Source organism: Herbaspirillum sp. AP02, assembly GCF_015767275.1.
Taxonomy (GTDB): Bacteria; Pseudomonadota; Gammaproteobacteria; order Burkholderiales; family Burkholderiaceae_D; genus Herbaspirillum.
This window is the reverse complement of sequence record NZ_JADWMY010000013.1, coordinates 1-115343: the sequence shown is the minus strand read 5'-3', so window position 1 is coordinate 115343 and position 115343 is coordinate 1. Positions and strand designations below refer to the sequence as shown.

Annotated in this window: 98 protein-coding genes (1 of these 98 running past the window's edge); 53 read left to right on the top strand and 45 right to left on the bottom strand. The window is 64.5% G+C overall.

Translation table 11 applies throughout. From position 1 onward, the window contains the following. A protein-coding gene (locus tag I5R65_RS21560) for a helix-turn-helix transcriptional regulator (protein ID WP_180670842.1) crosses the window boundary here: on the top strand, positions 1-232 show its 3' end. The gene continues 569 nt to the left of window position 1, outside the view; only the last 232 of its 801 coding nucleotides appear in the window; its start codon lies beyond the left edge, outside the window; it ends in the stop codon at positions 230-232. A 40-nt stretch (positions 233-272) separates the two neighbouring features. Here I5R65_RS21560 and I5R65_RS21555 read toward each other — a convergent pair whose 3' ends face one another. The 4 genes from I5R65_RS21555 to I5R65_RS21540 all read right to left on the bottom strand — a co-directional run bounded on the left by I5R65_RS21555 (position 273) and on the right by I5R65_RS21540 (position 4684). Then, a complete protein-coding gene (locus I5R65_RS21555; RefSeq protein ID WP_231395286.1) occupies positions 273-1655 on the bottom strand; it encodes a S1C family serine protease in 1383 nt (460 codons plus the stop codon). A 186-nt stretch (positions 1656-1841) separates the two neighbouring features. Next, complete coding sequence (locus I5R65_RS21550; protein WP_180670841.1) at positions 1842-3134, bottom strand: MFS transporter; 1293 nt, start codon at positions 3132-3134, stop codon at positions 1842-1844. Positions 3135-3218: 84 nt separating this feature from the next. Beyond that, entirely contained in the window at positions 3219-3656 is a 438-nt protein-coding gene (locus I5R65_RS21545) for a MarR family winged helix-turn-helix transcriptional regulator (RefSeq protein WP_180670840.1), read from the bottom strand. A 218-nt stretch (positions 3657-3874) separates the two neighbouring features. After that, positions 3875-4684, bottom strand: a complete 810-nt coding sequence (locus I5R65_RS21540; RefSeq protein ID WP_180670839.1) for an oxidoreductase — start codon at positions 4682-4684, stop codon at positions 3875-3877. A 205-nt stretch (positions 4685-4889) separates the two neighbouring features. Between I5R65_RS21540 and I5R65_RS21535 the strand changes: the two genes are divergently transcribed. The 4 genes from I5R65_RS21535 to I5R65_RS21520 all read left to right on the top strand — a co-directional run bounded on the left by I5R65_RS21535 (position 4890) and on the right by I5R65_RS21520 (position 11321). Beyond that, entirely contained in the window at positions 4890-5486 is a 597-nt protein-coding gene (locus I5R65_RS21535; protein ID WP_180670838.1) for a TetR/AcrR family transcriptional regulator, read from the top strand. A 158-nt stretch (positions 5487-5644) separates the two neighbouring features. Beyond that, positions 5645-6742, top strand: coding sequence for an efflux RND transporter periplasmic adaptor subunit (locus I5R65_RS21530; RefSeq protein ID WP_231395285.1), 1098 nt, complete (start codon positions 5645-5647; stop codon positions 6740-6742). Continuing rightward, positions 6739-9837: an efflux RND transporter permease subunit gene (locus I5R65_RS21525; RefSeq protein ID WP_180670837.1), complete on the top strand. Its 3099-nt coding sequence runs from the start codon at positions 6739-6741 to the stop codon at positions 9835-9837. Before I5R65_RS21530 ends, I5R65_RS21525 begins: the two co-directional genes overlap by 4 nt. Then, positions 9834-11321, top strand: a complete 1488-nt coding sequence (locus I5R65_RS21520; protein WP_180670836.1) for an efflux transporter outer membrane subunit — start codon at positions 9834-9836, stop codon at positions 11319-11321. Before I5R65_RS21525 ends, I5R65_RS21520 begins: the two co-directional genes overlap by 4 nt. 79 nt (positions 11322-11400) lie before the next feature. On the opposite strand, the gene I5R65_RS21515 is transcribed toward I5R65_RS21520, so the two are convergent. The 4 genes from I5R65_RS21515 to I5R65_RS21500 form a co-directional block, all read right to left on the bottom strand. Then, a complete protein-coding gene (locus tag I5R65_RS21515) occupies positions 11401-12018 on the bottom strand; it encodes a TetR/AcrR family transcriptional regulator (RefSeq protein ID WP_180670835.1) in 618 nt (205 codons plus the stop codon). A 107-nt stretch (positions 12019-12125) separates the two neighbouring features. Then, positions 12126-12830, bottom strand: coding sequence for an SDR family oxidoreductase (locus I5R65_RS21510; protein WP_180670834.1), 705 nt, complete (start codon positions 12828-12830; stop codon positions 12126-12128). Positions 12831-13008: 178 nt separating this feature from the next. After that, positions 13009-13590, bottom strand: coding sequence for a TetR/AcrR family transcriptional regulator (locus tag I5R65_RS21505; RefSeq protein ID WP_180670833.1), 582 nt, complete (start codon positions 13588-13590; stop codon positions 13009-13011). 100 nt (positions 13591-13690) lie between these two features. Next, positions 13691-14659 (bottom strand): GlxA family transcriptional regulator, encoded by a 969-nt coding sequence (locus I5R65_RS21500; RefSeq protein ID WP_180670832.1) that lies wholly within the window; start codon positions 14657-14659, stop codon positions 13691-13693. Between the two features lie 271 nt (positions 14660-14930). Here I5R65_RS21500 and I5R65_RS21495 point away from each other — a divergent pair, with 271 nt between their 5' ends. Beyond that, positions 14931-15629 (top strand): M24 family metallopeptidase, encoded by a 699-nt coding sequence (locus I5R65_RS21495; protein WP_180670831.1) that lies wholly within the window; start codon positions 14931-14933, stop codon positions 15627-15629. Positions 15630-15744: 115 nt separating this feature from the next. Here the strand turns inward: I5R65_RS21495 and I5R65_RS21490 are convergent, their stop codons facing one another. Beyond that, positions 15745-16509, bottom strand: a complete 765-nt coding sequence (locus tag I5R65_RS21490) for a DUF2076 domain-containing protein (RefSeq protein WP_180670857.1) — start codon at positions 16507-16509, stop codon at positions 15745-15747. A gap of 451 nt (positions 16510-16960) precedes the next feature. Between I5R65_RS21490 and I5R65_RS21485 the strand changes: the two genes are divergently transcribed. Continuing rightward, positions 16961-19237: an NADP-dependent malic enzyme gene (locus I5R65_RS21485; protein WP_180670830.1), complete on the top strand. Its 2277-nt coding sequence runs from the start codon at positions 16961-16963 to the stop codon at positions 19235-19237. Positions 19238-19340: 103 nt separating this feature from the next. On the opposite strand, the gene I5R65_RS21480 is transcribed toward I5R65_RS21485, so the two are convergent. Further along, positions 19341-20051: a GntR family transcriptional regulator gene (locus tag I5R65_RS21480; protein WP_180670829.1), complete on the bottom strand. Its 711-nt coding sequence runs from the start codon at positions 20049-20051 to the stop codon at positions 19341-19343. Between the two features lie 197 nt (positions 20052-20248). On the opposite strand from I5R65_RS21480, the gene I5R65_RS21475 reads away from it, so the two are divergent. From I5R65_RS21475 to I5R65_RS21465, 3 genes are all read left to right on the top strand, one after another. After that, positions 20249-21577: an MFS transporter gene (locus tag I5R65_RS21475; RefSeq protein ID WP_180670828.1), complete on the top strand. Its 1329-nt coding sequence runs from the start codon at positions 20249-20251 to the stop codon at positions 21575-21577. Between the two features lie 69 nt (positions 21578-21646). Then, positions 21647-22921, top strand: a complete 1275-nt coding sequence (locus I5R65_RS21470; protein WP_180670827.1) for a glucarate dehydratase family protein — start codon at positions 21647-21649, stop codon at positions 22919-22921. A 378-nt stretch (positions 22922-23299) separates the two neighbouring features. Next, positions 23300-24847, top strand: coding sequence for a methyl-accepting chemotaxis protein (locus I5R65_RS21465; protein ID WP_180670826.1), 1548 nt, complete (start codon positions 23300-23302; stop codon positions 24845-24847). A gap of 11 nt (positions 24848-24858) precedes the next feature. Here I5R65_RS21465 and I5R65_RS21460 read toward each other — a convergent pair whose 3' ends face one another. Further along, positions 24859-25059 (bottom strand): hypothetical protein, encoded by a 201-nt coding sequence (locus tag I5R65_RS21460; RefSeq protein WP_180670825.1) that lies wholly within the window; start codon positions 25057-25059, stop codon positions 24859-24861. 90 nt (positions 25060-25149) lie between these two features. Between I5R65_RS21460 and I5R65_RS21455 the strand changes: the two genes are divergently transcribed. Then, positions 25150-26046, top strand: coding sequence for a LysR family transcriptional regulator (locus tag I5R65_RS21455; RefSeq protein ID WP_180670824.1), 897 nt, complete (start codon positions 25150-25152; stop codon positions 26044-26046). 150 nt (positions 26047-26196) lie between these two features. After that, on the top strand, positions 26197-27327 hold the full coding sequence (locus tag I5R65_RS21450; protein ID WP_180670823.1) for a DSD1 family PLP-dependent enzyme: 1131 nt from the start codon (positions 26197-26199) through the stop codon (positions 27325-27327). Here I5R65_RS21450 and I5R65_RS21445 read toward each other — a convergent pair. The 3 genes from I5R65_RS21445 to I5R65_RS21435 all read right to left on the bottom strand — a co-directional run bounded on the left by I5R65_RS21445 (position 27314) and on the right by I5R65_RS21435 (position 30520). Next, on the bottom strand, positions 27314-28525 hold the full coding sequence (locus tag I5R65_RS21445) for a M20 aminoacylase family protein (protein ID WP_180670822.1): 1212 nt from the start codon (positions 28523-28525) through the stop codon (positions 27314-27316). The genes I5R65_RS21450 and I5R65_RS21445 overlap by 14 nt on opposite strands. Positions 28526-28556: 31 nt before the next feature. After that, entirely contained in the window at positions 28557-30032 is a 1476-nt protein-coding gene (locus tag I5R65_RS21440) for an aldehyde dehydrogenase family protein (protein WP_180670821.1), read from the bottom strand. 83 nt (positions 30033-30115) lie between these two features. Beyond that, complete coding sequence (locus I5R65_RS21435; RefSeq protein WP_180670820.1) at positions 30116-30520, bottom strand: RidA family protein; 405 nt, start codon at positions 30518-30520, stop codon at positions 30116-30118. Between the two features lie 151 nt (positions 30521-30671). Here I5R65_RS21435 and I5R65_RS21430 point away from each other — a divergent pair, with 151 nt between their 5' ends. Next, positions 30672-31616: a LysR substrate-binding domain-containing protein gene (locus tag I5R65_RS21430; RefSeq protein WP_180670819.1), complete on the top strand. Its 945-nt coding sequence runs from the start codon at positions 30672-30674 to the stop codon at positions 31614-31616. Between the two features lie 23 nt (positions 31617-31639). Here the strand turns inward: I5R65_RS21430 and I5R65_RS21425 are convergent, their stop codons facing one another. The 7 genes from I5R65_RS21425 to I5R65_RS21395 form a co-directional block, all read right to left on the bottom strand. After that, positions 31640-32965, bottom strand: a complete 1326-nt coding sequence (locus I5R65_RS21425; RefSeq protein WP_180670818.1) for an FAD-binding oxidoreductase — start codon at positions 32963-32965, stop codon at positions 31640-31642. A gap of 1 nt (position 32966) precedes the next feature. Next, positions 32967-33707: a cupin domain-containing protein gene (locus tag I5R65_RS21420; RefSeq protein WP_180670817.1), complete on the bottom strand. Its 741-nt coding sequence runs from the start codon at positions 33705-33707 to the stop codon at positions 32967-32969. Positions 33708-33766: 59 nt separating this feature from the next. Continuing rightward, positions 33767-35689, bottom strand: a complete 1923-nt coding sequence (locus I5R65_RS21415) for an ABC transporter ATP-binding protein (RefSeq protein WP_180670816.1) — start codon at positions 35687-35689, stop codon at positions 33767-33769. A 4-nt stretch (positions 35690-35693) separates the two neighbouring features. Then, positions 35694-36575, bottom strand: coding sequence for an ABC transporter permease (locus I5R65_RS21410; protein WP_180670815.1), 882 nt, complete (start codon positions 36573-36575; stop codon positions 35694-35696). Further along, the gene (locus I5R65_RS21405) at positions 36572-37528 is read right to left on the bottom strand and encodes an ABC transporter permease (RefSeq protein ID WP_180670814.1); all 957 of its coding nucleotides are present in this window, start codon (positions 37526-37528) and stop codon (positions 36572-36574) included. The genes I5R65_RS21410 and I5R65_RS21405 overlap by 4 nt, the downstream gene beginning before the upstream one ends. A 101-nt stretch (positions 37529-37629) precedes the next feature. Further along, positions 37630-39261: an ABC transporter substrate-binding protein gene (locus tag I5R65_RS21400; RefSeq protein ID WP_180670813.1), complete on the bottom strand. Its 1632-nt coding sequence runs from the start codon at positions 39259-39261 to the stop codon at positions 37630-37632. A 216-nt stretch (positions 39262-39477) separates the two neighbouring features. Next, a complete protein-coding gene (locus tag I5R65_RS21395) occupies positions 39478-40146 on the bottom strand; it encodes a haloacid dehalogenase type II (RefSeq protein WP_180670812.1) in 669 nt (222 codons plus the stop codon). 567 nt (positions 40147-40713) lie between these two features. On the opposite strand from I5R65_RS21395, the gene I5R65_RS21390 reads away from it, so the two are divergent. From I5R65_RS21390 to I5R65_RS21350, 9 genes are all read left to right on the top strand, one after another. Continuing rightward, a complete protein-coding gene (locus I5R65_RS21390; protein WP_180670811.1) occupies positions 40714-41601 on the top strand; it encodes a GNAT family N-acetyltransferase in 888 nt (295 codons plus the stop codon). A 19-nt stretch (positions 41602-41620) separates the two neighbouring features. Next, entirely contained in the window at positions 41621-42547 is a 927-nt protein-coding gene (locus tag I5R65_RS21385) for a glyoxylate/hydroxypyruvate reductase A (RefSeq protein WP_180670810.1), read from the top strand. Positions 42548-42708: 161 nt separating this feature from the next. Continuing rightward, positions 42709-44025: an NAD(P)/FAD-dependent oxidoreductase gene (locus I5R65_RS21380; RefSeq protein WP_370461008.1), complete on the top strand. Its 1317-nt coding sequence runs from the start codon at positions 42709-42711 to the stop codon at positions 44023-44025. 41 nt (positions 44026-44066) lie between these two features. Beyond that, positions 44067-45548 (top strand): NAD-dependent succinate-semialdehyde dehydrogenase, encoded by a 1482-nt coding sequence (locus I5R65_RS21375; RefSeq protein ID WP_180670808.1) that lies wholly within the window; start codon positions 44067-44069, stop codon positions 45546-45548. Positions 45549-45621: 73 nt separating this feature from the next. Continuing rightward, positions 45622-46524, top strand: a complete 903-nt coding sequence (locus I5R65_RS21370; RefSeq protein WP_180670807.1) for a GNAT family N-acetyltransferase — start codon at positions 45622-45624, stop codon at positions 46522-46524. A gap of 191 nt (positions 46525-46715) precedes the next feature. Next, positions 46716-48092 carry an aspartate aminotransferase family protein gene (locus I5R65_RS21365; RefSeq protein ID WP_180670806.1) on the top strand — a complete coding sequence of 459 codons (1377 nt, stop codon included), beginning with the start codon at positions 46716-46718 and terminating at the stop codon, positions 48090-48092. A gap of 136 nt (positions 48093-48228) precedes the next feature. Next, a complete protein-coding gene (locus tag I5R65_RS21360) occupies positions 48229-48720 on the top strand; it encodes an Lrp/AsnC family transcriptional regulator (protein ID WP_180670805.1) in 492 nt (163 codons plus the stop codon). A gap of 276 nt (positions 48721-48996) precedes the next feature. Next, the gene (gene fliD, locus I5R65_RS21355; RefSeq protein ID WP_180670804.1) at positions 48997-51024 is read left to right on the top strand and encodes a flagellar filament capping protein FliD; all 2028 of its coding nucleotides are present in this window, start codon (positions 48997-48999) and stop codon (positions 51022-51024) included. A gap of 157 nt (positions 51025-51181) precedes the next feature. Then, the gene (locus I5R65_RS21350) at positions 51182-51631 is read left to right on the top strand and encodes a MaoC family dehydratase (protein ID WP_180670803.1); all 450 of its coding nucleotides are present in this window, start codon (positions 51182-51184) and stop codon (positions 51629-51631) included. A 12-nt stretch (positions 51632-51643) separates the two neighbouring features. Here I5R65_RS21350 and maiA read toward each other — a convergent pair whose 3' ends face one another. Genes maiA through I5R65_RS21330 form a run of 4 tightly spaced genes read right to left on the bottom strand, consistent with a single transcriptional unit; the run spans position 51644 to position 56354 of the window. Then, positions 51644-52291, bottom strand: coding sequence for a maleylacetoacetate isomerase (gene maiA / locus I5R65_RS21345; RefSeq protein ID WP_180670802.1), 648 nt, complete (start codon positions 52289-52291; stop codon positions 51644-51646). A gap of 42 nt (positions 52292-52333) precedes the next feature. Then, positions 52334-53680, bottom strand: coding sequence for a fumarylacetoacetase (gene fahA, locus I5R65_RS21340; protein ID WP_180670801.1), 1347 nt, complete (start codon positions 53678-53680; stop codon positions 52334-52336). Further along, positions 53677-55014 (bottom strand): homogentisate 1,2-dioxygenase, encoded by a 1338-nt coding sequence (hmgA, locus tag I5R65_RS21335; protein ID WP_180670800.1) that lies wholly within the window; start codon positions 55012-55014, stop codon positions 53677-53679. Before hmgA ends, fahA begins: the two co-directional genes overlap by 4 nt. Further along, positions 55011-56354, bottom strand: a complete 1344-nt coding sequence (locus tag I5R65_RS21330) for an MFS transporter (protein WP_180670799.1) — start codon at positions 56352-56354, stop codon at positions 55011-55013. Before I5R65_RS21330 ends, hmgA begins: the two co-directional genes overlap by 4 nt. Before the next feature lie 262 nt (positions 56355-56616). On the opposite strand from I5R65_RS21330, the gene I5R65_RS21325 reads away from it, so the two are divergent. Beyond that, positions 56617-57531 carry a LysR family transcriptional regulator gene (locus tag I5R65_RS21325; RefSeq protein ID WP_180670798.1) on the top strand — a complete coding sequence of 305 codons (915 nt, stop codon included), beginning with the start codon at positions 56617-56619 and terminating at the stop codon, positions 57529-57531. A gap of 37 nt (positions 57532-57568) precedes the next feature. Beyond that, positions 57569-58402, top strand: coding sequence for an alpha/beta hydrolase (locus I5R65_RS21320; protein WP_180670797.1), 834 nt, complete (start codon positions 57569-57571; stop codon positions 58400-58402). A gap of 51 nt (positions 58403-58453) precedes the next feature. Here the strand turns inward: I5R65_RS21320 and I5R65_RS21315 are convergent, their stop codons facing one another. Further along, positions 58454-58858, bottom strand: a complete 405-nt coding sequence (locus I5R65_RS21315; RefSeq protein ID WP_231395287.1) for a helix-turn-helix domain-containing protein — start codon at positions 58856-58858, stop codon at positions 58454-58456. A gap of 16 nt (positions 58859-58874) precedes the next feature. Continuing rightward, positions 58875-59255: a type II toxin-antitoxin system RelE/ParE family toxin gene (locus tag I5R65_RS21310; RefSeq protein ID WP_077236711.1), complete on the bottom strand. Its 381-nt coding sequence runs from the start codon at positions 59253-59255 to the stop codon at positions 58875-58877. Between the two features lie 335 nt (positions 59256-59590). On the opposite strand from I5R65_RS21310, the gene I5R65_RS21305 reads away from it, so the two are divergent. From I5R65_RS21305 to I5R65_RS21295, 3 genes are all read left to right on the top strand, one after another. After that, a complete protein-coding gene (locus I5R65_RS21305; protein WP_180670795.1) occupies positions 59591-62140 on the top strand; it encodes a PepSY domain-containing protein in 2550 nt (849 codons plus the stop codon). 247 nt (positions 62141-62387) lie between these two features. Then, entirely contained in the window at positions 62388-63806 is a 1419-nt protein-coding gene (gene cls, locus I5R65_RS21300) for a cardiolipin synthase (RefSeq protein ID WP_180670794.1), read from the top strand. Between the two features lie 56 nt (positions 63807-63862). Beyond that, positions 63863-64756 carry a hypothetical protein gene (locus tag I5R65_RS21295; RefSeq protein WP_180670793.1) on the top strand — a complete coding sequence of 298 codons (894 nt, stop codon included), beginning with the start codon at positions 63863-63865 and terminating at the stop codon, positions 64754-64756. Positions 64757-64823: 67 nt separating this feature from the next. Here I5R65_RS21295 and I5R65_RS21290 read toward each other — a convergent pair whose 3' ends face one another. Then, entirely contained in the window at positions 64824-65711 is an 888-nt protein-coding gene (locus I5R65_RS21290; RefSeq protein WP_180670792.1) for a LysR substrate-binding domain-containing protein, read from the bottom strand. Between the two features lie 227 nt (positions 65712-65938). Here I5R65_RS21290 and I5R65_RS21285 point away from each other — a divergent pair, with 227 nt between their 5' ends. The 5 genes from I5R65_RS21285 to I5R65_RS21265 all read left to right on the top strand — a co-directional run bounded on the left by I5R65_RS21285 (position 65939) and on the right by I5R65_RS21265 (position 71547). Next, positions 65939-66688 carry an SDR family NAD(P)-dependent oxidoreductase gene (locus I5R65_RS21285; RefSeq protein WP_180670791.1) on the top strand — a complete coding sequence of 250 codons (750 nt, stop codon included), beginning with the start codon at positions 65939-65941 and terminating at the stop codon, positions 66686-66688. Positions 66689-66762: 74 nt separating this feature from the next. Then, a complete protein-coding gene (locus tag I5R65_RS21280; protein ID WP_180670790.1) occupies positions 66763-67812 on the top strand; it encodes a TRAP transporter substrate-binding protein in 1050 nt (349 codons plus the stop codon). Then, positions 67809-69665, top strand: a complete 1857-nt coding sequence (locus tag I5R65_RS21275) for a TRAP transporter large permease subunit (protein WP_180670789.1) — start codon at positions 67809-67811, stop codon at positions 69663-69665. The genes I5R65_RS21280 and I5R65_RS21275 overlap by 4 nt, the downstream gene beginning before the upstream one ends. A 35-nt stretch (positions 69666-69700) precedes the next feature. Beyond that, entirely contained in the window at positions 69701-70546 is an 846-nt protein-coding gene (locus I5R65_RS21270; RefSeq protein ID WP_180670788.1) for a transketolase, read from the top strand. After that, entirely contained in the window at positions 70543-71547 is a 1005-nt protein-coding gene (locus I5R65_RS21265; RefSeq protein ID WP_180670787.1) for a transketolase family protein, read from the top strand. The genes I5R65_RS21270 and I5R65_RS21265 overlap by 4 nt, the downstream gene beginning before the upstream one ends. A 67-nt stretch (positions 71548-71614) precedes the next feature. Here I5R65_RS21265 and I5R65_RS21260 read toward each other — a convergent pair whose 3' ends face one another. After that, a complete protein-coding gene (locus I5R65_RS21260) occupies positions 71615-71929 on the bottom strand; it encodes a c-type cytochrome (protein WP_180670786.1) in 315 nt (104 codons plus the stop codon). Between the two features lie 233 nt (positions 71930-72162). Between I5R65_RS21260 and I5R65_RS21255 the strand changes: the two genes are divergently transcribed. Both I5R65_RS21255 and lgt read left to right on the top strand, forming a co-directional pair. Beyond that, positions 72163-73065 carry a LysR family transcriptional regulator gene (locus I5R65_RS21255; protein WP_180670785.1) on the top strand — a complete coding sequence of 301 codons (903 nt, stop codon included), beginning with the start codon at positions 72163-72165 and terminating at the stop codon, positions 73063-73065. A 108-nt stretch (positions 73066-73173) separates the two neighbouring features. Then, on the top strand, positions 73174-74010 hold the full coding sequence (lgt, locus tag I5R65_RS21250; RefSeq protein WP_180670784.1) for a prolipoprotein diacylglyceryl transferase: 837 nt from the start codon (positions 73174-73176) through the stop codon (positions 74008-74010). A 107-nt stretch (positions 74011-74117) separates the two neighbouring features. Here the strand turns inward: lgt and I5R65_RS21245 are convergent, their stop codons facing one another. After that, on the bottom strand, positions 74118-74564 hold the full coding sequence (locus I5R65_RS21245; protein WP_180670783.1) for a helix-turn-helix domain-containing protein: 447 nt from the start codon (positions 74562-74564) through the stop codon (positions 74118-74120). A 110-nt stretch (positions 74565-74674) separates the two neighbouring features. On the opposite strand from I5R65_RS21245, the gene I5R65_RS21240 reads away from it, so the two are divergent. Beyond that, positions 74675-75937, top strand: coding sequence for an MFS transporter (locus I5R65_RS21240; RefSeq protein ID WP_180670782.1), 1263 nt, complete (start codon positions 74675-74677; stop codon positions 75935-75937). Between the two features lie 70 nt (positions 75938-76007). Here I5R65_RS21240 and I5R65_RS21235 read toward each other — a convergent pair whose 3' ends face one another. Continuing rightward, on the bottom strand, positions 76008-76637 hold the full coding sequence (locus I5R65_RS21235; protein ID WP_180670781.1) for a bifunctional 4-hydroxy-2-oxoglutarate aldolase/2-dehydro-3-deoxy-phosphogluconate aldolase: 630 nt from the start codon (positions 76635-76637) through the stop codon (positions 76008-76010). Beyond that, on the bottom strand, positions 76634-78505 hold the full coding sequence (edd, locus tag I5R65_RS21230) for a phosphogluconate dehydratase (RefSeq protein ID WP_180670780.1): 1872 nt from the start codon (positions 78503-78505) through the stop codon (positions 76634-76636). Before edd ends, I5R65_RS21235 begins: the two co-directional genes overlap by 4 nt. Before the next feature lie 376 nt (positions 78506-78881). On the opposite strand from edd, the gene pgi reads away from it, so the two are divergent. The 4 genes from pgi (at position 78882) to tal (ending at position 84022) form a co-directional block, all read left to right on the top strand. Then, on the top strand, positions 78882-80555 hold the full coding sequence (gene pgi / locus I5R65_RS21225; RefSeq protein WP_180670779.1) for a glucose-6-phosphate isomerase: 1674 nt from the start codon (positions 78882-78884) through the stop codon (positions 80553-80555). A 51-nt stretch (positions 80556-80606) separates the two neighbouring features. Continuing rightward, a complete protein-coding gene (gene zwf, locus I5R65_RS21220) occupies positions 80607-82073 on the top strand; it encodes a glucose-6-phosphate dehydrogenase (protein WP_180670778.1) in 1467 nt (488 codons plus the stop codon). A gap of 38 nt (positions 82074-82111) precedes the next feature. After that, a complete protein-coding gene (locus tag I5R65_RS21215) occupies positions 82112-82966 on the top strand; it encodes an SIS domain-containing protein (RefSeq protein ID WP_034310514.1) in 855 nt (284 codons plus the stop codon). A 120-nt stretch (positions 82967-83086) separates the two neighbouring features. Continuing rightward, positions 83087-84022: a transaldolase gene (gene tal / locus I5R65_RS21210; protein WP_180670777.1), complete on the top strand. Its 936-nt coding sequence runs from the start codon at positions 83087-83089 to the stop codon at positions 84020-84022. A 138-nt stretch (positions 84023-84160) separates the two neighbouring features. On the opposite strand, the gene I5R65_RS21205 is transcribed toward tal, so the two are convergent. From I5R65_RS21205 to I5R65_RS21175, 7 genes are all read right to left on the bottom strand, one after another. Then, positions 84161-84652 (bottom strand): hypothetical protein, encoded by a 492-nt coding sequence (locus tag I5R65_RS21205; RefSeq protein WP_180670776.1) that lies wholly within the window; start codon positions 84650-84652, stop codon positions 84161-84163. 18 nt (positions 84653-84670) lie between these two features. Further along, positions 84671-84994 (bottom strand): hypothetical protein, encoded by a 324-nt coding sequence (locus I5R65_RS21200; RefSeq protein WP_180670775.1) that lies wholly within the window; start codon positions 84992-84994, stop codon positions 84671-84673. A gap of 304 nt (positions 84995-85298) precedes the next feature. Further along, positions 85299-86855: a methyl-accepting chemotaxis protein gene (locus tag I5R65_RS21195; protein WP_180670856.1), complete on the bottom strand. Its 1557-nt coding sequence runs from the start codon at positions 86853-86855 to the stop codon at positions 85299-85301. 205 nt (positions 86856-87060) lie between these two features. Further along, on the bottom strand, positions 87061-88098 hold the full coding sequence (locus I5R65_RS21190; protein WP_180670774.1) for an L-idonate 5-dehydrogenase: 1038 nt from the start codon (positions 88096-88098) through the stop codon (positions 87061-87063). A 27-nt stretch (positions 88099-88125) separates the two neighbouring features. Then, the gene (locus I5R65_RS21185; protein ID WP_180670773.1) at positions 88126-88920 is read right to left on the bottom strand and encodes an SDR family NAD(P)-dependent oxidoreductase; all 795 of its coding nucleotides are present in this window, start codon (positions 88918-88920) and stop codon (positions 88126-88128) included. 70 nt (positions 88921-88990) lie between these two features. Continuing rightward, positions 88991-90544, bottom strand: a complete 1554-nt coding sequence (gene gntK, locus I5R65_RS21180) for a gluconokinase (RefSeq protein ID WP_180670772.1) — start codon at positions 90542-90544, stop codon at positions 88991-88993. Positions 90545-90628: 84 nt separating this feature from the next. After that, on the bottom strand, positions 90629-91981 hold the full coding sequence (locus I5R65_RS21175) for a GntP family permease (RefSeq protein WP_180670771.1): 1353 nt from the start codon (positions 91979-91981) through the stop codon (positions 90629-90631). Positions 91982-92406: 425 nt separating this feature from the next. Between I5R65_RS21175 and I5R65_RS21170 the strand changes: the two genes are divergently transcribed. The 4 genes from I5R65_RS21170 (at position 92407) to I5R65_RS21155 (ending at position 97487) form a co-directional block, all read left to right on the top strand. Next, complete coding sequence (locus I5R65_RS21170; protein WP_180670770.1) at positions 92407-93492, top strand: LacI family DNA-binding transcriptional regulator; 1086 nt, start codon at positions 92407-92409, stop codon at positions 93490-93492. A 239-nt stretch (positions 93493-93731) separates the two neighbouring features. Further along, a complete protein-coding gene (gene ggt / locus I5R65_RS21165) occupies positions 93732-95492 on the top strand; it encodes a gamma-glutamyltransferase (protein ID WP_180670769.1) in 1761 nt (586 codons plus the stop codon). 773 nt (positions 95493-96265) lie between these two features. Next, on the top strand, positions 96266-96763 hold the full coding sequence (locus I5R65_RS21160; protein WP_180670768.1) for a hypothetical protein: 498 nt from the start codon (positions 96266-96268) through the stop codon (positions 96761-96763). Between the two features lie 382 nt (positions 96764-97145). Beyond that, positions 97146-97487: a helix-turn-helix domain-containing protein gene (locus I5R65_RS21155; RefSeq protein WP_180670767.1), complete on the top strand. Its 342-nt coding sequence runs from the start codon at positions 97146-97148 to the stop codon at positions 97485-97487. A 138-nt stretch (positions 97488-97625) separates the two neighbouring features. On the opposite strand, the gene I5R65_RS21150 is transcribed toward I5R65_RS21155, so the two are convergent. Together I5R65_RS21150 and I5R65_RS21145 are read right to left on the bottom strand one after the other, a co-directional pair. Further along, positions 97626-98948 carry a hemolysin family protein gene (locus tag I5R65_RS21150; protein WP_180670766.1) on the bottom strand — a complete coding sequence of 441 codons (1323 nt, stop codon included), beginning with the start codon at positions 98946-98948 and terminating at the stop codon, positions 97626-97628. Positions 98949-99098: 150 nt separating this feature from the next. Further along, positions 99099-100010: a LysR family transcriptional regulator gene (locus I5R65_RS21145; protein WP_231395284.1), complete on the bottom strand. Its 912-nt coding sequence runs from the start codon at positions 100008-100010 to the stop codon at positions 99099-99101. Between the two features lie 134 nt (positions 100011-100144). On the opposite strand from I5R65_RS21145, the gene I5R65_RS21140 reads away from it, so the two are divergent. Both I5R65_RS21140 and I5R65_RS21135 read left to right on the top strand, forming a co-directional pair. Then, positions 100145-100825, top strand: a complete 681-nt coding sequence (locus tag I5R65_RS21140) for a type 1 glutamine amidotransferase domain-containing protein (protein WP_102663099.1) — start codon at positions 100145-100147, stop codon at positions 100823-100825. Further along, positions 100822-101130 carry a putative quinol monooxygenase gene (locus I5R65_RS21135; protein WP_180670765.1) on the top strand — a complete coding sequence of 103 codons (309 nt, stop codon included), beginning with the start codon at positions 100822-100824 and terminating at the stop codon, positions 101128-101130. Before I5R65_RS21140 ends, I5R65_RS21135 begins: the two co-directional genes overlap by 4 nt. Positions 101131-101421: 291 nt before the next feature. Here the strand turns inward: I5R65_RS21135 and I5R65_RS21130 are convergent, their stop codons facing one another. The 4 genes from I5R65_RS21130 to I5R65_RS21115 form a co-directional block, all read right to left on the bottom strand. Continuing rightward, entirely contained in the window at positions 101422-101811 is a 390-nt protein-coding gene (locus I5R65_RS21130; protein ID WP_180670764.1) for an ArsR family transcriptional regulator, read from the bottom strand. Further along, positions 101808-102245 (bottom strand): hypothetical protein, encoded by a 438-nt coding sequence (locus tag I5R65_RS21125; protein ID WP_231395283.1) that lies wholly within the window; start codon positions 102243-102245, stop codon positions 101808-101810. Before I5R65_RS21125 ends, I5R65_RS21130 begins: the two co-directional genes overlap by 4 nt. Before the next feature lie 41 nt (positions 102246-102286). Further along, positions 102287-103294 (bottom strand): zinc-binding alcohol dehydrogenase family protein, encoded by a 1008-nt coding sequence (locus I5R65_RS21120; protein WP_180670763.1) that lies wholly within the window; start codon positions 103292-103294, stop codon positions 102287-102289. A gap of 172 nt (positions 103295-103466) precedes the next feature. Continuing rightward, complete coding sequence (locus I5R65_RS21115) at positions 103467-105035, bottom strand: PLP-dependent aminotransferase family protein (protein WP_180670762.1); 1569 nt, start codon at positions 105033-105035, stop codon at positions 103467-103469. Between the two features lie 138 nt (positions 105036-105173). Between I5R65_RS21115 and I5R65_RS21110 the strand changes: the two genes are divergently transcribed. From I5R65_RS21110 to I5R65_RS21075, 8 genes are all read left to right on the top strand, one after another. Continuing rightward, a complete protein-coding gene (locus I5R65_RS21110; protein ID WP_180670853.1) occupies positions 105174-106442 on the top strand; it encodes a 4-aminobutyrate--2-oxoglutarate transaminase in 1269 nt (422 codons plus the stop codon). Positions 106443-106539: 97 nt separating this feature from the next. Then, positions 106540-107679 carry an ABC transporter ATP-binding protein gene (locus I5R65_RS21105; protein ID WP_370461007.1) on the top strand — a complete coding sequence of 380 codons (1140 nt, stop codon included), beginning with the start codon at positions 106540-106542 and terminating at the stop codon, positions 107677-107679. Positions 107680-107842: 163 nt separating this feature from the next. Continuing rightward, the gene (locus tag I5R65_RS21100) at positions 107843-108886 is read left to right on the top strand and encodes an ABC transporter substrate-binding protein (RefSeq protein ID WP_077236613.1); all 1044 of its coding nucleotides are present in this window, start codon (positions 107843-107845) and stop codon (positions 108884-108886) included. A gap of 82 nt (positions 108887-108968) precedes the next feature. Further along, a complete protein-coding gene (locus I5R65_RS21095) occupies positions 108969-110252 on the top strand; it encodes an ABC transporter permease (RefSeq protein ID WP_180670761.1) in 1284 nt (427 codons plus the stop codon). A 52-nt stretch (positions 110253-110304) separates the two neighbouring features. Then, positions 110305-111138 carry an ABC transporter permease gene (locus I5R65_RS21090; protein ID WP_006465263.1) on the top strand — a complete coding sequence of 278 codons (834 nt, stop codon included), beginning with the start codon at positions 110305-110307 and terminating at the stop codon, positions 111136-111138. A gap of 84 nt (positions 111139-111222) precedes the next feature. Then, the gene (gene gabD, locus I5R65_RS21085) at positions 111223-112680 is read left to right on the top strand and encodes an NADP-dependent succinate-semialdehyde dehydrogenase (RefSeq protein ID WP_180670760.1); all 1458 of its coding nucleotides are present in this window, start codon (positions 111223-111225) and stop codon (positions 112678-112680) included. A gap of 260 nt (positions 112681-112940) precedes the next feature. Then, a complete protein-coding gene (locus I5R65_RS21080; protein ID WP_180670759.1) occupies positions 112941-114269 on the top strand; it encodes an MFS transporter in 1329 nt (442 codons plus the stop codon). Then, the gene (locus tag I5R65_RS21075; RefSeq protein WP_077236616.1) at positions 114269-115288 is read left to right on the top strand and encodes a histone deacetylase family protein; all 1020 of its coding nucleotides are present in this window, start codon (positions 114269-114271) and stop codon (positions 115286-115288) included. The genes I5R65_RS21080 and I5R65_RS21075 overlap by 1 nt, the downstream gene beginning before the upstream one ends. Positions 115289-115343 lie beyond the last annotated feature (55 nt).

The following is a 115343-nucleotide window of genomic DNA, read 5'->3' as shown; positions in this document are numbered from 1 at the left end:
TGTCTCCGGGAAAACCCTGGCGCGCCTCTTTGAACGTGAAACCAGCATGAGCTTTCGCCAATGGCGCCAGCGCCTGCGGCTGTGCCGGGGACTGGAATTGATGGCCGGCGGCCACAGCGTGACGAAGGTCGCATTGGAGGTGGGCTACAGCACCAGCTCCGCATTCATTGCCGCCTTCAAGGAGCAGTTCGGCAAGGCACCGCGCGAATTCATGCAGGAGGCATCGCCCTAGCGGTGACGAATATCATTGCCGCAGGCCCCGGACGAATTCGCTAGGGCTTGCCCGCCTCGCGTTGCTGCAACTGCAGGTTGAGCCGCTGCAGCGCACTACCCACGGGGATGAAGAAGTTCATGCCCGCCAGCCCCTTGGCACCCAGGCCGGCCACGGTGATGCCGATCACCTGTCCTGACTTGTCCAGCAGTGGACCGCCGCTGCTGCCGGGCAGGATGGCCACGTCACTCTGGAGAAAATCCAGATCCCGCACCGTGCGCACGCCGCTCAGGATGCCCCGTGTCAGCGTGGTATTGAAGGCATCGCCCAGGGGCGAGCCGAGGGCATAGACATCCTCGCCGATGCCCGGCTCGCTCAGGCGCAGCGGTAGCGGGCGCACCCCGGGCGGCGCGGTCTTGAGCAGGGCCACATCCCGCGCCACGTCGACCCGCACCACCTCGGCCATCAACTCGCGTCCGGCGGGCAGCCGCACACGCACCAGCCGCGCATCGCCGATGACGTGATGGTTGGTCAGCAGCCAGCCGGAACTGCCGATATAGAAACCGGTACCCGAGCTGCGCTCGCTGAAGACCGTGACCACCGCCGTGCGCAATTCGCCGATGACCTTGGACATCTCGCTGCCCGGGCGATCGGGCGCGCGGTTGTCGATCTCCACCACCGCGCCCGGTGGCTGGCGCTCGGCCCTGGGGGGCGGCAATGCCGCGGCAGCGCGCTCGTAGGGCGTCTGCACCGCCAGCGCGAAGGCAGGGTCGGCCAGCAGATTGCGTACCGCCACGGCGAAGGCTTCCACCGGAATCTGGGGCGATGCGCCCTCAAAGCCGGTGCTGCCGGAGTGGAACACCCCTTCGCTGCTGCCGCGATAGATCACCTTGCGCTGCTCCGGCGCGAACAGTTGCCAGTCAAGCCTGACGTAGGCCTCGCCGGTCCAGGCGTTGCCACTCTTCATGCAGAGATTGGTCTGCAACTGGGTGACCACCACGCCGACCTGCAGATTGGCTTCGCCGGCCCGGTTGGGATCGGCTTGCGCGATGTCTTCGGGCCGCTCGGGAAACAGGATTTCCGGCCGCGCCGCCGGCACCGGGTAACCCTGAGCCTGCAGCTCCTGGCGAAAGCGCGCAGACAGGGCGCTGGTCGGCAACAGCACATCGGCGCTTTTGGGGTTCCAGACGATGTCGTTCTTGCGCGAGCAGAACACCCCCTGCTGCAGCTCGCCGATGACCTGCGGGCCCTGCTCGAAATGGCGCAGCGCGCGGGCCAGGAAGGCCGGCCGGGCCTGCGCTTGGGCCGGCATGCGCAGCGGTGTCTTGTCCGCTATCGATGGCAGGGAGGCCGGACCGGCGTGGGCCGGCAGGTTCAGACCGAGCGTGGCCGCCAGCGCGGTCAACATCCTTGGCAGGGTGAGGTTGCGGTTCTTGTTCATCATCGGGCAGGTGATTGGACCAGCGCAAGCGTTGCCGGAGATCGGCACGCCCGCTCAGGCCGGCGCCGCGGGCGTGCGGCATTCTCGCACGCCAGTATGCCCTTGCACGATTGCCACAAATACCTAAGAAGCAAGAAAAGTCATCCCTCAAGAAGAAGAATGACTTTCCGCACAAACCCGGGGAGCGAATCAGGCCGGCACTGGCGTCGGCTGGCCCTGCTTGCCCTTGATGCGCAGTACCAGCACCGCACCGATCAGGCAGGCCACACCCATCATGATGGACGACAGGGTGTAGTTGCCCAGCGTGGCCCGCATATAGCCGGCGACCGTGGTGGCGGTAGCGGCACCCAGTTGGTGGCCGGCGACGATCCAGCCGAAGACGATGGGTGCAGCCAGGCGACCGAAGACGTCATTGGCCAGGCGCACGGTGGGCGGCACGGTGGCGATCCAGTCCAGGCCATAGAAGATGGCGAAGATGGTCAGGCCGTAATACTGCAGGCCGAAGGCATAGGGCAGGAAGATCAGCGCCAGGCCACGCAGCCCGTAGTACCAGAACAGCAGCACGCGTGGATTGTAGCGGTCCGACAGCCAGCCCGAGAGCGTGGTGCCGACCAGATCCAGCATGCCCATGGCGGCCAGGATGGAGGCGCCGCTGACTTCGTTGATGCCGTAGTCATTGCACATGGCGATGAACTGCGTACCGATATAGCCATTGGTGGACAGGCCGCAGACGAAGAAGCTCATGAACAGCAGCCAGAAGTCCGGCATGCGTACCGAGGTACGCAAGGCATCCAGGGCGATGGCCAACGGATTGCGACGGGACAGGCCCTCGTCCTTGATGTCCTCGACCTGGCCGACCATCTTCTGGCCGATGGCCGCCGGGCTTTCCGGCAGCAACAGCCACACCAGGGGGATGGCCAGCACCGCCACCGCCGATACCAGGAAGGCCACCGAGCGCCAGCCATAGCTGCCGACCATCGATGCCATCAGCGGCAGGAACACCATCTGTCCGGTCGCCGCACTGGCGGTCAGCAGACCCATGGCCAGCCCGCGCCGGGTCTCGAACCAGCGGCTGACGATGGTGGCGCCCAGGGTATTGGCGGCCACGCCGGTACCGGCGCCCACCAGCAGGCCCCAGGACAGCAGCATGTGCCAGGGCATGTGCATCAGGGTCGACAGTGCCGTGCCGGTGGCCAGCAGTACCAGGGCTGCCAGCACCACCCGGCGGATGCCGAAGCGCTGCATGGCCGCAGCCGAGAACGGACCAATCAGGCCGTAGAGTGCGATGTTGACCGAGATCACCACCGAGATGGTGGAACGGTTCCAGCCGAACTCCTGCTCCAGCGGCAGGATCATCACCGAGGGCGTGGCGCGGATGCCGGCCGAGCACAGCAGGACCAGGAAGATCACGCCCACCACTACCCAGGCGTAGTGAAAGCGTGGCGTGACGGCGTTGGCGAGCGATTGTGTGAGCTTGTTCATTGCGGTCCTGTGGAGGAAGAGACGCGTAAGAGATTGGAGTTATGGTGAGGGATGAAGCAAAAGCAAAAACGAAGACGAACGCGATCAGGCCTCCTGCAGGCGTGCATAGGCGTCTTCGATGAGGTCGTTGAATTCACGCGCCAGCTTGGGACCGAGCCGGCGGTCGATCTCGTCCTGGGCGCGCCGCCAGCGGGGGCGCGCCTCGTCCAGCTTGGCCTGGCCGGCGCGGCTCAGTTGCAGCGCGAAGGAGCGCTTGTCCAGCAAGGCTTCCTCCGGCAGGTCCACGGTCTCGACCCAGCCGGCCGCCATCAGCGGCTTGAGGGCGCGACTGAGGGTGCTGCGGTCCATGCCCATGTCCTGCGCCAGCGTGATGTTGGCGATCGGGCCCTTGCGGCCGATGCAGCTGATCAGCGAATACTGGGTAATGCTCAGTTCGCTGTCCTGCAGATGGTGGTCATAGATGATGGTGATCCTGCGCGTGAGGCGGCGCAGGGGCGCGCAGGTACAAATATCCTTGCTCATGGGCATCCCGGTCGTCAGTAGATACAGACCCGACAACCGGGATGGCCGGCCGTCTGATCGCAACAACTATGCATATGCATCGATGTATGCGCATCATATGGACGATGCGGCACCAAGTCAAGCGCCTGGCTGCACCTGGGATGTCCGACGGAAATGCCGCCCAGGATCACGCCACCTGTTCGGTGCATACCCCCTGATCGCCAATCCGTCGGCCCATTTCATTTCAGGTTGAGGTCCTTGCGGAGGGCCGCATCCACCGGGCCGGCCGGCATGAAGCGGCGCAGCTTGCTCAGCAGCGAGGCCTGTCCCTTGGGCGTGTGGCGCATGCGCCACTTCGGGTCGAGGGCGGCCGCCACGATGGTCTGGGCCACCGTCTCGGGCAGGGGTGCATGGTTGACGTGGTGCGCCACCGCCGCCCCCGCGGCCTGCCGCTGGGCGTCGTAGGCGGGGATGCGGGTATGCACCTTGGGCGCGTTCAGATCCAGGCTGGTGCGGGTATAGGCCGGTTCGATCAGCAGCACGCGCACGCCGAACTGGCGGGTCTCATGGTCCATGCTTTCCGACAGTCCTTCCACGGCGTGCTTGGAGGCGGCATACAAGCCCATGTAGGGCGCCGGCAGGAAACCCAGTACCGAACTCAGGTTGACGATGCGCCCGGCGCCCTGCTTGCGCATCTGTGGCAGCACTGCCTGGCTGGTACGCAGCAGGCCCAGTACGTTGACCTCGAACAGGGCCTGCGCCTCGGCCGCCGAGGTCTCTTCCACCGCCCCCACCAGCGACATGCCGGCGTTGTTGACCAGGATGTCGATGGCCTGCTCGCGCTGTACCACCTGCTGCATGGCCGCCTCAATGGAGGCGGCGTCGCGCACGTCCATCTCGAGCAGGGTCACGCCGGTGATGCCGGCGGCCCCCTCCAGCTTGCGTACGGTGCCGTACACCTTGTGGCCGCGTTCGGCAAAGCGTTGCGCCGTTGCGCGACCAATACCGGACGACACGCCGGTCACTACCACTACCTTGATGGGGGACATGTTGCTACTCCTCGTATGGGTTGATTCGGGTCAATGGGAAAGACTTTCTCCGTACCGGGTGGTGAGCCGCTGCACCACCCGCCGCGCGCCGCGCCCGTTTCCCTTGAAAGAAATCGAAACAATTTAGCGTTCGGTAAACATCTAAAAATAGATTATATTAGAACTCTAAATCGCGCAAGCAGATTTGTAAAAGGAGGTCCAAGCCATGAAGAAGTCCAAACAGGAAACACTGGATACGCGCAAGCGCATCCTGTCCACGGCCACCCGCATGTTCCTCGCCGACGGCCTGGCCGAGACCGGCATCGCCAGCATCATGAGCGCGGCCGGCCTGACCCAGGGCGGCTTCTACCGGCATTTCCGGTCCAAGGAGCAGCTCATCGCCGAAGCCAACCTGGCCGCCAACGACCGCATGTTCGATTTTTTCAGCCAGGCGCTGGCCGGCCTGCCGCCACGCCAGGCACTGGCCACCGCCGTGGACATGTACCTGAGCCAGCTCGATGGGGCGGAATGCGGCGGCATGTGTCCCCTGCCCAACCTGGGCAGCGAACTGCGCCGCGCCGACCGCCTGGTGCGGGGTGCCGCCATGGCCGGCCATCAACGGCTGGTGCAGTTCTTCCAGATGCTGGCGACCCGGGCCGGTGCGCCCGATCCTGCCCGCCTGGCCGACGCCGTGGTCACCACCATGGTGGGGGCGGTGATGCTGGCGCGGGTGGCGATCAACGACGACAGCCAGCAGGCCATCCTCGCCAATTGCCGCAAGACCCTGCACGCCATGCTGCCGCCGGTCGCGGTGGCGGGCTGAGCTTTCCGGGCAGCATCATTGTGGTATCCGGACCCCGCCCGGAAGAAAAACCTTGAACAATTTAGAGTTCATTGATAATCTATATTTAGTGGTTATATGTACTCTAATATTTCTGGCCGGCGCCAGTCCCGCTCTCCCCTTTTTCTTCCGAGGCCTTCATGAAAACCCTGCTCTCCCGTTTGCCGCGGCGCACCCTCCTCAGCGCTACGCTCCTGCTGTCCCTGGCCGCCTGCGGTCATCCGCCCCCTCCTGCCGAGAGCGTCGCCAAGGTGGCCTGGACCACCGTGCAGCCGGCCACCACCGAGCGGGTCAGCTTTACCGGCGTGGTGCATGCACGCACCGAGAGCAAGCTGGGATTCCGTGTCGCCGGCAAGATCGTGGAACGCCTGGTGGACCCGGGCCAGACCGTGCGCCGTGGCCAGGCCCTGATGCGCATTGATGCCGAGGACTATGAACTGGCCCTGGCCGCCGCCCGTGCCGCCGTGGAAGCCGCCCAGGCGCGCCAGGTGCAGGCGGTGGCCGAGGAAGCGCGGCTGCGCAAGCTGCTGGAACATGGCGCCACCTCCAACCAGGCCTATGAACTGGCCAAGGCAGAGGCTGACGCCGCCGTAGCCCAGACCCGCGCCGAAGCCGCCAAGGCCCGCGAGACCGAACATCAACGTGACTACGCCGTCCTGAAAGCCGACATGGATGGCGTGGTACTGGCCGTGCCCAGCGATGTCGGCCAGGTGGTGGCCGCTGGCCAGAACGTGGTGACCCTGGCCCGCGATGGCGCCCGCGAAGCCCTGGTCTATCTGCCCGAGCAGGAACTGGGCATGGCAAGGCGCAGTGCCACCGCCTCGCTGTTCAGCGATCCGGACAAGCAGGCCCCGGCCACCCTGCGCGAACTGGCTGCCGTGGCCGACCCGCAGACCCGCACCTACCTGGCGCGCTACGCCCTGGGCGGCAGCGCCGCCCACGCCGCACTGGGCGCCACCGTTACCATCCATGTCGCCACCCCGGCCGCCACGGGCGTCAGCCTGCCCATCAGCGCCCTGGTCGATCAGGGCAAGGGCAGCGGTGTGTGGGTCATCGATGCCAAGACCAATACCGTCAGCCTGCAAGCAGTGAAGGTGGAACAGCTGGGTGCCGAACAGGCCCGCATCTCCGACGGTCTGGTCACCGGCCAGCGCGTGGTCGCCATGGGCGGACACCTGCTCAAGGCCGGCCAGAAGGTGTCCCTGCTGGCGGAAACCCGCATGGGGAGCGGATCATGAGCGGCTTCAACCTCTCCGCCTTCGGCGTGCGCCAGCGCGCCATCACGCTGTTTTTGATCATCACCATCAGCGTGGCCGGCATCTTCGCCTTCTTCCGCCTGGGCCGCGCCGAAGATCCCAGCTTCGTGGTGAAGGTCATGACCATCGCCGCCTCCTGGCCCGGCGCCACCGCCCAGGAAATGCAGCAACAGGTAGGCGACCGCCTGGAAAAGCGCCTACAGGAACTGGAAGCCTATGACCGCGTGGAAACCGCTGCCCGCCCCGGGCTGGTGACCATGAAGCTCTACCTCAAGGACGACACCGACGCCAAGACCGTGGAGGAACAGTTCTACCAGGTGCGCAAGAAGCTCGGTGACGAAGCCGCCAACCTGCCGCATGGGGTCTACGGCCCCTTCATCAATGACGAATACTCGGACGTCTATTTCTCGCTCTTCTCGCTGGAAGCCAGGAAACTGCCGCATCGCCAGCTGGTCCTGCAGGCCGAAGACCTGCGCCAGCGCCTGCTGCATGTGCCGGGTGTGCAGAAGGTCAATATCCTGGGCGAGCAGCAGCAACGCATCTTCGTCGACATCTCCTATCAACGCCTGGCCACGCTGGGCATCAAGGCCCAGGCCATCATCGATGCACTGGGCAAGCAGAACAACGTGACCTCGGCCGGCTTCGTCGAGACCGCCGGCCCGCGCGTGCAGTTGCGCCTGGATGGCGCCATCGACAGCGTCGAGTCGGTCAAGGCCATCCCCATCGTGGGTGCCGATCGGACCGTCAAGCTGGGCGACATCGCCGAGGTCCGCCGCGGCTATGAAGACCCGGCCAGCTTCGTCATCCGCACCCAAGGCGAGTCCGCGCTGGTGCTGGGGGTGATCATGAAAAAAGGCTACAACGGCCTGCAACTGGGCGAAGACCTCGGCAGCTTCCAGCACAAGATGCAGGATGAACTGCCCACCGGCATCGCCCTGGAGCAGATCGCCGACCAGTCCAAGGCCATCAAGGCCGCCATCAATGAATTCATGGTCAAGTTCTTCATGGCCCTGGCGGTGGTGATCGCGGTGAGCCTGGCGACCCTGGGCTGGCGCGTCGGTGTGGTGGTCGCGGCCGCCGTGCCGCTGACGCTGGGCGCGGTGTTCGTCATCATGCTCATGACCGGGCGGGTGTTCGACCGCATCACGCTGGGCGCGCTGATCCTCTCGCTGGGCCTGCTGGTGGACGATGCCATCATCGCCATCGAGATGATCGTGGTGAAGATGGAAGAAGGCCTGGACCGCGTGGCGGCGGCCACCTATGCCTGGACCGCCACGGCCGCCCCCATGCTCTCGGGGACGCTCCTGACCATCATCGGCTTCCTGCCGGTGGGCTTCGCCCGCTCCACGGCGGGCGAATACGCCGGCAACATCTTCTGGGTGGTGGCCTTCGCGCTCATCACGTCGTGGGTGGTGGCGGTGCTGTTCATTCCCTACATGGGCGTGAAGATGTTGCCCAACATCGCCGTCAAGGCCGGTGGCCATGACGAGATCTACAGCACGCCCAACTACGTGCGCCTGCGCAATCTGGTGCGCTGGTGCGTGGATCACAAATGGCTGACCGCCGCCGTGACCGTGGGCCTGTTCCTGCTGGCCGGCGTGGGCATGGGATCGGTGCAGAAGCAGTTCTTCCCCAACTCCGAACGTCCTGAACTGACGCTGGAAATCAACCTCCCGCCAGGCAGCGCCTTTGCCGCCACCGACGCCGTGGTCAAGCAGATCGAAGCCAATCTGCGTCAGGAACCGGAAGCCGAGATCGTCTCCAGCTATATCGGCCAGGGCACGCCGCGCTTCTTCCTCTCGGTCAATCCCGAGCTGCCCAACCCGGCCTTTGCGCAGATGATCGTGCTCACCGCCGGTCCTGCCGAGCGCGACGTGCTCAAGGAAAAGATCCGCAAGATGATCGCCGAAGGCCGCTTCCCGCAGGCACGGGTGCGGGTGAGCCAGTTCGTGTTCGGCCCGCCGGTGCCCTTCCCGGTGCTGTTCCGCGTGGCCGGTCCGGACCTGGACAAGGTGCGTGACATCGCCGAGCAGGTGCGCGTGGTGATGATCCAGAATCCCGACATGCGTGATGTGCACATGGACTGGGGCAACCGCACGCCCACCGTGCACCTGAGCCTGGACCAGGAACGTCTGCGCCAGCTGGGCCTGTCCCCGCGCGACGCCGCCAACCAGTTGCAGGCCATGCTCAACGGCATCCCCGCCACCCAGGTCAGGGAAGGCCTGCGCACCGTCGACGTGCTCATCCGCAGTCCCCATGCCGAGCGCAACAACCTGGCCGACCTGCGCAATCTGGTGCTGACCACCGACACCGGTGCCAGCGTCCCGCTGGCCCAGGTGGCACGCCTGGAAACGCGGATGGAAGATGCGGTCCTCAAGCGCTATGACCGCGAGACCTACATCGCCGTGCAAGGCGACATCCGCGACGGCACCCAGCCGCCCGATGTGACCCACGCCATCCTGCCCAAGCTGGAGCAGCTCAAGGCCAGCCTGCCGCCCGGCTACCACATCGACACCGGCGGCTCGGTGGAAGAGAGCGCCAAGGCCGACAAGGCACTGGCCAAGCTGTTCCCGCTGATGATCGTGCTGATGTTGACCGTCATCATGCTGCAGGTACGCTCCTTCGCCACCATGTGGATGGTGTTTGCCACCGCCCCGCTGGGCCTGGTGGGTGCCGTGCCCACGCTGCTGGTGTTCCATCAGGCGTTCGGCTTCAACGCCATCCTGGGCCTCATCGGCCTGGCCGGCATCCTGATGCGCAACACGCTGATCCTGGTGGACCAGATCCGCCATGACCTCGACGCCGGCCTGTCGGCCTACGAGGCGGTGATCGAATCGACGGTGCGCCGTGCGCGCCCGGTGATCCTGACCGCAGTGGCGGCGATGCTGGCCTTCATCCCGCTGACCCACTCCAGCTTCTGGGGCCCGCTGGCCTATGTGCTCATCGGCGGTGTCGGCGTGGGTACCCTGCTGACCCTGCTGTTCCTGCCGGCGCTGTATTCGCTGTGGTTCAAGGTGCGCAAGCCCTCGGCCAACGCCCCTCTGGTCAAGCATTCCGATTCCAAGGAGTTCGCATGAACGTCATCAAACACCTGGGCGCCGCGTCTCTGCTGGCGACCCTGCTGGCCGGTTGCTCGCTGGCCCCCACCTATGAACGCCCGGCCCTGCCGGTGCAGACCCAGTGGCCGGCCGATCTGGCCGCTAGCGCCAACGCCAATGCCAACGCCGGCGGCAGCGAGGCGCCGTCGGCGGCCAGCCTGCCCTGGCAGCAGTTCTTCCGCGATCCATCGCTGCGCCAGCTCATCAGCCTGGCCCTGGATCACAATCGCGACCTGCGCGTGGCCGCCCTGAACATCGAGCGGGCGCGCTCCCTCTACCAGGTGCAGTCGGCCGACCGCCTGCCGACGCTGAACCTGGGCGTCTCCGGCGCCCGCCAGGAAACCCCGAATACGGTGGCTCCGGCCGGCAAGGGGGGCCTGACCACCGCCTACAGCGTGGGCCTGGGCGTAACCGCCTTCGAGCTGGATCTGTTCGGCCGGGTGCGCAACCTGAGCGGCGCGGCACTGGAACGCTTCAGCGCCACCGAGCAAGCCCGCAAGACCACGCAGATCAGCGTGGTGGCGCAGGTGGCCTACACCTATGAAGCCTTGGTGGCCGACGAACGCCTGCTGGCGCTGGCGCGCCAGACGCTGGACAGCCGCACGGCCTCGCACCAGCGCCAGGTCAGCCTGCGCGAGATGGGCGCCAGCTCCGACTACGACCTGCGCCAGTCCGATTCGCTGCTGGAAGCCGCCCGCATCGCCTTGTTGCAAGCCCAACGCCAGCGCGCCCTGGACCAGAATGCACTGGCCCTGCTGATCGGCCAGCCGATCCCGGCTAGCCTGCTGCCGGCCGCCGACACCGACTGGAACGGCAGCGTCATCGCCGAGTTGCCCGCCGGTCTGCCTTCGGACCTGCTCACGGGGCGCCCCGACATCGCCCAGCAGGAAGCCCTGCTGCGTGCCGCCAATGCCAACATCGGCGCGGCCCGGGCGGCCTTCTTCCCGCGCATCAGCCTGACCGGCAGCTTCGGTTCGGCCAGTGATGCCTTGAATGGCCTGTTCGAATCCGGCGGCCGGGCCTGGAGCTTCCTGCCTTCGATCACCCTGCCGATCTTTGATGGTGGCCGTAATCGCGCCAATCTCGGCGTGGCCCAGGCCGACCGCGATATCGCCGTGGCCCAGTACGAAAAGACGATCCAGGTGGCCTTCCGCGAAGTGGCCGACGCCCTGGCCGGACAGGCAACGCTGGGCGCCGAGCTGCGTGCGGTGCAGGCCCAGGAGCGTGCTGAACAGCAGCGCCATGACCTGGCCAGGCTGCGCTATGACAGCGGCGAAGCCAGCTACCTCGACTACCTCGATGCGCAACGTGCCTGGTTCGCCAGCCAGCAGCAGACCATCCGTACCGGCCTGGCCGAAGTGCAGAACCGCATCGCGCTGTACAAGTCGCTGGGCGGAGGCTGGCAGGAACAGCGCAGTGGCAGCGCCGCCACCACCGACAGGCGGCTGGCCCGCAAGGACTGAGCACCATCCCCGTGGAGCGTCGCTGTCCGCCAAGGGGCGGCGACTTTATCCCGACAGGAGCAATCCTGGCGGGATTTTTTTATGGGCGGGCGGTGACCAGATCGGTCTGGGTGGGAGCGCTCTGCATGAGCAGCTTGACAGTGTTTTCGGCGTTGCTGACGATGGTATCGACCAGGGCCTGGTCATCGGCCATGCGGGCCAGCGAGACCGCGCCGACGATGACCGAGACGATGGATTCGGCCAGGCCGATGTAGTCCTGGTAGTCCAGCCGCATCAGGTGGGCGGCGAACAGCTTGACGAAGCGCGAATAGCCGGCCGTGACCACTTCCTTGACCTGCTGGTCGGCGTGACCCAGTTCGGTGGACAGATTGGCCAGCGGACAAAGCATGCGGGGGTCCTGGCCCATGTGCTGGCGCAGGTAGTAGAAGACGATCTGCTGCACCGCCTCGCGGGGTGACATGCCGCGCGTGACCTCGTCGAGGTTGGCAACGATGAAGTCGAAGGCCACCGCGTTGGCGTCGGCAACGAGGTGTTCCTTGGAGGTGAAGTGACGATAGAAGCCGCCCTGCGTCAGCCCGGCAGCGGACATGACGTCGGAAATGGCGGTGGCGGCGATGCCATTCTTGAGAAACAGCCCGGAGGCGATGGCGAGGATGCGCTTCCTGGTTTCGGCGGTTTCGGCGTTGGATTTGCGCATGGCGCGCTCCTGTCGATCAACTTCGAAAATAGATGATCATTGTACGCCAAAAGTTCCGCCTCCAGGCGGGCCCGCCGCGTGGGCGGGCCGAGTCATGACGCCGCAACTCAGCGGGCCAGCGCGTCCTGCAGGTAAACCGAGGACGACAGGGCCTGATGCACCTGGCGGCTGACCTCATCGACGAAGACCTCCAGCGCACCGGCTTCCAGTGCATCCAGGGTCTGGCGCACCACATCTTCCGGGCGCGACTTGGGGGCGTCAAAACCGCGGGTCAGGTCGGTATCGATGAAACCGGCGTGGACGCCCATGACCTGCGTCCCCTGCTCACGCAGTTCCTGGCGCAGGCCATTGGTCAGCGACCAGGCCGCTGCCTTGGAAACCCCGTAGGCCGCCAGCATCGGCGAATTGACCATGCTGATCACCGACAGCACGTTGACCAGCGCGCCGCCACCCTGGCGCGCCAGCACGGGGGCGAAGGCCTGGCTCAGGTTGAGCATGCCGAACAGGTTGGTGTTGAGGTGATCCTGCAGTTGTTCCTGCGCACCGGCGTGCAGCAGGCCGCCTACGCGGGCGATGCCGGCGTTGTTGATCAGCACGCTCAGGTCGCCGATGCGTTCCGCGGCGGCCTTGACCTGCTCGGGCCTGGTCACGTCGAGCTCGATCGGCTCCACGCCGGCCAGCTTGACCGAGGTGATATCACGCGCACCGGCATAGACGCGACGGGCGCCGCGCTCCAGTACTTGCTTGGCGAATTCCAGGCCCAGGCCGCGGTTGGCACCGGTCACCAGGACGACAGCGTTTTCGAGTTTCATGATCTTTCCTTTCAATGGAGTTCTGTGGGGTCAGTGAAGCCGGTCTGTCCGGCCTCGATCCGGGTTGGCAATCAAGCGTCTTGTGATCGGGTCAAACAAAAATATGATAATCATCATATTCATGGGTAAAAAAACAGGGCGCCACCCGATCCCGGGCGCCCTGGCTCAAGTTTCCTGTTCAGTCTGCGTAGCGTGCCAGCAATTCGGCCCGGGTGGATGCCAGCAAGGCGCGTCCCTGCGGGGTGTTGCCCATCACGCGTGCCATCTGCAGCGCGCCGCTGAGGGTCGCGGCCACCATCCAGCTCGCCTGCTCGCCATGATGGGCTGGCAAGACCTCGCGCACCAGTTGCTGCAGGCTGTGGATGGCCTCGCGCGAGGACGCCATCACCTCCGGCGTCTGGCCGCGCATCTCGCTGCACAGCGCCGCCACCGGGCAACCGTTTTCGCAGGCCTCGATCTGGGAGTCGGACAGATAGGCGTTCACGTAGGCCCGGAAGCACTCGCCGCCGGCGCCCGCCTGCTTACCGACGTGGTTCATGATCAGCGTCGCACTGTCGCGGCTGGCATGGCTGACCGCCTCGGCCAGCAAGGCATCCCGCGAGGCAAAGTGGGCGTAGAAGCCACCATGGGTCAGCCCGGCCTCTTTCATGACCTCGGCCACGCTGACGCCCTTGAAGCCGCTGCGACGCATCGCCCGCGCGGCGGCGGCCACGATGCGCTGGTGGGACTGCTCCTTCTTGCTGGGTGCGGTGGAATTCATGGGAGCACAATAGCACAAATATGATGTTCATCATATTTTTACCGATTCCCGGTTTGCGTTGTACCTCCCGCGCCACACCGCAGACTTGAGCCCGGCCGTATCAGGTGCCCAGGTCCTGGCCAAAGGACTCCCGATAACGCTGCGGACTCACCCCCAGCACCCGCACGAAGGCATTGCGCATGCGACCGGCATCGCCGAAGCCACAGGCGTAGGCAATCGCCTTGATCGGCGCGGTGCCGTGCTCCAGTTGAGCGCGTGCGGCATCGATGCGGGCGCGCTGCACGAACTCGGCCGGCGCCATGCCCGCCTCGCGTGAAAAACTGCGGGAGAAACTGCGCAGACTCATGCGCGCCACGGCCGCCAGTTCGGCCACCGACAGCGGCTGCCTGAGATTGGCCAGCACATGGCGCTGTACCTCGGCGATGGGGGAATCGGGGGGGGCCAGGTGATCGAGATAGGGACTGAACTGCGACTGGCCGCCGCTGCGCTGCATCACCACCACCAGCCGCTTGGCCACGTTCAGGGCCAACTCGGCGCCATGATCCTGACGCAGCAGGTAGAGCGCCAGATCGATGCCGGCGGTGACGCCGGCCGAGGTGTACAGGCCCTCGTCCTGGACATAGATGCGATCGGCCTCGACCCGCGCCAGCGGACACAGCGTGGCCAACGCGGCGGCATCATTCCAGTGGGTGGTGACGGTGCGGTGATCCAGCAGCCCGGCCCGCCCCAGCATGAACGCGCCATTGCAAATCGAGCCGAACTTGCCGGCACGGGCGCAGGCCTGGCGCAACCACGCCTGGATGGCGGGATCGAAGCGACGCTCCACCAGCGTCGGGCCACCGGCCACCAGCAAGAGCTCATCCTCGTCGTCGGCGTCGCGCCAGGTAAGGCTGGCGTTCAAGCCCAGGCCGTTGGAACAAGTCACTGCCGTGCCATCCACGCTGACGGTCTGCAGGCGATAGCGGTCACCCGGCAGCAAAAACCGGTTGGCCTCGGAGAACACGTCCAGCGGGCCGGACACATCCAGCGATTGCACGCCATCGAAAATCACGACTGTCACTGTCTTCATGGGGGGATCGCACCAGGGGTCGGAAAACGGCATGCAGGCCTGACCGCATGCCGTCGGCAGAGCGCAATTGTGGCACGCGCATGGGCTGGCCGCTGCGGCAGTGCCATTGCGCTTCGGCCAGACGACAGCTGAATCCGGCCAGCGCCGGTGCTGGCCGGATTCACCTTCAGACTGGCCGAAAGCCCAGGCCGAATGCGCATCCCTGCTTGCGGTGGCGCCGCGATAATCCTCGCTCCCGCCGCACCGCCGGCATGACCACCAGGAGCTCTGCATGTCATCCCCTACCCCCTCCGTTTCCCTGCCGGCCGAACGCGTCGGCCCCGCCTTTTCCGTGGACGGCATGCTGCTGGCGCGGCGCAAGACCCGCGAAGCCATCGCCCGCATCGCCGAGCGCGTCATGCCGGGCATGGTGGAAGAAGACGCGGTGGCCATGGCCAAGCAGGAGATGGCCGGCATGGGCCTGGCCCTGAGCTGGCACCCCACCCGCGTGCGTTTCGGGCGCAATACCATCAAGCCCATGAAACTGGCCTCCGAGCCCGGCGTGGTGCTGGGGGAGAACGATCTCTTCTTCCTCGACATCGCCCCCCGGGTGGATGCCTGGGAAGGCGATGGCGGCAAGACCTTCACGGTCGGACAACATGCCGACTATGCACGCTGCGCCCGCGATGCCGAGGAACTCTTCCACCAGGCACGCCAGGCCTGGGACCGGCAGCAACTGAGCGGGCGCCAGCTCTATGACTTCGCCGACAAGACGGCACGCGCCATGGGCTGGGAACTCAATTTCGACCTGCCGGGCCACCGCGTGTCCGATTTCCCGCATGCCGCCATCCACACCGGTGCACTGGCCGAGTTCGAGCAGGCGCCGGCGACCATGCGCTGGATCCTGGAAATCCACCTGCGCGATCCGCAGCATCGTTTCGGCGCCTTCTTCGAAGACATGCTGCTGGAAGATGAGCACTATCCTCTTTGAGCCATGACAGCCTGAGCGAAAACAAGAAAGCCAGCTCCGCGGAGCTGGCTTTTCTTCTTCCATCAGTCAATCTGGCAATCTGGCGATCACGCCAAATGCGCATGACCTCATGCGCTCATACCAGCGAATCGTCGTAACCGCCGCTGTCATCCAGATCGAAGTTGCTCAGGTCTGCCAGATCGCTGCTGGAGCCGAAGTCACTGCTGTCATTACTGCTGCCACTACCGCTGGCATTGCTGGCCAGGTCTGATTTGCGCTCGCCATCGCTGCCGTAGTAATTGTTGACCGTGGTGTTCTCGATGTTTTCCACAGGAGCGCTCAGGCCATTCTGGCGCGCCAGGCCGGCACCGCCATTGCCATTGAACATGTGCTCGATGCCCTGGTACAGGAAAGCACCGCCGGCCACGCCGGCTGCCGTGGCGGCGACACTGCCCAGCACGCTGCCCATGCCGCCCCCGAAGAAGCCTGAAGACGGCGCCGGTGCGGCCTGATAGGCCGGCGCTGGCGCAGGTGACGCATAGGCCGGTGCCGGTGCGGGCGCCGCTGCATAAGCTGGTGGATAAGTCGACGCCGGCACCGCCTGCGGACGTGCGCCAGACGGTGCATGGCCCCAGGCATTGCCATCCAGAAAACCGGGTTCACGGGCGCCACCGGCCTGCAGCGCCTGTACCTGGGCCTGCAACGCGCTGACCTGGGCCTTGCTGGCGTTGAGCGCCTGCTCCATCAGCAGCGCCCGCTGCACCAGCAGATAGGCCGCATCCGGCTGCTGCGCGACCGCCTGGGCGATCATCGCATCGGCCTGGGCATCCTTGGTGATGCCCCGTACCTGGGTCAATTGTTGGAGAAAATCCTGAAGGGCTTGGGTTTCTTGCGGATTCATCATGGCGGGCTCCTGCCGTTACGGTAATGACGACAAATGTAGACACAGCGACCCACATTCAACCCATGGACGAACGGGATCGCCGACAAATGGATTATGCGCGCCTTCATCTCGAAGAGATGTGTCGACAATCAACGAGATGGAAACAGCTTGTAACAGACAGCCGACAAGACTTCGCTCAAAGCAGACATACGCACAAAAAACCCGAATGTTGAAATTTTAGGTAATATCCCCCTCCCCGCACCCGTTCCGGCGGCCACAAGCCCGGAGCGGGCGGAGGCAGGCGCGTGGAGCCGGTCACCGGTTCCCGCACCCATTATCCGAGCCGACGAGAACGCAGCACCCTGCGCGATCGGCCCGCCGCATTCAGACCAGGAAACCAGAACAGCGAACGCGAGCCGCCTGCATCCGGCCCTCGCTTCCTCAAGACCGTTAATCCCTCATCAAGATCATGACCCAACAAATTTCTGCCGCCGAGCAACTCCTGCGTGACGCCGCCCGCGAATACCATCGCACCCCGTCGCGCGGCAAGATCGAAGTCCGCCCCACCAAGCCGCTGTCCAACCAGCGCGACCTGTCGCTGGCCTATTCGCCGGGCGTGGCCTATCCCTGCCTGGATATCGAAGCCGATCCGCTGAAGGCCTTCGACTACACCTCGCGCGGCAACCTGGTGGCCGTGGTCTCCAACGGCACCGCCGTGCTGGGCCTGGGCAACATCGGTCCGCTGGCGTCCAAGCCGGTGATGGAAGGCAAGGGTTGCCTGTTCAAGAAGTTTGCCGGCGTGGACGTGTTCGACATCGAACTGGCCGAGACCGACCCGGACAAGCTGGTCGAGATCATTGCCTCGCTGGAGCCGACCCTGGGCGGCATCAACCTGGAAGACATCAAGGCCCCCGAGTGCTTCTACATCGAGCAGAAGCTGTCGGCGCGCATGAACATCCCGGTCTTCCACGATGACCAGCACGGCACCGCCATCATCTCCTCGGCGGCCCTGCTGAACGGCCTGGAACTGGTCGGCAAGGATATCGGCGCGGTCAAGATCGCCGTCTCCGGCGCTGGCGCGGCTGCGATTGCCTGCGTGGAAGTGATGATCGGCCTGGGTGTGAAGCGCGAGAACGTCTTCATGGTCGATAGCAAGGGCGTCATCTATGAAGGTCGCCCCGGTGGCCTGGACGCTTCCAAGCAACGCTACGCCATCAAGACCGAGGCGCGCACCCTGGCCGACGTGGTCAATGGCGCCGACGTCTTCCTGGGCTGCTCGGCCCCGGGCGTGCTGAGCGCCGAGATGGTCAAGACCATGGCCGACAAGCCCATCATCCTGGCCCTGGCCAACCCGGAACCGGAAATCCGCCCCGAACTGGCCAAGTCGGTGCGCCCGGACTGCATCATCGCCACCGGCCGTTCGGACTATCCGAACCAGGTCAACAACGTGCTGTGCTTCCCCTACATCTTCCGTGGCGCGCTGGACTGCGGCGCCACCAAGATCACCGAAGCCATGAAGCTGGCCTGCGTGCGCGAGATCGCCGACCTGGCCAAGGCCGAGACCAGCGCCGAAGTCAGCGCCGCCTATCCCGGCAAGGAACTGGTGTTCGGTGCCGACTACCTGATCCCGACCCCGTTCGATTCGCGCCTGATCCTGAAGATCGCCCCGGCCGTGGCCAAGGCTGCCGCCGAGTCCGGCGTGGCGACCCGTCCCATCAAGGACTACGCCGCCTACCGCGAAGAGCTGACCCGCTTCATCTACCAGACCGGCATGTTCATGCAGCCGGTCTTCAACACCGCCAAGGTGGCCGCGCAGCGCGTGGTCTATGCCGACGGTGAAGACGAGCGCGTCCTGCGCGCGGTGCAGTTCGTGGCCGACGAAGGCCTGGCCGCACCCATCCTGGTCGGCCGCCCGGACGCCATCGAAGCCGGTATCAAGAAGGCTGGCCTGCGCCTGAAGATCGGCCAGAACGTGCAAGTCATCCACCCCGCCAGCGATGCCCGCGTGGCCGCCTACGCCGCGCAATACCAGGGCGGCAGCGAAGCCGACGTGCGCGCCAGCGGCAGCCTGCTGGCCGCGCTGATGGTCAAGGCCGGTGACGCCGATGCCATGCTGTGCGGCCTGGACGGCAACTACGACGGCCACCTGGCGCATGTGGAAAAGGTCATCGGTCTGAAGGACGGCGCCCAGGAATTCGCAGCATTGAACGCCGTGCTGCTGCCCGACCAGACCCTCTTCATCACCGATACCTACGTCAACGACACCCCGGACGCCGAGCAACTGGCGCGCATCGCCAAGGCCGCCGCCGAAGAAGTGGCGCGTTTCGGCGTGCCGCCCAAGGTAGCCTTCCTGTCGCACTCCAACCATGGCAGCTCCTCGCGCCCGTCGGCCCGCAAGATGGCGCAGGCGCATGAAGCCTTCAGGAAGCTGGCCCCGGAAGTGGAATCGGCCGGTGAACTGCACGGCGACGCCGCCCTGTCGGAAAAGATCCGCAACAACGTCGGCCTGGCCGACAGCGGTCTCACCGGTGCGGCCAACGTGCTGGTCTGCCCCAACCTGGATGCCGCCAACATCCTCTTCAACGTGTTGAAGACCAGCAGCGGCCAGGGCACCACCATCGGCCCCATCCTGCTGGGCGCGGCCGCACCGGTGCATGTGCTGACCCCGTCGAGCACGGTGCGTCGCGTCATCAACATGACCGCGCTGGCGGCGGCCAAGGCACAGGACGGCAAGTCCAAGGCCTGAAGAACGGCTGCTCCATGAACAACGCCCCGCTATCGTCCGATAGCGGGGCGTTGTTTCATCTGGCGCTGGACACTGACATGGGCTCCCGGGCCCGGCGCACGTGTCAGTCCTTCAGATGATGCGGAAAGCGCTGGCGGATCTCGTCGAGCTGCGCCAACGTACCCGAGAGATGCTCGCGCAACGCCGCCTGCGCCACCTGGGGATCACCGGCCGCGATGGCATCCACGATGGCGATGTGGTCGCGCACCACCCGCTGAGTCTTGCCGGGGATGGGCACATGCAGATTGCGCAGGCGATCCAGGTTGCCACTCTGCCGACGCACCATGGTCCATAGCTCCGGTACCTGTGCGGCCTCGTACATCAGGCGATGGAAGCCCTGGTCGGCCAGCACGAAGTCGGTATAGTTCTCGCGCTCGGCCAGCACGCGCTGCACCTCGATGCTGTCGCGCAGGCGCGTCACCAGCGCCGCATCGGGCCGTTGCGCCAGCGTGTGGACGATCTCCAGCTCGATGGAACGGCGCAGGAAATGCGCCTGCCGCGCCAGCGTCACATTGACGGCGCTGACCACCGTGGCGTGCTGGGGAAAGATATCCACCAGCCCTTCCTCCCCCAGCTTGATCAGGGCATCGCGGATCGGCGTCTGGCTCAGGCCGAACTGCTCGGCCAGCTCGGCACGCTGCAGCACCGTCCCCGGCGCCAAGCGCATGGCGATGATCAGTTCGCGCAGGTGCTCGAAGACCTGCGGCGCCGACTGGCGCGAACGGTCCAGCGGCGGAGGCGTGATGACAATCGGGTCGGCGGTCGTAGTGCTCATGCGGAAATCCTGGAAAACAGCGAAGGCATCGATGCGACGATCTGGCAATTTCGCCGACGTTGCCTTCAAGAGCCTGCATGATAAACCGCGTCGGCGTCATTGACGCACTAATATATTAGTGTTTTAATGCATTCCACCGACGCATGCAGGACGATTCCGTCACGACCATGGCCAGCAGAAGCCAGGCGGCATGCCCCATGACAACCGAGGAGACCCGTGTGGAATCACTGAAGCAACCGGCCGCATCAGCCGAATCTGCGGCCGTGCTGGCCCAGGCCGTGGCCAAGATCAAGCAGCGCGTGCTGCCGCTGTTCGTGATCATGTTCATCGTCAACTACATCGACCGGGTCAACATCGGCTTCGTACGCAGCCACCTGGCCACCGACGTGGGCATCAGCACCGCCGCCTTTGGGCTGGGGGCTGGCCTGTTCTTCGTCGGCTACGCCATCTTCGAGGTGCCCTCGAACCTCCTGCTGCAGCGCTTCGGCGCCAAGGCCTGGCTCACCCGCATCATGGCCACCTGGGGCCTGGCGGCCACCGCCATGGCCTTCGTCCATAACGAATCGACCTTCTATCTGCTGCGCTTCCTGCTGGGCGCGGCCGAGGCCGGTTTCTTCCCCGGCGTGATCTACTACTTCACCCAGTGGCTGCCAGCCAGCGAGCGCGGGCGCGCCATGGCGATCTTCCTGTCCGGCTCGGCGCTGGCCTCCATCCTCTCCGGCCCGATCTCGGGCGGTCTGCTGCAACTGGATGGCGGCGGACTGCATGGCTGGCAATGGATGTTCATCATCGAAGGCATGGCCTCGGTATTGCTGTGCGGCTTCGTCTGGTTCTGGCTGGACTCGATGCCGGCCGATGCCAAATGGCTCAGCGTGCAGGAACGCGATGCCGTCACCGGCGCCATCGTCGCCGAACAGGCCGAGCGCATGAAGAGCAAACCCGGCCACGTCTCGGTGCTGCAATTGCTGCGCGACCCGCAGATCCTGATCTTCTGCTTCATCTACTTTTCGATCTCGCTGACCATCTACGGCGCCACCTTCTGGCTACCCAGCATCATCCGCAAGATGGGTCACTTCAGCGACTTCCAGGTGGGCCTGTTCAACTCCATCCCCTGGCTGATCTCGATCGTGGCGATGTACGCCTTCGCCGCCCTGGCTGCGCGTTTCCGGCATCAGCAAGCCTGGGCCGCCACGGCCCTGGTGATTGCCGCCATCGGCATGTTCGTCTCCACCTTCGGCAATGCCAGCTTCGCCTTCGTCTCGATCTGCTTTGCCGCGGTCGGCTTCAAGGCGGCCTCCTCGCTGTTCTGGCCGCTGCCGCAGGGCTACCTGGATGCCCGCATCGCTGCCGGCGTGATCGCGCTGATCAATTCCATCGGCAACCTCGGCGGCTTCGTGGCCCCGACCGCCTTCGGTTTCCTGGAGCAGCGCACCGGCTCCATCGAGGGTGGCCTGCTGGGCCTGGCGATCACCTCGCTGGCGGCGGCCGGCGTGGTCTTCCTGGCCCGTTCCGGCAGCAAGGCCTGATCAGCCCGTCCCTCTCCAAGTCACCGATAACCCCGCTTTCATCCTCGCCCTGCCCGTAGAGAGTCCACCATGAAAATCGTCCGCGTCACCGTCACCCCCATCGCCTTCAAGGATGGTCCCCTGCTCAATGCCAGCGGCATCCACGAACCCTATGCCCTGCGCTCCATCATCGAGATCGAGACCGACAACGGCCACATCGGCCTGGGCGAAAGTTATGGCGATGCTCCGGCATTGAAGATCCTGGACCTGGTCAAGGGCCAGTTGATCGGCCTGGACCCGTTCAACCTCAACGGCCTGCGCGCCATCGTGCGCCGCGTGGTGGCCTCCATGGCCCCGGCCAGCAATGGTGGCGCCGAACTGGCGCCGGGCTCGCATGCCAGCAAGGCCGTCTCCAACGCCTATTCCGCCTTCGAAGTGGCTTGCCTGGATGCGCAGGCGCGCTACCTCAACGTGCCGCTGGTGGAATTGCTGGGCGGTGCGATCCGCAAGCAGATCCCCTTCAGCGCCTATCTCTTCTTCAAGTACGCCCAGCACATCGACAGCCCCTATGCGCCCGACGCCTGGGGCGAGGCCCTGAGCGAAGAACAGATCGTGGCGCAGGCGCGCAAGATGATCGAGGAAAACGGTTTCGAGAGCATCAAGCTCAAGGCCGGCGCATTGGCGCCTGAGCATGAGGTAGCCTGCATCAAGGCGCTCAAGAAGGCCTTCCCCACTGCGCCGCTGCGCATCGACCCTAATGGCAACTGGTCGCTGGAGACCGCCATCCGCATGGCCGAACTGCTGGGCGACGACCTGCAATACTACGAAGACCCGACCCCGGGCCTGGAAGGCATGTCGGAGCTGCACCGCCGCACCGGCCTGCCGCTGGCCACCAACATGGTGGTCACCGACTTCGACGAGCTGCGCCGCAGCGTGGCCCTGGACAGCGTACAGATCGTGCTGGCCGACCACCACTACTGGGGTGGCCTGCGTGACACCCAACACCTGGCCAAGATGTGCGACGTGTTCGGCCTGGGCGTGTCGATGCACTCCAACTCGCACCTGGGCATCAGCCTGATGGCCATGTCGCATGTGGCGGCGGCGGTGGAAAACCTCTCCTATGCCTGCGACACCCACTACCCCTGGCAGGAAGCCGACGAGGAAGTCATCAAGGGCGGCAAGCTGCCCATCCGCAATGGCTGCGTGCAGATCACCGATGCCCCGGGCCTGGGCGTGGAACTGGATCACGACCAGCTGCGCAAGCTGCACGAACTCTATCTGGAATGCGGCATCCGCCAGCGCGATGACGTGGGCCAGATGCGCAAGTACAAGCCGGACTGGAAGACGGTCAAGCCGCGCTTCTGATCGTTCTTGATCGTGTTTCCGGTTTAAGCATCCCGGAAAGAGCGATATCAATTAATGCATTGCCGGGGAGAATAATTTCATTAGATGGAATGCTTGCTGCTGATTACTATCGTTGGCGATTCAGCCATGCGACCATCGAACCAGCAAGCGCCGGCGGCACAGGGAGGCCGGCGGCAAGAAGAGAGACAGGATGGGCAGGAAGCCGACGCTTCGTGACGGCATGACAGCATGACATCACCAGCACTTCATTGCTCGCCGCGACCGCCCGCCAGGGCCGGCCGCCGCTCTCTTCGCCCGTACGCCAAGCGGGCGGCTCCGCTTCGATCGCATCGCCTGGGTCCGATACCAACAACGACAGCAATCGAACGCGAGGAAGACATGATCTGGTTCTACAACCTCAACATCGCCAGGAAGCTGGCCCTGTCCTTTGCCGTGGTGATCGCACTGACCCTGCTGCAGGGCCTGTTCGCCATCAAGGAGCTCAAGCAGGTCAACAATGCTTCCGGCGAGATCGTCACCAAGTGGATGCCGACCATGGATGCCGCGCGCGAGCTGCAGGGTTCGCTGCCCCCGCTGCGCCTGACCGAACTGGAACTGGTCACCGCCGTCACCCCGCAGGAGCGCGCCGCCGCCAACCAGGCCATCAAGACGCGCCTGGATGCCCTGGCCAAGCAACGCGCCGTCTTCGAACAACGCATGTCCGAGCCGCAGGAAAAGGAGCAGTACGCCCAGTTCGGCAAGAATCTGGCCGCCTACATCAAGGTCGATGAGCAACTGGCCGAGATGGCGGCCAACCAGCAATACGACGAGACCCGCGTCCTCTTCAAGGGTGAATCGGCCCGGCTGTATGGCGCCATGGTGGGCAATCTGGGGGCCATCGTGAAGATCAATGCCAGCGGCAGCGCACAGGCCGATGAAGAAGCCTCGGGCGTGTTCCGTGGCGCCCAGCGCTGGATCGGCGGGCTGTTGCTGGCGACCGTGGCGATCGGTTCGCTGCTGGCCTTCGTGGTGGCCGCCAATGTGGCGCGCCCGCTCAAGGAGGCGGTAGAAATCGCCCAGCGCGTCGCCCGCGGCGACCTGACTCTGCGCATCCGCCCGGCCGGGCGCGATGAAACCGGCCGCCTCATGGAAGCCCTGCGCGCCATGAACGAAAGCCTGCGCGACATCGTCAACGAGGTGCGCCAGGGCACCGACACCATCGCCACCGCCTCCAACGAAATCGCCCGGGGCAACCTGGACCTGTCCAACCGCACCGAGCAGCAGGCCGGTTCGCTGGAAGAGACCGCCTCGGCCATGGAGCAGCTCACCTCCACCGTGACCCAGAACGCCGACAACGCCCGCCAGGCCAACCAGCTGGCAGCCACTGCCTCGGACATCGCCAGCCAGGGCGGCGAGGTGGTGGGCCAGGTGGTGCAGACCATGGAAGGCATCACCGAAAGCTCGCGCCGCATTGCCGACATCATCAGCGTGATCGACGGCATCGCCTTCCAGACCAACATCCTGGCCCTGAACGCAGCGGTGGAAGCGGCCCGTGCCGGCGAACAGGGCCGCGGCTTCGCGGTGGTGGCCTCGGAGGTGCGCTCGCTGGCCCAGCGTTCGGCCGGTGCGGCCAAGGAGATCAAGGAACTGATCGACGATTCGGTGCAGAAGGTCAGCGCCGGCAGCGCCCTGGTGGAACGCGCCGGCAGCACCATGAACGAGGTGGTCGCCAGCGTGCGGCGCGTGACCGACGTGGTGGCCGAGATCAGCGCCGCCACCCAGGAGCAGAGCGGCGGCATCAACGAAGTGAACCTGGCCATCACGCAGATGGACGAGACCACCCAGCAGAACGCCGCCCTGGTGGAACAGGCGGCAGCCGCCGCCGATTCACTCAAGGGCCAGGCCGGCAACCTCGCTGCGGTGGTGGGCAAGTTCAAGCTGGACTAGGGCCCTCATCCCTACGGCAGATGGACGGGGAGCAGACGGGAGCCAGCCTCCTGGCGGCCATCCCTGAGCACGTAATCGACTTCACTGGCACCGATGCCCAGGTCATTGAGTTCGCGGGCATCCATGCCCCGGATCTCAACGACTGCGGCGCCGCGTGATCTGCTGTAGTCCCCGAGCATGCGGGCAAGGACCTGGCTGACGATATGCCACATGGATTTCTCCCTGATTGAATGCACTCATCATCAGGCAATCCAGGCTATTGGTAAAATTGAGTTTGATGACATCTATTATCAGGAAACCTGATGCGAGAACTCAGCCTGGACCAGTTGCGCACACTGGTCACCATCGTCGACCTGGGGACCTTTTCGGCCGCCGCCAATGCGCTGCACCTGGCCCAGCCCACCATCAGCCTGCATGTCAGCGATCTGGAAGCGCGCCTGGGCGGTGCCCTGCTCATGCGCGGCAGTCGCCGCGTGCAGGCTACCGCGCTGGGCGCACTGGTGATCGAACGGGCCAGGCGCCTGTTGCGCGACGCCGACGATCTGCTGGAGGTGGCCAGAAAACACGTGGAAGGCAAGGTCGGCCGGGTACGGCTGGGGACGTCGACGGGAGTGGTGGTCAACCTGCTGCCGCGCGTATTGCGCAAGCTGGAAAGCAGCTTTCCCGGCATCGATGTGGAGGTCAACATCCTGGGCTCGAACGAGACCATGGCGCGCCTGCAGGAAGGCACGCTCGACATCGGCCTGGTGGCCACTCCCATCCAGTCTTCCAAGGACATCCTGATCACGCACTGGCGCAGCGACCGCATGATGGCCTTCCTGCCGGCCACGTGGAAATCACCGGCTGCCATCAAGCCGGGCTGGCTGGTGGACAAGCCGATGATCTTCAACGACGCGACCACGCAGATGTATCGCCTGACCATGGCCTGGTTTGCCGAGGCCGGGGAAAACCCACGCGCCCGTATCGAACTCAACTACAACGAGGCCATGAAGAGCCTGGTCTCGGCCGGCTACGGCGCTGCCGTCCTGCCGCTGGAACAGCCCCTGGCCGCTGAACTGGAGCGCCACAAGGATATCCGCATCGTGCCCCTCTCCCCGGTGCTCAAGCGCCATATCGGCGTGGCGCATCGTGCCCTGCCCGGCCTGGACAAGGCGACGGCCAACGTGCTGGAGACGATACGGCAGTTCGAGCAGACCTGAACCGGGGTCTCCCCAGCCAGCGGGTCTTCCGGAGACACACACAGGCTCATTAACGACCGTTTAATGCCGGATTCAATGAGCATTAAGCACAGACTCGGGTGCATCTCCTATAGTCAGCACTCCTTCACGTGCAATCTTCAGGAGTTCCCCATGAGCCTGGCATCCCTGCCCACGCCCGCCGCCTTGATCGACATCCCCCGCATGGAGCGCAACATCGCCCGCATGCAGCAGCGCATGGATGCGCTGGGCGTGCGCTTCCGCCCGCACGTCAAGACCACCAAGTGCCAGCAGGTCGTGCAGGCGCAATTGCAGGCCGGGGCAAGCGGCATCACCGTCTCCACCCTGAAGGAAGCCGAACAGTTCTTTGCCGCCGGCATCGGCGACATCGTCTATGCGGTAGGCATGGCGCCCACCAAGCTGGACCAGGCGTGGGCCCTGCGTCGCCAGGGCTGCGATCTCAAGATCGTGGCCGACAGCGTAGCCTGTGCCGAGGCCATCGTGGCCTTCGGCCGGGCGCACGATGCGTCGTTTGAAGTCTGGATCGAAATCGACGTCGATGGCCATCGCTCCGGCATCGCCCCGGACGATGCCGTCCTGCTGGCCGTGGGATCGATACTGCACGCAGGCGGCATGCGCCTGGGCGGGGTATTGGCCCACGCCGGCTCCAGCTACGACCATGACAATGATGCCGCTCTCATCGCCGTGGCCGAACAGGAACGCGCCGGCTGCGTGCGCGCCGCCGAACGCCTGCGCACCGCCGGCCTGCCGTGCGAGGTGGTCAGCATCGGCTCCACCCCGACCGCCCTGCGCGCCGAACAGTTGCGTGGCGTCACCGAGGTGCGGGCCGGGGTCTATGCCATGTTCGATCTGGTGATGTACAACGTGGGCGTCAATACGCTGGATGACATCGCGCTGAGCGTGCTGACCACCGTGATCGGCCACCAGCCCGAGAAAGGCTGGGCCATCGTCGATGCCGGATGGATGGCCATGAGCCGCGACCGGGGTACCCAAGGGCGCCGCCAGGATTTCGGCTATGGCCAGGTCTGCACCGAGGATGGCCAGGTGCTGCAAGGCTACCTGATGAGCGGCGCCAACCAGGAGCACGGCATCCTCTCGCGCCAGGGCAGCCCGGATGAGCAGATCGCACAACACCTGCCCATCGGCACCCGCCTGCGCATCCTGCCCAACCACGCCTGCGCCACTGGTGCGCAGTACCCGCACTATCAGGCCATCGCCGCCGACGGCAGCGTGGCGACCTGGCCGCGCTTCAACGGCTGGTAGGCGCCGCGCCGTTCAGGCCGCTGCCGAAATAGGACTGCGCCAGCGCCACCCAGTAGCGCACGCCCTCTTCGATGATGTCATCGTTGAAGTCGTAGTGCGGGTGGTGCAGCGAATGGGAGCTGCGGTCCTGCGGCGCATTGCCGATCAGGACATAGGTCCCGGGCCGCTCTTCCAGCATGAAACCGAAATCCTCCGAGGTCATGTTGGCCGGGATACCGGTGCGGATGCGCGCATCGCCGAAGGTGGTGCGGATCACCTGTTCGCAGAAGTCGGTCTCGGCCGGTGTATTGATGGTGGCCGGGTAGTACTGGAAGAATTCCACCTCGACCTGCGCGCCATAGGCTCCCGCCAGCGCTTCGCACATGCGACGGATGTCTTCCTGCAACTTCTGCTGCAGGGTCGATGAGAGCGTGCGGATGGTGCCGCGCAACTCGGCCCGGTCGGGGATCACGTTGTCGGTATCACCCGCATGGAACATGCACACCGAGATCACGGCCGGATCGACCGGGTCCTTGTGACGGGCGGCGATGGTCTGGCACTGCAAGACCATGGAACAGGCCAGCGGAATCGGGTCCAGCCCCAGATGCGGCTGGGCCGCGTGTGCCCCCTTGCCGGTGATGGTGATCTTCAGGCGCGAACCGGCCGCCATGATGGGACCGGTGCGCAAGCCGAACTGCCCGGCCGGCAGGCTCGGCCAGTTGTGCATGCCGAACACGGCCTCGGTCGGGAACTGTTCGAAGAGGCCATCCTCGATCATCTTGCGCGCTCCCGCCCCACCCTCCTCGCCCGGCTGGAACACGAAGTGCACGCTGCCCGCCAGGGTCGGCATCTGCTTGAGCACCCGGGCCGCGCCCAGTAGCATCACGGTATGGCCGTCATGGCCGCAGGCATGCATGATGCCGTGCGTGCAGGAGGCATGGGCGAAGTCATTGGCCTCGGTGATGGGCAGGGCGTCGAGGTCGGCGCGCAGTACGATGCCGCGCTGCGGGTCGCTGCCCGGCAGGCTGGCCACCACGCCGGTGCCACCCAGGCCACGGGTGACGGCATAGCCCAGTGACGCCAGTTCCCGCACCACCACGTCGGCGGTGCGGTGTTCCTCGAAACGCAGTTCGGGATGCGCATGCAGGTCGCGGCGCAGGCTGGCCCAGTGGGCCAGATGCGGGTGCAGGCTGTCGTGCTGATGGGGGGTGTGTTCCATGATGCGGGTCTGTCTCCGGTTCGGCAGGCAATCAGGCGTAATAGCCCAGGATCGATTTCACTTCCATGTACTCTTCCATGCCCTCGACGCCGTACTCGCGGCCGTTGCCGGACTGCTTGTAGCCGCCGAAGGGCGCCTGCGGGTCCCAGGCCGGGTAGTTCAGGTGGACCTGGCCGGACTGGATGCGGGCCGCCACGGCGCGCACCTGGTCCTTGTCGGTCCCCTGCACATGGGCACCCAGGCCATAGACGCTGTCGTTGGCGATGGCGATGGCTTCTTCCACGCTGTCGTAGGGCAGGATGGCCAGGACCGGGCCGAAGATTTCCTCCTGCGCGATCACCATGTCGGTATGCACGTCCGAGAAGATCGTGGGCCGCGCATAGTAGCCCTGCTCCAACCCCTGCGGGCGACCGGGACCGCCGGCCAGCAGCCGGGCGCCATCCTGCAGGCCGGCCTCGATCATCTGCTGCACGCGCAGGAACTGGGCGCGATTGGCCAGCGGGCCATGGGTGGTGGCCTCCTGCCACGGATCGCCCACCTGCATCTGCGCCAGTGCCGCCAGCGCCAGGGCATGCACGCGATCCAGCGCCGCGCGGGGCACGATCAGCCGCGTCGGCGCGCTGCAGGACTGGCCCATGTTGCGCAAGGCCGCCGCTACCCCGGGCGGGATGGCGCGTTCCAGGTCGGCATCCGGTAGCACCAGGTTGGGCGATTTGCCGCCCAGCTCCTGGGCCACGCGCTTGACGGTGGTCGCCGCCGCCTGCGCCACCAGCACGCCGGCACGGGTGGAGCCGGTGATGGAAATCATGTCCACCTGGGGATGCACGGACAGGGCCGCGCCAACCTCGGCGCCGCTGCCATTGACCAGGTTGAAGACCCCGGCCGGGACCCCGGCCTCATGCACGATCTCGGCGAACAGCAGCGCCGACAGCGGCGACAGTTCGCTGGGCTTGAGCACCACCGTGCAGCCGGCCGCCAGGGCCGGGCCGACCTTGGCCGTGATCTGGTAGATCGGCCAGTTCCAGGGCGTGATCAGGGCGCACACGCCGATGGGCTCGCGCACGATGGCGGTGGTGCCGCGAGGGCGGAGGAAGGGATAGTCGGCCAGGTTGTCGCGGGCTACGCGCAGGTGCTCGGCCGCCAGCGGCACGTGGGCGTTGCGGGCGTAGCTGATGGGCGCGCCCATTTCCAGCGTCAGCGCCTGGGCGAACAGTTCGCTGCGCTCCAGCAGCAAGGCATGCATGCGGCCCAGCAAGGCGGCGCGCTCGGCCGGTGAAGTCGCGGCCCAGGCCGGGAAGGCCCGTCGTGCGGCCTGCACCGCATGGTCCACATCGGCGGCATTGCCCAGCGCGATCTCGCCGACCGCCGCTTCGGTGGCCGGGGCGATGACGCTGGCGCGTTCGCTGCCCTGCGGGCGGACCCATGCGCCATCGATGTAGAAATGCGCCAGCCGGGCGGTGCGGCCCAGGTGGTCCAGCGGAAGTGAGGCAGAAGCGTGGAGGGTCATGTCGGGATGTCCTTGGGTTGGAGTGGGTCCTGGTCGCGCAGCGACGTGTTCACTGCAGCGACGTGTTCACCGCAGCCGCGTGTTCACAACAGCGCGGTCGCCTCGACCTCGATCTGCAGACCGAAATGCAGGGCCGGTACCGGTACGACCGCGCGCGCCGGACGGGCAGCGCCGGCCCAGGCCGCATAGATCTGGTTGAACAGGGGCCAGTGCGCCACGTCGGTGAGGTAGATGCGCACCTGCAGGAGCTTGCCGATCTCGCTGCCGGCACCGATGAGGGCGGCCTCGACATTGGCCAGCGTCTGCCGTGCCTGGACCTCGAAGGACGCCTCGCTGAGCTTGCGGCCGCTGGCATCGATGGGCAGTTGGCCTGAGATGAACAGCATGCCGTTGCCGCTGGCGACATGACTGTAATGGCCGCCGGGCGTGGCCAGGCCGACCGGATTGAGGGTGACCGGATAGCGGTGGGGATCGGTGTCGTGATTCATGAAGTCCATTGATCGAAGTGAAAAGTCAGAAAACAGAAAAGAAACCGGAAAGCCGAACGGCCACGCAAACGCAGTTTCCCTGGATGGACTGTAGCCAGATGGCGATCATCCATGTTTAATATCCGTTCAATTCACCATTAAGAGGTCTTTAATGCTGCAACTCGATGACATGCAACTGCTGCGCGCCCTGGGCGCGTCTTCTTCGCTGGCCGCCGCCGCCCGCCTGCTGGACCTGACGCCGCCTGCCGTCACGGTGCGCCTGCAGCGCATCGAGGACCGCATCGGCGTACGCGTGGCGCACCGCGCTGCGCGGGGCATCGCCCTGACCGACGAAGGACAGCGCCTGGTGCAGGCGTCCATGGACATCCTGGAGCGTATCGAATCACTCACCGCCAGCGTCTCGCGCGAGGCCGACCGCGGTGGGTCCATCGGCGAGACCCAGATCAGCGGATCGCTGCGGGTGGTGGCCCCGTTCGGCTTCGGGCGCCGCTATGTGGCGCCGCTGGTGCGCGATCTGCAGCGCAGCCACCCGCAGCTGGCGATTTCGCTGCTGCTGGCCGAGAGCCCCCTCTCCGCTGCCACCGGTGCCGATGCCGTGATCTCCATCGGGCGCGTCAAGGACTCTTCGTGGGTCGGCCATTTCCTGGCGCCCAACGAACGCCTGCTGTGCGCGGCACCGACGCTGGCACGACGCATGCAGCGCCTGAAACATCCGTCCGAACTGGCCGAGTACCCCTATGTCTGCCTGCGCGAGAACGACGACGACGTCAGCCGCCTGCGATTCACTCCCGTGGACCGTGCCGGAGGCCGTATCGGCAAGGCCTTGACGGTCAAGCTCAAGGGCATGCTCTCGTCCAACGACGGCACCGTCACCCGCGACTGGGCGCTCGACGGCGAAGGCTTCGTGGCGCGTTCCGAATGGGATTGTGCCCATCTGGTGGCCGAGGGCCGCCTTCGCCGCGTGCTGCCCGGCTGGCAACTGGAGCCGGCCCCCGTCATGGCGCTGCTGCCCGGCCGCCAGGGCCTGACCACGCGCCAGCGGGTCTTTCTGGAAGCGGCCCGGCGCGCCTTCGACCCGGTTCCCTGGCGTCGCTGACAAGGCCCCGATCAGGGGCCGCCTCAGAAGTCCGCCACCTTGCCCCAGGACGAATCGTTGAAGCGACTCGGGTGATAGGGGCGCGGATCGACGATGGGCGTAACGCCACTGGCCAGGTCGGCGATCAGATGCCCGGCGCCCGGTCCGATGCCGAAGCCGTGGCCGGAGAAGCCGGCCGCCAGGATCAACCCCGGGGTCTGCGGCAATTCGCCGATGCCCGGCACGCCGTCGGGGGTGCTGTCCACATAGCCGGCCCAGGTATGGGTGACGCGTGCCTGCGCCAATTCGGGCAGCAGTTCGATAGCGCGACGATGGGTGGCACGGATGGACACCGGATCGGCCGGTGCATCCAGGATGCGCATGCGTTCCATCGGCGTGGGGGCATCCAGGCGCCAGCGCGACAGGCTCTCGTGGCCGCTGCGCCAGGCCTGCAGGCCACCCGGTGACAGGTTGCGCCAGCGCTTGGCGAACATCGGCAGGAACTGCGGCGAGAAGCGCAGGAACTGCAGGGTCGGATCAACCCGCGCACGACCGCTGATGGCCAGTGCATAGGAGCCGTCGCTGCGCCGCGTGACCGCCACACCCGAGGTGTAGAGCGCACCCGGCAAGGCTTGCTCCATCGGCGCCACGCTCATGATCGATTGCCGCACCGAAGCCTGAGGGAAGCGGATGCCCAACTGGTGGCAGAACGATGAGGCCCAGGCGCCGCCGGCCAGGATGGCGGTGCGGGTCTTGATGACGCCGGCTTCGGTGATCACGCCAGAGACGCGTCCACCTTCGGTTTCGATACCGCGTGCCGCGCATTGCTGGATCACGTGGCCGCCCAGCTTCATCACCGCGCGCGCCACGGCAGGTGCCGCCTTGACCGGGTCGGCGGTGCCGTCGGTGGGCGAGAACACCCCGCCCTTCCAGGGGCGCCCGGTCGCGTGACCGCGTTCGGCGGCCTGTTTGCTGTCGAGCATATAGGTGGTCACGCCGGCGGTCTGGGCGAACTTGCCCCAGGTGGCCCAGCGATTGATTTCCTCGTCATCGTTGGAGAGATAGAGCAGGCCGCAGCGGGTGAAACCGGTATCCTCGCCGCTCTCAGCGGAGAACTGCTCCCACAGGTCGATGCTCTTGGTCGCCATGGGCAGCTCGCGGGCATCGCGGTTCTGCTGACGGCACCAGCCCCAGTTGCGGCTGGACTGCTCGCCGCCGATGCGGCCCTTTTCGACCACCGCCACCGAGATGCCGCGCTTGGCCAGGTAGTAGGCGGTGAAGATGCCGATGATGCCGCCACCGATGATGACCACGTCGGCCGCGGCAGGTGGTATGGTCGGACTCTGGACTTGGACGAGCGGAGGCGACATCTTACTTTCCCTCCCCGGCCGGCACGGTCTGGACCACATAGAACTTGGCCACGCGTTCGCTGCTCTCCCAGCCGATGGAGGCGCCCTGCGGCACGAATACGGCATCACCCCGCTCCACCGCCACCACGCTGCCATCGGGCTCGGCGAAGCGCACCCCGCCATCGAGGATGTGCATGAATTCATTGACCGGATGGGCGCGCACGATACGGTGGTAAGGCGTGGAATCCCAGGTGCCGATCTTGGCGTGGATGGAGGTCTCATCGACCACGTTGTCGCTGCGGCATTGCGGGACCGGCCCCAGCAGGATTTCCCTGGGCAGGGAATTGGCCGAGGGCTTGAAGTCGGCCTCGGCCACCAGCGGGAACACGCCCGGCTGCACCGGCTGCGGGCAATCGGCGGCGCAGAACACCACCAGCGTCGGCACCGGGGCCGATACGCGTAGCGCGGCACCGGTGGTGAGGACCACACCGCTGTCGGGTTTCAGCACCAGCGGCGCGGCGCCCTCGGTCTCGATATGCAGTTCGCCCTGCACCACCACCAGGGTTTCCTGGTGCGGGAAACGGGCGATATCGATTGCCAACGCGCCATCCAGGCGCAGCCGTCCAGCGCTCATGCCGCCGTTGCCCTGCCAGGCGATTTCGCGCACGGCGGCAAAGGGATCGGCCGGGCCCAGCGCGGCCGGGCGGAACGACGTGGGCAGGGGGGCGCCAGAGGCACGGTACAACACCAACGCTGCAGACATTTCTTCTCCTATGGGTTGGCCAATCGACTTGGCCTTGAATTCGAATACCGGTGCGGGGATCAGACCGTCACGCCTTCCACCGGCAGCAACGGCGCCTGCGCCTGCTGCAGGTCGGCGTCGGAGCGATGGCACAGGATCTCGCCGCCGTGTTCCATGTTGCGGCGACGCGGCGGCACCACATTGCAGACACCGTCCACCCGCAACGAACAGCGTGGCAGGAAGGCACAGATCTCAGGCGACGGATCGGCCGCACCGATGGGCGGCAGCTTGTGCTGGCCGGCCCCGGCCACCTGTTCCAGCCATCCCTGCTGCATGGCCGGGACCGACGATAGCAAGAGGTGCGAATACGGGTGGTAAGGCGGCGCCATCATCGCCTCGCGCGGGCGGTTGGCGACCATGCGACCGGCATAGAGCACCACGATGTCGTCGCAGATGGCACGCACCGTGCTGATGTCGTGGCTGATGAACATGTAGGACACCTGCAGCTCGCGCCGCAGCTCGGCCAGCAGTTCCAGGATGGCGGCAGCCACCACCGTATCCAGGGCCGAGGTCACCTCGTCGCACAGGATCAGGTCGGGCTTGGCAGCCAGGGCACGGGCCAGGTTCACGCGCTGCTTCTGGCCGCCGGAGAGTTCGGCCGGCAGGCGGTCCATCACGCTGGAGGGCAGCTTGACCAGGTCCAGCAGTTCGGCCGTACGACGCCGCATGGCATCGCCCTTGAGGCCGTGGTAGAAGGCCAGCGGCCGGTTCAGGATGCGGCCGATGCTATGGGCCGGGTTGAGCGCGGTATCGGCGTTCTGGAACACGATCTGCACCCGTCGGAACTGTTCGCGGGTGCGGCCCTCCAGGCTCGGCGAGAGGTTCTGGCCATCGAGCTGGATGCTGCCGCGCGCCGGCGCGATCATGCCGGCCACGGCGCGTGCCAGAGTGGTCTTGCCGGAGCCGGATTCGCCGATGATGCCCACCGTGCTGCCGCGCTGGATGGTGAGGTTGATGTCGTCCAAGATGCGCACGCCGGGCAGACCCAGGCGGTCCGGGGCACCGTAGCCGGCGACCAGGCCGCTGATGCGCAAGAGCGGTGCCCTGGCGTCGGCCGCCAGGCTGGACGGGGTCGCATCACGTAGCTGCGCCACCCGCGTGGCCGGCGAGACGGCCGCGATCAGGCTCTGGGTATAGCTGTCGGCGGGTTCATGCAGCACCTGTCCGGTGTTGCCCATTTCGCGTACGGCGCCATCGCGCAGCACGATGATGCGGTCGGCCATCTGCGCCACCACGGCCAGGTCGTGCGAGACATAGACGGCGGTGGTGCCAAGTTCCTTGACCACCTTCTTGAAGGCGCGCAGCACCTCGATCTGGGTGGTCACGTCCAGGGCCGTAGTGGGTTCGTCCAGGATCACCAGTTCCGGATCGGTGATCAGGGCCATGGCCGCCATCACCCGCTGCAGCTGGCCGCCCGAGACCTGGTGCGGATAACGGTCACCGATACTTTCGGGTTGCGGCAGGGCCAGCGCGCGGAACAGCTCGACCGCCTTGCGGCGGGCGCTGGCCTTGTCCATCACGCCATGTTGCAGGGCACTCTCGATGACCTGATCCATCAAGGTACGCGCCGGGTTGAAGGCCGCCGCCGCACTCTGGGCGATATAGGCCACATGGTGGCCGCGCATGGCCAGCAGCGCCTTTTCATCCATCTGGTCGATCTGGCGCTGGCCGATGCGGATCCGGCCGCCGGCGATGTGGCAACCGCTGCGGGCATAGCCCAGCAGCGACAGGGCGATGGTGGTCTTGCCGGAACCGGACTCACCGATCAGCGCCAGCACTTCGCCACGCGCCACGGTGAAATCGACGTTCTTGACGATCTCCACCGAAGAACCATCGTCCTTGCGGACCGTGACCCGCAGTCCCTGCACCTCGACCAGGGTCTGGCCGGTCGGGGAGGCGGGCGTGCTACCCTTCTTGCCGAGGAAAGTATCGAACTGCTTCACAGGCTTACTCCTTGGCAGCGCGCTTGCCGCGCAGGTTGTCGATCAGCAGGTTCACGCCGATGGTGAGCGAGGCAATGGCCAACGCCGGCATGATCACCGCCAGGGCAGCCTCGCCCAGGCCGGAAATGTTTTCCCGCACCAGCGAGCCCCAGTCGGCGTCCGGCGGCTGCACGCCCAGCGACAGGAAGCTCAGGCCCGACAGCAGCAGCACCACGTAGACGAAGCGCAGACCGAAGTCGGCCAGCACCGGGCGGATCATGTTGGGCAGCATTTCCGCGGTCATGATGTACCACACGCCCTCGCCGCGGGCACGCGCAGCCTGCACGTATTCCATGGCCTGCACGTTGACCGCCAGCGAACGGGCGATGCGGTAGGCGCCGGGCATGTAGGTGATGGCGGCGGTGGCCACCAGCAGCAGCATGGAGGAACCGAAGGTGGCCACCATCATCAGCGCGAACATCTTGCTGGGAATCGAGATCAGGGCATCCAGGGCGCGGCTGATGACGGCATCGCGCCAGCCACCGGAGAAGGCCGCAAACAATGCCACGGCCGTACCGGTGGCGCTGGCCAGTACGGTAGCGGCCAGCGCCAGGCCGATGGTGGCGCGGGTGCCGAAGAGGATGCGGCTCAGCATGTCACGGCCCAGGTAGTCGCTGCCCAGCAGGAACTTGTGGCTCATGCCGGAAAACACGTCGGTATCGACGATGGCCGTGGCGTCATAGGGCGAGATGCTGGGGCCGAGGATGGCCATGAGCACCCAGAAGCCGACGATGGCCATGCCGATCCAGGCCATGGTCGAGTGGCGCCGCACGCGCTTCACGGAGGGGGGCGCGGCGGGACCGGAGGCAGCAGCTTCCGGGCCGGAGGATTCGTGGAGGGCTTTCATCGGGTCTTCAACCTTGGATTGGAAACAATGGCCAGCACATCGGCCGCCAGCACCAGCAGCAGGTAGCCGGCACAGAAGATCATCGAGCAGGCCTGCACCAGCGGCATGTCGCGGGTGGTCACGGCATCGATCATGAGGGTGGCGATGCCGGGATAGTTGAAGATGCTTTCGACGATGATGACCCCGCCCAGCAGGTAGGACAGGCTCAGCGCGACCGCATTGGCGATCGGGCCGATGGCGTTGGGCAGCGCGTGGCGCAGCACGATACGGGTACGCTTGACGCCTTTCAACAAGGCCATCTCGGCATAGGAAGAACGCAGCTGGTCGATCACGGCGGCGCGGGTCATGCGCGTCATCTGGGCCACGATCACGCAGCACAGGGTCAGCACCGGCATGGCATAGGCCTTGACGAAGGCGCCCAGGGTGGCGGCCTCGCTTGCATGCGACAGCGCCGACAGCCAGCGCAGCTTGACGGCGAAGATCATCACGGCCACGGTGGCGACCAGGAATTCCGGTACCGAGACCATCGAGACCGCGCTGACGTTGACGGCGCGGTCGAAGAAGGAGCCCCGGTACATGGCCGAGAAGATGCCCAGGAACAGCGCCAGCGGCACCGACACCAGGGCGGTCACGGCGGCCAGCATCAGCGAGGCCGGCAGGCGACCGGCGATCATCTGCGCCACCGGCACATTGTTGACCAGCGACATGCCCGGATTGCCCGAGACCAGGTTGCTCAGCCACTGTGCATAACGCAGCGGGGCCGGCAGGTCCAGGCCGTACTGCAGGCGCAGCGCGGCCACCGTCTCGGGCGTGGCGGCCTGGCCCAGCGCGGTCTGGGCGGCATCGCCCGGCAACAGGTTGGTGATGAAGAACACGCCGGCCGACACCAGCAACAGCGTCAGCACCGCCTGCAGCAGGCGGCGCACGATCAGACGCAGGACCATTCCATTCATAGCTATCCTCGGTAACCAGTGCCGGGACCGGCCGGCTGTGCCCACCGGTCCCGTGTGACTTGCACTGCCATCATTGCTTCAGGCGCGAGACTTTCCCGTTCTCACGCATCCAGCCAGACGTACTCGGCACAGGTGTAGTTCATGAAGGCACCCAGCGGCACCGGATCGATGCCCTTGACCTTGGTGCTCATGCCTTCCAGGTTGATGATGAAGACCGGGATACCGATGCCGCACTTCTCGTGGATCATGGTCTGCAGATCGGCGTACATGGCCTTGCGCTTGGTGAAGTCGGTCTCGCCGCGCGCGGCCACCACCAGCTGGTCGAACTGGGCGTTCTTCCAGCCGGATTCATTCCACTGGGCATCGGACTTGAAGAACTGGGTCAGCAGGATGTCGGCGCTGGGGCGCGGATTGATGTTGCCGAAACCGACCGGCACCTTCATCCACTGGTTGGACCAGTAGCCATCGGCCGGGACCCGCTTGACATCGAGCTTCAAGCCGATCTTGGCGGCGCTCTGCTGCATCAGCACGGCCATGTCCACCGAGCCGGTGGCGGCCACCGAGGCCACGATGGGAATGGTGCTGCCCATGACGCCGGCCTTCTCCAGGTGGAACTTGGCCTTGTCGGGATCGAAGGCGCGCTGCGGCAGGCCGGCGAAGTAGAAGCGGTTGGTGGGGTCGATCGGCTGGTCGTTGGCGGTGACGGCATAGCCACGGAAGGCGGCCATCTTGATCTGCTCGCGATCCAGCAGGTACTTCATGCCCAGGGTGAAATCCATGCTGTTGCCGGGGGCCACGTCCTGGCGGATCACCAGGTCGGTGTACTGGCCCGACTTGGTTTCCATGACGGTATAGCCGGCGGTGCCCTTGACGCGGCCGGTGGAACGGGCATTGACGTCGTTGATCCAGTGCACGTCACCGGAGAGCAGCGCATTCACGCGCGCTGCCTCGTCGGGGATGCCGAACAGTTCGACCTCGTCCAGGTAGGGCAGGCCGCTCTTCCAATAGTTTTCGTTGCGTACGCCGATGGTGCGCACGCCGGGGGTGAATTCCTTGAGCTTGAAGGCACCGGTGCCGTTGGCGCTGCTGAAGTTGGTGGTGCCGTCGCGCACGATCAGGAACTGTGCCGTCGCCAGGATCACCGGCAGGTCGGCATTGGCGCTGGTGAGCTTGATCTGCACTTCATTGGGGCCGCTGGCCTTGACCGATTCGATCTGGTCGGCCAGCACCTTGACCTTGGAGGCGGTCGCCGGGTCCTTGTGGCGCATGAGCGAGAAGACCACGTCGGCCGGGGTGAAGGGCTTGCCGTCGTGGAAGATCACGCCCTTCTTCAGCTTGACGGTCCAGGTGATGGCATCGTTGGTGAGCATCTCTTCGGCCAGCACCATCTGCGGCCCCAGCTTGCCGTCCAGCTTGGTCAGGCCGTTGTAGAACATGTGCACCCGGGTGTAGTCGGTGGAGTGCGCGGTCTTGGCCGGGTCCAGGGTATCGGCGGTGGAGCTGGTCTGGGTGGCGATGCGCATCTTGCCACCGCGCTTGCCGGTCTGTGCCGCCTGGGCCATTGCGCTGCCGCTGGCCGTCAGCAGGCCCGTGCCGCCCACCGTCATGAGACTGCCGGCCAGCAGGGTGCGCATCATGTCGCGGCGGGTGAAGCCGCCCTGCGCGTGTTCCAGCGATGGGTCGGTGATGATGGAGCCCTCTGCGGGGAGTCGTCCGTTTTCCTGCTTGCTCATGAAAAGCCTCACGATAAAAGTTCAACCACGAAGACCACCGGCCTGCCCTGGCGTCTGCTGTTGCAGATCCCTCCGCACAGGGCATGCCACCTGATGGGGCCGGTCGCATGGATCGCCAGCCTGATGCCAGGCTGGCGGCGACCGGAACACTGCTGTTGCCGGGAGCGCCTGCGCACGTGCTGCGCGTGGGCGGCTCCCTTCCTGCTCCGGCCCGGCTTACAGCCCGAGCACGCCCGGCAGGCCGGAAATGTCCTTGATCTCGGTATAGCCGTAGTGCGGCGTCGAGGGCTCATGACCACGATTGACGAAGACCTTGTTCTTGATCCCCATGTCGGACGCCGGCATGAGGTCGTAACGCAGGCTGGAGGAGACGTGCAGCACGTCTTCCGGATTGCAGTTGAGCTTGTCGAGCATGTATTCGAAGGCGCGCAGGCGCGGCTTGTAGGCTTGCGCCTGCTGGGCGGTGAAGACCTTGTGGAAGGGTGCGCCCAGTTGCTCGACGTTATGCATGATCTGGCTGTCGTCGGCGTTGGAGAAGATCACCAGCGGGAATTCCTTGGCCACCTTGGACAGGCCGGCCGGCACGTCGGCGTGCGGGCCCCAGGTTGGCACGGCCTTGTAGAAGGCACCGGTTTCCTCGTCGGTGGTCTTGATGCCCCAGCGCGCGCAGGTACGGGTGATGGCGTTCTTGCAGACCTGTTCGTAGGGCTTCCACTGATCCAGCACTTCATCGAGGCGATAGGCGGCGAACTGGCGCAGGAAGAAAGGCATGTCCTCGGCCGATACACGGTCGGCGTAGATCTTCTGTGCGGTTTCCGACATCTGGAAACGGGTCAGCGTGCCATAGCAGTCGAAGGTGATGAATTTGGGCTTGAAAGTGCTCATGGAAAATCGTCCTGTCAAAAAAATGATCCTGCAAAGGGATGCGGCGAATTCTCTTGCCTGAGGTTCAATGCATGAGAAGGATTACAACATGGCGACACTTGCGGTTTATTCCTTTTTGACGGGGCCGCGAAACAGAAATATGTGTTTTCGACGGCCCAATCAGCATAGCTTGCCGAGCAGTGCAGCAATGCGAGCCGGGCGCGCTGCTTTGGGGCATTTTCACCAAGCTGGTGCGGTTTCCGTCGGCAGGCTGGCGATCCGGATGCAGGCAGGGTGTTGGCGCAGATGACCACTGCCTGGGCAATCGCTTGCACCACACATGCGTAAATCATTTACCAGTGAGGCATGCGGGGCAGCACCATGCTAATGCCGATGCCGCCCAATTTTGTGCCGAGATAGGGGGGCAGATCGCCATAAGATTGCGAATTCGCGGCACGGAAACCCTCCGCCGCACGCCGCCGATGGCGCATCATCGCTGAGGTGTGCCGACTGCCCGGCAGGTCCCCAGGCAGCGCTCATACAGAACGCGATCACATGGATCGACACGTATTGATAAGGACAAGCTTCATGCACACTGAAAGCACGCTCGACACCACGCAGGCCGACCGCACCACGCTGCGCCCCATGCGCGCCACGGATCTGCCCGCCTGCCATGCCATGAGCCTTCATCTGCACTGGCCGCACCGCCTGGCGGATTGGCAGTTCCACCATCAGGTCAGCAGCAGCTGGGTGGTCGAACAGGAACAGCCTGATGGCACCCTCAATGTGGCCGGCAGCGGCATGCTGTGCCGGCTGGACGATGACTATGCGTCGCTGGGTCTGGTGATCATCGCCGATGCCCTGCAGGGGCGCGGCCTGGGGCGCGCCATGATGCAGCGCCTGCTGGCCGATGCCGGCTCCCGCAATGTGATCCTCAATGCCACCGAAGCCGGTCGCCCGCTGTATGAAAAACTGGGTTTCGTGGTCACCGATACCCTGAGCCAGCACCAGAGCACCACCGCCAGCGCGCCCGCCACGTTGCCGCCAGGCACCCGCATTCGCCCGCTGCACCCGGAGGAAGTGCCGGCCCTGCTGGCACTGGATCGCCAGGCCAGCGGCGTCGACCGTAGCGCCCTGCTGCAGGCCTTGTTGAAACTGGCCGAGGTGGTCGTGCTGGAACGGCAGGGACAGGTGGCGGGGGTGGCCTTCCAGCGCGAATTCGGCCGCGGCCGCGTGATCGGGCCGATCATCGCCAGCGACGTGGAAGACGCCAAGGCGCTGATCGCCTATTGGGTCAACGCCTACCCCGGCGCCTACCTGCGCATCGATGTACCCGGCCGCAGCGGCCTCAAACCCTGGCTGCAGGAGATCGGCCTGACCTGCGTGGACGACGTGGTCAGCATGTGCCGAGGCACGCCGCCCACGGCCGATCCGACCTGGCGCACCTATTCCATGATCAACCAGGCGCTGGGCTGAACGGCCGGCGCGACTCACCATGACCTTTCTCTACAAAGCCGACCCCGTGCGGGGCGCCGAATGGGCCGAGCTGTTTGCGCAAAAGGCGCCGGAGCAGCCCTTCCAGATCTGGCCGCACCAGGGCGATGACGCCAGCGTGCGCTACCTGGCCGCCTGGACGCCGCCGGACGATATCGCACAGCGCTTCCCCCACCTGGAAATCCTGTTTTCGGTCGGTGCCGGCATCGACCAGTTCGACATGTCCACCCTGCCGCCAGACCTGCCGGTGGTGCGCATGACCGAACCCGGCATCGCCGCCGGCATGGTGCAATACGTGACCCATGCGGTGCTGGGCCTGCATCGCGACAGCCGCCTCTATGCCCGCCAGCAGCGTGAACAGGTGTGGCGGGCGCATCGGGTGCGGCCGGCCACGGCCTGCCGGGTCGGGGTACTGGGCCTGGGCATGCTGGGCCAGGCGGTGCTGCAGCAGTTGCATGGTCTAGGTTTTCCCTGCGCCGGCTGGAGCCGTTCGGCCCACCAGCTGGAGGGCATCGAGTGCTACAGCGGCAGCGGGGGCCTGAGGGATTTCCTGGCGCGCACCGATGTGCTGGTGTGCCTGGTGCCGCTGACCGACGATACGCGCGGCCTCCTGTGTCGTGCGCTGTTTGAGCAACTGCCGCGCGGGGCTGCGCTGGTCAATGTCGGCCGTGGCGGCCACCTGGTCGAGGACGACCTGCTGGCCGCCCTGGCTGATGGCCAGCTCGGTGCGGCGGTACTGGATGTGTGCGAGGTCGAACCCTTGCCGCCGGGCCACCCGTTCTGGTCGCATCCCGACATCGTGCTCACCCCCCACATCGCCAGCATGACCCAGCCCGATGGCGCCGTGGAAGCAGTGCTGGAGAACCTGCGCCGCCATCGCGCCGGCCTGCCGCTGCTGGGGCTGATCGACCGCCAGCGCGGTTACTGAGTCGGGAGGCGATGCCGCATGGCAAACAAAATGCCGATTGCCCACGCCAGAACGGCATGCCATGCCGCCAGCGTGCTGCAGTTCGCGCCACATCGCTTGCCTCTGCCCCCTATCCTTGATGACATGGCGTGCTGCGTCAGCAGACCAGCCGCCCTGCTCCCATTCACCTGCCTGGCATCCCCACCATGAAGCTGGAATCCTACTGGACCGATTCTGCCCCGCTGTATATCTCCCCCTCGCGAGACCTGCCTGCGCAGGTTGACGTAGCCATCGTCGGCGGCGGTTTTACCGGCCTGTCGGCGGCGCTGGCGCTGGCCAGGCGCGGGGCCTCGGTGCTCGTGCTGGAAGCCGGCCCGCACGTGGCGGCCGAAGCCTCGGGACGCAATGGCGGTCACGTCAACAACGGTCTGGCGATGGATTATGCGGAGGTCGCAGCCAAGGTCGGCGTCGAACGCGCCCGTGCCTGGTACCACGCCTATGACGATGCCGTCGATACCGTGGCGCGACTGGTGCAGGAAGAAGGCATCGCCTGCGACTTCCTGCGTCACGGCAAGCTCAAGATGGCCACCCGGCCGCAACAGATGGATGCCCTGCAACGCAGTGCCGAGCGCCTCTACGCCGATGGCGTGGACCGCGACATCGAGATCCTGGACGCCGCCCGCGTACGTGCCGAGGTGCAGAGCGAGCGCTTCCACGGCGGCATGCTCTACAAGCGCAGCGCCCAGATGCACATGGGCCGCTTCGCCCACGGCCTGGCGCTGGCGGCCGAACGCCATGGCGCGGCCATCCACACCGGCACCGAGGTACGACGGCTGGAACGTATCGGCGACAGCTACGGGCATCGGGTCCACACCCCCCGTGGCAGCGTGCTGGCGCGGCAGGTCCTGCTGGCCACCGGCGCCAGCCGTCACGGCGCCTATCGCAGCTTCGGCTGGCTGCGCCGGCGCATCGTGCCGGTGGGCAGTTTCATCGTGGTGACCGAGCCGCTGGGGGCCGAACGCGCGGCCACCCTGCTGAGCCAACAGCGCACCTACACCACGGTGGCCAATATCCACCATTATTTCCGCATGACGCCCGATACCCGGCTGGTCTTCGGCGGGCGGGCGCGCTTCGCCATTTCCAGCCCGCAGTCCGATGCCGCCAGCGGCGAGATCCTGCGCCAGGGCCTGCAGCAGACCTTCCCGCAACTGGGGCCGGTGCGCCTGGACTACTGCTGGGGCGGACTGGTCGACATGACCCGCGACCGCCTGCCGCAGGCGGGCGAGCGCGATGGCCTGTTCTATTCCATGGGCTACAGCGGCCACGGCACGCAGATGTCGGTCCACATGGGGCAGTGCATGGCGCAGGTGATGGCCGGCGATGCGCTGGCCAATCCCTGGCGTGACCGCGAGTGGCCGGCCATCCCCGGTCATTTCGGGCCGCCCTGGTTCCTGCCGGTGGTGGGCATGTACTACCGGCTCAAGGATAAGCTGGCCTGAATGCTCTTTCAAATCGTCTTCACTTTTACTGAATGCTCGCCATGACTACACTCGAACTGCAACGCCAGGACCTGCTGCCCGGCGCCCACCTGATCGGCGCGCAATGGCGCGCGGCCGCCGACGGTGGCAAGCTGGAGGTCAGCGATCCGGCTACCGGCAAGGTATTTGCCAGCGTCCCCGACGGCAATGCCGCCGATGCCCGTGCTGCGGTGGATGCCGCTGCTGCCGCATTCCCGGCCTGGCGGGCCACGCCGGCCAAGCAGCGCGCCGCCATCCTCAAGCGCTGGAACGACTTGCTGCTGGCGCACCAGGAAGACCTGGGTCGCCTGATCTCGCGCGAGCAGGGCAAGCCGCTGGCCGAGGGCCGGGGTGAAGTGGCCTATGCCGCCAGCTATGTCGAATGGTTCGGTGAGGAAGCCACCCGCGCCAATGGCGACATCATCCCGGCCCCGGTCACCGGACGCCGCATGCTGGCGCTGAAGGAACCGGTGGGCGTGGTCGCCACCATCACGCCCTGGAATTTCCCGGCCGCGATGATCGCCCGCAAGATCGCACCTGCGCTGGCGGCTGGTTGTACCGTGGTGTGCAAGCCGGCCGAGGATACGCCGCTGACTTCGCTGGCGCTGGTGCGCCTGGCGCAGGAAGCGGGCGTGCCGGCCGGGGTGATCAACATCGTCACGGCCTCGCGCGAGCGTACGCCGGAGGTCGTGGATGTATGGCTGGCCGATAGCCGGGTGCGCAAGATCAGCTTTACCGGCTCCACCGCCGTGGGCAAACACCTGGCGCGTCATTCGGCCGATACCCTCAAGAAGCTGTCGCTGGAACTGGGGGGCAATGCGCCCTTCATCGTCTTCGACGATGCCGACCTGGACGCGGCCATCGACGGCGTGATGGCGGCCAAGTTCCGCAATGGTGGCCAGACCTGCGTGAGCCCCAACCGCATCTACGTGCAAGAGAAGGTCTATGAAGCCTTCGTGGCCAGGCTGGGGGCGCGGGTGGCGGCGCTGAAGGTCGGCCCGGCCAGCGATCCGGCTTCGCAGATCGGTCCCATGATCAATGCCCGCGCCATCGCCAAGATCGACCAGCACGTGCGCGACGCCATCGCCCGTGGCGCCCACGTGATCACCGGCGGCCAGCGCCTGCAGGGGCCCGGCTACGAGAGCGACAACTACTATGCGCCCACCGTGCTGGCCAATGTGACCGATGCCATGCAATGCAGCTGCGAAGAGACCTTCGGCCCGGTAGCACCGGTGACGCGCTTTGCCACCGAGGAAGAAGTAATCGCGGCGGCCAATGGCACACCCTTCGGGCTGGCCGCGTATTTCTATTCGACCGATGTACGGCGCATCCACCGTGTCACCGACGCGCTGGAGAGTGGCATCGTCGGCGTCAACGAGGGCGCGCTGGCAGCCGAGGCGGCTCCCTTCGGCGGTGTCAAGGAATCCGGTTATGGCCGCGAAGGCTCGGTGCACGGGCTGGATGATTACCTGCACACCAAGTACGTGTGCCAGGGCCAGCTGTGAAATTGCAGCCTTGAGATCGCAGCCTTGAAATCTCTGTAGTACGTTACCTTCACCGAACCGACCAGGAGCCGCCATGCCAGCGCTGACCACCCCCGCCCCGAGCACCGGCCAGGAAGCCTTGCCCGACCTGCGCCTGCGCGCCATCGCCGCCGATGACCTGGGCAACTGCCACCGGCTGTCGCTGCGTTTCAAGTGGCCGCATCGGCTGGAGGACTGGAAATTCCTGCTGCAGATGGGCCAGGGCTATCTGCTGGAACACACGGACGCCGGCGCCGCGCTGCCGGTGGTGGGCTCGGTAGTGTGCACCTGCTACGGCGAGCAGCACGCGGTCATCGGCATGCTGCTGGTGCAGGCCGAGCTGCAGCGGCGTGGCCTGGGGCGGCGGCTGATGCAGCACGCCGCCAGCCAGGTCAATGGCCGCAGCCTGGCGGTCAACGCCACCGCCGCCGGTATGCCGCTGTACCGGCAACTGGGTTTCGTACAGCAGGATGTGCTGCACCAGTTCCAGGGCGCCTCGGCGCAACCGGTACTGGTCTCGCTGCCGCCCGGCGAGCGCGTGCGGCCGATGGGCAAGAACGATGTGCAACGACTGCTGGCGCTGGATGCGCGGGCCACCGGCATGGATCGCAGCAAGCTGCTGCTGGCCCTGCTGGACATGTCCGAAGGCGTGGCGCTGGACCGCGATGGCGAAATGCTGGGCTTTGCGCTGGTGCGCCGCTTCGGCCATGGCCGCGTGATCGGGCCGGTGGTGGCGCCCGATGCAGAACGCGCCAAGGGCCTCATCGCGCACTGGATCAATACCTATTCGGACTCCTTCATCCGCATCGACGTGTTCGAATCGAGTGGCCTGCCGGCCTGGCTGGACACGCTGGGCCTGACCAATGTCGACCATGTCACCCGCATGTGCAAGGGCACGCCCCCGGTGCGCGATGCCGGCATGCAGTTGTTCTCCATCGTCAACCAGGCGCTGGGCTGAGTCCGCAGCCGATGTGACGGGGCCTGCCGCAGAAAATGCCAAAGCCGCCCGCAAAACCCATGAAGATGCTTTTTCGACCCCGCATCTTGCGCATCCGCTGCGACCGGGCAGGCATAGCATAGAACGCATCCCGGTTGTGTCGCCCGCCTGGCACGACCTTGTTCAACGCCATCGTCAGCGAGTCCTCCTTCATGCAAACATCTACCCTGGCTGCCCTCGACCGCAGCCACCTGATCCATCCCGTGACCAGCCTGCGCGAGCACGAAGAGCTGGGTCCCATCATCCTCAAGTCCGGCCGTGGCGCCTACCTGACCGATCATCAGGACAAGGAACTGCTGGATGCCTTCTCGGGCCTGTGGTGCGTCAACACCGGCTACGGCCAGGAGAGCGTGATCCGCGCCGCCACCGAACAGATGCAGCGCCTGCCCTATGCCACGGGCTACTTCCACTTCGCCTCGGAGCCGGCCATCCTGCTGGCCAAGAAGCTGGTGGACATCAGCCCGGCCTCGCTCAGGCATGTCTACTTCACCCTGGGCGGATCGGACGCGGTGGATGCGGCCATCCGCTACATCACGCACTACCACAACTCCATCGGCAAGCCGGCCAAGAAGCATTTCATCTCGCTGCAGCGTGGCTACCATGGTTCATCGTCGGTGGGTGCGGGGCTGACGGCGCTGTCCAACTTCCACTTCAACTTCGACCTGCCGCTGCCGACCCAGCACTACCTGCCCTCGCCCTATCCCTACCGCAGTGAACTGACCGACGATGCGGCCATCATCGCCGCCTCGGTACAGGCGCTGCGCAGCAAGGTGGCCGAACTGGGTGCGGAGCAGGTGGCGGCCTTCTTCTGCGAACCGATCCAGGGTTCGGGCGGCGTGGTGGTGCCACCCAAGGGCTGGCTCAAGGCCATGCAACTGGCCTGCAACGAGCTGGACATCCTGTTCGTGGTGGATGAGGTGATCACCGGCTTCGGTCGCACCGGCCCCATGTTCGCCTGCCTGGACGAAGACGTGCAGCCGGACCTGATGACCATGGCCAAGGGCCTGACCGCCGGGTATGCGCCGATGGGTGCGGTGATGATGTCGGACCGGGTCTACCAGGGCATCGCCGATGGCGCGCCCATGAGCACCGTAGTCGGCCACGGCCAGACCTATTCAGCCCATCCGGTCAGTGCCGCAGTGGCGCTGGAGGTGCTGCGCCTGTACGAGGAAGGTGGCCTGCTGGAAAACGGTCGACGCGTCGAGCCCCATTTCACCGGTGGCCTGCGCGCCCTGCTGGATCATCCGCTGGTAGGAGACGCCCGCAGCCGCGGCCTGCTGGGCGCGCTGGAACTGGTGGCCGACAAGCACACCAAGGCGCGCTTCGCCCCCGAACTGAAGCTGCATGAGCGCATCTTCAAGGTGGCCTATCAACAGGGGCTGGTGTTCCGCGCCTTCGGCGACAACATCCTCGGTTTTGCGCCGGCGCTGTGCTATACACCGGCCGATTTCGAACTGATGTTCCAGCGCCTCAAGGCCATCCTCGATGAAGTGCTGGCCCAGCCCGAGGTCCGGCAGGCCGTCAAATAAGCCGGCCAACGCGAGCAGAGCCTCCGGTCACATGCCAAAAACTGGGACCGGAGGGGTTAAAATGCCCTGACATCCAGCCTGCCTTTCCTGACCAGGGACGGCCGGCCGGTTGAGTTGAATAACCCGAGGCAAGAAGATGACTAACGGCGCGTTGAAACTGGACCGGATCGATCTGAGGATTTTGTGTCACCTGCAGGAAAATAGCCGCATTACCAATGTGATCCTGGCCGATGCCGTCGGCCTGTCCCCCAGTCCCTGCCTGATCCGCGTCAAGCGTCTGGAAAAAGCCGGCTACATCAGCGGTTACGGTGCCTACATCCGCCTGGAGAAGCTGGCCGATGTGCAGATCGTGTTCACCGAAGTGACGCTGTCAGACCATCGCCGCGAAGACTTCGCCAAGTTCGAGTCCTATCTCCGCAATGTGGATGAAATCATCGAATGCCACCTGGTCAGCGGCGGTTACGACTACCTGCTCAAGTTCATGACCCGCAGCGTGGTGCATTACCAGAGCGTGATCGAGTCGCTGCTGGAGCAGAATCTGCGCATCGAGAAGTATTTCAGCTACATCGTCATCAAGTCGCCCTTCATCAAGCATCACTACCCGCTGGAAAAGTTCATCCAGACCTGATCCGTATGGCGGCAGTGCCGCCAAGTTCCCCTAGTGGCGGCCTGCTCCGCCTTGCCTGCACCCTCCTGCCCACGTCCACTTCTGCGGCGGTGCACTCCTGCGCCCGCCGGGAGGGACATCTCCATCAAATCTCCATAAAAATCCCAAACAAATTCGAGCTTTTGTCAGCAAACTGACCTTTACTTTTGTAAAGATCAGCCGTTAATGTGGCACAGACTGACGACTTGTCAGTTTTCCAAATTACAAGAAAAGCTCAATATTGTTCAGGGGTCAACAATGGCAACTTCAACGGGGTCCATCTCCACATCGGCCGGTCCGCTCGATGTGGCGACCTTGGTCAACCAGCTCATTTCGGTCGAAAGCAAGTCGCGTCTCACACCGCTGAAAAACAAGGAAACCGGCTTCAACACGCTCATTTCGGCCTACGGGACGCTGAAGAACGCGCTCTCGAGCTACCAAAGCGCCCTCAAGGGCATGACCTCGGCCACCTTCAGCGCCCAGAAGACCACCCTGACCAATGCCGGCACCGGCACGGGCCTGACCACCGATCCGCTCACCGCCGAAACCAATACCGATGAATCGACCAAGGTACTGGCACAGAAGCTGAAGTCGGGCGGCTACGCCACCGGCACCACTTTCAATGCCGGCGATTCGGTCGCCATCAAGGTGGGCAGCAACCAACCTACCTTCATCACGCTCAAGGCCAATGCCACCCTGGCCGGGGTGCGCGATGCGATCAATGCCTCCAAGGCCGGGGTCACGGCGTCGATCACCACCGACGGCAGCGGCGACCATCTGGTGCTGGAATCCAATACCGGCGGCACCGCCAATACCATCAAGATCACCGCCAACAACACCCTCTCGGGACTGAACTACGATCCGGCCTCCAGCACGCCGGGCAGCGTGACCCAGGTGCAGGCCCCGCGCGACGCGGCCAAGGCGGCGTCGGGCTCGTACAGCCTGGCAGTGAACCAGCTGGCGCAGGCGGTCAAGGTCAGCTCGGCCGGCATCGCTCCGGGCAGCACCTTCGACAATGGCGTGCTGGCCATCAAGACCGGCAACGGCTCGACCGTGCTGATCCAGCCCAAGACCAACACCCTGGCCGGCGTGCGCGATGCCATCAATGCCAGCGAGGCGGGGGTAAGCGCCTCCATCGTCAGCGATGGCACCAATGACCACCTGGTGCTGACTGCCAAGGACAGCGGCGCGGCCAACACGTTGCGGGTCAGCGGCACCGGCTCGTTCGCGCCGTTCGCCTTCGATCCCAGCGGCACCGTCACCACCCCGGGCGTGACGGCCGGCCAGACCTTCACCACTGGCGCGCTGGCGCTGCAGGTGGGCAACAAGTCCTTCAACATCACGCCGACCGATCTGGACGCCAGCGGCGACATCCGTCTGAACGACGTGATGAAGGCCATCAACGATGCCAACACCGGCGTGACAGCCAGCATCAGCACCAGCGGCGGCAAGGAGCAGCTGGTGCTCACCCCGACCGGCAGCGACGCGGTCAAGCTGACCGGCAGCAACGACTACGCCGGCCTCACCGGCAGTAGCATGGGCCAGTTGGCCAAGGCGCAGGATGCGCGGATGACCATCGACGGCGTGGTCGTGACCAGTACCAGCAACAAGGTCACCAACGTGATCTCGGGCGTAACGCTCAATCTGAGCAAGGTCACCAATGCCACCGACAATTTCACGCTGGCCATTGCCAATGACACCAGCGGCCTGACCACCTCGGCCAACACCTTCGTCAATGCCTACAACACGCTGGCCAAGGCGGTGGCCAATCTGACCAAGCAGACTCCGTCCACCACCAAGGGAGAGGCCAATACCGGCTCGCCACTGGCGTCGGAATCGTCGGTACTGAACATCATGGCGCAGATCCGCAGCACCATGCTGGGGGCGCTGGGCGAAGGTGGCGGGATGAACCTGTCGCAGGTCGGCATTTCCTTCCAGAAGGATGGCACGCTGGCGCTGGATTCGACCAAGCTGACCACCGCGGCCAACAAGGACTTCGAGCGCATCAGCAAGCTCTTCACCGCCACCGGTGGCGTAGTCACCAAGCTGCAGACGGTGATGGATGGCATCCTGAAAGACAGCGGCACGCTGGCCACCAAGACCAAGGGCCTGCAGGCCAGCCTGAAGATCGTCACCGACCAGCAGACGGCGGCCAGTTCGCGCCTGCAGGACCTGAAGGACAACTACACCAACCAGTTCAACCGTCTCAACGTCACGCTGGCGACGATGCAGGCAAGGCAGAGCTATCTGACCCAGCAGTTGACCAAGCTGTCGAAGTCATCCTGAGCCCGCACGCGGACGGCTGATCGCCAGCGAAAACACCAAAGGCCGCAGCGTACCCTCCGCTGCGGCCTTTGGTGTTTGCTGAAGTCGTTATACTGGGGGCCTTTCCGGTCTCCTGAAGACCGGGACATGACAGCGATAACAACGATCAGGAGACATCGTGGATACGCCCAAGTATTTGGAAGATTTCCAGCCCGGCCAGGTTTTCCGTTCACCCGCCACGTTGACCGTGGATGCCGAGGCCATCAAGCACTTCGCCACCCAGTTCGATCCCCAGCCCTTCCACCTGGATGACGCTGCCGCCCAGCAGACCTTCTTCCGTGGACTGGCGGCCAGCGGCTGGCATACCGCCGCGCTGACCATGCGCTTGCTGGTCGATACCCTCCACATCCAGGGCGGCATCATCGGCGCCGGCTTCGACGAATTCCGCTGGCCGCGTCCCACCCGCCCCGGCGACGTGCTGCGCCTGGAGGCCGAAGTGCTGGGTATCAAGACCTCCCAATCACGGCCGCTGCAGGGCTTCCTCAACCATCGCGTGACCACCTACAACCAGCACGACGAAGCCGTGCTGATCATGACCGGCAACCTGCTGGTGCCGCGCCGCAGCTAAGCCTGGCCCAGTTCAGGCGGCGTCCGGCTGGCGTGCCGGATGGGCCTGTTCGAAGGCCGGCAGGACATTACAGGCGGCCTCGATGGCGCATAGCGTCGGATAGGGTGCCATGTCAACCTCGAAGCGACGCGCATTGAACATCTGCGGCACCAGGAAGCAATCGGCCATGGTCGGCGCATCGCCCACGCAGAAGTGGCCGCGCGTGGCGTCGGCGGCCAGTTGCTGCTCCAGTGCGGCAAAGCCGAGCTTGATCCAGTGATGGATCCAGGCCGTCTTCTGGGTTTCGTCGACGTTGAGCTGGTGCTTGAGATAACGCAGCACGCGCAGGTTGTTCAGGGGATGGATTTCACAGGCGATGGCCAGCGACAGTTCGCGGATGCGGGCGCGCGCGAAGGCGTCGCCGGGCAGCAGGGAGGGCGTGGGGTAGCGCTCGTCCAGGTATTCCAGCATCGCCATGGACTGCCTCAGCAGTTGCCCCTGGTCGGCCAGCACCGGCACCAGCGCATGCGGGTTCAATTGCGTGAAGGCCGGCAGCAACTGCTCCCCGCCCTGGTTGAGCAGGTGTACCGCCGCTGTCTCGTAGGCCACGCCCTTGAGATTGAGGGCGATGCGAACGCGGTAGGAGGCCGAGCTGCGGAAATAGCTGTATAGCGTAGTCATCCTCATCCTTTCATCCTCATCCTTCATTGGAAATCAGGCGCATCAGGCCAGGCTGCGTGCCGGTAGCACGGTGCCGGCGGCTTCGCCGAAACCGATCATGGGCAAGCCGTCACGACGGGCGGCGGCACGCAGGATGATGGTGTCGCCATCTTCCAGGAACACCCGTCGCTCGCCGTTGGCCAAGTTAATGGGCGCCTTGCCGCCGGCGCTCAGTTCCAGCAGCGAGCCGGCTTCGTCAGCTTGCGCACCGGACAAGGTGCCGGTACCCAGGAAATCACCGGGACGCAGGTTGCAGCCGTTGACCGTGTGGTGCGCTACCAGTTGTGCCACGGTCCAGTAGGCATCCCGATAGTTGGACAGCGACAGGCGCTGCGGGGCGGTGCCGGCCTCACGCATGGCGGCGGTCTGGATCAGCACTTCCAGCTGCAGATCGAAGGCGCCGCTCTCGCGCAGGGTGGGGGCATCCAGGTAGGGCAGCGGCTGCGGATCGTCGGCCGGACGGGTCCAGGCGCAACGATACGGGGCCAGCGCTTCCAGCGTGACGATCCAGGGCGAGATGGTGGAGGCGAAGCTCTTGGACAGGAAGGGGCCGAGCGGCTGGTATTCCCAGGCCTGCACGTCGCGTGCCGACCAGTCATTGAGGAGGCACAGGCCGAATACCTTGTCTTCGGCCTGGCTCATCGGTACCGGTTCGCCCAGGGCATTGCCACCGCCGATGAAGATGCCCATTTCCAATTCGTAATCCAGCCGCTTGCAGGGTCCGAAGCTAGGCGTTTCGGCATCCGGCGCCTTGGTCTGGCCGACCGGGCGGCGGAATTGCTGGCCCGAGACGGCAATCGACGAAGCACGACCGTGGTAGCCGATCGGTACCCACTTGTAGTTGGGCAGCAGCGGGTTATCCGGACGGAAGAGCTTGCCCACCGAGGTGGCGTGGTGGATCGAGGTATAGAAGTCGGTGTAGTCGCCGATGGCGGCCGGCACGTCGTAGCGGGCCTGGGCCTGCGGCACCAGGCAGGCCGCCAGTTCGGTCTGGTGTGGTGAGCCGCTGCGCAGCAGGCGCGAAAGCGCCAGGCGCAACGCCGACCAGGCGGCCGGGGTCAAGGCCATCAGGGCATTGAGCGTGCTGCCGCTGCAGGCCGCGTGGGCGGCCTGACGCGTGGCTTCGTCAAAGCCGGAAAAGGCGCCGGCCGCCTGCGCCGCCGGCAGGTCCAGGATCTGGTCACCGATGGCGACGCCGGCACGGAAGCTTTCTTCACTTGCAGCGCGGCGGAACACACCATAAGGCAGGTTCTGGATCGGGAACGGGCAACCGTCGGTGTTGGCACTTTCGACCCAGCTGCGCAGCTCGGTGTCGTGGGTTTCGTTCAGTTTCAGGCTAGGCAGGCTCATGCGCGCTCCGGGTTGAAGTTCTTCTGGATGCCCAGCCAGCAATCCTGGTAGTCGCGCTGCAAGGTCGGCGAGGCCAGAGCATGGCGGGTGGGGCAAAGGATGTTGCGGGTCTCGAACATGAAGGCCATGGTGTGATCGACCTTGTTCGGCTGGCTGGTATCGATGCGGCTGGCCTTCTCGAAGGTGGCCGCGTCCGGTCCGTGGCCGCTCATGCAATTATGCAGGCTGCCGCCGCCGGGGACAAAGCCGCCGCCTTCCTTGGCGTCGTACTGGCCGGTGATCAGGCCCATGTATTCGCTGGCCACGTTGCGATGGAACCAGGGTGGGCGGAAGGTATTCTCGGCGGCCAGCCAGCGCGGCGGGAAGATCACGAAGTCGATGGTATCCACGCCCGGCGTATCGCTCTGCGACTGCAGCACCAGGAAGATCGAAGGATCGGGATGGTCGTAGCTGATGGAGCCGATGGTGTTGAAGTGGCGCAGGTCGTACTTATAGGGCGCGTAGTTGCCATGCCAGGCCACCACGTCCAGCGGCGAATGGCCGATCTTCGCCTGCCACAGGTTGCCGCCGAACTTGGCGATCAACTGGAAGTCGCCTTCGCGATCTTCGTACCAGGCATGGGGCGTAGCGAAATCACGCGGATTGGCCAGGCCATTGGAACCCAGCGGCCCCAGATCCGGCAAGCGCAGCAAGGCGCCGAAGTTCTCGCAGACGTAACCGCGCGCCTCGCCGTCCGGCAGCCTCACCTGGAAGCGCAGGCCACGCGGGATGACGGCGATTTCCTGCGGCGCGATATCGATCACGCCCAGTTCGGTGCGCAATTGCAGGCGTCCCTGTTGCGGCACGATCAGCAGTTCGCCATCGGCCGAATAGAAGAAGCGGTCGGTCATCGAGCAATTGGCCGCATACAGGTGGATGGCACAACCGTTCTGCGCCTGCGGCGAACCATTGCCGGCCATGGTCACCAGCCCCTCGATGAAATCGGTAGGGGCCGTGGGCATGGGCTGCGGGTCCCAGCGCAACTGGTTCGGCGGCGGCGCCACGTCATCGAAGTGACTCAGCAGCAGACTGCGCTCCATCGGCGCAAAGGGTTCATGCACCGCCGCCGGCCGGATGCGGTACAGCCAGGAGCGACGATTGTGGCCACGGGGCGCGGTGAAGGCAGTACCCGATACCTGTTCGGCATACAGCCCATAGGCCACCTTCTGCGGCGAATTGCGGTGCGCCGGCAAGGCACCGGGCAAGGCTTCGGTCTCGAACTCGTTGCCGAAGCCGGACTGATAGCCACGGGTATGGACGTGATGACTGACGGTGGAATCGGTGACGATAGTCATGCAGAAACTCCTCGGGAAGTACGATGCAGACGCGCAATGGTCAGCGCCGAAATCAGGGCCGGCACGGCAGCGGCGATGAAGAGCGAACCATTGCTCCATTGCAGGGCGATCAGCTGGCCGCCGATCACCGGCCCCACCACCGAGCCGATGCGACCGATGCCCAGCGCCCAGCCGATGCCGGTGGAACGCAAGGTGGTCGGATAGTAGGTCCCGGCCAGGGCATTGACCGCCGGCTGGCCGCCGACGATGCAGAAACCGGCCACGATCACCGCCACGAACAGCAATGCCGGCAGGGCCGCGACCTTGCCGATCATGGCAATCGAGACGCAGGCCAGAAGGAAGCAGACACCCAGCACGCGGGTAAAACCATAGCGATTGATGAAACGGCCCAGGGTCAGGGTGCCGATCACGCCACCCACCTGCAGCGAGGTACCGATCAGCACGGCCATGCTGGTGGAATAACCGGCGTCATGGATCAGCGTGGGCAGCCAGTTGGACAGGAAATAGAGGTTGATCAGGTTCATGAAGCTGATCAACCACAGCAGCACGGTCACGCCGGCGCGGCCATCGCGGAACAGCGCCGCCACCGGCATGCCCTCGGCCTTGGCTTCCTTGACCACCACCTCGGTGCGCTCATCGATGACGATAGATGGATCGAGCTTGCGCAACCAGCGTGCCACCTGCGCCCGCGGACGGCGATGCAGCACCAGGAACTGGATTGATTCCGGCAGCCAGACCAGCATGACCAGGCCCAGCACCAGCGGCACCGCGCCACCGACCCAGAACACCGCATGCCAGCCGTGCGCCGGGATCAATGCGGCGCTGACGAAGCCGCCGGCAGCAGCGCCCACGGTGAAGCCGCAGGACACCAGCATCATGCGGGTCACCCGGGACGAGGAAGGACTGAATTCACCCACCAGCGCCATGGCATTAGGCATGATGCTGCCCAGGCCAAAACCGGTGATGAAGCGCACGATCAACAGTTGATCGAGGGTCGTCACCAGGGGCGTGGCCAGCATGCAGGCGGCGAAAAAGAGCGTGGACACAATCAGGACCGGACGACGGCCGTAGCGGTCGCCGACCGGCGTCAATACCAGCGAACCCAGCAACATGCCGAACAGGCCGGCGCCGAACACCGGCCCCAGGCTGGCCTTGCTCACGCCCCAGTCGGCGATGATGGCCGGTGCCACATAGCCCATGGCCTGGACGTCGAAACCATCGATGATCAGGCACAGGCCGCACAGCAGCAGCAGGCCGAACTGGAAACGGCCGAAACGGCCCTGCTCCACCACCTGGTCCACATGGACCGTGGGGAGAGCGCCACTTGCGTGGATACTCATGTCTTGACTCCTCGTCTGTCTTTACGTTGTTTTAGTTGTGTTGCCGGGCATGCGGGCCGATGACGGCCGACAATGTCGCTCTGGATGGCGCTCTGCGCACGTCCTGCGACGTAGCCCCGATGGCTGGGGCGGCGACGTCACTGTAGTGCAATCGTCTTTCTTTTACGATATAAATACGAAAATACGATCCATTCATTCTATGAATATTGCAGTGCACGCTATGCCTCCGGCTGCGGGCACGCTCTACGTTCCAAGCTCATCCATGGCCCTCATCGAACCCCGCGACATCGATCTCAATCTGCTGGTGGTGTTCCAGGAAGTCTTCCAGGAACGCCAGATTTCCTCGGTAGCGCGCCGCCTGGGCCTGTCGCAGCCGGCCGTCAGCAATGCGCTGGCGCGGTTGCGGCGCAGCTTCGGTGATGAACTCTTCGTGCGCACCGCGCAGGGCATGCAACCCACGCCATTCGCAGACCAACTGGCCGAGCCGGTCGCTGCGGCACTGCAGCAGGTGGCACGCGCTCTCAATCTGCAGGAAGGTTTCTCTGCGCAAAGTAGCGAGCGTCGCTTTACCATCGCCATGACCGATGTCGGCGAGGTCTATTTCATGCCGCGCTTGATCGAGGCCTGCGCGGCAATGGCGCCGGGAGTGAGCGTGAGCACGGTGCGCGCCGGTGCCGTCGATCTCAAGAGCGAGATGGAAGCCGGCCGGGTGGACCTGGCCATCGGCGCCTTCGACAACCTGTCCGAGGCGCTGTACCAGCGGCGGCTGTTCCGCCAGGACTACGTCAGCATGTTCCGCATCGGCCATGCGCTGGACCGGCGCGGTGAGATCAGCCTCAAGGAATTCCTGGCGGCCGAACACCTGATGGTGTCCTCGCTGGAAAGTCCCTATGACCGCATCAACCAGAATCTGGAAAAGGCCGGTATCCTGCAAAGCCTGCGCTTTCGCGTGCCGCATTTCACTGCCGTGCCCTACATCGTCAGCACCACCGATCTGGTCGTGACCGTGCCGCGCAAGCTGGCCGAGAGCGCGGCCATGCCGTTCGGACTGCGCTACATCAAGCCGCCGCTGCGACTACCGGCCCTGCAGACCAACATGTTCTGGCATCGCCGCTACAATCAGGACGAGGGCAACGTCTGGCTGCGCAATCTGATTTCAGAGCAGTTCGCCGAATAATAGGGAATAGGGCCGCAAGCGGCCAGGGAGGAACAACATGCACATCTACCGCGACTACGACCGCGAAGCGCTGGACCTGCAGTATTACGTGCGCCTGCACATCCCTGATTTCCAGGACTACTTCGACCGTTTCGCCCGTGAAGGGCTGGCCGCGCGTGAGGCCCACCCCCACCTGGCCGATCTGCCCTACGGCGAGGATGCGCTGCAGACCCTGGATTTCTTTCCCGGACGCAGCAATGGCCGCCCCCTGCTGGTGTTCATCCACGGCGGCTACTGGCGCTCTCTGGACAAGCACCAGTTCAGCCAGCTGGCCCTGCCCTACCTGGCGCAGGACATCAATGTGGCGCTGATCAATTACCGCCTGGCACCCCAGGTACGCATGGGCGACATCGCCGCCGACTGTGGGCGGGCGCTACGCATGCTGCACGCCAAGGCCGGCGCGCTACGCTTCGATCCCGAGGCGATCTGGCTCATGGGGCACTCGGCCGGCGCCCACCTGGCCGCGCTGATCGCCTCGCTGGGCGCGGCACCGGTACGCGGCGTCTGCGGCCTTTCCGGCATCTACGACCTGGAGCCGGTGCGCCTGTCCTACGTCAACGAATCCCTGCACCTGTCCCCATCCGACGCCCTGCAGGCCAGCCCGCTGCAACTGGACCTGCCGCAAGGTGCGCAGGCACTGCTGAGCGTGGGTGGACAGGAAACGGAAGAATTCCTGCGCCAGAGTGCCACCTACGCCGCCAAGCTGCGCCAGTCGGGCCATGCGGTGGAAACCGTGGCGCTGCCGCAGATACATCACCTGAGCATCGTGGACGTGGCGGCCGATGCCGGGAGTGTGTTGACGCGGACGATGATCAAAATGATGCTGGAATGAATGAAGTCTGCAGCCGCGGAGAGCACATCCGGTATGCACCAGCCCTCTGGTTCATGTGGGATTTCTTGCAGACGAGCTTCTGGTCGTTGCCCCCACGCTGCTTTTGCGGTGTTTAATCGGGCGCTTCTGCGAACTCGGTATCCCGACCTTTTGAGTACTCACTGACGCTGGTGCTGGGGCGGGGCCCGGATCTGGAGTTAAATCGAAAGTCCTATCTCCTGGAAAATTCGCCGTCAATATCAATTGACCTCCCAGAGCGCGCACGAAATCCATCACGCTGCTGACAAGCAAGTCCTCCCGATTTTCCATTTTTGAAATCGCGGCCTGTTGTACCTGCAGAGTTTCTGCGAGTGCAGCCTGAGTGATGTGCAGACTCTTTCGGAGATTCTGTAGCTTGATACTCGTTTGCAGCGACTCTGTCCTGGATTGAGCCTCCAGTTGCGCCTCCGGTCGCATGCGAGCGCGCAATTCGCTAAATTTTTTTGACATGGTCGCCTGCCTCTATCCGCAATGAATGAAGATGGATGTCGTAGAGCTTATCCGCGAGCGGTACGTATTGTTCATACCACCGATTGTTTCCTGCCTTGGTTCCGCCAATCAAAAGAATCGCACGCCGCAACGGATCGAACGCATAAAGCACCCGATAGGGTCTACCTGCATGCTGGACCCTAAGCTCCCGCATATGGGCGTGTCGCGAGCCATGGATTCCAGAACTGTAAGGATGCTTGAGAGCCGGACCATTCTGTTCGAGCAAACCGACGTAGGTTGCCACAGAGGTCTGCTCGGCTTCGTCAAGACTATTCCACCACTGACCAAATTCGTCTGTATATTCTACCTCGCAAAATGTCCTCACATTCCTCCTAAGGAATATTCCATTAAAACAATGAAGCTCGTCCTTGGACATCCTGCTGACGGCGGCTTCAGGTACGGCGCAGCAGAGTATCAAGTTCCCGTTGAAATGATTTTTTCCCGCCGGAAATGAATGCAGGAAATTGAAGGCTTTCGCACCACAGCATCGCCCCTCGAGCAAACACTCAGATATCAATAAGAATCATTTTCATCTGATCTATAATAGCGGGCTGATCCGCCCAGCCCGTCCGGGCGGTCATTGACGCGCCGGCCGTTGCACTGGCCTGGCAGACAAGATCAACAAGGCGCTCCACGCGCCCGTCGCCGCCCTACTGATACATGTTCAAGAAGATCTGGTTCCAGCTCCACTGGTTCATCGGCATCACCGCCGGCACCCTGTTGATGACCATCGGCGTGACCGGTGCGCTGCTGGCTTTCCGCGAAGAAATCATGGAGGCCTTAAGCCCCGGCGTAATGCATGTGCAAGTGCGCCAACAAGCCACGCTGACGCCGCAGCAGATGCTGGACCGGCTGCGCGATGCCGAACCCCGGCGCCGGGTCACCACCCTGACCCTGTCGGCCGAGCCGGGCGCTTCAGTGCGCGTGGTCTTCGCGCCGCCGCCGGGTGAGCGGCGCGGCCAGGCGCGCTACGCCGATCCCTATACCGGGGCGCTGCTGCCACCGGTGACAGGGGCGGAGTTCTTCGAGATCATCGAGCGCTTCCACCGCTGGCTGCTGCTGCCCACTGAGATCGGCAAGATCATCCTGGGGACGCTGGCGTTGTCGCTGCTGATGTTGGCGCTGTCCGGGCTGTACCTGCGCTGGCCGCGCCGGCCCCTGTCGCTGCGGGCCTGGCTGCGGCTGGATTTCCAGCTGCAGGGGCGCTCCTTCCTGTGGAACCTGCACTCGGTCATCGGCACCTGGTCGCTGGTGATGTATGTGATCTTCGCCACCACCGGCGCCTACTGGGCGCTGGACTGGTTCAAGGACGGCGTCAACACGCTGGCCGGCGAGAGCCGTCGCGCTCCCATGCAGCGCGGCGAAGGCAAGAAGAAGGAACAAGCTTCAGCGCCCGTGCCGCTGGACCTGACCCTGGCCTGGAACAGCTTCCTGGCCAAGGCCCCCGATTACCAGAATGCCCAGTTGCGCCTGCCCGAGCAGGGTACGCAGCCGCTGCAGATCTTCTTCCTCAGCCACGATGCGCCGCATGAACGTGCGCGCAGCCGCATGGTGGTGGCGCCGCAGACCGGCGAAGTGCGGCAACTGGAGCGCTACGAAGACAAGAGCCGGGGTGGGCGCTTCATCGCCGCCATCTATCCGCTGCACATGGGGACCTACTTCGGCCTGCCGGGTCGCATCATCATGGCGGTTGCCAGCCTGATGATGCCGTTGTTCGGCATTTCCGGCTGGATGCTGTACCTGGATCGGCGCCGCAAGAAGGCCGCGCTGCGTGCCGAGCGGGCCAGCATCGCTGGTGGCGAAGCGGCCGGCATCACCGGCGGCGAACCGGTGCTGGTGGCCCATGCCTCGCAGACCGGCCAGGCCGAGCGCATCGCCCTGCATACCGCTGCCGGACTGCGCAAGAGCGGCGTGCCGGTGACCCTGCTGCCGCTGGCGCAGGTCACCCCGGAAATCCTGCGTCACCATCGTCGCCTCCTCGTCATCGCCAGCACCTTCGGCGAAGGCGATGCACCCGACAGCGCACGCGGCGTCGAGAAGCGTCTGCGCCAGGCCACCGGACAATCCCTGTCCCACGTGCAGTACGCCATATTGGCGCTGGGCGACCGGCATTACACCCAGTTCTGCGGCTTCGGTCATACGCTCGATCACGGCCTGCGCCAGCGCGGCGCCAAGCCCATGTTCCCGTTGGTGGAAGTGGATCGCATGGCCGGCGAGGCGCTGCGTAAATGGGACAGCGAACTGGCCGCGCATGGTCTGCAGGCTGCTGTCAGCGATGTCCTGCCGGGCAGCGCGCCGGCCTGGCAGAGCTGGACGCTCACCCACCGCATGCTGATGAACCCCGGCAGCCAGGGCGCGCCCCTGTATCATCTGGAGCTACAGCCGCAGGACGGCGCCCTGCCCGCCTGGCCAGCCGGTGCGCTGGTGGAAATCCTGCCGCGTCATGCGCCGGACCGTATTGCCCTGCTGTTGCAACGCCTGCAACTGGATGGCGCCACTCTGGTGCGTCACCAGGGCGAATCCTGCACGCTGGCGCTAGCCCTGTCGTGCAGCGTGCTGCCGCAGCATGCGGTGGCAGACGCCCAGGCGCTGGTCGATACCCTGCAGCCCCTGACGCCCCGCTCCTATTCGGCAGCCTCGGTGACCGAGGATGGCGCCCTGCATCTGCTGGTGCGCCAGGTGCTGCATGAAGATGGCCTGGGTCTGGCTTCCGGCTGGCTGACCGAATTCGCACCGCTGCAGTCTGCATTGCAGCTGCGCCTGGTGGAAAACGCCAGCTTCGCACCAGCCCCGGTGCAGGCGCCGGCGATCTTCATCGGCAACGGTTCCGGCATGGCCGGTCTGCGCGGCCACCTGCATGCGCGCATCCACGCCGGGCAGACTCGCAACTGGCTGCTCTTCGGCGAACGCAACGAGGCGCACGATTTCCTCTACCGCGAACAACTGCAGCAGTGGCTGGCGCAAGGCCAGTTGACACGCCTGGACCTGGCCTTCTCGCGTGACCAGCCGGAGCGCATCTATGTCCAGGACCGCCTGCGCGAGGCTGCCACCGAACTGCGCCACTGGCTCGACCAGGGTGCGGTGCTGTACGTCTGCGGCAGCCTGGAAGGCATGGCCGCCGGGGTCGATGCCGTGCTCACCACGGTCCTCGGCGAGGCAGCCCTGCACGAGCTGATCGAGCAGAACCGCTACCGCCGCGACGTCTACTGACCCCCTTCAGGATGGGCCGATCGGCCCATCCTTGCCCTCTCCCTGCGCAGATGCGATGCCACAGCGCGGTCATCCCCAGCCTGCCCTGTAGGCAGCCCCCGCTTTCCGCTGTAGGACAGTTCCGATTCACGCCTCCCGCTGCGCCATCGCCTTGCTGTCGGGCATATACTCGACCGCACAGCGTTGCCCTCCCCCGGCATCCGAGACAGCCTCGAGGTCGATGGCAGCGCCCAACCGGGAACCATCCATGACCAACAAGAAGACAAATTCGAAGTGCTGGCCCACTGCCTGGCTCTTGCTGCTGGTGCTCTCCGCGATGCTGGCGGCCTGCAGTTCGCTCCCCACCATCGTGCCCGACATGGACACGCAGTCGGCCCGCAATATCCAGATGAAAGGCGGACGCGGCGTCCTCAGCGAAGCGCAGGCCAAGGCCGCGCTGGACAAGCTGCGCGCCCAGAACGCCGACAACACCCTGCTGGACCGCCACGTCGCCATCGAAGGTGCCATCACCGGTTCGCCCCTGGTGACCGGCAACAAGGTGACGCTGCTCATCGACGGCCCGGCCACCTATGCCTCCATGCAGCAGGCCATCCAGGCAGCGCGCTACCACGTCAACATGGAAACCTACATCATGGAAGACGACGAGGTCGGCCGCCAGTTCGCCGACCTGCTGATCTCCATGCAGAAGAAGGGCGTGCAGGTCAACCTGATGTATGACAGCGTGGGCTCCATCAACACCCCGCGCGCCTTCTTCCAGCCGATGATCGATGCCGGCATCCAGGTGCTGGAATACAACCCCATCAATCCCACCCAGGTGCGCAAGGACTGGGAGGTCAACCAGCGTGACCACCGCAAGCTGCTGGTGGTCGATGGCAAGACCGCCTTCGTCGGCGGCATCAACATCAGCAGTGTCTATTCCAGCGGCTCCTTCAGTACCCGCAAGAAGAAGCCGCGCGTCAACAAGGACGGCGAACAGATTCCCTGGCGCGATACGCAGGTACGCATCGATGGCCCGGTGGCGTTGGAATTCCAGAAGCTCTTCGTCGATACCTGGAACAGGCAGCGTGGCCCCGACCTGGGCGAACACCGCTACTTCCCGCCGGTGGCGCCGGCGGGCACCGAGATCGTGCGCGCCATCGGCAGTTCGGCTGACGACCCCTACAGCGTCATCTATGCCACCTTCATCTCCGCCATCCAGCATGCCGAAAGCTCGATCTACCTGACCAATGCCTACTTCGTGCCCGATCCGCAACTGCGCGACTCGCTCAAGGATGCCGCCCGGCGCGGCGTGGATGTGCGCCTGATCCTGCCCTCGCACAGCGATTCCTCGCTGGTGCTGTATGCCTCGCGCTCCTTCTATGCGGAACTGCTGGAAGCCGGTGTACGCATCTTCGAACGCCAGGATGCCCTGCTGCATTCCAAGACCGCCATCATCGACGGTGTCTGGTCCACCATCGGCTCGACCAACCTGGACTGGCGCAGCTTCGTCTACAACCAGGAAATCAATGCGGTGATCCTGAGCCCGCAGTTCGGCGTCCAGATGAAGAGCATGTTCGACCGGGATCTCGGCGCCTCCAAGGAAATTACGAAGGAACAATGGGCACAGCGGCCGATCAGTGAAAGAATGAAGGAGTTCGGCGCCAGCGTCTGGTCCCGCCTGCTGTAGCCGGCATCGAATACTGAAACCACTGCACCATTGAAGAGGAGTCCGGTTTGCGATCCATGTTGTCCCGTCTGACCCTGCATCTGATCTTCCCGGCCACGTTGGCCCTGGCCGCCTGCGGCTGGGCACACGCCCAAACCCAGACTGGCGCGGCGGCCATGAAAAGCCGCTACACGGAGCTGCAGGGGGAGCTCAACAACAATGCCTACCACCGCCCGCTCTATCTCAACTCGCGCGAGGACGGCGGCAACGTCAAGGGCGATATCTACGCGGTGCTGGACTACCCCTTCACCCAGGTGCGCGAAGCCCTGGGCGGCCCCGACCGCTGGTGTGACATCCTGATCCTGCACCTGAACACCAAGTATTGCCGGCTCCTCCACGATGGCACAAAGACCACCCTGCGCATGCAGGTCGGCAAGAAGACCGAGGAGTCCCTCGACAGCACCTACCGGGTCGACCTGCGCTACAGCGGCGGCGCCAGCGGCGCCGACTATTTCTCGTCCTCGATGCTGGCCGAGAAGGGGCCGCTGGATACCTCCAACTATCGCATCGAGATCGAATCCATCCCCCTGGACGAAAAGCGCTCCTTCCTCCACTTCAGCTATGCCTATTCGTATGGCATGGCCAGCAAGCTGGCCTTGCGCGCCTACCTGATGACGGCCGGGCGTGACAAGGTCGGCTTCAGCGTGGTCAAACGCGATGCACAGGGACAGCCGCAATACATCGAAGGCACCCGTGCCACCGTGGAGCGCAATACCATGCGCTACTACCTGGCCATCGACGCCTATCTTTCCGGACTGGCAGCGCCCGCCGAGCAACGACTGGAAAAGCGCCTGGCCAACTGGTATGACGCGACCGAACAATATCCGCGCCAACTGCATGAAGTCAGCCGGGACGAATACCTCGGCATGAAACGCAATGAAGTGGCGCGGCAGCAGAAGGCGGGCAGCTAGGCCGGCACGCGCCGGCTCTCATCCCTGCTGTTTTCTTCACCCGGTATCACAAGGCATTCACCGCCACCTACGCCTGGCAGCCCGCCTGCTCGCGCAACCATTCCAGGAAGGCCGCGACCGCCGGTCGCCGTGCGTGGTGCGCGGGATAGACCGCGAAGTGGGCCTTGACCCGCACCGCCTTGTCCAGCCCGAAGATGGGCTTCAGTTTCTTTTCCTCGATATGACGCGCCGCCACCGTGGCACTTTCCAGCGCCACGCCCAGGCCCTGGGTGGCCGCGTCCAGTGACATCTGGGCGCGATCGAAGCGCACCGCGAACTGCTCCGGCGGGCGCACATCCGCAAACTCCGCGAACCAATCGGCCCACTGCACCACGCTCACGTTGCTGCGAATGAGCTTCACGCCCAGCAGGTCGGCAGGTCGGCGGATGCGGGCAGCACGAATGAAGGCCGGACTGGCCAGCGGCACGATGCGCTCTTCGAACAAGGGCTCCACCACCAGCCCCGGCCAGTTGGGAATGCCGTAGCGGATGTCCACATCCACCTCTCCCAGTTCGAAATTGCTCTGCGAATGCGCGGCCGAGAGATTGAAAGTGATCGCCGGATAGCTGCGCGCGAAATCATTGAGGCGCGCCATCAGCCACAGGCTGGCAATGCTGGGCGCGGAATGGATGTAGAGCGTATTGCTGACACCCTGGCGCACGTCCACCGAAGCGGCAGTGATGGCCGAGATCGCCCCCTGGATGCGGGCCAGATAACTCTCCCCGGCGGTGGTGATGCGCACACCGTGGGCGCTGCGCTCGAACAGGCGGATGCCGAGATAGGACTCCAGCCGCGCCACCTGATGACTCACCGCCGACGCCGTCAAATGCAGTTCGGCCGCGGCCAGCGCAAAACTCTTGCGCCGGGCCACCGCTTCGAAGGCCTGGAGGTTGGGCAGGGGCGGGAGAACGGCCATGGACGGGCTCCGTAGCTAAGATGACGATCTGTCACTTTAACATGACGAGACTTCGCTTGTCGTCAGGCGAGGAAAGTCCGACCATGCGCTCAGAACAAAAACGGAGACAGGGTGGTACAGCGGCGGGCCCGCTGCACGCCCGCATCTATGCACCCTCTGCGCGCCCTCTGCGCCGGCTCTGTCTCCGCTGCTGCTCACTCGAACGCAAATCATCTGGAGAACACGACATGCTGCTCAAGGACAAGGTTGCCGTCATTACCGGCGGTGCAGGTATCAATGGTCTGGGTTACGCCACGGCACGCCTGATGGCCAGGCAAGGCGCCCGCGTGGTGGTGCTGGACCTGGCCCAGGCCGATCCGTCCGACGCCGCCGCCGGCCTGGGCGATCATCACCTGGGCCTGGTGACCGACGTCACCGACAAGGCCTCCTGCGAGGCTGCTGCGGCCGCCGTGCTCAAGCAGTTCGGGCGCATCGACATCCTGGTCAACAATGCCGGCATCACCCAGCCGGTCAAGACGCTGGAGATCACCGGCGCCGACTATGACCGCATCCTGGACGTCAGCCTGCGCGGCACGCTCTACATGTCGCAGGCGGTACTGCCGGCCATGCGTGCCCAGCAAAGTGGCTCGATCATCTGCATCTCCTCGGTCTCGGCGCAACGCGGCGGCGGCATCCTCGGAGGCCCGCACTACTCGGCCGCCAAGGCTGGCGTACTCGGCCTGGCGCGCGCCATGGCCCGCGAGTTCGGCCCGGAAGGCATCCGCGTCAACTGCATCACGCCGGGCCTGATCGGCACCGACATCATCAAGGGCAAACTCACCGAGGAAAAGAAGGCCGAGATCGCCGAGACCATTCCATTGGCACGCCTGGGCCGGGCCGACGACATCGGCGGCGCCTGCGTCTTCCTCGGCAGCGACCTCTCGCAGTACTGCACCGGCATCACGCTGGATGTGAACGGCGGCATGCTGATCCATTAAACGCAGCTTAATGCTCGTGCACGCCGGCCTGGCCGGCATCTTTCCGACCACCAGAACACAACAGGAGACCTGACATGACCCATGACAACGACAACAACCGCGGCAAGACCACCCTGAGCCGCCGCCAGCTGCTCAAGGCCGGCGCCGTCGGCGCGGCATTGCCGCTGTTTTCCATCATGAGCCGCCCGGCCAACGCCGCCGAGTTCAACTACAAGTTCGCCACCGGCCAGGACCCGTCGCACCCGGTCAACAAGCGTGCGCAGCAAGCCATCGACCGCATCCGCGAGGCCACCAGTGGACGTCTGGAAATCAAGCTGTTCCCCGCCAACCAGTTGGGCTCGGACACCGACCTGATGTCGCAGATCCGCAATGGCGGCGTGGAATTCTTCAACCAGGCCAGCGTGGTGCTGTCCACGCTGGTGCCGGCAGCCGGCATCGTCAACACCGGCTTCGCCTTCCACGACTACAAGGAAGTCTGGCAGGCCATGGACGGTCCGCTGGGTGCCTATGTGCGGGCGCAGATCGAGAAGGTCGGCCTGCTGACCATGTCCAAGCCCTGGGACAATGGCTTCCGCCAGATCACCACCTCCACCAAGCCGATCAAGACGGCCGGCGATCTCAAGGGCCTGAAGCTGCGGGTGCCGGCCGCGCCGATGCTGACCTCGCTGTTTACCGCACTGGGCGCCAGCCCGACGCCGATCAACTTCAATGAAGTCTATTCGTCGTTGCAGACCCGGCTGGTCGAGGGCCAGGAGAATCCGCTGGCCATCATCAGCACCGCCCGCCTCTACGAAGTGCAGAAGTTCTGCACCATCTCCAACCATGTCTGGGATGCCTACTGGATCCTGGGCAACCGCCGTGCCTTCGAGAAGCTGCCCAAGGACATCCAGGAAATCGTGCGGCGCGAACTGGACAAGGCCGCCACCGACGAACGCGCCGACATTGCCTCGCTGGCCGGCTTCGCCCGCAACGACCTGCAGGGCAAGGGCGTGCAGATCATCGAGGCCGACAAGGAATCCTTCAAGCAGGCACTGGCCCAGGCCAACTTCTACAAGGACATGCGCGCCAAGTTCGGCGATGACGCCTGGAAGCTGCTGCAGAACAGCGTCGGAGGCCTGGGATGAGCGCGCTGTCGCTGGAGCAGCCGGTCACCGCCGAGCGCTCACTGGCGGCGCGCCTGGAACAGTGGCTGGGCCTGGCCATCGAAATCCCGGCAGCAGCACTGGTGGTGGGTGAAGTGGCGGTACTGCTGGCCGGCGTGGTGATGCGCTTCATCTTCAACAGCCCCATCCCTTGGGCCGATGAGCTGGCGTCCATCCTCTTCCTGTGGCTGGCCAACCTGGGGGCCGTGGTGGCCCTGCGGCGCGGCACCCACATGCGTACCACGGTGCTGGTGGGCTACCTGAGCGAACGCGGCAAGGCCTGGGCCGAGGCCCTGGCCATCATCGCGCCCTGCGTGATGCTGCTGCTCCTCATGCACCCGATGTGGGAATACGCGGAGGATGAAATGTTCGTGCAGACCCCGGCCCTGGGTTGGCCCAACACGGTGCGCGCGGCGGCCGTGGCGGTGGGCGCGGCACTGATGATCGCCATCAGCCTGTTGCGCATCTCGCGCCAGAAACTGGCGGACCTGGCCGGCGTGCTGGTCGTGCTGGCGGTGGTGGCCGGCGCCATGTACCTGGGCGCGGGCTGGCTGCAGGCCATCGGCAACTGGAACCTGGTGGTGTTCTTCGGTCTGGTGCTGGGGGTATCGGTGCTGCTGGGCATTCCCATCGCCTTCTGCTTCGGACTGGCGACGGTGGCCTTCATGCTGACCGTGACCACCAGCCCGCTGGCGGTGGTGGCGGGACGCTTCGACGAAGGCATGTCCTCGCTGATCCTGCTGGCAGTGCCGCTGTTCATCCTGCTCGGCCACCTGGTGGAGATGACCGGCATGGCCAAGGCCATGGTGGACTTCCTGGCTTCGCTGCTGGGTCACGTGCGCGGCGGACTGAACTATGTGCTGCTGGGTGCGATGCTGCTGGTGTCGGGCATTTCCGGCGCCAAGACCGCCGACATGGCGGCAGTCGCCCCGGTACTGCTGCCGGAGATGAAGCGGCGCGGCAATCACGAGGGTGAACTCATCTCGCTGCTGGCGGCCTCCGGCGCCATGGCCGAGACCATCCCGCCCTCGCTGGTGCTGATCACCATCGGCTCGGTGGCCGGGGTATCGATTGCGGCGCTGTTCACCGGCGGCATCATGCCGGGCATCGTGCTGGCGGTATTGTTGGCGATGCTGGCGCGCTGGCGCAGTGCCGAAATCATGGAAGGCATCCAGCGCGCACCCGGCAAGGTGGTACTGCGTACGCTCGTCATCGCCCTGCCCGCGCTGTTGCTGCCTATCCTGATCCGCACTGCGGTGGTCGAAGGCGTGGCCACGGCCACCGAAGTCTCCACCATCGGCATCGCCTATTCGGTGGTAGCGGGCCTGCTGATCTATCGCAAGTTCGACTGGAAGCGGCTGTATCCGATGCTGGTGGATACGGCTGCCTTGTCGGGGGCCATCCTGTTCATCATCGGCACGGCTACCGGCATGTCCTGGGCGCTGACGCAGTCGGGCTTTTCGCACGCGCTGGCCGAGGCCATGACCAGCGTGCCGGGTGGCCAGTATGGCTTCCTGCTGGTGTCGATTGCGGCCTTCATCGTGCTGGGTAGTGTGCTGGAGGGCATCCCGGCGATGGTGCTGTTCGCACCGCTGCTGTTCCCGGTGGCCAAGGCCATTGGCGTGCACGAAGTGCACTACGCCATGGTGATCATCCTGTCCATGGGCGTGGGCCTGTTCGCACCGCCCTTCGGCCTGGGTTACTACGCCGCCTGCACCATCGGCCGCGTGCATCCGGACGTGGCGGTCAAGCGTATCTGGCCTTATCTGGGCGCACTGGTGGTGGGCCTGCTGATCGTGGCCTTCGTACCGTGGTTCTCCATCGGCTTCCTGTGATTTTTACGCATTCATCCATCAAGCAAGGACTCGCAATGTCTGACAATTTGACCAAGCTGCGCGCCAGCGCATACCGCATCCGCCGCAATGCCGTGCGCATGGGCGAGGTCCAGGGCCAGGGCTATATCGGCCAGGCGCTGGGCTGGGCCGACGTGCTGGCGGTGGCCTACAAGCACGCCATGAACCTGCGCCCGGACGACCCCGAGTGGAGCGGCCGCGACCGTTTCCTGCTCTCGCACGGCCATTACGCCATCGCCCTCTACGCAGCGCTGATCGAGGCCGGCATCATCCCCGACGAGGAACTGGACAGCTATGGCAGCGACGACAGCCGCCTGCCCATGTCCGGCATGGCAAGCTATACGCCGGGCATGGAAATCTCCGGCGGTTCGCTGGGCCAGGGCCTGGCCATCGCCGTGGGCATGGCGCTAGGCTTGCGCTACAACGGCAATCCGGCGTTCATCTACAACTCCATGTCGGACGGTGAGCTGGATGAAGGCGCGACCTGGGAAGCCGCCATGGGTGCGGCCCACCACCAGCTGGGCAATCTCATCTGCCTGGTCGACATCAACAACCAGCAGGCCGATGGCCCGTCCAGCAAGATCATGGGCTTCGAGCCACTGGCCGACAAATGGACCTCCTTCGGCTGGCATGTGCAACGGGTCGATGGCAATGACCTGGCGGCCGTGGTGCAGGCCTTCGATACTGCGCGCAATCTGAAGGACAGCAAGCCACGCGTGATCCTGTTCGACACCCTGATGGGCAAGGGCGTGCCCTTCCTGGAGCAACGCGAGAAGAATCACTTCATCCGCGTCGATCCACCCGAATGGCAGCAGGCGCTGACCATCCTCGACCAGTCCTATCAACAAGGAAGCCCAGCATGAACACTGCCGCAGAAAAGAAACCACGCCTGACCACCTCGGCCATGATCGCCTCCATCGCCGGCGAAGGGCAACGGGTACAGGCGGCCCCGTTTGGCAAGGCACTGGTGGACTACGCCGCCGACCGTCCCGAAATCGTGGGCCTGACCGCCGACCTGGCCAAGTACACCGACCTGCACCTGTTCCAGAAAGCCTATCCAGAGCGCTTTTTCCAGATGGGCATGGCCGAGCAGTTGCTGATGGCGGCCGCCGGCGGCATGGCCAAGGAAGGCCTGGTACCGTTCGCCACCACCTATGCAGTCTTTGCCACGCGTCGCGCCTACGACTTCATCCATCAGGTGATCGCTGAAGAAAACCTGAATGTGAAGATCTGCTGCGCCCTGCCCGGCCTGACCACCGGCTACGGCCCCAGCCACCAGGCCACCGAAGACCTGGCGATGATGCGCGCCATTCCCGGCCTGACCATCGTCGACCCCTGCGACGCCCTGGACCTGGAACAGGCCGTGCCGCAGATCGCCGCCCACCAGGGGCCGGTCTACATGCGCCTGGCGCGCGGCAACGTACCGCTGGTGCTGGATGAATATGACTACCGCTTCGAACTGGGCCGTGCCAAGGAAATCCGCGATGGCAACGATGTGCTGATCATCTCCAGCGGCTTCATGACCATGCGCGCACTGGAAGTGGCCAAGGCGCTGGAGGCGGACAAGGTCAGCGTAGGCGTGCTGCACTGTCCGACCATCAAACCCTTCGACGAGGCCACCGTACTGGCCCAGGTCAAGAAGAAGCACCGCCTGGTGGTGGTCGCCGAAAACCATTCGGTCATCGGCGGCCTGGGCGAGATCGTGGCCAGCACGCTGATGCGCCATGGCGTGCAGCCAGCCGGATTCCAGATGGCCGGCCTGCCGGATGCCTTCCTCGATGCAGGCGCGCTGCCGACCTTGCATGATCGTTACGGGATCAGCTGCGAGGTGTTGAGCGAACGCATCAAGGGGTGGTTGAAATAGACTCGCCTCCGGGCTGGAAATAAAAAAGGAGACCGCAGTCTCCTTTTTTCATTGCATGCAAGCAGATTTACTTCAGGCTCAACACCCACTTCACCAGCTCACGTGCCTCGGCTTCGCTCACCTGGCCCTTGTTGGCCGGCATGGCCACCGCGCCCCAGGTGCCGCTACCACCGTTGAGGACCTTCTGGGTCAGCTTGGCTTCGGCGTCCTTCTGGCCGGCGTATTTCTTGGCCACGTCCTTGAAGGCAGGACCGACGATCTTGGCATCCACCGAGTGGCAGGCCATGCAATTCTTGGACTTGGCCAGTTGCGCATTGGCCAGCGCTTCGGCCGAAATGGCCGATCCGGCCACCAGGGTGGCGATCAACAACAGGTATTTCATGGGAGCTCCTCAGCAAGCGGTGAACGACGGTGACGCCTGCTGCGGCATTCTCCAGGCGCTTCGCAGGCGGGGCTATTCTAACCGGCTTCGGTACGCCGCCTCTATCTGCCCTGGCGTATATCTGTCATAGATCAAATTCCATGACGGAAATATCGGCCTGTATCGCTGGCTTGCCGCTCCCCATGGCCAGGGATATCATGGACGCCCGACTCATTCGGAACCGATATCAGTCTATGCCCGACCATCCCCGCCTGGAACTGCGCCAGCTGCGCTACTTCGCCGCCGTGGCCGAGGAAAAGCACTTCGGCCGCGCCGCCGCCCGCCTGCACATGACCCAGCCGCCCTTGTCGCAAACCATCGCGGCGCTGGAAGAGCAACTGGGTACACCGCTGTTCCAGCGCACCAAGCGCAGCGTGGCGCTGACCCCGGCGGGGGAAGCCCTGCTGCCGGAAGTCCAGCGCCTCCTGCAACAGGCCGCCGCCCTGCCGGACCTGGCGCGCCGGGCGGCCAGCGGTGCTTCCGGGCTGCTGACGCTGTCCTTCATCTCCAGCGCCGACTACAGCATCCTGCCACCGCTGCTGCAGCGTTTCCGCGCCCGTTATCCCCAGGTGCAGATCGAATTGCGCGAAGCCACCACCGACATCCAGCTGGAAGACCTGATGCAGGGCAAGATCGACGCCGGCCTGTTGCTGCCGCCGTTACCGGAGAAAGCCGCCACCCTGCTGGATGTACGGCCAGTCCTGTCCGAACCGCTGATCGCGGCGATTCCCGAGGGCGCCGTCAGGAAGCGCGGCCCGGTGTCCCTCAAGAGCTTGCGCGAGCTGCCGCTGATCATCTTCCCGCGCCGCATCTCTCCAGCCTTCCATGACACCATCCTGTCGTGCTTTCGCGATGCCGGGGTGACTCCGCATATCGGCCAGGAAGCCATCCAGATGCAGACCATCGTCGGCCTGGTCTCGGCTGGCATGGGAATGGCGCTTGTGCCACAATCCGTGTCGAACCTGAAACGCCCGGGTGTTGACTACCGCCGGCTCTCCGACCCGGCGCCGGACATCCAGACCGGCCTGGCCTGGCGCCGCGACAATCCATCCAGCGTCCTGCGGGCCCTGCTGGAGCTGCTGGAAACACCGGGCTGATCGCATTGGACTGCGCCCGTTCCCGCCCGACGGGAGCGGCACCGGCGAACTTGCCAGGCCCGCCGCGCTCCAATTGCGGTTCCGCCCAACAACAGAAAGATCAAACTCATGCTCGTCCACCCCATGCCCGACCCGATTGCCATCCACATCGGGCCGCTGGCCGTCCACTGGTATGGCCTGATGTACCTGCTGGCCTTTGCCCAATTCATCGCGCTGGGACGCCTGCGCATCAAACAGCCGCACATCGCCGCCGTCGGCTGGAAGAAGGAAGACCTGGACGACATGCTCTTCTACGGGGTGCTCGGGGTGGTCCTGGGCGGGCGACTGGGTGAAATCCTGTTCTACAACCCCGCCTATTATTTCGCGAATCCGGCCGACATGATCGCGGTCTGGAAGGGTGGCATGTCCTTCCACGGCGGCTTCCTGGGGGTGATGCTGGCCATGTACCTGTGGGGTCGCAAGCGTGGCCGCAACCTGATGGACATCATGGACTTCATCGCGCCCATGGTGCCGCTGGGGTATGCCGCCGGTCGCCTGGGCAATTTCATCAACGCCGAACTACCGGGTCGCCCGGCCGACCCGTCGCTGCCCTGGGCCATGATCTGGCCGAATGTGGACAACATCCCGCGCCACCCCTCGCCGATCTACCAGATGCTGGTCGATGGCATCCTGCTGTTCATCATCCTGTGGATCTTTGCGCGCCATTCCCGCCCGCGCATGGCGGTGGCCGGCATGTTCTCGCTGCTGTACGGTTGCGCGCGCTTCTTCACCGAATATTTCCGGGTGCCGGATTACGAAGTCCACTTCGGCGGCATCACCATCTCGGCCGGGCAGATGCTGTCGGTGCCGATGATCGTGCTGGGCATCATCCTGCTGGTGCTGGCCTACAGGCTCAAGCAGCAGGCACAGGCACCTTCTGAACCTGTTTTGGCCGGCAAGAAGTAATCCCGGCTCCGTCATCAAGACGGTCCGCCACAACGTCTGCCAGCCCGCGCTGGCGGCCTTGATGAAGCGGACCGGATCACGGCCGGTCGCGCCGGCCGGGTTTTCCCTCAGCGCACTTTACGCACCTCGGTAGCGCCAGGCAGCAGCGTAGAACCATCCTTGGCGGCAGGTGCCATGAAGGGGATGGACTTGCCCGTTCGCTTGTCCACCAGCACCGAGTGGGGCTCGCCACGTTCGAACAGGTGCCGTTCTCCCCATTGGCGTAGCGCCACCACGACCGGAAACAGGCTTTCCCCCTCCGCCGTCAACACATACTCCTGGTAGGCCGTGCCATCCGACGCATCCTGGGTTTCAAGGATGCCTGCATCGACCAGCTTGCGCAGTCGATCGGCGAGGATGTTGCGGGCCACGCCCAGGCTGCGCTGGAAATCACCGAAGCGGCGCATGCCATCGAACGCATCGCGCACGATCAGCAGCGACCAGCGATCGCCGATCAGATCAACGGATCGCGCAACAGGACAGGCTTCGTTTTTCAAGGGCTTGCGGGATGGCATGGTATTCCTGGTGAGCGGAGCAAGGCAGGTTATCTGGTTGCATTTTAAAACCATATCACCTAGCATTCAATCAGTTTTATTTTGCAACCAGATTGAATGGACTTGAGATCATGAAGTCGTCTTTCACCTCCCCCTCGTCTCCGGAGGAGAAGCCACAACAGGCGCAACCAGCGGGCCTGCCCAGTAGCCTGGTCTGGCTGTTCGCCATCGCCAGCGACCTGAGCGTGGCCAACGTCTATTACGCCCAGCCCTTGCTCGACGCACTGGCGCGAGACTTCCGCATCAGTCCTGCGGCGGTCGGTGGCGTCATCACGGCTACGCAGATCGGTTGCGCGCTGGCCCTGCTGCTACTGGTGCCGTTAGGCGACCGGGTGGAACGCCGTCGCCTGATGGCGATGCAACTGCTGGCACTGGCGACTGCGCTGGCCGCCGTTGGCCTGACGCGATCCGCGCCGGCCCTGCTGGCAGGCATGCTCATCGTCGGCATGTTGGGTACAGCGATAACGCAGGGGTTGATCGCCTTTGCCGCCAGTGCGGCTGCGCCCCATGAACAGGGACGGGTGGTCGGTGCGGCGCAAGGCGGCGTGTTCATCGGTCTGTTGCTGGCGCGCGTATTCGCCGGCAGCGTCAGCGACCTGGTCGGCTGGCGCGGCGTATATTTCTGCGCCGCCATCCTGATGCTGGCGATTGCGCTTCCGCTGTGGCGGCGATTGCCGGCCTTGCCACTGGCTGACCATACGATGAGCTATCCACGCCTGATCGGCTCCATGCTGACACTGCTGCGCCAGGACACGGTGCTGCAGGTGCGCGGCGTGTTGGCGCTGTTGATGTTTGCCGTGTTCAACATCTTCTGGAGTGCGCTGGTGCTGCCGCTGAGCGCAGCACCTTACGGTTTCTCGCGCACGGTCATTGGCGCCTTCGGGCTGGTCGGTGTCGTCGGCGCCCTGGTCGCCGCACGCGCCGGTCAGTGGGCAGATCGCGGACATGCCCAACGCACCAGCGCGGCGGCGCTGGCGCTCATGCTGCTGGCCTGGGGACCGCTGTCGCTGATGGGGTGGTCCTTGTGGATGCTGGTGATCGGCATCGTATTGCTCGACCTGGCGGGGCAAGCCCTGCACGTCACCAACCAGAGTCTGATTTTCCGTACCCGGCCTGAGGCGCACAGCCGCCTGGTCGGCCTGTACATGCTGTTCTACGCGGTTGGCAGCGGACTGGGCGCCATCGGCACGACCGTCACCTATGCCCACGCCGGCTGGCAGGGCGTGTGTCTGTTGGGCGCGATAGTGAGCCTGCTGGCCTTGTTGTTCTGGGCCATGACCTTGAACGTGACGGCGGCGCTTGCCTGCGCGCACGCACTACCGGAATCGCGGTGACATGAAAATGGGCAGTACCGATCGATTCGGTACTGCCCATTCGTTTTTTGCCGGCCAGCCTGTGGAAAACTCAGGCCTTCTTCAATGCGCTGGCCGCCTTGGCGATCTCGGTGATCTTGTCCCAGTCGCCCGCCTCGATGGCGGCCTTGGGGGTCAGCCAGGAGCCGCCCACGCAGACCACGTTCTTGCAGGCCAGGAACTGCGGAGCCGTCTCTTGCGTGATGCCGCCAGTGGGGCAGAAGGACACGTCTGACAAGGGACCGGCGATGCCGTTGAGCATGCCGATGCCGCCCGCCGGTACCGCCGGGAACAGCTTCAGCTGGCGGAAGCCTGCCTCGCGCGCCGCCATCACTTCGGACGGGGTCATCACGCCTGGCAGCAGTGGCAGGCCGCTGCGCTTGGCGGCTTCGATCAGCGCCGCGGTCAGGCCGGGCGAGACGCCGAAGACGGCACCTGCATCACGCGAGGCGGCGAATTCTTCCGGCGAGGTCAGCGTGCCGACGCCGACGATGGCATCCGGCACCGACTCGGCGATGGCACGGATCGCCGGCAGGCCATGTTCGGTGCGCAGCGTGATTTCCAGCACGCGGATGCCGCCTGCCACCAAAGCGCGTGCCAGCGGCACGGCGTGTTCGAACTTGTCGATGGCGATCACCGGGATGACCGGCGAGGCGCGCATGATTTCCAGTGTGGTCTTCATACCGTGGCTTTCTCTTTCTCAAAAATCGGCGGCAGGCCGAAGGTGGCGCCGCCCTCTTCTGCGGTTCCCACCGCGTTGCGGAACAGGCTGAACAATTCACGGCCCATGCCATGCTGGTTGCCGGAGAGGTCGCTGGTGTCGAGGCTGCGTGCTTCCCATTCGGCGGCATCGACCTTGGCTTCCAGGGTGCCGGTCTCGGCATCCAGGCGGATGACGTCGCCGTCGCGCACGCGGCCCAGCGGACCACCGCCCAGCACTTCGGGCGTGACATGGATCGCGGCCGGTACTTTACCCGATGCGCCGGACATGCGGCCATCGGTGACCAGCGCGACGTGGCGGCCCTTGTCCTGCAGGATGCCCAGCGCCGGGGTCAGCGCATGCAGTTCGGGCATGCCGTTGGCGCGCGGTCCCTGGAAGGTGATCACGGCCACGAAGTCGCGGTCCAGCTGGCCGGCCTTGAAGGCGGCCATGAAGGCTTCCTGCGAATGGAAGACCACTGCCGGCGCCTCCACCACGCGGTGCTCGGGCTTGACCGCCGAAATCTTGATGACGGCGCGACCCAGGTTGCCCTGCAGCAGCTTGAGGCCGCCATCCACCGCGAACGGCTGGGCCACGGTGCCGAGCACGCCGGCGTCGGCGCTCTGGGCCGGTGCATCCTGCCAGGTCACGGTGCCAGGACGACCATTCTCGCCTTCGACAGCCAGCATCGGCTCCTTGCAGTGCTGCCGCAGTCCCTGGCCGAGGATGGTGGTGACGTCGTCGTGCATCAGGCCGGCATCGATCAGCTCGCGCAGCACGAAGCCGGTGCCGCCGGCGGCATGGAAATGGTTCACGTCGGCCGTGCCATTGGGGTAGATCCTGGTGATCAGCGGGACCACGGCGGAGAGCTTGTCGAAGTCGTCCCAGTCGATCACGATGCCAGCCGCCTTGGCGATGGCCACCAGGTGCAGCGTGTGATTGGTGGAGCCGCCGGTGGCGTGCAGCGCGACGATGGCGTTGACGATCGCCTTCTCGTCGATCATCCGGCCCACCGGGGTGTATTGGGTGCCGAGGTCGGTGATCCTGGCGGCCTGCTTGGCGGCGGCGGCGGTCAGCGCATCGCGCAGCGGGGTGTTGGGGGTGATGAAGGCCGCGCCCGGCAGGTGCAGGCCCATCGCTTCCATCAGCATCTGGTTGCTGTTGGCGGTGCCGTAGAAGGTGCAGGTACCGGCGCCGTGGTAGGACTTGGACTCCGCTTCCAGCAGCTCGGCGCGACCGATCTTGCCGGCCGTGTAGAGCTGGCGGATCTTGACCTTGTCACTGTTGCTCATGCCGCTGGTCATGGGGCCGGCCGGCACGAACACCGCCGGCAGGTGGCCAAAGTGGAGCGCCCCGATCAGCAGGCCCGGCACGATCTTATCGCACACGCCCAGATACAGCGCGGCGTCGAACATGTTGTGGGACAGCGCGATGGCGGTGGCCATGGCAATGGCGTCGCGCGAGAACAGCGACATCTCCATGCCGGTCTGGCCTTGCGTGACGCCGTCGCACATGGCCGGGGTGCCGCCAGCGAACTGCGCCACGGCACCGGCTTCACGGGCGGCATCTTTCAGAATCTGGGGGAAACGCTCGAAGGGCTGGTGCGCCGAGAGCATGTCGTTGTAGGCCGAAACAATCGCCAGCGAGGGCGCCTTGTCTTCCTTCAACTTCAGCTTGTCATTGGCGGGGAAGGCGGCGAAGCCGTGAGCCAGGTTGGTGCAGGCCAGTGCGCCGCGCTGCGCGCCCTTGCGGCGGGCCGCTTCCAGGCGTTCGAGATAAGCGGTCCGGTAAGGACGGCTACGTTCGGCGATGCGTTGGGTGACGCTGGCTAAGGTAGCGTTGAGAGGCATTGTCGGTTTCCTGTTAGCGTTAACACTGTAATTTTACTACATAAATTTGCGCGAATGAAATCATACACTTAGAGCACTGCAGCATGGCCAAACCGTGCATCTTTTCATTGGTGAACACCAATCCGCTTCAAAAGCCTTATCAGTCTTCGCTTCCCGGCTAGCGTCATGGATGCCGGCAGGCAATGTAATAGGGCCGTCATAAACTGTAGTGAAACTACCACTTCGGCGGCATTTGATGTATAGTCACCCGCATTGTCCCAAGAACATGAACGCGGCCCGGCCCGGCTCATCCTGTAATGCGTGCTGCCATATTGCGCATGGATGGATACCGCAGCCCAGACATGACAGGCCACGACAGCCAACCCATCTCCGACTCATGCATACAACCGCCCTGACCGACACGGCCGCCTTCAAGGCATTGCAAGAACATCACGCCACGGCTGTCCAGTGGCACATGCGCGACCTGTTCGCCCGGGAGCCAGACCGTTTCGAGCGCATGCACGTACGCGCCGCCGGGCTCCTGCTGGACTACTCCAAGAACCGCATCGGCGCCGATACCCTCTCGCTGCTGATGAGCCTGGCCCGCGAGCGCGGCGTGGAAGCCCTGCGTGAGGCCATGTTCACTGGCGAGAAGATCAACTTTACCGAACATCGCGCTGTCCTGCACACCGCGCTGCGCGCACCGGAAAATGCGGCCGGAGCCATAGTGGACGGACAACCGGTGGCGCCGGAGGTTCACGCGGTGCTCAAGCACATCCGCGCATTCAGCGAGCGCGTGCGCAGTGGCGCCTGGCGCGGCTACACCGGACGCGAGATCACCGACATCGTCAACATCGGCATCGGTGGCTCCTTCCTCGGCCCGCAGATGGTGTGCACCGCCCTGCGCGCCTACGCGCACGCACGCCTGCGCACCCACTTCGTGTCCAACGTCGATGGCCATGACCTGGAAGAGGTGCTCTCCCGCGTCAATCCCGAGACCACGCTCTTCATTGTCGCCTCCAAGACCTTCACCACCCAGGAGACCATGCTCAACGCCCGCTCGGCGCGCGCCTGGTTCTTGCAGCAGGGCAAGTCCGACGACCTGGCCCGGCACTTCGTGGCGGTCTCCACCAATGCGGCCGAGGTGGCCGCCTTCGGCATCGATACCGAGAACATGTTCCCCTTCTGGGACTGGGTGGGCGGCCGCTACTCGGTATGGTCGGCCATCGGTCTGCCGGTGGCGCTGCTGGTCGGCTACGACAACTTCGCCGCCTTCCTGGCCGGCGCACACGACATGGATAGCCATTTCCGCGAGGCGCCGCTGGAATCGAACATGCCGGTGATCCAGGCGCTGGTGGGCATCTGGAACCGCAACTTCCTCGACAGCGCCTCGCTGAGCATCGCGCCGTATCACCAATGGCTGCGCTTCTTCCCGTCCTATCTGCAGCAACTGGACATGGAGAGCAACGGCAAGCGCATCACCCGTGACGGCACGCCGGTCACGACCCTGACCTGTCCGGCCATCTGGGGCGACGTCGGCACCAACGGCCAGCACGCCTATTTCCAGCTGCTGCACCAGGGCAGCGATATCACGCCCATCGACTTCATCGCCGTCCTCAAGCCCTCGCACGGCATTGCCGGGCACCAGGAGACGCTGCTGGCCAACTGCTTCGCCCAGTCCGAAGCCTTCATGCGCGGCAAGGACGCCGACGAGGTGCGCGCCGATCTGCAGGCCCAAGGTCTGCCGGAAGCGGAACTCGCAGCCCTGATCCCACACAAAACCTTCGAGGGCAATCGCCCCAGCAATACCCTGCTGCTGCCGGAACTGAGCCCGCATGCCCTGGGCGCGATGATTGCGCTGTACGAGCACAAGACCTTCGTGCAGGGCGCGATCTGGGGCATCAACAGCTTCGACCAGTGGGGCGTGGAACTGGGCAAGGTGCTGGCCAAGACCATCCTGGGCGAGCTCCAGGCCGGGGATGCCCCGCAGGCCGCACGCCACGATGCCTCCACCAGTGCCCTGATCGCCCTGGCACGTCAGGCTGTCCAGGCAGGCCGGCAAGGCAACTAAACACGTAGCGCTCCACTACGCTACTTCACGTACAAAGAGACGACACACACCATGGCTACTTCTGATTTCGATCTGGTTTTATTCGGCGGCACCGGCGACCTGTCGATGCGCAAGCTGCTGCCCGCGCTGTATGCCCGTGACCGCGCCCGCGATCTGCCGCCCGATGCACGCATCATCTGCCTGGGCCGCGACGAGAAATCGCGTGAAGATTTCCTCAAGCTGGTGGAGAAGGATTCCAAACCCCACGTGCCGGCTGCCAACCTGGATGCCAGCGTCTGGGACCGCTTCACCAATCGCCTGCAATACGCCTCGGTCAACGCCAAGGAAGCCGACAGCTTCAGCCACCTGAAGGATGCCCTGCGCGACATCGCCGGCCTGGCGCGGGTGTTCTACCTGGCCACCCCACCCAGCCTGTTCGCCTCGATCTGCGAAAACCTGTCCAAGGCCGGACTGGTCACGCCGACCTCCCGCGTGGTGCTGGAAAAGCCGCTGGGCCGCGACCTCAAGAGCGCCCGCGACATCAACGCCCAGGTCGGCCGCTTCTTCCAGGAATCGCAGATCTTCCGTATCGACCACTATCTCGGCAAGGAAGCGGTGCAGAACCTGCTGGCGCTGCGCTTCGGCAACGTGCTGTTCGAACCGCTGTGGCGGCGTGAATGGATTTCCGACGTGCAGATCACCATCGCCGAAGAACTTGGCGTGGGTGGCCGCTTCGACTACTACGACACCTCCGGCGCCCTGCGCGACATGCTGCAGAACCACCTGCTGCAACTGCTCTGTATCGTCGCCATGGAACCGCCGGTATCGAACTCGGCCGACGCCGTGCGCGACGAAAAGCTCAAGGTGCTGCGCTCGCTCAAGCGCTTTACCCCCACCACGCTGGCCATGAACGTGGTGCGCGGCCAGTATCGCGCCGGCCATGTCGATGGCGTGGCCGTGCCGGGCTATCGCAAGGAAGCCGACGCCAATCCCGACTCGCGCACCGAGACCTATGTCGCGGTCAAGGCCGAGATCGACACCTGGCGCTGGGCCGGCGTGCCCTTCTACCTGCGTACCGGCAAGCGCATGGCCGACTCCCTGGCCGAGATCGTGGTGCGCTTCAAGAGCGTGCCGCACTCCATCTTCGCGCACCAGAACGACACCCCGAACTGCCTGGTGATCCGCCTGCAGCCTGACGAAGGCCTGCACATGAACCTGATGGCCAAGCAGCCTGGCGACGGCATGCGCCTGCGCCCGGTGGAGCTGGAACTGGACTTCCGCGAGAAGTTCAAGACCCCGCGCATGGACGCCTACGAACGCCTGCTGCTGGACGTGCTGCGCGGTCATCTCACGCTCTTCATGCGCAGCGACGAACTGGAAGCCGCCTGGGAATGGGTGGAGCCCATCATCGATTACTGGGACCAGCAGGAGGCCGACCCGGTGCCGTACAACGCCGGTACCTGGGGGCCCGCTGCGGCAAGTGCCCTGATCGGTCGCGACGGACTGCAGTGGCGCGAAGAAGCCCTGCCCGAGGTCTGACCAGAGCCCGCTAGCGTCGCCAGGTCACCGTCATGTCCATGCTGCTCGACTCCATCCGCACCCACATCAACTCCCTCTCCAAGTCGGAGAAGAAGGTGGCTGCGACCATCCTGGCCAACCCGCAACTGGCCTTGGCCGAAAACCTGACGGCACTGGCCAAGAATGCGGAGGTCTCGGAACCGACCGTGATCCGTTTCTGCCGCGCCATCGGTTACGAGGGCTGGCATGACTTCAAGCTCAAGCTCGCCCAGAGCCTGGCGCTGGCCCTGCCGGGCGCGGATGAAACGCTGGCCCAGGACGACCTGGCCGCCGACCTCGTCAACAAGATCTGCAGCCGTTCCATCAATACCCTGCTGGACCTGCGCAACCATCTCAACCCGGATGCCATCCAGCTGGCACTGGACGTACTGGCACGGGCCAACAAGATCGAGTTCTACGGCCAGGGCACCTCGGGCATCGTGGCCAACGACGCGCAGCACAAGTTCTTCCGCTCGGGCGTGCCCACGGTGGCCTACTCCGACCCGCACATCCACAGCATCGCGGCCTCGCTGCTGAAAGCCGGCGACTGTGTGGTGGCGATCTCGCAGCGCGGTGGCAACGCAGCCCTGCTGCGTTCGATCCAGCTGGCGCGCAAGGGCGGTGCCGACATCATCGTGCTCGGCCCCTCCGGCACGCCACTGGCCGAACTGGCCACGGTGCTGGTGCCGATCGACCTGTCCTTCAACATCGACCCCTACACCCCCATCTCGGCACGCCTGGCGCACCTGGTGGTGATCGATATCCTGGCGGTGGGACTGGCGCTGCGACGCGGCCCGGAATTCCGCAAGAAGATGCAGAACGCGCAGAAGTCGCTGCAGAAATTCGACATGCAATTCGACTCCTTCTTCCGCTGAGTGCGCTGAGTACGACGGCAGATCAAGGATCAGCAATTTAGCGGCATTCACCGACAGACAGGGAACGGCCATTGCGTACAATGCCTATCCTCATTCTTCACCCTAGCAACAGGACTTTCCATGAGCCAGCTTGAACAGTTGAAGCAGTACACCACCATCGTGGCCGATACCGGCGACTTCCAGGCCATGAAGGCCTTCGCGCCGCAGGATGCGACCACCAACCCCTCGCTGATCCTCAAGGCAGTGCAAAAGGCCGAGTACAAGCCGCTGCTGGAGTCGGTGGTCAAGGCCCACGCCGGCAAGAGCACCGATGCCATCATCGACCGCCTGCTGATCGCCTTCGGTCTGGAGATCCTGAAGCTGATTCCGGGTCGCGTCTCCACCGAGACCGATGCCCGCCTGTCCTTCGATACCGCAGGCACCGTCGCCAAGGGCCGCGAGCTGATCCGCCTGTACGAAGAAGCCGGCATCGCCCGCGAGCGCGTGCTCATCAAGATCGCCTCCACCTGGGAAGGCATCCGTGCCGCCGAGATCCTGGAAAAGGACGGCATCCGCTGCAACCTGACCCTGCTGTTCTCGCTGCCCCAGGCCATCGCCTGCGCGGAAGCCCGCGTGCAGCTGATCTCCCCCTTCGTCGGCCGCATCTACGACTGGTACAAGAAATCCACCGGCCAGGAATATACCGGCAGCGACGATCCCGGCGTGCAATCGGTCAAGGCGGTCTACAACTACTACCGCAAGTTCGGCTACGCCACCGAAGTGATGGGCGCGAGCTTCCGCAATACCTCGCAGATCGTCGAACTGGCGGGCTGCGACCTGCTCACCATCAGCCCGGACCTGCTGCAGAAGCTGGCCGACAGCGATGCCCCGGTGGAACGCAAGCTGAGCAAGGAAGCCGCCGATGCGGCCGACATCGAGCGCATTTCCCTGGATGAAAAGGCTTTCCGCCTGGCCCTCAACGCCGACGCCATGGCCACCGAAAAGCTGGCCGAAGGTATCCGCCAGTTCGCCGCCGACGCCGTCAAGCTGGAGCAGATCGTGGACGGTTTGCGCTGATGCTGCGTTCCGGACGTGGTGCACCCGCCCCGGGTCCGGATCAACAAGTACAAAGGCCGCATCGTTCGCACGATGCGGCCTTTGTCGTTGGCGGCAGATCAGGCTTGAAGAGCCTGCCCCCGGCGCAACCGATGCCCCTTAGCTCGCCAGCAGATCGGGCAAGGCACCCACTACCTTCTTGCTGCACTGGTCCAGGGTTTCATCGACCCACTGCTGGACCATCACGTAATCATCCTTGGCCCAGTCTTCCAGCGGCAACGCCTTCTCCGACACGCGATTGCAGGACACTTCTACGAACGGGCTGATGGTGAACATGCCAGCATCTTCTTTGCGCTTATAGATGGTCAGCTCGGTATTCATCTTGTACAGGTTGGCCTCATCGCCGGTGAGCGATTCGTAGATCAGGGTGGCGCTGCCACCGGCCACCATGACACTGTTCTTGTAGGCGCCCGGCTTGAGTTCAGTCCGTGCCTGCAGGGCGGCATTGATTTCCTTGCTGAGCTTGCCAACGTAGTCAGTGGAGACCGGATTGCGCACGTGCTTGCGATCCTTCACGTCGTCCAGTTTGTCTCCCTTCAGGTCGCCCTTGTCGAAGGTGTTGAGCGCCATGCCGCCGCCGAGAGCGAACATGAAGATGTTCAGCGCCACCTAGGCCGCGACATTGTTCTGGGTGTTCTTGGGACGCACGATGAAGAGCTCCTCGGGGACCTCCTTCAAGTACGAACCATTGGTGAACTTGGTGGTATAGGCCACGCCAACCTTGATGTTCTGGGCGCTCCCGGCGGCCGCGGCCGTCGGTGCAGGCGCGGGAGCAGCAGCGACGGCATCGACCGCCGGCTTGGCTGCAGCGACCGGCACCGCCGGCGTGACAGAAGCCGCAGGCGTGGGCGCTGCGGCAGAAGACTTGGAACCTCCGGGCTGCGTGGCGCAGCCATTGAGCACGATCACGGCCGCCAGGGCGATATGTTTCAACTTTGTTTGCATATTATCTTCGTCGAAAAAAGTTAAAGCGATCCCCTGCCCCGTAAAACGGAGCATTAGAAATTGGAGAACGCGGAAAAGGCAGACGAAAATCGTTTCTTCGCTGAAACTCGCGCGCAGTCTGGCCGGCGACGAGACGGAAAAAACAGACTCCCCCGATGTCTGGAGTCAGAATATTAGTTTCGGAAGCGAAGATTGTCTATAGGCAATCTTACAACCCTGCGAGAAATCAATGTGCTGTTTTATTTCCGGTAACCTGCCCAAATGACCTGGCCGTCGGTATTGCACGCGTGCTTCAGACCGCTGCCGCGTCCACAGTATGGCCACGCCCGCCGACTCGGCACTGGAAAAAGCTCATCGTGGTCTGCAGCACCATGGCACGCCGGTTCAGTTCCTCCGAGGTCACTGCAAGCTCCTCGGCGCTCAAGGAGTTCTGCTGGATCACCTGGGCCAGCTGGCTGGCGGCGACACTGATCTGGCTGACTGCGGCGGATTGTTTTTCCGACGCCTGCACGATTTCCTGGACCAGTTCCGAAGTGCGTCCAATAGCCGGCAGCATGTGCTGCAGCTGCTGTTCGGCGGTGCCCGCCAGGCTCACGTTGGCGCGGGCCACTTCATCGATTTCCTGCGCAGCCGACTGGCTGCGTTCGGCCAGCCGCCGGACCTCGGCCGCCACCACGGCAAAGCCGGTGCCGTGCTCGCCCGCATGGGCCGCCTCGATGGTGGCATTGAGCGCCAAGAGGTTGGTCTGGTAGGCGATGTCGTCGATCACCGCGATCTTGCCGGCGATCTGGTGGATTGCCTTCACCATCTGCCTGAGTGTCTGTGCACACTGGAGCGCCTGGCTGGCGGCGCCTGCGGCGATCTGCTCGGTCTGCCGTGCGTTGTCCGAGGTACTGAGGATAGCCCCGTGGATCTGCTCCAGTGCCATGCTGGTCTGTTCCACGCCGGTGGCCTGTTCGGTCGAGGCGCGGGAGAGCGACTGCGCCGTGGCGCTGACCTCCTCGGCAGTGCTGACCATGGCTTCGGCACTGGCGGTGACTTCGGAGACCACCTGGCACAGGCGTTCGATCATGTTCTTGACGGAATTCATCATGCTCTGCCCATGGCACGGTTTCAGAGCGATCTGCTGCACCAGGTCGCCATCGGACAGGCGTTGCATGACCGTGACCACGTCACCCGGTTCGCCACCAAGCTGGCGCGTGAGGGTGTGGGTGATGGCCCAGCCCGCGCCCAGCATGATCAGCAGGACCCCACCCGCCATCAGGAGCACGGTCCGCAGCGCATGTTCGATGATCTCGCGTGCCGACAGGGCACTGGCTTCGCCCAGGGCGATGTTGTAGGACCGATGGTGGGCAAAGGCGGCCTGCACGGCGTCGATGGTGCCGCGAAACTCCAGTCCCACGATGACCTTGTCATGCTCTTCCTGCGCCTGATCGGCCAGCGCCAGCAGGCGCCGTGCCACGTCTTCGAAAGCGGTCAAGCGCTGCAGGTCATCTTCCAGCATGGCCTGGTCCGTTTCATCGGTGACATAGGCCGCGCGATAGAGCTTCATCTGCTTGTCCAGGCGCTGGCGGTAGACCTCGATTTCCTGCAGGAGGCGGCGCCGGTCGTTGGGGTCCTGGTTGGCCTGATAGTGATAGACCCGGCCCTGGATGGCGTTGAAGGCGCCTTGCGCATCATCCAGCGCTGTGACGCTGGGTACCGTATTGACCTGGGCGTAGTTGGCGGCGTGGTAGACGTTCTCGATCTGGCGCAGGCTGACGGCGGCGGTAGCGGCCAAGCCCAGCATGGCCAGCACGATCAACAGAAACAGGCGCTGTCCCACCGTCAGCGCATAAGGTCTGGCCATCATGTCCTCCCCCCAGAGGTTTGCCGTACTTGTCTGGCGGGACGGGCATTCGTCCCTGCCATCCCATGGGGGCAAAACTTATAGCGCGCACAAGATATTGTCAATCTGGCATAGATGATCGGACCAGAAAGCAAGGGGGTCAGGCAGGCGGAGATCGGGACGATGTCTGTTCCGGAGGCCGGCATGGACATCGTCCCTGGCTGGATCAGTCGAAACTGATCTGCACCTTCATCATCTTCGAACGGTCGCCGGCGATCTCGAAGGCCTCCACCGCCTGGGCGATGGGATAGGTGGCAGAGATCAGCGGCTTGACGTCCACCAGGCGACGGTTCATCAGCTCGACGGCCATGGCGAACTCTTCATGGAAGCGGAAGGCACCGCGCCAGTCCAGTTCCTTGCCCACCAGCAGGTTGGCCGGGAACTGGATGTCCCCGCCCAGTCCCACCTGCACGATCACGGCCTGCGGACGCAGTGCCTCCAGTGCGCCCACCAGCGCGCGTTCGTTGCCGCTGGCTTCGAAGAGCACGTCAAAGGTCCCCTTGTCGGCGGCGTAGGCCTTCAGCGCCTCTGGTGTCTCTGCCATGTTGATGGCACGGTCGGCACCCACCTTCAGCGCGGCTTCCAGCGGCATCTTCGCCACATCGGTGACCACCACTTCCAGCGCGCCGGCGCGACGGGCGGCAATCACCATCAGGGCACCAATGGGGCCGCAGCCGGTCACCAGCACGCGCTTGCCCACCAGCGGGCCGGCGCGGCGCACCGCATGCAATGCCACCGACAGCGGTTCGGCCATGGCGGCCTCGCCGTCGCTGACGTGGTCGGCCACGACGTGGGCCTGCGAACGCTCGATGACGATTTCCTGGCGGAAGGCGCCCTGCACGTGCGGAGTGCGCATGGCGCTGCCGTAGAAGCGCATGTCCAGGCAGTGGTTCTGCTTGCCTTCCTGGCAGTATTTGCACAGCCCGCAGGGGCGGCTGGGCGAGATGGCGATGCGGGTACCGGGCGCGATGTCGGTGACGGCGCTGCCGACTTCGGCGATCTGGCCCGAGACTTCATGGCCCAGCACCATCGGTTCCTTGATGCGGACCACGCCGAACCCGCCGTGGTGGTAGTAATGCAGGTCGGAGCCGCAGATGCCGCCGGCCTTGACCTTGACCTTCAGTTGTTGCGGCTGCAGTTCGCCGCTGTCGAGTTGCTGGATGCGCAGGTCGTGCGGCGCATGGATGACGAGGCCTTGTTGCATGATCTTCTCCTGAATGACATCAATGAATTACAGGGTCGCGGTGACACCGCCATCCACGTAGAGGATGTGGCCGTTCACGAAACGCGAGGCATCGCTGGCCAAAAACACGGCCGCGCCCACCAGGTCTTCGACATCGCCCCAGCGGCGCGAGGGCGTGCGGCCCACCAGCCAGTCGGTGAACTTGGCATCGTTGACCAGGGCCATGTTCATCTCGGTCTTGAAATAACCGGGGCCCAGGCCATTGACCTGGATGCCGTACTTGCCCCAGTCGATCGCCATGCCCTTGGTGAACATCTTCACTGCGCCCTTGGTGGCGGTATAGGGGGCGATGCCGGGACGACCCAGTTCGCTCTGCACCGAGCAGATGTTGATGATCTTGCCGGCGCCACGCGGGATCATGTGGCGCGCCACTGCCTGGGCGGCGTAGAAGACGCTGTTGAGGTTGGTGTTGATGAGGTCGTGCCAGTCCGATTCCTTGAACTCTTCCAGCGGGTTGCGACGCTGGATGCCGGCGTTGTTGACCAGGATATCGATGGCGCCGATCTCGCCTTCGATCTTCTGCACGGCGGCCTTGACCTCGTCGGAAGAGGTGGCGTCGAAGCTGGATTCATGGATGACGTGGCCTTCGGCACGCAATTGCGCCGCCACGCCGGCCAGCTTGGCGGCATCGCGACCGTTGAGCACGATGGCCGCGCCCGCTTGCGCCATGCCGCGCGCCAGTGCCAGGCCGATGCCGCCGGACGAACCGGTGATCAGGGCCAGCCTGCCTTCGAGGGAAAAGCCCTGCAGGCCTGCCGGCAGGGAGGTGGTCTTGGTGGTCATGTAGTCTCTCTCTTCTTGTTGGGAGGTGGCAGATCGAAACTGCTCAGGCCGGCCTGCGCCGAAGCAGCGTTCAGTGCGACTTTCCGGTCTCGCGCTGGAAGGCGGCGATGGCGTGATACTCCGCTTCCAGCTTGGCCGGAATGGCCGCAAAGATGGGTTGCAGGCGGCTATAGACCGCCACCGCGTCGGCATGCGGCGCGTGATGGTTGGTGGAGCCGACCATGCCGGAAATCACCGACAGCGACGGCACCAGCCCCAGCGCCCAGGCGCCCAGCACGGCCGCGCCCAGGCAGGACGATTCCACGCTCTCCGGCACCACCACCTCGCGGTTGAAGATGTCGGCCATCATCTGGCGCCACAGCGCCGAGCGGGCAAAGCCGCCGGTGGCCATCATGCGCCTGGTCGGGCCGACCAGTTCTTCCAGGGCCGGCAGGATGCTGTAGAGATTGAAGATCACCCCTTCCAGCGCGGCGCGGATCATGTGGTGCTTGCCATGGTGCAGGGCCAGGCCGAAGAAGGAACCGCGCAGGTCGGCATTCCACAACGGCGCACGCTCGCCAGCCATGAAGGGATGGAACAGCAGCCCTTCGGCACCGGGGCGCACCTTCTCGGCGATGCGGGTCAGGGCTTCGTAGGGATCGACGCCTTCATCGCGGGCCGCGGCTGCCTCGGCGGTCGCCAGTTCATCGCGCACCCAGCGGAAGATGTTGCCACCGTTGTTGACCGGACCGCCCACCACCCAGTGCTTCTCGGTCAGGGCATAGCAGAACAGGCGGCCATGCGGGTCGGTCAGGGGCTCATCGATCACCGTGCGCATCGCGCCGGAGGTGCCGATGGTCACCGCCACGTGGCCGATCTCGATGGCGTTCACGCCCAGGTTGGAGAGCACGCCGTCGTTGGCGCCGATGATGAAGGGGGTATCCACCGACAGCCCCAGGCGCTGCGCCATCTCGGGCGACAGCGGTGGCAGGCGGTGGGTGGTCGGCACCGGCGTGGGCAGTTGCTCGGGCTGGACGCCCAGCAGTTCCAGCGCACCGCGATCCCAGGCCAGCTCGCGCAGGTTGAACATGCCGGTGGCCGAGGCGATGGAGTGGTCTGCCACCCACTGGCCGAACAGCTGGTACAGCAGGTATTCCTTGATGCCGACAAAGCGCGCCGCCTTGCTGAAGACTTCCGGCTTTTCATGGCGCATCCACATCAGCTTGCACAGCGGCGACATCGGGTGGATGGGCGTACCAGTGCGGCGATAGATGGCGTTGCCATCGTGTTCGTGCTTGATGCGCTCGGCCCAGACCGAGGCGCGGATATCACCCCAGGTGATGCTGTTGGACAGCAGGCGGTCCTCCGCATCCAGCGCAATGACGCTGTGCATAGCCGCGCTGAAGGACAGCACCGCGATATCCTGCGGTGCCGCAGCCGCTGCCTTGACGGCACCGGCAATCGAGGCCAGCGCGGCGTCGACGATCTGCTGCGGGTCCTGCTCCGCCATCCCCGGCTCGGTACAGATCACCGGGTATTCCTGCGCATGCTGTGCGACCACCTTGCCATCGAGCGTGAAGACGACGGACTTGGTGCTGGTGGTGCCGATATCGACACCGAGCATGTAGCGGGCGGAGTTGGACATGGAAATTCCTTATCTGACAAATGGCAAGACGCCCGGACCAGCCGGGCGTTGCATCGCGATTATTAAATAACGATCAAACGACGATTAGACGACGAGGTTCAGCAACATGATGAAGATGATAGCAACAACCGAGATCAGTGTTTCCATGACCGTCCAGGTCTTGAAGGTTTCACCCACGCTCATGTTGAAGTATTCCTTCACCAGCCAGAAGCCGGCATCGTTGACGTGCGACAGGATCAGCGAACCGGCGCCGGTGGCCAGCACCAGCAGTTCCTTGTTGGTACCGGGGATCAGTGCCACCAGCGGCGCCACGATGCCGGCGCCGGTGATGGTGGCCACCGTGGCCGAACCGGTCGCCACGCGGATCACGCCGGCCACGAACCAGGCCAGCAACAGCGGCGAGATTTCCGCATGGACAGCCAACTGACCGATGGCAGTCCCCACGCCGGAATTGACCAGCATCTGCTTGAAGCCGCCGCCGGCACCGATGATCAGCACGATGGCCGCGGTCGGTGCCAGGCTCTGGTCAACGAACTTCAACACCTGTTGGCGGGTGAAGCCACGGGCCAGGCCAAAGGTCCAGATCGCCAGCAGCAGCGCGGCCAGCAGGGCCACGATGGGGTTGCCGATGAAGTCCATCAGGTCGCGCACGGCGTGGCCTTCGGGCAGGGTGACATCGACGAAGGTCTTCAGCAGCATCAGGAACACCGGCGAGAGCACGGTCACCAGGGTGACGGTGAAGCCTGGCAGGTTTTTGGTCTGCGGCTCGCGCGCCAGTTGCGCCATCAGCTCTTCCGAGGGCTTGATGTCGACGTAGCGCGAGATGAAGGAACCGAACATGGGACCGGCGATGATGACCGTCGGCAGGCCCACCAGCAGGCCGTAGAAGATGGTCTTGCCGATGTCGGCGCCGAAGATGCCGATGGCCAGCAGCGGCCCCGGGTGCGGCGGCACCAGGCCGTGCATCACCGACAGGCTGGCCAGCATGGGCATGCCGATCTTGAACAACGGCACGCCCGAGCGACGCGCCACGATGAACACCAGCGGGATCAGCAGCACGAAGCCGATTTCGAAGAACAGGGGAATACCGACCAGGAAGGCCCCCATCATCATGGCCCAGTGCACGCGCTCACGACCGAAGGCACGCACCAGCGTCTGCGAGATCTGGTCGGCACCGCCGGACTCGGCCATCAGCTTGCCCAGCATGGTGCCCAGGCCCAGCACGATGCCGACGAAGCCCAGCACGCCGCCGAAGCCGTCCTGGAAGGACTTGACGATCTTGGGCAGCGGCATGCCCGAGATCAGACCGAGGAAACCCGAGGTGATCGTCAGGGCGATGAAAGGATGGATGCGCAAGCGCGTGATCATCAGGATCAGCGCGAGGATCGCAATGACTGCATTGAACAGCAAGGTGGCGTCGTGGCTCATTCCCAGCATGGGATCTCCGATTGCCGATAGCCGATGCCGTGCGGCCCGCGAAAGAGCCGCAGCAGCGTGGCCCCGGCGCGAGCCTGAGGACGGACGTCTCCTGCGGCCTGCCCTGGCGGGAGGCGCGAACATCTGCACTATCTGCGTAGTGTTATCTGATTGACCTGAGTGTGGTATGCCGCCGCTGACCCCGCCGCCGTGTGCCCGGAGGTTCGGATGTTAGCGTTAACATGGGGCGCGATGATAACGCTAACATTTTGCACGGGTCAAACACTTGTTGTGCTGCAGTGCGGTAGACAGCTGCCTGCAGGTGACTGTGCAGGCCCAAAAATTGTGTTACGGAAATAGGGCGAGGTACTTCCCGGGGGCCAAGAGCCGGCCTCAAGCAGGTATCATGTGGCCTACCTGAAATGACCGCCCTCCCCGATCCGCCAATGTCCCAGCGCGCAGCACCCAAATCCAGACCCAAGCCGAAGTCCGCCGCCGGCACGTCGGCCACCGCGCCAGTCGTCCGTGGCAGCCGCGCCACCGGCCGCGTCACCATCATCGACGTGGCGGCCGAGGCCGGGGTCAGTGCGATGACGGTGTCGCGCGCGCTGAAGACACCAGCGCTGGTGCAGGAGCAGTCGCGCCAGCGCATCCTGGAGGCCATCGCCCGGCTCGGCTACCTGCCCAACCAGGCCGCCTCGACGCTGGCCTCGGCACGCTCGCAGGTGATCGCGGTACTGGTCCCGTCGCTGACCAATGCTGTCTTCATCGAGACGCTATCGGGCATCCGTGACTACCTGGCCGGGGCCGGCTATCAGTTCCTCATCGGCGAGACCGGCTATGTACGGGACAAGGAAGAACAACTCATCTCCACCTACCTGGCCCATGCGCCGGCCGGTTTCCTGCTCTCCAGCAGCGAGCAGCATGAAATCCTGAACAAGCGCCCGGGCAGCCGCGACATCCCCGCCGTACGCATGTTCGACCTGGGGCGCAGCCAGCATGACTTTTCGGTAGGGTTCTCGCAGACCCGTGCCGGGCACGCGGTGGCGCGGCACCTGGTGGAGCGTGGCTATCGGCGCCCGGCCTTCCTGGCGGCCCAGCTTGACCCGCGCATGATGAAGCGCCGCGAGGGCTTCCGCAAAGGCTTGCTGGAGGCTGGCATCGTCCCCGACATCGAAGTCCTGCTGCCGGAACCGACCACGGTGGACATGGGTGCGCAATTGCTGCGCCGGGTGCTGGAGCAGCATCCGGACTGCGACTCGGTCTTCTGCTGCAACGACGACCTGGCCCTGGGTGCGCTCTTCGAATGCCAGCGCCAGGGCATCAGTGTGCCGGCTCAAATGGCCATTGCCGGCTTCAACGATCTGTCCTGGGCCGCCTGTGCTACCCCTTCCATCACCACGGTGGTGACGCCGCGCTATGACATCGGCTACAAATCGGCGGAGATGCTGGTACGCCAGCTCAAGGGGGAGGACATCGCCAAGGGCCGCCTGGACCTGGGCTTTGAACTGGCGGTGCGTGAGAGCACCTGAATCTCCGTAGCTCGGCAGCCCGGGCTATCGACCATCGCAGCATCCACGGCCATCCCCCACATCCGTGGACGAATCCCCGCCAATAATCCATCCGCCGCCGGCTGGTAGCTCTGGACAGAGAACTGTCTTTCTCTACAATCTCCCGATGTCGTCCATGCAGTAGCCCATGCCACGGCATGGAGGACATCTCTATAAATAATATGCACATCCCCAAGTCCAGATCACCAGGAGCATCCCTCATGCAAACATTCACCGGTCTTTGCAAACCCGCCGCCATGGCCCTGCTGCCCTTGTGCGGCGCACTGGCCTTCCTGCCGGCCAGCGCCCAGACAGCACCGCCAGCGGCTCCCGTGGTCAAGTACGACCTGACCTACGACATCATCAGCCCGGTCCATAGCCAGCACGGCATGGTCGCCACCGAACAGGAACTGGCCACCAAGGTCGGCGTGGACATCCTCAAGAAAGGCGGCAATGCCGTCGACGCGGGTGTGGCGGTCGGCTTCGCGCTGGCGGTGGTGCTGCCCAATGCGGGCAACATCGGTGGCGGCGGTTTCATGATGATCCACGATGCCAAGACCGGCAAGAACGTGGCTCTGGACTTCCGCGAGATGGCACCGCAGCGTGCCACCCGCAACATGTACCTGGACGACAAGGGCAACGTCGTCCCCGGCCGCTCGCTCTATACCCACCTGGCCGTCGGCGTACCGGGTACGGTGGCGGGCCTGTCGCATGCGCTCTCCAAGTACGGCACGATGAAGCTGTCGCAGGTCATCCAGCCGGCGGTCGAACTGGCCGAGAAGGGCTATCCGGTCAGCCGCAGCCTGGCGCTGATCCTGGCTGCCGAGCGTGAGCACCTGGGCCAGTGGGATTCGTCCAAGGCCATCTTCTTCAAGGAAGGCCGTCCGCTCAAGGAAGGCGAAATGCTGGTCCAGAAAGACCTGGCCAAGTCGCTGCGCCTGATCGCCAAGGAGGGCCCCAAGGCCTTCTATGACGGCGCCATCGCCAGCAAGATCGTGGCCGAGATGGACAAGCACGGCGGCCTCATCAGCGCCGACGACCTGCGCAACTACAAGGTGGTGGAACGCGTGCCGGTGTCGGGCAACTATCGCGGCTACCAGGTGATGTCGATGCCGCCGCCAAGCTCCGGCGGGGTGCACATCATCCAGATGATGAACATCCTGGAACGCTACCCGCTCAAGCAATACGGCGCCGACAGTGCCCAGACCATCCACCTGATGGCCGAAGCCATGAAGCTGGCCTACGCCGACCGCTCGGAATACCTGGGTGACCCCGACTTCACCAAGGTCCCCGTCAAGGGCCTGACCTCGCGCGCCTACGCCGATGAACTGGCCAAGAAGATCAACCCGGACCGCGCCACCCCATCCAGCGAGATCAAGCCGGGCCAGCCGCAGCCGTATGAAAGCGACCAGACCACCCATTACTCGGTGGCCGACAAGGATGGCAACCTGGTGGCGACCACCTATACCCTGAACCTGAACTTCGGCAGCGGCATCGTCGCCACCGGCACCGGCATCACCTTGAACAACGAGATGGACGACTTCGCCGCCAAACCGGGCGTGCCCAATGCCTTCGGCCTGATTGGCGGGGATGCCAACGCGGTGGGGCCCTACAAGCGACCGCTGTCGTCGATGTCGCCCACCTTCGTGCTGAAGGACGGCAAGCCCTTCCTGGTCACCGGCAGCCCGGGTGGCAGCCGCATCATCACGACCACGATGCAGACCATCCTCAACGTGATCGACCATGACATGAACGTGGCCGAAGCCACCATCACCCCGCGCATCCACCACCAGTGGGCGCCGGACCAGCTACGCGTGGAAAAGGGGCTCTCGGCCGATACCCTGAAGATCCTGCAGGACAAGGGCCAGAAGATCAGCGTGCAGCCCTCCATGGGGCGCACGCAGACCATCCAGATCCGCCAGGATGGTTTCGATGGCTTCTCGGACCCGCGTAACCCGGATGGGCGTACGTTGGGGTTCTGAAGTGACGGGCCTGTGGATGACAGGGCTTCACCCTGCCCTGCAACGGGATGAAGCAACGACCCACGCCTGACGACCCGAGCGAGTCGGAGAAAGCAGAAAGCAGAAAGCAAAACCGGTTCCTGATTTTTTCAGGAACCGGTTTTTTTTCGTCCGTGCTGACCGTGGCGATGGCGAACAGTTTCGCGTCATGAACTCCAGCATGGAATGTGAATTTTCATAGAAGTTGGCGCAACGACTGGTCATCTTTCTTCCTATCATTCTGAGTTTTCGCAAAGGAAGAAAAAGTTAGTTTTTAGCTCTCCCTACGATTTCCCTCAAATCTGACCAGATTTTATTCCAGAGAAACAAGCTGTCTCGCCATCCCCCCGACAAGAACAGGCAGAACGCCGACCTATAGAGCGTTTTCGGCAATTCATGGCAATGGCCTCTGTCCGCACCCGAGTTTCTTCTACCTAATACCCAATATTAATTTGAGAGGAAAATCGAATTCAGAATAGTCGTCTTTAGTTAATGTTCTGAATTCCTCCTCTTTTGACACATCCCCCCCTTATCAGAATCGGGCAAGACCATCATTATGGCTGCCGTTTGTCGCTGATTTCATCCAGATTGATACTGATCCGCATCAGACTCACGCAGCGCCATCACGCTTGTGCGAGCGCGCTGCCTCACCCGGGAGTTGACTCTCGCCAGAGGCCCACGTGCGAAGCCAGGCGCAATGAACTGGCCTGTCCGGCCACTCCATCTTCGATTCATTCATTTTAGGGAGTTTCGACATGACCACCACCGTCCTCAAGCATCACTCCGACGCTGGTACTTATCTCAAAAAAATCTCCATCAAGGATGAACGCGCACTCGATGTCGACCTGATGCTGATCCTGGTCAATGGCGACCGCACCATCATCAACAACGGCGCGATCGATGCCATGGGTTCGCCGGAGATGGCGCTGCAATTTTCCGACGGCCAGTTGACGCTGGCCAGCGTCTTCCAGCAGAAAGACAAGATCGACCTCTCGCCCGGAGCCAATCTCACCGTCAGACCCAAGGCAATCACGCGCTACAACAAGAACAACACCCGCAACAAAAAGGCTTGCGAGGATGAAGAAGAAGACGGCGACAAGCCGGTGCTCGTCGAACCCGGCGAACCTGACCCGAGTGCCGCCCCCGACACCCGCGGCTGCGATGGCAACACCGAACAACCCAGCTTTTCCCCCATCAAGGCAGCCGATCATCAAAAAGCAGATCGTGGAAGCAGAAATCAACTCCCAGCATGAAAAAACTGGGGCGCGCAGTGGCCTGTCGCAGCCGGCGTGCTGGCGCTGCTGGTTGCAGCCGGCGGTGGCGGCGGTGCCGCAAGTGCTGGCAGCAGTAGCGGCGGCGGTAGCAGTGCTAACGCTGGTAGCGGCGGCGCAGGCGCTGGCAACGGTACTGCAGCCGCCGGCACTGTCGATCCAGCCCCGGCCGTCATCAAGGGCGGCATCGCGCTGGGTACCATCTCGAACACGCACATTACGGCCTATGACGAAAAGGGCGATATTCTGAGCCAGACGTCGCCCGGCCATCCGACCTCAAGAGCATTGCCACTGCCTATCTGCGCATCCTCAACGAAGCCAGTGACAGCGACAACAAGGCCACCCCATTCACCCGGAGCAAGGCATGAGTCCATACAGAGCATCCCTAGGGCAACGGCTCAAAGCCGTTCGCCTGCGCCTGGGCATCAGTCAGCGCCAGCTCGCCTTGGCGCTGGACACTGCGCCCAACCACATCTGCCAGATCGAACGCGGCCACTGCATACCCGGTGCCAAACTACTGCGTGGCATGCGCGAGCAGTTCGGCATCGATATCAATTGCTTGCTCAGTGGCGAGGAAAATTACGTCGCCACGACCCTGCTGGAGCAGGAGGTGAATAAGCTCATCAGGCAGTTTCAACACGCCGATGTCCCGGCGCGCGCGATATTGTTGCAAACCGCGAGCTTCACCGCGAACGCATCGGGATAACGCGTCGCGCAGCCAGCGCCGCTGCACGGGCGCTATCGATGCGCTTTCCCGATCTTGAAACGAAAATGCCGTTCAGCACAACACTGAACGGCACTCCTTGTTCATGGACCGGCGCAGTCCGGTCCCGGAGGCGACGATTTATTCGCGCACTTCCACCATCTTCGGATAGACCTTCACCAGCACGATCTTCGGTCCCGACATGCGCTTGATGACCACATCAAAGGCGGGGAACGCGATCTTCTGGCCTTCCTTGGGCAGGTCACCCAATTTCTCCATCACCAGGCCGCCGACCGAGTCGATGCTGTCGTCGTACTCGATGTCGATGCCCAGCATGTTCTCCAGCGTGACGATGGGCAGGCTGCCCTTGCCCAGCAGGGTGCCGTCGTCCTGGCGGGTCCATTCGCCGGTGTTGTGGCGGAACTCGTCGCGGATCTCGCCCACCAGCAGGCTGAGCATGTTGTCCAGGGTGATGAAGCCCTGCGGCGACTGGCCCTTCTTGCCGATGATGGCAAAGTGCGGCATGCCGGTGCGGAAGCGGCGCAGCAGGTCCAGCGCCGGCAAGGCGGGCGAGATGAACTGCACCGGGCGCAGGTAATCCTTGAGATTGCCGATGGCGCGACCATCCTGCTGTGCCAGGAACACGTCCTTCAGGTGGACCAGGCCCAGCACCTGTCGGCGCTCGGAATCGAAGTAGGGATAACGCGAATAGCGGTTGCGGTAGATGATGTCCAGGTTTTCTTCCTGGGTCTTGTCGTCGCCCAGGGCCACGATTTCGCTGGCGGGGCGCATGATGTCGGCCACGTCCAGTTCGGCGAAGTTCAGGCTCTGGGCCAGCATGTTCCATTCGTCGCGGGTGAAGGTGCCGCTCTTGCCGCTCTTGCCACCGGCGCGCAGGATCAGCTTGAGTTCATCCGAGGAATAATGCGCATCATGCCCGTGCCCGGCACCCAGACCGGCCACGCGCAGCAGCCAGTTGGAGCTGGCGTTGAGCACCCAGATCAGCGGATACATGCCCCAGTAGAAGCCGTACAGCGGCACCGCGCACAGCAGGCCCAGCTTTTCCGGGCTGCGGATGGCCATGGACTTGGGGGCCAGTTCGCCGGCCACGATGTGCAGGAAGGAAATGACGAAGAAGGCGAAGACGAACGAGATGCCGTGGATCAGTTCCTGATTGGTCACGCCGATCAGGGAGAAGAGCGGTTCCAGCAGCCGGGCGAAGGCCGGTTCACCGATCCAGCCCAGGCCCAGCGAGGCCAGGGTGATACCAAGTTGGCAGGCGGAGAGATAGGCGTCCAGCTGGTTGTGGACCACGGCCAGGATACGGCCGCGCACGCCTTGTGTTTTTGCGATGGCCCGGATGCGCGTTTGACGCAACTTGACCAGACTGAATTCTGCAGCGACGAAAAAACCGTTCAACGCAACCAGGAAGAAGGCTGCGACGATCAGTAATATGTTTTCCAACGAGGGTTCCTATCGGGGTTGTCAAAGGACCCGGACGCAATGAGCCGGTCCGGACCCGGTAATTTACCATGGGTCGGCGGGCGAACCGGTTTTGATATCAAAATAACAATATCGCACGCATCAGCCGACTGGCGCGGGCAAACCCCTTCGTCACGTTGGCGAAGCCATCATCTCCTGCCCCGCCTGCAACAGGAAATCCCGCAGCAGTCGTGCACTCGGCCCCACGCGCTGGGCGTGGACCAGATAGATTTCCAGTGGCGCGGTCTGCACCTGCGGTAGCACCCGCACCAGTTCGCCCGAAGCCAGCAGGGTCGCGGCGTCATAGGCCGGCAGCCTGGCCAGGCCCTCACCGGCCAGCACGAAGGCCAGGCGCGAGGCGGCGCTGTCGGTGATCACGTCCCCCCGGATGGGGACCTGGATCTCCCGCTCGCCCTGCTGCAGGGACAGGGTTTTCTGATTGGGCGGGTAGACCACCCAGCGGTGCTGGGCCAGCTCCTCCACGCTGGTCGGCGCCCGATAGCGCCGCAGGTAGGCGGGCGCCGCGCAGAGCATGGTGGGCTCCTTGACCAGACGGCGTGCCACCAGGCTGGAATCGGCCAGCGGACCGGCGCGCACGGCCAACTCCATCCCCTGCTGCACGAGATCGACATTGCTGTCGTTCATCGCCACGTGCAGGCGCACGGAAGGGTAACGACGACGAAACTCCAGCAACGCCGGCAGGATGCGCTTGTTGCCGAAATGATGCGAACAGGTGATGCGCACCTCGCCGCCGGGCTCGGCACGCAGCAGTTCCATGCCGCGAATGCCGTCGTGGGCCTCGTCCAGCAGGCGCTCGCAATGCACCCGGAAAGCCTCCCCGGCCGGCGTCAGGCTGAAGCTGCGTGTGCTGCGCTGGGCCAGCGGCACGCCCAGCCGGGTCTCCAGCGCCCGTATGTGGTGGCTGACGACCGCCCGTGTCAGGCCCAGTGCACGCGCACCGGCGGCAAAGCTGCCGGCGCGCACCACCGTGGCAAACACGGCCATGGCACGCAGTTCGTCGAGGATGGGGGCGTCATCAGGCATGGAGAATTGTATCAATCAGTTTGACATTGCGTCAGCATATCAGACTCTACCGCAACAACCAGCTCTTCCCTATAGTTTGATCAACCGCAGCGATGCGGCATCTAGCCAACCATCCGACTATAAGGAGCTTTATCATGAGCATGAAGACTGTCCTCTTTATTTTGACAAATAGCGCGACCATCGGTCCCAATTCGCGCGCCACCGGCTACTTCTTCCCGGAAGTGGCGCATCCCGTCGAGGTGTTCGAGCAGGCTGGCATCGCCGTCGAGTTCGCCTCGCCCCTGGGCGGCACCCCGCCGGAAGATGGCTACGACGCCAACGACCCGGCGCAGCTGGCTTTCCGCAACAGCCTGGCGATCCGTCGCATGGCACGCAGCCGCAAGCTGTCCGAGGTGGATGTGCTGGACTATGACGCCATCTTCTTCCCGGGCGGCCTGGGTCCGATGGTGGATATCGCGGTCGATCCCGAGGTCAAGCGCGCCATCGCCCGCGCCTGGGATGCGGGCAAGATCGTCTCGGCCGTCTGCCACGGGCCGGCGGCGTTCCTGGGGGTGACGCTGGGGGATGGCACGCCTTTGCTGCGCGGTCGCAAGCTGACGTCCTTCTCCAACGAAGAAGAAGCCAACTACGCCCAGGCCGACGTCCCCTTCCAGCTGGAAGACGCCCTGCGTGCCGAAGGTGCCGAACACACGTCGACCGCACCCTGGCAAGCCCAGGTGGTGGTCGATGGCCGGCTTATCACGGGCCAGAACCCGGCCTCCGGCGCCGGCATGGCCGCCGCCGTCGTGCAGGCACTGACTGCGGAGGCAGCATGAACGCCGCCGACGCCATCACCGTGCTGGCACGCTGGCAGCCGGCGCCCAATGCCATGGCCGAGGTACTGGCCCTGGCCGAGGAAATGCGCGAGCGCTCATTGGCCGAGCCGGGTTGCCTGGGCTATGAAATCTATCGCTCGCCAGCAGGGCCGGAAGCGGTGTTGCTGGTAGAACGCTACCGCGACGCCGCCGCCCTGGAAAAGCACAAGCAGTCGGCGCACTACCAGTTGCTGGTCACCGGCCAGGTGTTGCCGCTGCTGGCCTATCGCAAGGTGGACCTGCTGCGTGCCTGCACGCCGGCATGAGCGCCAGGCAGGGGGAGGCTGATCGCCCTCCCCTGCCGGCTCAGGCGTCAATACGTTACGCAACGCCTCAGCGGACTTCACAAAGGGCCCGGACGCAATGAGCCGGTCCGGACCCGGTGATTTACCATGGATCGGCGGGAGAACCGGCTTTTCTATCAAAATAACAATATCCAGTACCCAGACATCCCCCGCTGGGCAGCGCCCATTTTCACCTCGCCATTCTTGCTTGGAGTGGGATGCGGGGTGACTCGACGGACCAAAAATGTATCTCTTATCTCTTCGTAGATGACTCTACAGCGCTGCACGGATTTCTATATTTTCTGCCGCCGGGCGGACGATCTTCTTGATGCCATGTCCGGCATTGCTTTGCTCAACCACCGTTACAAAGCCACTTGCCATCAACTTCGCAATATCTTTGGAGACCGCACTGGGGTCGCGATTGGCATCCTTTGCCAACTCGGTGATGGATTTCTTTCCACTTCGGGAAAGCTTCAGCAACTCATATCGTTTCGGACTCAGCACGGACAGAAACTCTTCGAAGCTGTGCGCGGTAATCGTCGTCGAGAAGGGAATGGCGGTCTCTTCATCAATGGCCCGGGCAACTTCGCGCCCTTGAGCGGCCCGCTCGTTAAAGATATCAAAATCACTCAATTTGATTTTCTTCTCTTTGGGCTTTTTCATGTTGGCAACTCCTCTTCATTAACAAACGCCAGGGCTATTTCTCTCCACTCGTTTTCGAACTTTTCGCGAATTTTCTGCCATGACAGGTGTGGCTCCGGCGTGATATTCCCAAGGTAATGTTTATGCGGACTTCCATGTGAATTGTCATATCCCAACACTCGTCCATTATCGCCCGCATAAATCAGCGGATTGATATAAGCCAGTGAGTAATGAACAAGCTTTCCGTGCTCGTCCTGTATCACTAATTCTTTCAGCTTTCCCCCGCCAAGCTTTCGAGGAATATTTACGCCATCCGGAGCATAACGCCGGTTTTTTGTTCTAACTTTCGTTTTATCAGCCATGATATCCCATTTCAACCCTGCCATCAAATTGGAGGCAAGTCCGATGAAAATAGCGAACAGATTTATATCGCGGGGGGAAATATATCCATTCACATGGAATACCGCTGGCCTCTAGCGCTTGATTGCACGCCTCCTCAAAATCCTTCCAGCACCACCTTGCCCCGCGCCCGATTGGTCTCGATCAGAGCATGTGCACGGCGCAGATTCTCGGCATTGATGCTGCCGAAATGCTCTCCCGTGGTGGTGCGCAGCACACCCTCGTCGATCAGTTGCGCCACACGTTGGAGGAGCTCGTGCTGGCGGATCATGTCGGCTGTCTGGAACATGGAGCGCGTAAACATCAACTCCCAGTGCAGCGAAATGCTCTTGCGCTTGAGCGGTACCACATCCAGCGTGGCCGGGTCGTCGATCAGGGCCAGTTGGCCCTGCGGCGCCAGCACCTCGACGATCTGCGCAAAGTGCTGGTCGGTGTGGGTCAGGCTGATGACGATATCGACCTCGGGGATGCCGATCTTGTCCAGTTGCGGCTTGAGCGGCTGGCTATGGTCGATCACGTGGTGCGCACCCAGCTCCTGCACCCATTGCACGGTCTCCGGGCGCGACGCAGTGCCGATGACGGTCAGTTGCGTCAGGCGGCGGGCCAGTTGGGTCAGCATGGAGCCGACGCCCCCGGCAGCACCGATGATGAGCAGGCTGCGTCCCTGGCCGCCGCCTTCCGGCACGGCCACGCGGTCGAACAGCAGTTCCCAGGCCGTGATGGCCGTCAGCGGAATGGCTGCCGCGTCGGCGTGGCCCAGGCTGGCGGGCTTGCGGCCAACGATGCGCTCGTCCACCACGTGCAGCTCGCTGTTGGACCCGGGCCGGGTGATGGCGCCGGCATAGAACACTTCATCGCCAGGCTGGAACAGCGTTACCGCCGATCCCACGGCGCGCACCACGCCCGAGGCGTCCCAGCCCAGTACGCGCGGCTCCTTGACGGGCGAGCCGGCGCGCACCTTGGTATCGACCGGATTGACCGAGATCGCCTTGACCTCGACCAGCAGGTCGCGCTCGCCCGGTGTGGGCTCAGGCAGGGTGGTATCGATCAGGGACTCGGGGTTGCTGATGGGCAGGCCGTGCTGCCGGTAGACGATGGCTTTCATGGGAAATCCTTTTCTGTGGAACATGAGGGTTGCATCAGGCTGGAGGCTTGTATCTGCCTGCCTTGCTTGGACACCATCTTAGGTCCGCAAGCACGCGCCCGCCAGAACCTGCCCCGCGAAAGACTTTCATCGCAGACGCGAAAATCGCCCGCAATCCCTTGCTTCAGGCGGCTCATGCCAGATGCGGCTTGATCACCGCAGCCAGCTTGTCGAAGGCCCGGGCGATCTCGTCATTGGGCACGCTGGCATAGCCCAGCAGCAGTCCACGTCGTGCGCCACGGGCATGCATGTAGTAGCGCGACAGCGGTCGCACCACGATGCCGGCGGCCAGGGCCTGTTCGCAGATGAGCACGTCGTCGCACTCCTGCGGCAGACCCAGCACCAGATGCAGGCCGGCCTCGCCGCCGGTGATGGTCATCTTTTCGCCGAAGTGGCGATTGATGGCCTGTTGCAGCAACTGCAGCCGTTCCGCGTAGAGCACCCGCATCTTGCGGATGTGCGAAGCAAAATGCCCCTCGGCCATGAAGTCGGCCAGCGTCGCCTGCAGGAACACCTGGCCGTTGCGGTACAACTCGGCGATGCCGGTGGCGAAGGCGCGCGCCAGCGATTCCGGCACCACCAGGAAACCGATGCGCAAGCCCGGGAACATGATCTTGCTGAAGGTCCCCATGTAGAGGACACGGTCCTGCGTATCCATGCCCTGCAGCGAAGCCAGCGGCCGGCCGCCGTAGCGGAATTCGCTGTCGTAGTCATCCTCGATGATCCACACCTTGTGGGTGGCGGCGTATTCCAGCAGCATGCGCCGCCGCGACAGGCTCATCACCATGCCCAGCGGATACTGGTGCGAAGGCGTGGTGCAGATGAAGCGGGGTGGCCGGCGCAGGTTGGCCAGGCGCATGCGCATGCCTTCCTGGTCCACCGCGATGGGGACCGACTGGATGCCCAGCGAATTGAGCACGCTGCGTGTGCCCCAGTAGCAGGGGTCTTCGACCCAGGCGGTATCGCCATGCTCGCCCAGCAGCTTGACCACGATGTCGATCGATTGGTGGATGCCGGTGGTGATCAACACCTGCGAGGCCGTGCAATTGACCGAGCGCGCCACGCGCAGGTATTCGGCGATCTGCTCGCGCAAGCCCGCATAACCGGCGCCGGGGCCATAGGTCAGCAGGTCGGAATTGGAGCGGCGCCAGTGCTTGTTCTGCAGCCGTCCCCAGATCTTGTAAGGCACGCAGGTGACATCCGGCACACCCGGCATGAAGGCGCCCCAATGCCGCTCGCCGACACCGGCCTGGCGCGTCAGCAACGCACCCCGCGCCGACAGTTCGGACTTGCCGGAGGGGTCCGTCAGCGGCTCCTTGCGCTCCACCGCATCGGGCATCTGGTCCGGCGCCGTGTCGGCCACGAAGGTACCGGCGCCGGTGCGGCTTTCCAGATACCCCTCGGCCAGCAACTGCTCATAGGCATAGGTCACGGTATTGCGCGAGGTCCCCAGCTCCGTGGCGAGGTCGCGCGAGGACGGCAATTGCATGCCGGCCGGCAAGGTGTGGGCCAGAATGGCTTCGCGGATCAACTGGTAGATCTGCCGATTCACCGGCGCGGCGGCCCCGGTCTTGCCCGTCCGGGAGCTTTTCGTTGCAGTGCTTTCCCGAGCGGCAGCGGCACGCCCCTTGCCCGGACCGACCTTGGACGGAAGTCGGTTGATGCGCAGCAGCAGATAGTCGGACAAGGAGGCGAGTTTCAAGTGGCACCATCAGATATTTGAAATTGGCTCTATATTACAGTGCCACTTGGGTTTTATATTGTTTCCCGACTCAGCAATTTCCGCGCCGTGCCGGCGCCACTCAACGCAGCAAGAACGGAGCAAGCAATGACCACCCAGGTGACCAACCAGGAACTGCAACAACGAAAGAACGCCGCCACCCCGCGCGGCGTGGGCGTGATGTGCGACTTCTACGCCGAGCGTGCCGTCAACGCCGAATTGTGGGATGTCGAGGGCCGCCGCTTCATCGATTTCGCCGCCGGCATCGCCGTGCTCAACACCGGCCACCGTCATCCGAAGCTGCTGGACGCCATGCGCGCCCAGATGGAGAAGTTCACCCACACCGCCTACCAGATCGTGCCCTACGCCAGCTACGTGGAACTGGCCGAGCGCATCAACGCCGTGACGCCGGGTGACTACCCGAAGAAGACCGCCTTCTTCTCCACCGGCGCCGAGGCGGTGGAAAACGCCATCAAGATCGCCCGCGCCCATACCGGCCGTCCCGGCGTGATCGCCTTTGCCGGCGGCTTCCACGGCCGGACCATGATGGGCATGGCGCTGACCGGCAAGGTCGCTCCCTACAAGCTGGGCTTCGGCCCCTTCCCGGGCGACGTCTACCACGCCCCCTACCCCAGCGCGCTGCACGGCATCAGCACCGAAGACGCGCTGGAGGCCGTCAAGGGCCTCTTCAAGAGCGACATCGAAGCGCGCCGCGTGGCCGCCATCATCCTGGAGCCGGTGCAGGGCGAAGGCGGCTTCTACGCCGCCCCGGCCGACTTCATGCGCGGCCTGCGCGCCCTCTGCGACGAGCACGGCATCCTGCTGATCGCCGACGAAGTGCAGTCCGGCTATGGCCGCACCGGTAAACTCTTTGCGATGGAACATTACGATGTGCTGCCCGATTTGATGACTATGGCCAAGAGCCTGGCCGGTGGCATGCCGCTGTCGGCCGTCAATGGTCGCGCCGAGATCATGGATGCGCCCGCCCCCGGTGGCCTGGGCGGCACCTATGCCGGCAATCCCTTGGCGGTGGCCTCGGCGCTGGCGGTGCTGGACGTGATGCAGGAAGAAAAGCTGGTGGCCCGTGGCGCCCGCCTGGGCGACAAACTGCAGGCGCATCTCAAGGAGCTGCGTTCGGCCGTGCCGCAGATTGCCGAAGTGCGCGGCGTGGGTGCCATGGTGGCCGTGGAGTTCGCCGACCCGGCCACCGGCAAGCCGGATGCGGACTACACGAAGAAGGTGCAACAGCACGCCCTGGACCATGGCCTGCTGCTGCTGACCTGCGGCAGCTACGGCAACGTGATCCGCTTCCTGTTCCCGCTGACGATTCCCGATGCCGTCATGGACGAAGCGCTGGGCATCCTGGCCGCAGCCATCAAGCTGGCCTGAGATTTGCATTGCAGGGCAGCTGCTGAATCAGTAGCAGATCAGTAACAGGGTAGACGGGCCGGGCGACGAATCCGGCCCCCGCGTAGAGAGAGGATCGATGATGGCAGCTTATGCAATGAAGCAGGCACCCCAGCAACAGCCCACGGCCGACGGCAACAGCGATGTGCTGGTGCAGTTCTGTGGCGTGAAGAAGACCTATGACGGCGAGAACCTGATCGTCAAGAGCCTGGACCTGGAGATTCGCCGTGGCGAATTCCTGACCCTGCTCGGCCCCTCGGGTTCGGGCAAGACCACCTGCCTGATGATGTTGGCGGGGTTCGAGTTTCCCACCGGCGGCGAGATCCGCCTCGATGGCCAGTTGCTCAACCGCGTGCCACCCCACAAGCGCAACATCGGCATGGTGTTCCAGAACTATGCGCTGTTCCCGCACATGACCATCGCCCAGAACGTGGCCTATCCGCTGTCGGTGCGCAAGATGGATCGCGCCACCCGCGAAGCCAAGGTCAAGCAGGCGCTGGACATGGTGCAGATGGGGAAATTCGGCGACCGCTATCCGACCCAGCTCTCGGGCGGCCAGCAGCAGCGCGTGGCGCTGGCGCGCACGCTGGTGTTCGATCCGCAACTGGTGTTGATGGACGAACCGCTGGGCGCGCTCGACAAGCAGCTGCGCGAACACATGCAACTGGAACTGAAGGCCCTGCACAAGCGCCTGGGCGTGACCTTCGTCTATGTCACCCACGACCAGAGCGAAGCCCTCACCATGTCGGACCGCGTGGCCGTCTTCGACCAGGGCGTGATCCAGCAACTGGCCCCGGTGACCGAACTCTACGAATATCCCGACAACCAGTTCGTGGCCAACTTCATCGGCGACAACAACCGCCTCCAGGGCAGCGTGGAATCGGTGCAGGGCGAGCACTGTACCGTGCGCCTTGCCGATGGCTCCGTGCTGACCGGTCTCAACGTCCACCGCGCCCACGCCGGCCAGGCCGTCACCGCCTGCGTGCGGCCCGAACGCATCCGCCTGGCCGCCGGTGGCAGCAGCGAACCCAACAGCCTGCGCGCCACCATCGGCGGCCTGATCTACTTTGGCGATCACGTGCGCGTGCGCTGCACCGTCACGGGGCAGGAAGATTGCTTCGTCAAGCTCTCGCTGTCCGACCCGGCACTGGCCGGATTGACCGAGGGCAGCAGCGTGGTGCTGCATATCGCGCAGGATCGCCTGCGCTGCTTCCTCTGATTTGCCCCGATTCCTTCCCGTTTACTTAGTTTTTTGTTTCGCCGTACCTTGATGTTGCAGTTCCATTTGTTAGTTTTCCAGGCAACGCAGATTGCCCATGAAGTCCGATCCAGCGCAACAACGTCACACAGTCAACAAGCACGATAACCAACGAGGAACAACAATGAAACGCCTGACACCTGCCCTGCTGTCCCCGCTCGCCCTGGGCCTGCTGCTTTCCGGCGCGGCCTCTGCCGCTGAACTGACCCTGGTCAACTTCGGCGGCGCCAATGGCAACGCGCAGAAGGTCGCCTACGTCGAACCCTTCCAGAAGAGCACCGGCACCAAGGTCGTGACTGCCGAATTCAACGGTGAACTGGCCAAGGTCAAGGCCATGGTCGAAACCAAGAAGGTCAGCTGGGACGTGGTGGAAATCGATGGCGGTGACCTGAACCGCGCCTGTGACGATGGCCTGATCGAAAAACTGGACCTGGCCAAGACCATCAAGAAGGACGACTACATCCCCGAAGCCACCGTCAGCGAATGCGGCATGGGCGCCTTCGTCTGGTCCACCGTGCTGGCCTACAACGCCGACAAGCTCAAGACCGCGCCGACCGGCTGGGCCGATTTCTGGGACACCAAGAAATACCCCGGCAAGCGTGGCATGAAGAAGAGCGCCCAGTACAACCTGGAGTTCGCCCTGATGGCCGACGGCGTGCCGACCAAGGACGTCTACAAGGTGCTGGCCACCAAGGAAGGCGTGGACCGCGCCTTCAAGAAGCTGGACCAGTTGAAACCCAACATCCAGTGGTGGGATGCGGGCGCCCTGCCGGCACAGTTCCTGGCCTCGGGTGACGTGGTCATGGCCAACGCCTACAACGGCCGCATCGATGCCGCCCAGCGCGAAGGCAAGAACCTCAAGGTGGTCTGGACCGGCAGCGTCTATACCCTGGATTACTGGGTGATCCCCAAGGGTTCGCCGAACAAGGCCCTGGCCGAGAAGTTCATCAGCTTCGCCAGCCAGCCCGAGAACCAGAAGGTCTATGCCAACAACATCGCCTACGGCCCCGTCAACAAGGGTGCCCTGAAGCTGCTGGATGCCAAGACCCTGGGCAACCTGCCGACCTCGCCGGCCAATGCCAAGGACGCCGTGCAACTGAGCCTGCAGTTCTGGACCGACCACGGCGAAGAGCTGGAACAACGCTTCGCCGCCTGGATCGCGAAGTAAGCCAGTCAGCCGCACCGGTCATGGCCCCGTCGCATCGGCGGGGCCATGACCTTGTTCCCTGCTGCCCACGGATTACCGAGACATGACCACCATCGCCACCCGCACCGCCGCCGCCATGCCCCTGGCCGAACCCGACCCGCAGCAACTCAAGCGCGAACTGCACGCCGCCCAGACCCGCAAGCGACTGGGCGCACTGGCACTGATCGCCCCGCTGGCGATCTTCCTGCTGCTGACCTTCGTGGCCCCCATCGTGGCGCTGCTGCAGCGCGCCGTGGAAAATCCCGAAGTCGCCGCTACCCTTCCGCAGACGGTGGCCGTACTGTCACGCTGGGACCGCAAGGCCGCCCTGCCCGACCAGGCGTATGCCGCCCTGGCTGAGGACCTGGCCCGCGCCAAGGAAGAGACCACCGCCGGCAACCTGGCGCGCCGTCTCAATATCGAAATCGCCGGCTCGCGCTCGCTGGTGATGGGCACCACCCGCGCCATGCCGCTGCGCGACGCCGACGGCAAGCCGCTGGCCCCTGCCGCCGCGCGCGAGGCCATCATCGCCCTCAATCCGCTCTGGGGCCAACCCGACATCTGGCGCGTGATCGCCCAGAACGGCTCGGTCTATTCACCCTACTACCTGCTGGCCTCGCTGGACCTGCGCCAGAACGTCTTCGGCGACATCGAAGCCGCCAGCCCGGAGACCGCCATCTACCGCACCATCTTCGGCCGCACCTTGTGGATGAGTGCGGTGGTCACCCTGATCACGCTGCTGCTGGCCTATCCGCTGGCCTACTGGCTGTCCACCATGTCGGAACGCCGCGCCAACCTGCTGATGATCCTGGTGCTGATCCCCTTCTGGACCTCGATCCTGGTGCGCGTGGCGGCCTGGATCGTGCTGCTGCAATCGGAAGGCCTGGTCAACAAGGCCCTGATGCTGGCCGGCCTGACGCAGTCGCCGCTGGAACTGGTGTTCAACCGGGTCGGCGTGTATATCTCGATGACCCACATCCTCCTGCCCTTCATGATCCTGCCGCTCTACAGCGTCATGAAGTCGGTGCCACCGACCTACCTGAAGGCGGCCGTGTCGCTGGGTAGCCATCCCTTTGCCGCGTTCTGGCGCGTCTATGTGCCGCAGACCTATCCGGGCGTGGGCGCGGGCGTGCTGCTGGTGTTCATCATGGCCGGTGGCTACTACATCACCCCGGCCCTGCTGGGCGGCCCCAACGAACAGATGGTGAGCTACTTCATCGCCTACTTCATCAATACCACCATCAACTGGGGCATGGCCTGCGCGCTGGGCGCCCTGCTGCTGGCCGCAACCCTGGTGCTGTACAGCGTCTATCGCCGCTTCGCCAAGGTGGACGTCGGCATCGGATGAGCCTGCACCGACCGACTGCCGCGCTGCCATCGATGAATCAAGGGAAACCGCCATGAACAAACCGCCTCTCTTTCCACCCTATACCTCGCTCGTCGAACGGGTCTGGTACTTTGCCTCGCGCAGCTTCAACCTGCTGGTGCTGCTGTTCCTGGTGCTGCCCATTCTGGTGATGATCCCGCTGTCGTTTTCCGACAGCAGCTTCCTGATGTATCCCATCAAGGGGTTCTCGCTGCGCTGGTATGAGAACCTGTTCACCTCGGACGACTGGATCCGCGCCGCCAGGAACAGCTTCATCGTCGCCCCGGCCGCCACCGTCATCGCCACCGTGCTGGGCACGCTGGCTGCAGTCGGGCTGAACAAGGCCGACTTCCGGGGCAAGGGCATCCTGATGGCGATCCTGATTTCGCCCATGATCGTGCCGGTGGTGGTGGTGGGCGTGGGCGTGTACCTCTTCTTTGCCCGCATCGGCCTGGCCGACAGCTATCTCGGCCTGATCCTGGCGCACGCCGCACTGGGCGCGCCCTTCGTGGTGACCACCGTGCTGGCGACCCTGCAGGGCTTCAACCACAACCTGGTACGCGCCAGCCTGAGCCTGGGCGCCAGCCCCTTGCGCACCTTCTTCCGCATCACCCTGCCGGTGATCGCGCCGGGCCTGATCTCGGGCGCCCTGTTCGCCTTTGCAACTTCCTTCGATGAAGTGGTTCTTACCCTGTTCGTGGCCGGCCCCGAGCAGGCCACGCTGCCGCGCCAGATGTTTGCCGGCATCAAGGACAACATCAGCCCGACCATCGCCGCGCTGGCGACGATCCTGATCCTGTTTTCGACCTGCCTGCTGCTGGCCCTGGAATGGCTGCGCGGGCGCAACAAGGCCGCAGCCCGCTTCTGACGCTGCGTCCTTCCGGATACCCACATGGAACCCATTTCATGAATCGTCGTGAGATGCGTTCTAGAAACCCAACGGAGACCTGACATGTTGCAACAACTCAAAGATCCTTCCCTGCTGCGCCAGCAAGCCTATGTCAATGGCGCCTGGTGCGACGCCGACAGCGGCGTCAGCCTGGACGTCCACAACCCCGCCAACGGCGTCCTGCTGGGCCATGTGCCGATGATGGGCGCAACCGAGACGCGCCGCGCCATCGAGGCCGCCAACGCTGCCTGGCCGGCCTGGAAGAAGAAGACCGCCAAGGAGCGCAGCGTCATCCTGCGCCGCTGGTATGAGCTGATGATGGCCAACGCCGACGACCTGGCCCTGATCATGACCGCCGAGCAAGGCAAGCCGCTGGCCGAGGCACGGGGCGAAATCGGCTATGCCGCCTCCTTCATCGAATGGTTTGCCGAAGAAGGCAAGCGCACCTACGGCGACACCATCCCCTCGCCTTCCCCGAACAGCCGTATCGTCGTGGTCAAGGAAGCCATCGGCGTATGCGCGGCGATTACGCCGTGGAACTTCCCGGCGGCAATGATCACCCGCAAGGCCGGCCCGGCACTGGCGGCCGGCTGCCCGATGGTCTTGAAGCCGGCCGAAGCCACTCCCTTCTCGGCCCTGGCGCTGGCGGTCCTGGCCGAGCGCGCCGGCGTGCCGGCCGGCGTGTTCAGCGTCGTCACCGGTGCGGCCAAGGAGATCGGCGGCGAAATGACTTCCAACCCCATCGTGCGCAAGATCAGCTTCACCGGCTCCACCGGCGTGGGCAAGCTGCTGATGCAGCAGAGCGCATCGAGCATCAAGAAGCTTTCGCTGGAACTGGGCGGCAATGCCCCCTTCATCGTCTTCGACGATGCCGACCTGGATGCCGCCGTCGAGGGCGCCATCGCCTCCAAGTACCGCAATGCCGGCCAGACCTGTGTGTGCGCCAACCGCATCTACGTGCAAGACGGCGTGTACGACGCCTTCGCTGCCAAGCTGGTGGAAGCGGTCAGGAAGCTGAAGGTCGGCGACGGCATGGAGAATGGCGTGAACCAGGGCCCGCTGATCAACGAACAGGCCGTCAAGAAGGTCGAACAGCACGTCGCCGACGCCGTCGCCAAGGGCGCCCGCGTGCTGCTGGGCGGCAAGCGCCACACGCTGGGCCATGGCTTCTTCGAACCCACCGTGCTGGCCGACGTCACCCCGGCCATGCAGGTTGCGCGCGAAGAGACCTTCGGCCCCATGGCCCCGCTGTTCCGCTTCAAGACCGATGACGAAGCCGTGGCCCTGGCCAACGACACCGAATTCGGCCTGGCCAGCTATTTCTATTCACGCGACATCGGCCGCATCTGGCGCGTCGCCGAAGGCCTGGAATCGGGCATGGTGGGCATCAATACCGGGCTCATCTCCAATGAGGTCGCCCCCTTCGGCGGCGTCAAGCAATCCGGTCTGGGCCGCGAAGGGTCGCACTATGGGATCGATGATTATCTGGTGGTGAAGTATCTGTGCATGGGGGGAATCTGACACCAGCCACCGCCGCAGGAAAGCAACCCGCCTGACCAGGCATCGCACCGACTCTTGAAAACGCCGCACCGCTGTGCAAACAGCCGTGCGGCGTTGTCCATGATGGCGCAGGCGCACAAGCACGGCGCAGCCCGTTGCACGCATTTATCGCATAAGAAAACCGAATGTGAAAGATTCAAAAAGCTAATTTTTCTTATGAGCGCGGCAATCGTATAACTCCAGTTCCCCTTACCTCAACACCCACCACGGGAGACTGGACCATGCACACCGCCCCACCCCGGCACCAGCCGGTTCGCGCCTCATTGGCCGCCTTCGTCGGCACCATGATCGAATGGTATGACTTCTACATCTACGCCATGGCCTCGGCCCTGGTGTTCGGCAAGCTGTTCTTCCCGACCACCAATGGTTTCTACGGCACGCTGGCTTCCTTTGGTACCTTCGCCGTCGGCTTCCTGGCGCGACCGCTGGGCGGGGCGATATTCGGCTACATCGGTGACCGCGTCGGTCGCAAGAAATCGCTGGTGATCACGCTGTTGATGATGGGCTCGGTGACGATCCTGATCGGGCTGCTGCCGACCTATGCCAGCATCGGCATCTGGGCGCCGGTGGCACTGGTGGTCCTGCGACTGATCCAGGGCATCGCAGTCGGGGGCGAATGGGGCGGGGCCGTGCTGATGGCGGCCGAACATTCGCCGGATCGCAGCCGGCGCACCTTCCTGGCCTCGTTCGCGCAACTGGGCAGCCCCGCCGGGCTGATCCTGGCCACGCTCATGTTCAAGCTGGTCAGCAGCCAGGACAATGCGGTCTTCCTCGACTGGGGCTGGCGCGTTCCCTTCCTGGTGAGCGCCTTGCTGCTGGCGGTGGGATTCGCGATCCGGCTGTCGGTGCAGGAGTCACCGGACTTCCTGGCCGAACAGCAGCGCCGCGCCAAGGCACCCGCCGCCCGCGCCGAGCGTGCACCGCTGACCGAGGTATTGCGGGGCGCGCCCGGCCTGCTGATGCTGGCCATCGGTGCCAATGTGCTGGGCATCGCCGGCTTCTACTTCACCAATACCTTCATGCTGGTGTACACCACGCAATACCTGCACCTGCAGCGGGCGCTGGTGTTGAATGGCTTGCTGGTGGTGTCGGTGATGCAGTTCTTCATCACGCCACTGGCGGCGCACCTGGCACGCGGCGTCGGCAATCATCGCTTCCTGGTGGCGATGTCGGCGCTGTCGGTGGTCTCGCCCTATGCCATGTTCTCGCTGGTGGACCAGGGTTCGCTGGGCAGCGTGACACTGGGCGTGGCGATCGCGGTGCTCTTCATCGGCGCCTACTATGCGGTCATCGCCGGCTTCGTCAGCGAGGCCTTCCCGACCCGCATCCGCTACACCGGCATTTCCATGGCCTATCAGATTTCGGGCGCCATCTTCGGCGGGCTGACGCCCTTGCTGGGCACCGTCCTCGCGGAAAAATTCCAGGGCCAGTGGTGGCCGCTGGCCCTGCTGTTCTCCGGTATCTCGCTGCTGTCGCTGCTGTGCGTGCAGCGCCTGGGCCATGCGCACCATGCCGCCCCGGAACGCGGTCTGCAGGCGCAGGAGGGCTGATGAAGACCTTCTACCATCCCGACCAGAAACTGCATCACCCCCAGAGCTATTACTCGCGCGGCAAGATGCGCGTGCCGCAGGAGGTACCGCAACGGCTGGACGAACTGGCCGCGCTGGCCACCCGCCTGGGCTTTGCCGTGCAGGCACCACCGGATGCCGGGGCGGCCGCCATCGGTGCGGTGCATGCGCTGGATTATCTGCAATTCCTGCAGGAGGCCCATGCGCAATGGATGGCCTTGCCCGACGACTGGGGCGATGAAGTGGTCTCCAACATCTTCGTGCGCGAACCCAATCCCCTGCGCGGCGTGCTGGCCAAGGCGGCGCGTTACCTGGCCGATGGCAGCTGCCCGGTGGGGCCGCAGACCTGGCATGCCGCCTACTGGTCGGCGCAATGCGCCATCGCCGGCGCGCAGGCGCTGCTGGCCGGTGAGCGGCGTGCCTATGCGCTGTGCCGCCCACCCGGCCACCATGCGCGGCGCGATGCGGCCGGTGGCTTCTGCTATCTCAACAATGCCGCCATCGCCGCGCAGATGCTGAGCGAACGTCATCGGCGGGTGCTGGTGCTCGATACCGACATGCACCATGGCCAGGGCATCCAGGAAATCTTCTATGCCCGGCGTGACGTGATGTATGTCTCCATCCACGGTGATCCGGTGAACTTCTATCCGGTGGTGGCCGGCTTCGAGGAAGAGCGCGGCCAGGGCGAAGGCCTGGGTTACAACCTCAACCTGCCCATGCCGCATGGCTCGCCGGAGGCGGTCTTCTTCGACCGGCTGCAACAGGCCTGCCGTGCCATCACCCTGTATCAGCCGGAGGTGCTGGTGCTGAGCCTGGGCTTCGACATCTTCGAGAAAGACCCCCAGGCCGTGGTCGGCGTGAGCGCAGCCGGCTTCGAACGGCTGGGGCGCGCAGTCGGAGCGCTGGGACTGCCCACGCTGGTGGTGCAGGAAGGCGGTTACCATATTGCCGGATTGCAGGACAATGCCGCGCGATTCTTCGCCGGACTGGAGCATCCCTGAATCGTCATTGCCGCGCCCCCAGCCCCCAACGCCAGAGCCCCCCATGCGCCACGAC

Bases quoted from the DNA above. Each gene is read 5' to 3' on its own strand.
- I5R65_RS21535 (WP_180670838.1), top strand. From the start codon at position 4,890: ATGAAGAAGTCCAAACAGGAAACACTGGATACGCGCAAGCGCATCCTG.
- I5R65_RS21525 (WP_180670837.1), top strand. From the start codon at position 6,739: ATGAGCGGCTTCAACCTCTCCGCCTTCGGCGTGCGCCAGCGCGCCATC.
- gabD (WP_180670760.1), top strand. From the start codon at position 111,223: ATGTTGCAACAACTCAAAGATCCTTCCCTGCTGCGCCAGCAAGCCTAT.
- I5R65_RS21215 (WP_034310514.1), top strand. From the start codon at position 82,112: ATGCTGCTCGACTCCATCCGCACCCACATCAACTCCCTCTCCAAGTCG.
- I5R65_RS21260 (WP_180670786.1), bottom strand. From the start codon at position 71,929: ATGAAATACCTGTTGTTGATCGCCACCCTGGTGGCCGGATCGGCCATT.
- I5R65_RS21290 (WP_180670792.1), bottom strand. From the start codon at position 65,711: ATGGCCGTTCTCCCGCCCCTGCCCAACCTCCAGGCCTTCGAAGCGGTG.
- I5R65_RS21075 (WP_077236616.1), top strand. From the start codon at position 114,269: ATGAAGACCTTCTACCATCCCGACCAGAAACTGCATCACCCCCAGAGC.
- I5R65_RS21320 (WP_180670797.1), top strand. From the start codon at position 57,569: ATGCACATCTACCGCGACTACGACCGCGAAGCGCTGGACCTGCAGTAT.
- I5R65_RS21275 (WP_180670789.1), top strand. From the start codon at position 67,809: ATGAGCGCGCTGTCGCTGGAGCAGCCGGTCACCGCCGAGCGCTCACTG.
- I5R65_RS21295 (WP_180670793.1), top strand. From the start codon at position 63,863: ATGTTGTCCCGTCTGACCCTGCATCTGATCTTCCCGGCCACGTTGGCC.
- I5R65_RS21325 (WP_180670798.1), top strand. From the start codon at position 56,617: ATGGCCCTCATCGAACCCCGCGACATCGATCTCAATCTGCTGGTGGTG.
- I5R65_RS21170 (WP_180670770.1), top strand. From the start codon at position 92,407: ATGTCCCAGCGCGCAGCACCCAAATCCAGACCCAAGCCGAAGTCCGCC.
- I5R65_RS21175 (WP_180670771.1), bottom strand. From the start codon at position 91,981: ATGCTGGGAATGAGCCACGACGCCACCTTGCTGTTCAATGCAGTCATT.
- I5R65_RS21425 (WP_180670818.1), bottom strand. From the start codon at position 32,965: ATGTCGCCTCCGCTCGTCCAAGTCCAGAGTCCGACCATACCACCTGCC.
- I5R65_RS21430 (WP_180670819.1), top strand. From the start codon at position 30,672: ATGCTGCAACTCGATGACATGCAACTGCTGCGCGCCCTGGGCGCGTCT.
- I5R65_RS21435 (WP_180670820.1), bottom strand. From the start codon at position 30,520: ATGAATCACGACACCGATCCCCACCGCTATCCGGTCACCCTCAATCCG.
- I5R65_RS21555 (WP_231395286.1), bottom strand. From the start codon at position 1,655: ATGATGAACAAGAACCGCAACCTCACCCTGCCAAGGATGTTGACCGCG.
- I5R65_RS21145 (WP_231395284.1), bottom strand. From the start codon at position 100,010: ATGCCTGATGACGCCCCCATCCTCGACGAACTGCGTGCCATGGCCGTG.
- I5R65_RS21190 (WP_180670774.1), bottom strand. From the start codon at position 88,098: ATGCAACAAGGCCTCGTCATCCATGCGCCGCACGACCTGCGCATCCAG.
- hmgA (WP_180670800.1), bottom strand. From the start codon at position 55,014: ATGACTATCGTCACCGATTCCACCGTCAGTCATCACGTCCATACCCGT.
- I5R65_RS21330 (WP_180670799.1), bottom strand. From the start codon at position 56,354: ATGAGTATCCACGCAAGTGGCGCTCTCCCCACGGTCCATGTGGACCAG.
- I5R65_RS21120 (WP_180670763.1), bottom strand. From the start codon at position 103,294: ATGAAAGCCATCGTCTACCGGCAGCACGGCCTGCCCATCAGCAACCCC.
- I5R65_RS21550 (WP_180670841.1), bottom strand. From the start codon at position 3,134: ATGAACAAGCTCACACAATCGCTCGCCAACGCCGTCACGCCACGCTTT.
- I5R65_RS21280 (WP_180670790.1), top strand. From the start codon at position 66,763: ATGACCCATGACAACGACAACAACCGCGGCAAGACCACCCTGAGCCGC.
- I5R65_RS21095 (WP_180670761.1), top strand. From the start codon at position 108,969: ATGACCACCATCGCCACCCGCACCGCCGCCGCCATGCCCCTGGCCGAA.
- I5R65_RS21195 (WP_180670856.1), bottom strand. From the start codon at position 86,855: ATGGCCAGACCTTATGCGCTGACGGTGGGACAGCGCCTGTTTCTGTTG.
- I5R65_RS21445 (WP_180670822.1), bottom strand. From the start codon at position 28,525: ATGGAACACACCCCCCATCAGCACGACAGCCTGCACCCGCATCTGGCC.
- I5R65_RS21365 (WP_180670806.1), top strand. From the start codon at position 46,716: ATGCAAACATCTACCCTGGCTGCCCTCGACCGCAGCCACCTGATCCAT.
- I5R65_RS21240 (WP_180670782.1), top strand. From the start codon at position 74,675: ATGAAGTCGTCTTTCACCTCCCCCTCGTCTCCGGAGGAGAAGCCACAA.
- I5R65_RS21450 (WP_180670823.1), top strand. From the start codon at position 26,197: ATGAGCCTGGCATCCCTGCCCACGCCCGCCGCCTTGATCGACATCCCC.
- I5R65_RS21135 (WP_180670765.1), top strand. From the start codon at position 100,822: ATGAACGCCGCCGACGCCATCACCGTGCTGGCACGCTGGCAGCCGGCG.
- I5R65_RS21400 (WP_180670813.1), bottom strand. From the start codon at position 39,261: ATGAGCAAGCAGGAAAACGGACGACTCCCCGCAGAGGGCTCCATCATC.
- I5R65_RS21500 (WP_180670832.1), bottom strand. From the start codon at position 14,659: ATGAAGACAGTGACAGTCGTGATTTTCGATGGCGTGCAATCGCTGGAT.
- I5R65_RS21270 (WP_180670788.1), top strand. From the start codon at position 69,701: ATGTCTGACAATTTGACCAAGCTGCGCGCCAGCGCATACCGCATCCGC.
- I5R65_RS21455 (WP_180670824.1), top strand. From the start codon at position 25,150: ATGCGAGAACTCAGCCTGGACCAGTTGCGCACACTGGTCACCATCGTC.
- I5R65_RS21440 (WP_180670821.1), bottom strand. From the start codon at position 30,032: ATGACCCTCCACGCTTCTGCCTCACTTCCGCTGGACCACCTGGGCCGC.
- I5R65_RS21245 (WP_180670783.1), bottom strand. From the start codon at position 74,564: ATGCCATCCCGCAAGCCCTTGAAAAACGAAGCCTGTCCTGTTGCGCGA.
- I5R65_RS21530 (WP_231395285.1), top strand. From the start codon at position 5,645: ATGAAAACCCTGCTCTCCCGTTTGCCGCGGCGCACCCTCCTCAGCGCT.
- I5R65_RS21185 (WP_180670773.1), bottom strand. From the start codon at position 88,920: ATGACCACCAAGACCACCTCCCTGCCGGCAGGCCTGCAGGGCTTTTCC.
- I5R65_RS21265 (WP_180670787.1), top strand. From the start codon at position 70,543: ATGAACACTGCCGCAGAAAAGAAACCACGCCTGACCACCTCGGCCATG.
- I5R65_RS21465 (WP_180670826.1), top strand. From the start codon at position 23,300: ATGATCTGGTTCTACAACCTCAACATCGCCAGGAAGCTGGCCCTGTCC.
- edd (WP_180670780.1), bottom strand. From the start codon at position 78,505: ATGCCTCTCAACGCTACCTTAGCCAGCGTCACCCAACGCATCGCCGAA.
- I5R65_RS21480 (WP_180670829.1), bottom strand. From the start codon at position 20,051: ATGAGCACTACGACCGCCGACCCGATTGTCATCACGCCTCCGCCGCTG.
- cls (WP_180670794.1), top strand. From the start codon at position 62,388: ATGACCAACAAGAAGACAAATTCGAAGTGCTGGCCCACTGCCTGGCTC.
- ggt (WP_180670769.1), top strand. From the start codon at position 93,732: ATGCAAACATTCACCGGTCTTTGCAAACCCGCCGCCATGGCCCTGCTG.
- I5R65_RS21545 (WP_180670840.1), bottom strand. From the start codon at position 3,656: ATGAGCAAGGATATTTGTACCTGCGCGCCCCTGCGCCGCCTCACGCGC.
- I5R65_RS21420 (WP_180670817.1), bottom strand. From the start codon at position 33,707: ATGTCTGCAGCGTTGGTGTTGTACCGTGCCTCTGGCGCCCCCCTGCCC.
- I5R65_RS21130 (WP_180670764.1), bottom strand. From the start codon at position 101,811: ATGAAAAAGCCCAAAGAGAAGAAAATCAAATTGAGTGATTTTGATATC.
- I5R65_RS21305 (WP_180670795.1), top strand. From the start codon at position 59,591: ATGTTCAAGAAGATCTGGTTCCAGCTCCACTGGTTCATCGGCATCACC.
- I5R65_RS21520 (WP_180670836.1), top strand. From the start codon at position 9,834: ATGAACGTCATCAAACACCTGGGCGCCGCGTCTCTGCTGGCGACCCTG.
- I5R65_RS21375 (WP_180670808.1), top strand. From the start codon at position 44,067: ATGACTACACTCGAACTGCAACGCCAGGACCTGCTGCCCGGCGCCCAC.
- I5R65_RS21390 (WP_180670811.1), top strand. From the start codon at position 40,714: ATGCACACTGAAAGCACGCTCGACACCACGCAGGCCGACCGCACCACG.
- I5R65_RS21495 (WP_180670831.1), top strand. From the start codon at position 14,931: ATGTCATCCCCTACCCCCTCCGTTTCCCTGCCGGCCGAACGCGTCGGC.
- zwf (WP_180670778.1), top strand. From the start codon at position 80,607: ATGGCTACTTCTGATTTCGATCTGGTTTTATTCGGCGGCACCGGCGAC.
- I5R65_RS21285 (WP_180670791.1), top strand. From the start codon at position 65,939: ATGCTGCTCAAGGACAAGGTTGCCGTCATTACCGGCGGTGCAGGTATC.
- I5R65_RS21140 (WP_102663099.1), top strand. From the start codon at position 100,145: ATGAGCATGAAGACTGTCCTCTTTATTTTGACAAATAGCGCGACCATC.
- I5R65_RS21370 (WP_180670807.1), top strand. From the start codon at position 45,622: ATGCCAGCGCTGACCACCCCCGCCCCGAGCACCGGCCAGGAAGCCTTG.
- gntK (WP_180670772.1), bottom strand. From the start codon at position 90,544: ATGTCCAACTCCGCCCGCTACATGCTCGGTGTCGATATCGGCACCACC.
- I5R65_RS21155 (WP_180670767.1), top strand. From the start codon at position 97,146: ATGAGTCCATACAGAGCATCCCTAGGGCAACGGCTCAAAGCCGTTCGC.
- I5R65_RS21105 (WP_370461007.1), top strand. From the start codon at position 106,540: ATGATGGCAGCTTATGCAATGAAGCAGGCACCCCAGCAACAGCCCACG.
- I5R65_RS21470 (WP_180670827.1), top strand. From the start codon at position 21,647: ATGAAAATCGTCCGCGTCACCGTCACCCCCATCGCCTTCAAGGATGGT.
- I5R65_RS21410 (WP_180670815.1), bottom strand. From the start codon at position 36,575: ATGAAAGCCCTCCACGAATCCTCCGGCCCGGAAGCTGCTGCCTCCGGT.
- pgi (WP_180670779.1), top strand. From the start codon at position 78,882: ATGCATACAACCGCCCTGACCGACACGGCCGCCTTCAAGGCATTGCAA.
- I5R65_RS21405 (WP_180670814.1), bottom strand. From the start codon at position 37,528: ATGAATGGAATGGTCCTGCGTCTGATCGTGCGCCGCCTGCTGCAGGCG.
- I5R65_RS21235 (WP_180670781.1), bottom strand. From the start codon at position 76,637: ATGAAGACCACACTGGAAATCATGCGCGCCTCGCCGGTCATCCCGGTG.
- I5R65_RS21395 (WP_180670812.1), bottom strand. From the start codon at position 40,146: ATGAGCACTTTCAAGCCCAAATTCATCACCTTCGACTGCTATGGCACG.
- I5R65_RS21090 (WP_006465263.1), top strand. From the start codon at position 110,305: ATGAACAAACCGCCTCTCTTTCCACCCTATACCTCGCTCGTCGAACGG.
- maiA (WP_180670802.1), bottom strand. From the start codon at position 52,291: ATGACTACGCTATACAGCTATTTCCGCAGCTCGGCCTCCTACCGCGTT.
- I5R65_RS21160 (WP_180670768.1), top strand. From the start codon at position 96,266: ATGACCACCACCGTCCTCAAGCATCACTCCGACGCTGGTACTTATCTC.
- fliD (WP_180670804.1), top strand. From the start codon at position 48,997: ATGGCAACTTCAACGGGGTCCATCTCCACATCGGCCGGTCCGCTCGAT.
- I5R65_RS21475 (WP_180670828.1), top strand. From the start codon at position 20,249: ATGACAACCGAGGAGACCCGTGTGGAATCACTGAAGCAACCGGCCGCA.
- I5R65_RS21490 (WP_180670857.1), bottom strand. From the start codon at position 16,509: ATGAATCCGCAAGAAACCCAAGCCCTTCAGGATTTTCTCCAACAATTG.
- I5R65_RS21505 (WP_180670833.1), bottom strand. From the start codon at position 13,590: ATGAATTCCACCGCACCCAGCAAGAAGGAGCAGTCCCACCAGCGCATC.
- I5R65_RS21460 (WP_180670825.1), bottom strand. From the start codon at position 25,059: ATGTGGCATATCGTCAGCCAGGTCCTTGCCCGCATGCTCGGGGACTAC.
- I5R65_RS21540 (WP_180670839.1), bottom strand. From the start codon at position 4,684: ATGTCCCCCATCAAGGTAGTGGTAGTGACCGGCGTGTCGTCCGGTATT.
- I5R65_RS21360 (WP_180670805.1), top strand. From the start codon at position 48,229: ATGACTAACGGCGCGTTGAAACTGGACCGGATCGATCTGAGGATTTTG.
- I5R65_RS21255 (WP_180670785.1), top strand. From the start codon at position 72,163: ATGCCCGACCATCCCCGCCTGGAACTGCGCCAGCTGCGCTACTTCGCC.
- I5R65_RS21510 (WP_180670834.1), bottom strand. From the start codon at position 12,830: ATGAAACTCGAAAACGCTGTCGTCCTGGTGACCGGTGCCAACCGCGGC.
- I5R65_RS21515 (WP_180670835.1), bottom strand. From the start codon at position 12,018: ATGCGCAAATCCAACGCCGAAACCGCCGAAACCAGGAAGCGCATCCTC.
- tal (WP_180670777.1), top strand. From the start codon at position 83,087: ATGAGCCAGCTTGAACAGTTGAAGCAGTACACCACCATCGTGGCCGAT.
- I5R65_RS21485 (WP_180670830.1), top strand. From the start codon at position 16,961: ATGACCCAACAAATTTCTGCCGCCGAGCAACTCCTGCGTGACGCCGCC.
- I5R65_RS21080 (WP_180670759.1), top strand. From the start codon at position 112,941: ATGCACACCGCCCCACCCCGGCACCAGCCGGTTCGCGCCTCATTGGCC.
- I5R65_RS21205 (WP_180670776.1), bottom strand. From the start codon at position 84,652: ATGTTCGCTCTCGGCGGCGGCATGGCGCTCAACACCTTCGACAAGGGC.
- I5R65_RS21385 (WP_180670810.1), top strand. From the start codon at position 41,621: ATGACCTTTCTCTACAAAGCCGACCCCGTGCGGGGCGCCGAATGGGCC.
- I5R65_RS21100 (WP_077236613.1), top strand. From the start codon at position 107,843: ATGAAACGCCTGACACCTGCCCTGCTGTCCCCGCTCGCCCTGGGCCTG.
- fahA (WP_180670801.1), bottom strand. From the start codon at position 53,680: ATGAGCCTGCCTAGCCTGAAACTGAACGAAACCCACGACACCGAGCTG.
- lgt (WP_180670784.1), top strand. From the start codon at position 73,174: ATGCTCGTCCACCCCATGCCCGACCCGATTGCCATCCACATCGGGCCG.
- I5R65_RS21315 (WP_231395287.1), bottom strand. From the start codon at position 58,858: ATGCGACCGGAGGCGCAACTGGAGGCTCAATCCAGGACAGAGTCGCTG.